This is a genomic window from Geojedonia litorea, from assembly GCF_042654525.1.
GTDB lineage: Bacteria > Bacteroidota > Bacteroidia > Flavobacteriales > Flavobacteriaceae > Geojedonia > Geojedonia litorea.
In genome coordinates, this window is record NZ_JBHSGP010000008.1 from 115,344 (window position 1) to 230,686 (window position 115,343).

Genomic DNA, 115,343 nt, shown 5'->3' on the forward strand with positions numbered 1-115,343 from the left:
CATTTTGGAGGCGCTATTGGAGGCTATGTAGTTACGCTAATTTTGGCACCATGGTTATTCCAAACCAATTTGCTGATGGTAGGTTTATTGGCTGTGCCCATCCTTATATTGTTTGTAATGCATAAAGCTGGAAAGCTATAGCATCTTTAAATAGAATGTTTTGTTGCAATGGTCTGTCAACCTGAACATGTTTCAGGTTCTCATAGTTTGGAATCTATCAAATTATTAAGATTCTGAAATAAATTCAGAATGACATTCTTGTTACTTTTTGGTACATCCCAATCAATTCAGCATTTCAGCTATTTTATCTTCAAGCGCTTGTCCGCGTAAATTTTTTGCGACGATTTTACCTTCGGCATCTAGAATAAAGGTAGCAGGTATGGATTGAATGTTATACATTTTAGCTACAGGATCGTTGAAATATTGAAGGTTCGAGACATGGTGCCAAGTCAGGTTGTCTTCTTTAATAGCTTGTAACCATGCATCCTTGGCACTTTGCTGACGTGGCGACCCATCTAGTGACACACCAATAATTTCCAAGCCTTTGTCATGGTATTTTTCATAAACCTTAACCACATTGGGATTTTCTCTTCTGCAGGGCCCACACCAAGCGGCCCAAAAGTCAATAATGGTGGCTTTGCCTTTAATGTCATTTAAAGCCAATGGTTTCCCTTCAGGGGTTGGTGCAGAGAAATTAGGAGCCACCTTGCCAATATTGGTTGAGGCCTGTGCTTCTAGGAGTCTTTTAGTGTTTTCAATTTGAACAGCAACATTTTGACCCGAAGGTGATGCTTTAACCTCTGGTCCTAAAAGTTCGTAGGTGTCAACCGTTTGTTGTAGGTCACCGTTTCTATTTTTCAGCATGGATTCCACCAGCTTTAATGAAAACTGATTATCGGGGTTGTTTTTGATGAACTCTAGAGGAAATTCACTTGCCGTTTGAGACAAGCTAGACATTTCAGTTCTTATGGTTTCCATCTTTATAGAATCCTGATTTTCATTAGCGGTTCTAAACGCGTTGCTTAATTGTTGACGCTGTTCATTAAAGGTGGCCATTTGCTTATTGAAATTGATTAAACCTTCATTTGATTTGGAGCCTGTGATTATAGAAGCGCCCAAATCGTCCTTATTTATGTTCACCGTCATATAGGCATTTTCTACCATAATAGGGAGGGCTCCAGTAACACTATTGACGTAGAGATAAAGCAATTCGGCATCAGCTACTTTACCTTTAAACTCAAACTTTTCGTTCATCACCACTGCGGTATCCATATCGACCTGTCTGTTATTGGCATCTAAAGTTTTAAGGTAAACTCTAATCCCGTTATAGAGCCCTTCGGCGTTACCATCAATAACAAAACCATCCTGCTTTACCTCTTTTCCGCAAGAGACGATCATTATACTTAAAAAGAGAATTTTAATACAATTATTCATAGCGTAAAACGTGTTTTTGTTAAGGTTTAGGTTACAAATATAACAAGATGTAGATAAGAAATGAGCGCTATAATCTTAATTAATTCTTAAAGAAATACTCCAATTTTAGGCAGTAAACACAATTTTACAATACTTTTGTTTCAAAATTAAGGCATGATACCAAATGATACTATAGTGGCTTTGGCAACTCCATCGGGAAGCGGTGCTATTGCTGTCATTAGATTATCTGGGCCAGAAGCATTGTATATTGCTGGGCAGATGTTTAGGTCGGTAAGTGGAAAATCTATTGAAAAACAGCGTACCCATACCGTACATTTGGGGCACATTGTAGATGGTGACCGCGATATTGATGAGGTGTTAGTTACGGTATTTAAAAACCCAAATTCGTACACCGGTGAAGATGTGCTAGAAATTTCCTGTCATGGGAGTTTGTATATCCAGCAAGAAATCATACAACTTGCTTTACGCCACGGGTGTCGTATGGCTAATGCCGGGGAATTTACCCTTCGCGCTTTTTTAAATGGAAAACTGGATTTAAGTCAGGCCGAGGCCGTTGCTGATCTTATTTCTAGTGATAATGAGGCTTCCCATCAAATTGCTATGCAGCAAATGCGTGGTGGTTTTTCTAATGAAATTGCCAAACTTCGTGAGGAGTTACTCAATTTTGCATCCTTAATTGAACTCGAACTAGACTTTGCCGAAGAAGATGTAGAATTTGCAGATCGCCAACAATTTAAAGCTCTAACAGAACGCATTAGTTTTGTTTTAAAGCGGCTTATCGATTCGTTTGCGGTTGGAAATGTTATTAAAAACGGAATACCAGTAGCAATTGTAGGTGAACCCAATGTAGGTAAGTCTACGCTATTAAATGCCTTATTGAATGAAGAGCGGGCCATAGTATCTGACATTGCGGGTACTACCCGCGACACCATTGAAGACGAGATAGCAATAGGAGGGATAGGATTTCGGTTTATTGATACTGCAGGGATACGTGACACCAAAGACGTGGTAGAAAGCATTGGTATCAAAAAAACTTTTGAAAAGATTGAACAGGCCCAGGTGGTTATTTATTTATTTGATAGTACCGCCTTCAAGGCTAAAGGTTCAAAATTCAAGGTTGAATTAGAAAAAATCAAGAACAAGTATCCGCAAAAACCATTAATTGTATTAGCAAACAAAGTGGATAAGATTGATGCAAGAGAACTTTCAACCCTAAAAAGCCAAATTCCAGAAGTTATGGGACTTTCGGCAAAAACAGGTTTTGGTGTCGAACAACTTACCCAAGCTTTACTCAACTTAATTAATACCGGAGCCCTGCGCAACAATGAAACCATTGTAACCAATACACGCCATTATGATGCATTATTAAAAGCATTTGAAGAAATTAAGAAGGTGCAATATGGATTGGATACCGAACTATCAGGCGACTTGCTAGCTATTGATATCCGTCAGGCGCTGTACCACTTTGGTGAGATTACTGGAGAGATTACTAATGATGATTTACTGGGTAATATTTTTGCCAATTTCTGTATCGGGAAGTAAATAGGTCATATTTAGGCAATCGTTTATAGTATAAACAAACTGAAATTTTACAAGTATCGGTAAATGAATTAACTCGAAATTCCTAGAGTTTATTATTGTTTCAAAAAACAAGAACAGAACATTAAAAAAGAATAGTTAAATCTTAATTAGGCCAAATGTTATAAAGAGACGGTTACAATTTTTCAAAAACAAGGACCTTTAAATCCCCGTTGCTCTCACTTCCAATTTCCAACGATAAACTGTCAGCTTCTAGATTAGTGATTTTCCAGCTTTCATTTAAATTGGAATGAGGCATTACAGCACCAAAATCTAAAACAACTAATAGATTATTTGGATCTGTATTATCAATGGTCCAAGTTCCAGAAACAGTAGAGGCATCATTAACTGAACTTACGCTCATGGCACTTTCAAATGTAAAAATATAACCATTATAATCTTCTGTAAACTCTTCTTCATCAGTAGAATATTCATCAATAATCCAGTCTCCTCTGGTTAGAAAATCAAACAATACAGCTTCATCGTCATCATTGAAGTCAAAGTCATCATCTTCATCGCAAATATCAATAGTGTTTTCGATGGCAGATTCTAAAGCATCTAAATCAGTTACAGCAATCTCAATATTTTCAAATGTAACAAGGGTAATAGGGAAGTTGAAATTGACTGAAGCAAAATTATCAAGATTCTCAATAAGCTCATATAATTCAGCGTCATTTGTTATTACAATTGTAGTCGGAATACTTGCATTAAATGCAAGAGCCTCGAAGGAGATGGGGTATTTAAAATCTATACATTCTAGATCCTCGTCTATCTCATTATCTTCTGTACTTTGATTTACATAAAAATCAAATTGCGCTTGGTTTGATATTGTAACCCTTGTATAGTCTGGTAGAATAATGTCTATAGGAAATATGATATTGATGATATCATTATCATCTGGAAACGCTTCAATTGCATTCTCTACTAATTGATAATCACTAACTGATGTAATATTAATTTCTATTCCATTTACAATTACGGTAATTGGCAATACAATACTTATATTATTTGCTCTGTCAATAATGTTATCTTTTGAGCCATCATTAAGAGCAACGCGTCCTAACAAATTTGACAAATTTGTATTGGCACTTAATTGATTTACCTCATCCTTTTCTATAGTTTCTGTTATACTATCTTGGCAAGATATTCCAATCAATAAAGATGATAAAATAAAAATAGACAGAAAGATCCTTTTAAAAAAATACATATAATGAGTTATTTGGTATATAACAATCCACACACAAAAAGTTACCCTTGCAAAAATTAAATTTTGTTAATTTGTAAAAATCGATTAATAGCAATTGAATAAAAAATTACATAAAAGTATTTGTGACGAAAAGTTATTTTCAAGTATTTATAACAAATATATACAAGATTTAAATGACTTCTTATACTATAAGTATGGTTCACTTTTAAATCCTGAAGATAAAGCACAAGAAGCCTTTATAAAACTTTGGCAGAATTGTGCCAAGGTGTCTTCAGACAAGGCAAAGAGTTATTTGTTTACCGTTGCTAATAACTTAATGTTAAACGAGGTAAAACATCAAAAGGTAGTTTTAAAACATCAATCAATTAAATCCAGTAATACCGATAATGAAAATCCGGAATTTGTTTTAGAACAAAAACAGTATCTTGAAAAATATCAAAAAGCTTTAGGAAATCTTTCTGAAGTACAAAGGGTTGCTTTTTTATTAAATCGCGTTGAAGAAAAAAGCCATAGTGAAATTGCCGAAATGCTTGGTATTACTTTAAGAGCAACCCGAAAACGGATTTACAATGCTGTAGAAAATTTAAGAAAAGAAATTGATGGTATATAAAAAAGGGTAAACTTTTATCACAAAGTTGTTTTATATAAAAATAGTTAAAAAGTGGATAGAGAAGATTTATTAATAAAATGGTTGGATGGAGAACTAAACGATGCAGAATTAGCATTGTTTAAGCAGCTTCCTGAATATGCATCATACGAGAAATTGTATAAGAATGCTGTATATTTTAAATCACCAATTGTTAATAAAGAAAAACAGTTTGCTAACTTTAAGTCCCTTTTAGAGAAAAAAGACAAAGTTACTTCCAGGCAAAACTTCTCATTAAAATTTTTAATGCGCATTGCAGCAATCTTTGTGGTAGGATTAGGCCTGTATTTTACGATTTTAAAGGAGGATTTAGTAAAAGTAAACACTTCGGTAGCACAGCAAACCAATTTCACTTTACCTGATAATTCTGAAATCATCGTTAATGCAGAATCACAAATAAAGTATAACGAAAGTGATTGGAATAAAAAAAGAGAACTTAAACTCAACGGTGAAGCCTTTTTTAAAGTAGCCAAAGGACAAAAATTCGATGTAAAAACCGAATTAGGAACGGTTACCGTATTAGGTACGCAATTTAATGTAAAGCAAAGAGGCAAACTGTTAGAGGTGCAATGTTTTGAAGGCTTGGTTAACGTAATTATAGGTAAATCGAATCTAGAACTGCCTGCAGGCAACACTATTCGTCTTTTTGAGAATAATTTGATAAGAAAAAAAATAAGCCTCATAAAACCAACTTGGATTGAAGGTAAAAGCACATTTGAAAGTGTTCCGTATTTTGAGGTTATAGCAGAGCTCGAAAGACAGTTTGATATTGAGATATCATTAAACAACTTCGATGGAAGAAAAATATTTACTGGTAGTTTTGTAAATGACAATATAGAGTTGGCTTTGAAGTCTATCACGCAGCCCTTTAAATTAAGCTATGAGATAAACAAAGACCAAATTAGCATATTCAAGAATGAGTAAAAGAGAGTTGTTTAAATGTATTTGTTTATACTTTTTTTTATGCCTTAATGCACTTTCAGCTCAAAATGTTCAAGATAAACAATTACTAACTAAAGTTCTAAAAGATTTAGAAATCCGTTATGATTGTAATTTTTCCTATTCCAATGAAGATCTTCAGGACATAACACTTGTACCACCTTCAGAAGAACTATCCTTTATCAATGCAATTGAGTATTTAAAAAACAACACTAGTCTTATTTTTAATGTGCTACAAGATAGAATAGTAACTATCGTATCACCCAATGATTTTATTTTTAGTGTATGCGGAACCATTTTAGATAAAGAAACCCAACATCCAATTACTGGAGCTACAGTAATCACCGGAAAACAATACACCATTAGTGATGATTTTGGAAGGTTTCAATTTACTGATATTAAAGTTGGTGCAATATTGGATATCAAACACATTGGTTATGAAAATCGTAATGTTACCATCATTGAAAAGCCAGAAAATTGCTTAATCTTGCAGTTGGCCCAAAATGTACAGGAGCTTAATGAAGTTGTAATCCCCAATTTTATCACGCAGGGAATTAAAAAAACAGCAGAGGGCGCCATTACAATAGATTATAATCAATTTGGCGTGTTACCGGGACTTATTGATACAGACGCTTTGCAAACCGTACAATCATTACCGGGTATAAACAGCTTGGACGAAACAGTGACCAACATCAATATTAGAGGTGGTTCTCACGACCAAAATTTAATCACTTGGAATAATATTAAAATGTACCAAACGGGACATTTTTTTAATCTAATCTCTGCGTTCAATCCAAATATGACCAATAAGGTTGCATTGTATAAAAATGGAACGCCTTCAGGGCTTTCTGACGGCGTTTCAGGAACCATAGATATAAAAAGTTCAGATAGAATAGCGACCGAATTTAAAGCATCCTTGGGTCTAAACCTGATTGAAGTTAATGGATTGGTGGATATTCCCATTAGCAAGAATGCCTCTCTTCAAATTTCTGGCAGACGCTCTTATAGCGATCTAGTTAAAACACACACATCAGATCATTATTTTGAAAAAGCATTCCAAAACACCGAAGTTTTTAAGAATGAAAATAATGTCATTTCTGAAAATGATAATTTCAGATTTTTTGATATTGAGGCAGTCTTAAACTATGACATCACCGAAAATGATAAACTCAAGGTAGGTTTCATTACTATGAAAAACGATTTCTCTTTTTTTGAGAGTGCCTTTATACTAAATGAAGAAGAGTCAAAAGAGAGTACGTCAGAACAAAGTAATATGGGTATAGGGTTAAACTATAGTCATATCTGGAATGATAAATTTAATACAACTTTAAATATTTATGGGCTTCAGTACAACCTGAAAGCTAAAAACGTAGATATCTTAAATGAGAAACAATTAGTTCAAGAAAACAGTATTGATGAAACTGAATTTACAATAGCATCAAATTATAAACTAAATGAAATTATGCATCTTAACGGAGGATATAGTTTCAACGAATCTGGAATTTATAATTTTGACGAATCCAATAATCCATTGTTCAGAATATTTTCGAAGGACGTAATAAGAAAGCACGCCCTTTTTACAAGTTTAAAGCTTAATTCTACAAGTTATAAAACACAATTAACCCTAGGTTTGCGTATTAATTATATTCAACCATTCGATGAGTTTATAATTGAACCAAGATTAAGTTTTAATCAAAAATTTTTAGGGGTTTTTACTTGGGATGTTTTAGGAGAATTTAAGCATCAAACAAATACACAGTCTGTTGATTTGCAAAATGATTTTCTTGGTGTGGAAAACAGGAGATGGGTGGCTTCTAATAACCGGGATGTTCCAATTATAAAAAGTAAGCAACTATCAACAGGTGTAACATATAAAGAGAATGAGTGGCTTATAAATTTGGAAATATTCTATAAAGACGTGAAAGGGATTGTTGCCCAAAGTCAAGAATTTCAAAATCAATATCAATTTAGAACAGATTCTGGAAGCTATTCAGGGTCTGGTATTGATGTATTCATCAGTAAAAAAATAAAAGCATTTAGTTTATGGGGTAGTTACTCGTATCAAGACTTGAATTATCATTTCAAAACGTTACAGCAATCTAGATTCCCCAATAATTTCAACATCAACAATGCTCTTAACTTGGGAGCTTCTTACAACTATAACAATTTTAAAATTGCAACGGGCTTAAAATGGAACACAGGTAGAGCTATAACAAATCCTGTAAAGGGGAATGAAGTCATTGATAATGAAATAAATTATGAACCTGCTAATACAAGTAACTTACCTGACTATTTTAGATGGGATGGGTCATTAACCTACGATTTTAAAATCAATAAAACAATATTGGTTAATACGGGCATTTCATTATGGAATATTACAGATAAAAGCAACCTTATCAACAAATACTATGAGTTTACCGATATTAACTTTCCCATTGAAATCATTGATAACTCGTTAGAATTTACTACAAACTTTCTCTTAAGAGTCACATTTTAATTTTTTTTTATTGCTTTATAAATAATTAATAAATAGGTGTTTACGATTAATTATTGAAATAATTTAAAATTTAAAGGGTAAACTTTTAGACCTGTGTTGTTTTATTGATGTATTATAAATCCAAATCTATTATTTATGAAAAATTTAATTTTATTTGTAACATTCATTGGTTCCTTGGCTTTTTTAACAAGCTGTAGTAAAGATGATTCTATTGGTTCAGGTAATGCTACCTTAAAAATCTCTGCTAGTATAGCGAACATTAGTAGCAGTGGCCAATCATCATCTAGAGTTTCTTCTTCTAGAACAATGAACGAAAGTCTCAATTTTGTTTCCGGATATGTCTGGGTAAGTGAGATTGAATTTGACGGTTCTCTTCAAAATGGACCTTCAATTAATAGAAGAATTGAGCGTTTTTCCAAAATTGACTTTGAAACAGGTATTGCAACACCAAGTTTGGATGACATAATCATTCCAACTGGAACATATTCCTATGTTAACCTAGGTGTTGAGTTAAGGGACGAAGATGCACAGCCTTCAATTATAATGGAAGGCACTTATACCCATTCCAATGGCAATGTCATTCCTATCCGTTTTGAATTTAATAGCGGTGAAGTGTTTGAAGCAGAATCATCACAACAAGTGGAGGTTACTGAAGACCAAACGGTACTTTCAAGAATTGTGTTTGATCCACATGTTTGGTTTAGCGTTGTACCGACCAATATGTTAGATAATGCTAATTTAACAGATGGAACGATCATTATCAGTGAAACCAAAAATGAATCGATATTTGACCTGGTTGCTGACCGTCTAGATGTTAGTACAGAATCCACTTTCGAATAATAATTAAAACCCAAATAAAATAGAAATCATGAAAAATGTATTAAAATTAAGTTTAGTGATGATGTTATTCACTGCATTCATAGCTTGTAGCAGTGATGATTCAGATACTATGGCTGAAATTAGAATAAATAACGTGGCGTTTGACAATGGCGATGATTTTTTCGGTGATATTAATGGTGACTTCACTGGTAGCGGAGGAAGTATCACAAAAACTTTTTTTTGGCAAAATTCTTTAAGCACTGCTGATTACAATGCTGACATTACTGCCAGTACAGGAGGTATTTTTAGGATGGTTGTAAAAGATGCCGATGGGGCTACGGTTATAGATCGCTCTCTAAACGGCGCGGTTGAGCCTGACTCATTCTCTGGTGTTACATCATCCGGAACTCCCGGTTTATGGTCGGTAACAATCACATTGACCAATTTTGTCGGTAATGGAAGTTTTTCGTTGAGCGAAGGAAACTAATTCAATTTTTTAATAGCAATTCACTAAAGAGCCATCTGTTGATGGCTTTTTTCTTTTTTAAGGATTCAAGTATATAAAGGGAAATATTAAAGTTTCATAAATCGTTTCGTGTTCGGGTAATTTATTATATTGATTACTTTAACCTAAAGACCATGAATTACCAAACTAATTCAAAAACCGATAAACTATATAAAACAGCTTTTGCGCTTGCCTTATTTAGCATTGGTTATAACATTGCCGAAGGTTTAATCTCTACCTATTTGGGCTTTGAGGACGAGAGCTTGGCGCTCTTCGGTTTTGGTTCGGATAGTTTTATTAAAGTAATTTCAGGATTTGGTATTACCTACTTCGCATTTAAGGAAGGGAAGGAGTGCTTTGAAAGGTCAAGAACGATGCACATTGCGGTTGTGATTAATTTCTAGATGCTCAATTCACTTTTAATTTTCGAGATAATCGCCTTGTGGTGGTCGTACTTCCTATTTAGTTACCTTGATTTAAAATCGGCATATAGTTGGCATGTAGTTGGTATATATCTTTAGTTCTTTTAAGATAGCCATGACTGCATATTGGAGAATGATTATTGAACACTGATTATTGAAGATTGACTCATGAGCTATGGCGCCTAACTTTTGTGGAGTTCGCCTTTGTGATGGTATAGGAAATAAAAAAACAATATATTTACGTTTAGCCAATTGCGCTTCATTTTAACCAACCAATAAGATTTCTGCTATCTCGGGAAATAGACTATGATAAAATTCTTTCGAAAAATACGATATGACCTTATGGGAAAAAACAAAACAGGTAAATACCTAAAATATGCCATTGGCGAAATTGTGCTTGTGGTTATCGGGATTCTTATTGCGCTCAGCATCAATAAATATAATCAAGATAAAATTATTAAGAAAAAAGAGCAAGTCTACTTAGTCCAGTTGAAAAAAGAATTTATTGACAAAAAAAACACCTTGTCAAAAATGATAGAACGTAACAAAAATAACTATACAGCTGCCAAGGAACTTGTAGAGATCCTAAATAGTAAAACCCCTATAACAGATGAAAAATTGATTAAAAAAGAAATAACGAAAGGCTGACATAGCATATAAAAAAATAGCTAGTTTTATATTTAGTTAATGTTAGTTGCTTTGCTTGCTGGTTTCTGATTTTTCTCAACCCTAAAAAGCGTGGTAAGATGAAAAGTTCGCGTGTATACACATGCAAGGATCAATTATCAAATAAATTACTATTATTTAATTACCCACAGGTGAAAAATGAAAAAAGCACATAATTACATAGAAATTAACCGACAATCTTGGAATAACAAGACCGATACACATTTGAAATCTGAATTTTATGACTTGGAAAATTTCAAAAAAGGGAAATCTTCACTAAACCCTATTGAGTTGGAATTACTTGGCGATTTAAAAGGTAAAAGCATTTTACACTTGCAATGCCACTTTGGACAAGACACCATTTCTTTAAGTCGGTACGGAGCAGAAGTCACCGGTGTAGACTTATCAGACAAAGCGATTAAAAGTGCGAAACAGATTGCAAAAGACACCAACTCAAATGCAAGCTTTATTTGCTGCGATATTTATGACTTGTCGCACTATTTAGACAAACAATTTGACATTGTATTTACAAGTTATGGCACAATTGGGTGGTTGCCAGACCTCGATAAATGGGCGAAAATAATTGCCAAATTCTTAAAACCCAAAGGACGCTTTATATTTGTAGAATTTCATCCTGTCGTTTGGATGTTTGACAAAAATTTTGAAAAAATTGAGTATAGCTATTTTAATACTGGAGCAATTGTGGAATCTGAAAGCGGAACCTATGCAGACAAAAATGCTGATATAACACAAGAATCTGTCACATGGAATCACGACTTGAGTGAGGTCATTAATAGCTTGATTAAAAATGGACTTGAAATAAATTCTTTTAATGAATACGATTATTCACCTTACGACTGCTTTAACAAGACCATAGAATTTGAACCTAAAAAGTACAGAATAGCACATCTGGAAAGCAAACTTCCAATGGTGTATGCTCTAGTAGCCACAAAGAAGAACAACAGCTAAAAAAAAGGTATATAATATTCAGGTGAACTAGTTATAAAACCAGGTTTTGGGCAGGTATCCAACTTTGTACTTCATTACTCAAAACTCAAGTAAATTAATTGTCCTACCTTTCGAGAACAGCTAATCAACAAAAATTCCGCTTTCTCGGGACATGACTATGATTAAATTCTTTAGGAAAATTCGCCAAAACTTGCTTATGGAAAATAAAACGGGAACGTATTTTAAATATGCGATAGGTGAAATTATACTAGTCGTTATAGGAATTTTGATTGCGCTTCAGATTAATAACTGGAATGAATCTAGAATAGACCGAAAATCAGAACAAGTCATACTAAAACAATTAAAATCAGAATTTAATAGCAATCTGATGCAATTGGATGAAAAAATTGAAATAAGAAGCTATATCATGAATTCTGCTATTCAATTATTGGCCTATATTGATAATCCGAACATCAGGAACATTGATAGTATTGAAATGCATATCGCACGGACCATTCCTTATACAACCTTCGACCCAATTGTTAACGATTTGTCCACTTCTGGAAATTTAAGATTAATTAAAAATGATAGTTTAAAGCTGCTACTTTCAGCATGGACAAGTGAAATTATTCAAGTGTCTGAGGGCGAACAAACATGGGCTAAATATAGAAATGAAGTCTATATACCATTTTTAATTGAAAACTATCAAGTAAGAACACTTCGAAATAAGGCTATGAAGACTAATCTTCTATATTCATTTTTGATTAATCAAGAGAACAGGGCATCAGAAATTAAAGATATAGGAAACTCTAAACACTTTTCCGATGTTAATATTCTTTTAGACAACCCAGATTATGAAGATCATCTCGTAAGATGCATAGTAACTAATAGAAACACGCAACAACAAGCTTTTATATTAAGAGATAGGATTGTAGAGCTATTGACTATTTTAAATAATGAAATTAACTATATAGAATCTAGACTTTAACGGCTCATTTTAAAAAATAACAAAAGACGAACTATGTAATTTCTTCGTTGCCGCTAAATTCATTATTAGATATGCTCCGTCAATTCCCTACTCATGTGTCATTGCTAACACCATACTGAATTAAAAAATCATTACATTTAACTTGATTATGATTCCATTGTTGAAATTCTGCCAAAAATCACTACGCAATGGCTTCATAGCCTAATCAAAGATTTAGCAAAGTCAAACCGTTGGCATAAATACTACACAAATGAAAAACGCAATTGTTATTCTATTCTTTTCACTCACATTCATAACATGTCAAACTTCTGATAAGATAGAGGAGGTTGTAGTTATTGGAGGAGGACTGATGGGAAGTTCAACAGCATGGGCCTTATCAAAGTATGGACAAAACGTTTTATTGATTGAGCAACAAGACTCCATTTACACTTTTGGTTCAAGCTTTGGAGAAGCACGAATTTCGAGAAGCCTTGGGTCGAAGGACGACATCTTTTCCTATCTACAACAAACCTCTGTGAAAGAAACAAAGGATTTGATAAACTACTTAAATGAAGGAGAAACAAAACAACTTCATGCTATGGAAGACCTTTACAGAACTTCACCCGTAACTTATATTTATTCGCAATCTCAATTAAATGATGTTGAAGCCTTGTTAGACGGGCAGACTGATACCTATGAATATGCCGCTAACGCAGAACAAGCTAAAGAAATGTTTGGGATGAAAATTTCGGATACAACTCTAGTTATTCGCGAATACAAACCCTATTCTGGCACACTCAATCCTAAAATATTAATTAAGAAACTGCATCAGGGCATCAAAAAGTCAGGGAATCGAGTTCAATACCATCAAAAAGTAACCAACTTAACAAAAGAAGATGGCATATACAAGATCACCATTAGCGATACTAAAACTGGACTAACTAAAACCATCTTTAGCAAAAAAGTCGTTGCTGCTGCTGGCCCTTATAATGGTGAATTGGTAAAAGATATAGCGCCCTATTTTAGTCACTTAATACAGCCTAAACGGCTATTTCTTTCATTCCTTAAAATTAATTCAAATACCTACGATTCATTAACGCCGGAAGAAAAAAAGAGGCTTACGGCTTCCTATCCAGTTGCATATCTCAATTCAGAAATATTTTATTCGATGATTGAAGCCTTCGATGAAGAGGATAGACCATTATTGAAAATAGGAGGCCATTTTTTACGCACTGCTATTAACGACTTACATACGGTTTGGGAAAAGGAGCTCACCGAACAAGAAATTCTATGGAGCAAAGAAAACACCGCAGACTATCTGTTAAAGCTAGATTTGCCTTTAACCGTAGCTGATTTGGCGTTTGTAAAGGGTTATTCTTGTGTGTACTCCCTAACCGAATCTGAAATACCTTATGTAAGTCATGCCATAAAAAATAATAAAGAAATTGACTCTAGTTTTGTGTTGGTTGGAGGAATGTCAGGCATAGGCGCTAAAGGCTCACTTGCTTACGGGCTAATTGCGGCAGACCTTGTTTTGGGCAACAAAAATGAGTCGTTTATGTATCAAAAAGCAAAATCAGCCTTAGGTTCACGACGGTTAATAAATGATATCCACAATATTGATAATTAATATCCTAATGACCACTAGGCCTAATGGTTTGCTGCGTCAATTCGCTTGGTTCGTATCATTTTTAATATTATAATGAACTATAAAATTATTACCTTTACTTGGCTTTGAGAAACTCTACACCACTAAAAGAAATGCTTATCTAACGAAGTCATCAATACACATATGATACAAAGACATCTTTTCACTTTTTTAATGTTTATAACATTTCTATCTACTTCAATAATTAATGCACAAGCATCAATAGCACCAAACGGCAATTTCATTGATGCTAATGGTGCAAAAATATATTTTGAAGACTATGGCAAGGGAGAACCATTGTTTCTGCTACATGGATTTGGGAGAACGCTAGAAGACTGGAAACCTTATATACCTGAGTTCTCAAAAAAGTTTCGTGTGATTGCTTGGGACATGAGAGGACATGGTAGATCAACGAATCCCGACACGAGCAAAACCTTTCTTCATACCACAGCTGCTAAAGATTTAGTTGTGCTCATTGAACATCTTAATCTAAAAAATGTAAAGGCTATTGGACATAGTTCTGGCGGTATAACCATACTCTCTGCGGCAACTATAGCTCCAAATTTGTTTGAAGCGATTGTTCCGATAAGTACACAGATGCACTTCGGTACAGAAGTACGTGAGTTTATAAAAAATAACGCAACACCTGAAGCGTATTATGTGTTTAATGAACTTGAACAACAACATGGCGAAATCAAAGGAAGAATCATTGCGCGTCAGTTTTATCACTTTCACGAACTTTATGGTGACCCTTCCATCACCACAGCACAGCTTAACAAGATTTCAGCCAGATCACTTGTAATTCATGGAGACAATGATTTTGTACCTGTTTCGCAAGCCTGGGACATATATAAGAATATTCCAAATGCTCATCTTTGGATTGTACCAAACGGCTGGCATCTGCCTCATTTTGGCACAAATACAGCTGATTTTATCAGAAGAACATTAGAGTTTCTAGAAGGTGATTGGAGCAAAGGGCGTTGACCATGTTTGGACAGGTATTGTCGTTGTACAAAATGATTATGTTCAAAAAAAAAACTCATACAACCCTAACTACGACCAAAAATTTTTAAAGAATAACTTGGGATCTGACTATGTTAGCAAAAAGTATATTTCAACCGAGCATTAGACAATGCCTGAAACCTCATCGAGTTTATGGAAATTGAAAAATTGCACGACTGAATAACCTAATGAAAAAGAGGTTGATTAACAACGTTAACTAACCATGTATACCGCAATTTAATTTTTCAGTTCGCTTCGCTCGTGTCATTGCTTGCCAAATGCTAAATCAAAATTCGTTACCTTTAACTTGGTAAATATACCTATGCCCAAATTCTGCCAAAAATTTACACAACGGAGCCTTAGCCAAATAAAGATTCAGCGAAACTAAACCTGTGCACAAGATTCTAATACAATAACATTTAAAGCCTTCAATTATGAAAAGACAAGCAATCAATCCAGCAAATGACTGGGGAGCTAGGTTTGAAATGAACCAAGCAGAAATTATTTCTGAATTTAATGAGATTATTAAATTCTCTGGTCAAACTTCAATCATTGCTGATAATAACTCAGAAATGGGATTAAGTGTAAAATACCCTAACGACCAGAAAAAGCAAATGGAATTTATTTTAAACACCATAGACAATTTGCTATATCAGGCTAAAATGAGTAGAAATAATATCATCCACATATCTTTTTATACCACCGATATGGAGGGTTTTTTAGAAAGTTATGAAGTCTATTCTAATTGGATAAAGGAGGCTGGAGTCCGACCTACTCAGTCTGCTATTGGAGTGAACCAATTAGTGATGCCCGACATGAAGTTAGAAATTGAAATAACTGGAGCACGATAAGAATCACATAGTCTTTGCATCACAATGACCTTAATTCATTGCGGTTTTAGTTGTTTAAGTGGAACTTTTGTATATTAACACGGTCATAGATTCTTACTCCAAAAAAATCTATACATATTGCGGGGCAAGCTGGAAGTTTGAAGCACACAGTTCGTTTCGCTCGTGACTTATGATTGAATCAGGGCCAAACACTTTACCTACAGTAGAAAATAGAAACACGACAAATGAAAAAAATATTACCCATACTGTTATTAGCTTTAATCACCTTTAGTTGTTCGGAACTTAAACAAAACAGAGAAAAAAGTGAGGAAATAAACCATTTGCGTGCTCAAATAGACAGTTTAAATAAATTAAATTCTGAGAAATCAAATGCTATTAATGGACAAATTGCAACATTCTTGACCTTTCAAAAAGAAGATGCAGAACAGGCAATGAATTTTTATATAGGGTTGTTTGACAATTCAAACATTGTTAATATAAAGCGTTGGGGAACGGATGGGCCCGGGAAAGAAGGCACAGTAATGCACGCCGTATTTCATTTGAATGGAAAATTATTTATGTGCAGCGACAGCCCACCAGTACATGATTGGGACTTTACTCCTGCAGTCTCCAATTATGTTGAATGCACCAACGAAAAAGAACTTGAACACTTATTCACAAAACTGTCCGAAAACGGAAACGTTATGATGCCATTGAACAATTATGGTTTCAGTCAAAAATTTGGATTCGTTGAAGACCGTTTTGGTGTTTCTTGGCAGTTGAATTTACAATAAAAAAAGCTGCAGTTAACAATGTAATTAATTCATACAGCGACGAATTTTTAATTTAAACTTCTTACTTAAATTTTATATCATGAACATACCACTTAAGCTACGTTTCATTTACCTTTCATTGTCTTTCACATTGGTGCTGTGTACAGCAATGACCTTCGCTCAAGATAGTGAAACCACCACTTCGCCTTCCTTGCTGCTAGGTCAAGGTGATCAACTCGCGCGTGTAAAGGCAGGACTTAAAGTAGGCCATCCTAATTTCGTTGCGGCTTTGAAAACTATTGTTTCAAATGCCGATGCCGCACTAGAGCAACCTACCGTCAACGTTGTGGACGAGGGCGCCGTACCACCTAGCGGCGACCCACACGACTACTACAGCTATAGCCCTTATTGGTGGCCAAATCCAGAGAATCCAGACGGTCCCTATATTTGGCGCGATGGCGAAGTAAATCCTGACCGTAAAACTTCAGATATCACTCGAATTGAAGCTATGGTAGATAGAGTCACCTCGCTCATACCCGCGTGGTATTTCACAGGAGACGAGCGCTATGCCGAAAGTGCTGTGGAGCAACTTCGCACTTGGTTCCTCGATCCTGAAACGAAAATGAATCCCAATGCGCAATTTGGGCAGAAACGTCGTGGTCATGATTATAATAGCCCATCGGGAGTGTTAGAGGTATGGCGTATGCACTGGGTGATTGATTGTGCCATACTACTGGAATCTTATGCAGGATGGACAGAAGACGATGCCAAGGCCTTGCGTAGTTGGTTTAGCCAATTCGCCACTTGGATGGTGGAAAGCCCTACAGGCATTGAAGAATCCATGCAACCCAACAACCATGGTACTTGGTATAACGCCCAACTCATTCTTTACGCACTTTATGGCAACAACTTCGATTTAGCACGCCAACACCTTGATGCCATGCCAACCCGTATATTTTCGCAAGTATTCATTGATGGACGCCAACCGCAGGAACTCATCCGTACACGGTCGTTAAACTACAGTATTTTCAATGCTCGGGCTCTAATTACTGTGGCCCGTCTTGGGCGCCATCTCGACTACGATCTGTTTGCCTATCGCAGTCTAGAAGGTCGTAGTATAAAGCTGGCGGTTGACTATATGACGCCATTTATTTTGGGTGAGAACGACTGGCCTATTGTGCAAATTCGACCCCAAAGTAATGAAAGTGCTGCACAGCTCTATTGGGATGCGTCCATTGGATTTCAGGATCGCGAATATGCCAATGTGCTACGCCAACTGCCGGAATCTCCGCTTCCGTCGGCCATCGTGCAATTACTCGATCCATTACCGGATGGTTGGTAAACTTTTCTTACCTACAAAATGAATATACGAGCATATGATAACCGAGTTGCAATAGCCAATAACTAACAAGATTCCCACTTTTTCGGGACATCACTGTGATTAAGTTTTTTTAGACGGATACGCTACAGTCCTATGGAACAACACAAAATTGGCAAGCATCTCAAATACGCTATTGGCTATATTGTATTAGTTGATAATCGGGATTAAATGAAAGTTAAAGAAGGCCAAAGAGGGGCTAGAATGTTCCAACAATGCCAATAGTGTTATGTCTAAAGCTTAAATTCCAGTTTACAGTTTTGGGTTTGGCGTGATCGTAATAAACTTTCTTTTTCATAAAGTTATCAATACCATCTACCACTACAATTCCTAAAACCATACCTAAACCAACATCACTTACCCAATGTGCATTTGCCCATAATCTAGAAACTGGAGGAATCGCACCTACCGTATAGATACCCGCTTTAACCCAAAAATTGTCAAACTGCTTGGCTATGGCATGTGCCATAGTGAATGACAACACCGCATGTCCAGAAGGGAAGGAATGAAAGCCAGGCTCCTTACTAAAAAAGTTAAATTCATCATGGCTGCCGGTTTTAGGACGCGACCGTCCAACTACCGTTTTAGATACAGATTGCATAATACCTGAAGCTACTGCACTGGAAATTATTAGGACCCCTGTTCGTCTCAGGTTTTGGTTATCCGTTATAAGTCCCATGCCATAAACTCCAGAAGAAATAATGAAAAAGTTTTGTGGACTACCAAAATACCAGCCAAAATCTTTAATGGCATCGGGAATATCTTGTTCATGTCTTAAGAAAAAATCTTGTGCTTCATTATCAGCTAAATATAATAAGCTTGTTCCGGCTATTATTCCGCCTGCCGTTAAGAGATCATCATTTTGCCAACGTAAAGGTTGTGTAAACGCATTTCCAACACTTTTAAGAGTAAAGTTGAAGTCGTATTTCAGGTAATTCCAAATTCGCTTATTGGTATTAGAACTATCAAGTTCTTGAGCGAAAACACTACTTGTAATGAGCAGTAATAGGCCTGTTACATATTTTTTCATATTCAAATACACTAGCTTTTACAATGACATGGAACCTAAAGGGATAGGGGCTAGGAATTATTGTCACACATAGCCCTATAGGTCTCAGATTTGAACACTTTGAACTAAATGCGAAAATAGTAGAAAATTCGTTTTAATTTTTATCTCAAGTGAACTAATTATTAACGAAATTGATCTCAAAATAATCCGAGTGGCACTCAAGAATGCCACACCAATTAGGTATAGTAAGCTGCGAATTACTTCGCTTTATTTTGGCAATTTTGTGCTAAGCAAAACAATATTATAGCTTACTATTATTAAATGATGTGTGTTTTAGTTGCACTAGTCTATTCGGTTTATATTTAGTAAATTAGGTTTTTAATCTACCCAACCAACTAATAAGATTCCCGCTTTCTCTGGAACTCAATTATGATCAAATTTTTCAGACGAATTAGACGCGACCTCATGGAGCAAAACAAAACTGCCAAAAACTTTAGATACGCCATAGGCGAAATCGTGTTAGTGAAATTGTGTTTTCTGGCAGGGCTTGGCAACACAAATTGGAAAAAATTAAGTAATGGGATTATCATAAAATTCTTCTAGATTCGAAATATCATTTTAACAACCTAAATTAAATCCACCAACCCTTGGGGATGGTCATCACAGAATACAAATTAAAACTATGATAAAATTCTTTCGAAAAATTCGTCAACAACTCCTTGTCCAAAACAAGATCAGTAAATACTTATTCTACGCCATTGGCGAAATTATATTAGTGGTGATTGGGATTTTAATTGCACTGCAGGTGAATATGATGAATGAACAACGAAAAGAAAATGATTTTGAAATTAAAATTCTTAAAGAAATTAAAGGTAATCTGCTAACAGATTTAAATGAAATCAGCGAAGATATAGGCTTAATGGATGATATTAACAAAGCCTGTTTAGATGTAAAGCAGCATTTACAAACGCTAGACCAACCTACCGACTCCTTTTCTATAAGTTCTTCTATTTTGAGAGTGACGCCACATTTTAGTCCCATTAATAGCGGCTATAATTTGTTGCAATCACATGGAGTAAGGATCATTAAAAATGATAATTTACGTAATGATATTTCATTTCAATACGACATGTTGTATCCTTATTATAAAACCTATGAAGAAGAGCGATCACGATTCCATGCACTTCATAGTGAGCCGCAGCTTTTAGATTATTTTTCAATGTATTTTGATAAAACTAAAGATCCGAGCTTCTACGGTTTATATTTTGAAATTAGTTTGGAAGATTATCAAAAACTAAAATCGGATTCAAAATTTCTTAAGTTAATTACAGCTATTGCCTTTGAGAACAAAACCATTCAGGATCGCGCCAAACGTGTGGAAGCGAGTATTAATGCGCTCATTTCTAATATTGAAGTTGAACTCGAGAAAAAAGAATAACTATAGATTAGTAGGTGTTTATCTGCTTTTGAAGGTTAACTTTTTTACCTCGTTTTAAAGTATCTTTATGGGATGATGCGATGAGAATCCTTAACATGTAGACTACAAATTATGAATACAATGAAACTGTCTGTAAAAGCACAAGGTATAGTTGACCAAATACATCCAGAAACGACCAAACTTGGGGATTTAAGAAAAATTGCCAAAGTATTGAAAACAGACCATAAATTGGCCATGGAGCTTTGGGCAACCGGAGCATTTTTGCATAGACAATTAGCAATTTTATTAATGGACAGTAAGCTTCTCAATCAGGATGGTATTGACCAACTAGACCGCGATATGCAGAACCATAGCTATGAGGAGCGTAATCATCTAATGGATTGGTTAATGGCCAACCAGCTTACCAAAAGTAAAGCTTTAATTTCTCTTATTACCTCTTGGGAAAAGCGTGTTTCCTCATTACAACGTCGGGTATTTTGGTATTATCAGGCTAGGTTACGCTGGATGGGAAATACAAAACATTCAAATACAGAATATCTACTAACCCAAATAGAACAACACATTGAAAATGAAGAGCCCGAAGTTCAATGGGCCATGAATTTCACAGCTGGCCAGATTGGAAAATGGGAAGAACGCTATCGTAACAGGTGCATAGCAATCGGCGAAAACACAGGGCTTTACAAAGACGAAGTTGTTCCTAGAGGATGTACCCCAAGTTATTTGCCCAAATTCATTGCAATAGAAGTTGCCAAATTAAAAAAGTAAATATTAGGCCATTTAATTTCTTAACTAAAATAATTGCATCTTCAATTTGTTACCTTTTTTGAATTCAATTTTAGACATAAATAATCTAAAATAAAATCAGCCTAATTGTAATAAGTATTATTTTTAAGCCAGTTTAAATTTTTTAGCATATATAGCCATGACACACTTGGTAGATTTAAGTCAAGATATATATCCAGGGATGCCAGTTTATAAAGGATTGCCTGAAGTGAAAATGTCGGTTTACGCCACTCATGAGCAATGGGAAGGCATAAAAGATCCTCAAACCAATACACCAAGTGTTTACAAATTGGAATTAGGAGAGCATACCGGTACCCACGTTGATGCTTTAAACCATATGGCCATAGAAAACAAAGGGCAATCTATAGATACCATGCCATTATCTATGTTTTATACCGAAGGTATTTGTTTAGACTTTTCACATAAAGGCTTAAGAGAATTAATTACATCACGAGAAATCCAGGAAGCTTGTCAAAAAGCGCAACAAGACATAAAAAAAGGGGATACCGTTTTATTATACACAGATCACTATCGCAAGTATTTTGGAACTTCGCATTGGGGTGAAGGTCCTGGTGTAACTGCCGAGGCAACACGTTGGCTGGGTAATAAAGGTATTGCAGCATTTGGCGTTGAAACCATGTCTCCTGGTGTGCCTAATGTTTCTAATAAGGAAGTTCATAAAATTTGTGGCGAAATGGGTTTTACACATTATGAGAATATGATCAATCTTCATTGTTTAATTAATAAAGGTCGATTTAGGTTTATTGCATTGCCACTTAAAATTAGAGGAGGCACAGGTTCTCCAGTAAGAGCTGTGGCCGTTTTAGAAGATTAAATTTACGCAAGTGTAATGAATGGTCTTTATGTAAAATTGTTTATTTTAGATAAGGAATGTGACAAAAATTATAACAACTAAATCCATCAACTTTTTTTAACAGAACTTGTAAATAATGCTATCAATATCTGATATTTTGTTATGAAATTACATATCAAAAATATGGTCTGTAACCGCTGTATTATGGTGGTAAAATCAGAGTTTGAAAAACTTGGTTATAATCCCTTGTCAGTAAAACTGGGTGAAGTAAAATTGAGTAAAGAATTATCTTCTCAAGAAAAGTCAGAAATTGCGACCGTTATTGAAAGTTTTGGCTTTTCAATTATTGATGATAAACGGAGTAGAATCATTGAACAAATTAAAACACTTATTGTTGAGTTAGTTCATCAGCAAAACAACGATATTAAAATTAACCTTTCTACCTATTTAACCAACCATATTAATCACGATTATAATTATATTACCAATTTGTTTTCAGAGATAGAAGGGACGACGATTGAAAAGTATTTTATAGCCCAAAAAATCGAGAGGGTTAAAGAGTTATTAGTTTATGGTGAATTGACATTAAGTGAAATTGCATTTCAACTTAATTATTCCACTCCTAGCCATTTAAGTAATCAGTTTAAAAAAATCACAGGACTTACCCCTAAACACTTCAAAAACATAAAATCAGATAAGCGAAAGCCTTTGGATGAGGTGTAATCTTATACGTTTTTCCCAAAAAAATGCAATAAAATATATAGCTTAAGTGTGCAATTTTGTATTGTAATTTTAAATACAATACTTATGACAACTTTAGCAACAAAGCCAATGTATATTCCACTAGAAGGTGTGGAAAGCGAACATTGTGCGCTCATCGTAGATAAAGGCTTAAATCAAGTTAAACATATTCAATCTCATAAAGTTGAAATCAATAACAAGCGTGCTGTAATTGAGTCTTCTAAAATGGCTACGGCAATACCAGAAGCCGTTCAAACCATTCGCGATTTAGGTTATAACGTGACTACCATAAAAAGCACTTTTCCAGTTTTGGATATGACCTGTGCTGCTTGTGCCGTTAGTGTAGAGAGCATAATAAGTTATGTAGAAGGCGTAGTAAAAACTTCAGTGAACTTTGCAACAGCATCCGTCACTGTTGAATATCTACCTAATACCATCACCGCTGAAGATTTAAAAACAGCTGTACAATCTGTTGGGTATGATTTATTGATTGATAAGGACGATAATACCTCTCAAACTTTAGAAGACCTACATGAGAAAAAGTTCAATCAACTAAAATGGCGCACTATATATGCCACACTTTTTTCAATTCCTGTAGTTGTCATCGGGATGTTCTTTATGGATATGCCTTATGCTAATTACATCATGTGGGTATTATCTACACCAGTTATTTTATGGTTTGGTAAGGATTTTTACATTAATGCTTATAAACAAGCCAAACATCGATCAACCAATATGGATACCTTGGTGGCTTTAAGTACGGGTGTCGCTTATGTTTTTAGTGTATTTAATACCTTGTTTGCTGATTTTTGGCATGCAAGAGGTATACACGCGCATGTGTATTTTGAAACTGCTGCGGTTGTCATAGCATTTATATTATTAGGAAAGCTTTTGGAAGAAAAAGCAAAAGGTAACACATCAACAGCCATTAAAAAGTTGATGGGTTTACAACCTAAATCGGTTATTGTTATAAATACAGACGGCGAACATATTGAAACAGCTATTGATAAGGTGATGAAGGATGATATCATTTTAGTAAAACCAGGAGAAAAAATAGCGGTTGATGGGATGGTAATTCATGGTAGTTCCTATGTTGATGAAAGCATGTTGAGCGGAGAACCTGTGCCTGTTTTTAAAAATGAAAACGATAAGGTGTTTGCAGGAACCATTAACCAAAAAGGGGGCTTTCAATTTAAAGCAGAAAAAGTGGGCGCAGAAACAATGCTCGCTCAAATAATAAGAATGGTGCAAGATGCCCAAGGTAGTAAAGCACCCGTTCAAAAATTGGTGGATAAAATAGCAGGTATTTTTGTGCCTATCGTTATTGGTATTTCTCTAATCGCTTTTGCATCTTGGGTGATTCTTGGTGGTGAAAATGGCTTTACACAAGGTTTAATTGCACTTGTTACTGTTTTGGTAATTGCTTGTCCTTGTGCGCTGGGTTTAGCAACACCAACTGCCATAATGGTTGGCGTTGGCAAAGGTGCTGAAAAAGGAATTTTAATTAAAGATGCCGAAAGTTTAGAACTGACCAAAAATGTTAATGCCATCGTGTTAGATAAAACAGGCACCATTACAGAAGGAAAACCTGTTGTAACCAACATGGTTTGGCTACATAATGATGATAATTTCAAAGAAGTTCTATTTAGTATCGAAAAACTATCTGAACACCCACTAGCAGAAGCGGTTATCAATCATTTAGTCGCTGTTACTATGGTGGAAATATCCGAGTTTGAAAGTATCACCGGTCGTGGTGCAAAAGCAAACTTTAATTCTGAAACCTATTATGTAGGGAATCAAAAACTTATGAATGAGCATGCTATCAAAATTTCTGAAGAGTTACAAGAACAAGCAACACTATGGAGCAGCGAATCTAAAACTGTTATTTGGTTTTCAAATTCAAAAGAAGCCTTGGCTGTATTAGCTATTGCTGATAAAATTAAAGCAACTTCTTTAGAAGCCATTAAACACCTTAAACAATTAGGTATTGATGTGTATATGCTTACTGGAGACAATGAGGCGACAGCAAAAGCTATTGCTTTACAAACGGGTATTGAACATTTTCAAGCCGAAGTGATGCCTGAACAAAAAGCAGCTTTTGTAAAAGATTTACAAGGCAAGGGTAAAATTGTAGCCATGGTGGGTGATGGTATTAACGATAGTGCTGCATTGGCACAAGCTAACGTAAGTATCGCTATGGGTAAAGGTAGCGATATCGCAATGGATGTTGCAAAAATGACTATCATTTCATCCGACTTAAATAAAATCCCAATGGCCATCAAATTATCAAAACAAACCGTTGCGGCAATTCGTCAAAACCTGTTTTGGGCATTTATCTACAATATTATTGGCATTCCAATTGCAGCTGGTATTTTATACCCAATCAACGGATTTTTACTCAACCCAATGATTGCTGGTGCTGCTATGGCTTTTAGTAGTGTAAGTGTAGTTGGAAATAGTTTACTCTTAAAACTGAAAAAGTAAATCTTATAACATAATCCAAAAATAATGCAACAGCTAATTCATTGATAAATAGCAACTTTACTTAATTGTTAAATTAAAATCTTAAACAAATGAAAACGTTAAAACTACAAATTCCAAACATGCAAAGTGCACATTGCCAAATGCGCGTAAACAAAGCATTGCACACCATTGAAGGTGCTACATCTATTAGTACAATATCTGGAGAAGCCTACCTTATGTTGCCAGATGAAATGTCGGCTGCTGAAGCCATAATTGCTGTAGAGAAAGCCGGATATTATGTTACAGATATTGCTAAAAGCGATTTAACTCTATTGCAATTTGATGAATTTCCATTGGAATTTGTTCATTGCTAAAACTAAAACATAAATGCTGCAATTCACACCACTTAGAATTGTAGTGACTGTATTACAATGTAAAGATGTTTATTATGAAACTGTCAGTAAAAAACATGGTTTGCCCAAGATGTATTATGGTGATAAAAAATGAGCTCACCAGCCTTAATGTCGTTCCAGAACATATAAAATTGGGAGAATTGGATTTGCTTGAAGAACTTTCAGAAGACCAACTCATTATGCTTAAATCACAACTTGCATCACAAGGTTTTGAAATTATAGACGATCGTAAAGCCATGCTGGTTGAAAAAATAAAAAACATCATTATTGAACTTATTCATAGTTATGATACTGTAGATATTAAGCAAAAGATTTCTAGTATCATTAGTGAAAAACTGAATGTTGATTATAATCATTTAAGTTCAATGTTTTCATCAGTTCAAGGTTTAACCATTGAAAAATACATCATTCTTCAAAGAATAGAACGAGCAAAAGAGTTATTAGTTTATAATGAACTTACCTTAAGTGAAATAGCCTATAAGCTTGGCTATACTAACGTGCAGCATCTTTCCACGCAATTTAAAAAAGTTACAGGGTTAACCCCTTCGCATTTTAAAACCATCAAGAAAAACAAGCGCAAAGCTATAGATCAATTATAGCCTATTTTTATTCATAAACACTTTTTAAAGGCACTACTCAAGTGCCTTTTTTCATTGAAAAACCATATAAAATTTTAGAACTAATAGGTGTAAAAGTGCAACACAAAATCTAGTGTACACATCTAATTTTGACATGTAATAGTAATCATTAAATCAACATATTATGTATCAAAAAATCAACACATGGAAAGCCATGTTTTTGTACACTATTTTAGCTATGGCTATAGTTTCATGTACAACAAGTAATGGCGAACATTCTGAGGCCAACGGCACCTCAATGGAAGTTAATAAGCTACCTGTAGATGTTATTGAAGCTAAAGAATTAGAACTTAATCAAGAAGAAATTCTTGTTGGCACCATCATACCAATTCAGGAGGTGGCCATTGTTAGTGAAGTCTCTCAAAAAATAACTAAAATCGCTTTTAAAGATGGTGATTATGTTTCAAAAGGTCAGTTGCTTTATAAATTAAATGATGCCGACATCAGAGCAAAACAAAAGGAACTTCAAGCAGAATTGAAATTAGCGCAATTAAACGAGCAACGTTATGCGAGTTTATTGAAAACTGAAGCCATTCGTCAGCAAGAATATGACGAAATTGAAACTAAATTACATTCTCTTCTAGCACAGGTTGAATTTTTAAACTTTCAGATTAGTAAAACTGAAATTAGAGCACCATTTTCAGGTAACATTGGAATTTCTAAAGTTGATTTAGGCGCTTATGTATATCCAGGACTTGAATTGGTGAATCTTCAAGATCAATCGAAGGTAAAGCTTAACTTTTTAGTACCTGAAAAGTATCTAATACAGGTGAAAAAAGGTAAATCCGTTTCATTTACCACACAACTTTCTAATGAAGTGCACGAAGCAAAAATTGTTGCTGGCAATTCTGGTTTGGATAATCAAAATAGAAGTTTAACGGTTCAGGCGATTGCCGATAATTCTAAAAATGAATTTAAAGGAGGCATGTCTGCAAAAATCAACTTCTCAACACTTAACGAAGGCACTAAAGGTATTACAATCCCTTCACAAGCTTTGATTCCAAGTGAACAAGGGTACAGTGTGTTTTTACTACAAGAAGATAGAGCAAAAATTACAGCTGTGACCATTAGCAACAGAACTGAAAATGAAGTTACCATTCTTTCAGGAATCAATGATGGCGATAAGGTTATCATATCAAATATCATGCGATTAGGTGATGGGACTCCTGTTGTTGAGGTTACAGAATCAAATTAAAACATAAGATCATGAGTTTACCATCAATAAGTATAAAAAAACCCGTTTTGGCAGGGGTGTTTTCCGCCTTAATTGTCATCATGGGTATTGTAGGCTGGATGAATTTAGGGGTTAGAGAGTTTCCTTTAACCGAACCTCCTGTCATTTCAGTCGTGACCTTTTATCCTGGCGCAAGTCCAGACGTAATTGCTTCCAAAATCACGAAACCCATGGAAGAGTCAATTGCAGAAGCCAATGGACTGCGAACCATTTCATCTGAATCGAGAGAGCAAGTAAGTATCATAACTATAGAATTTAATAGAGATATTGATTTGGAAGATGCCTTAAATGACGTTCGAGATAAGGTATCGAAATCTAAAAATCAAATTCCTGCCGATGTCGATCCTCCAATAGTGGAAAAGGCATCGTCACCAGATAATTTGGTGGCTTTTCTAGAAGTAGAAAGTGATACAAAAGATATTAAAGAAGTCAGTCATTTAGCTTCAACAACCATCAAAGACCGTATGCAATCCATACCTGGAGTTAATAGAGTTGCGGTTGTTGGTGAGCATAAATACGCAATGAGACTACGTTTTGACCCTATTAAATTGGCGGCATTACAACTTACACCAGAAGATATCAGGCTAGCTTTGTTAAGAGAAAACATCGATTTGCCTTCTGGAAGAATAGAAGGTGATAATAATGAATTGAGTGTGCGTTCTATTGGACGCTTAACAACAGCAGAAGAGTTTAATAACATGATTATTAAGCAGGATGCCAATACCATCATTAAGCTGAAAGATATTGGTTACGCAGAGTTAGGTGAAATGAATGAGCGTACGGCTATCATTAATGGAACTCATAATGCCAATCGTGTTGGTGTGGGCATTGCAATTCAAATTCAAAGAGGCGCCAATGCCATTGAAGTGGTGGACGAGTTTTACAAACGACTTGATCAATTACGACAAGAAGTTCCCAAAGAATACCGATTAATTGTAGGGTTTGACTTTACAAAACCTGTTAGAGAGTCTATTAAAGAAGTTGAAGAAACATTATTTATTGCCTTTGGTCTGGTAGTGCTCATCATATTCTTATTCTTAAGAGATTGGCGTTCAACCATTATTCCTGTGTTGGCCATTCCTGTTTCCATTCTTTCAGCCTTTTTTATCATGTATTTGGCTGGATTCTCTATAAACGTTCTTACTCTGTTAGGCTTGGTACTTGCCATTGGTTTGGTGGTAGATGATGCGATTGTGGTACTAGAAAACATCTATAAAAAGGTGGAAGAAGGCATGACACCAATTCAAGCGGCATTTAAAGGTTCAAAGGAAATCTATTTTGCGGTAATATCAACAACCATAACACTTGCTGCTGTATTTATGCCTATCATTTTTATGGGAGGCATTAGTGGTCAGTTATTTAAGGAGTTCGCCATTGTCGTGTCAGGATCTGTATTGGTTTCAGCATTTGTGGCCTTAACCTTGTCGCCTATGTTGAGTGCTTATTTATTAAAAAAGCAAGACCAACCAAATTGGCTTTATCGCACAACAGAACCGTTTTTTATCAAACTAAACAATGGTTATGAAAGATTGCTAACGGCCTTTATGAAAAAACGTTGGATGGCTTGGGTGTTCTTGGTAGTAGCTGGAGGATTGATTTTTGTGGTGGGTAAAACATTGCCTTCTGAATTGGCTCCAGTTGAAGACCGTTCAAACATAAGTTTAATTGCGGTTGCACCTGAAGGCGTTTCTTTTGACTATATGAAAAAAGGAATGACAGAGGTTGGGAAGTATGTGAATGAATCTACTGATGGATTGTACCAAACATATTCTATGGTAGCCATTTCATTTATTCCAGCACCTGCACCAGTTAATGTTGCTGTACAAAGTATTTATTTGAATGATCCTAAAGACCGAAAAATGTCAGCGCAGGATTTATACAATCAATATGGTGCAGCTTCGGGTAACTTTAGGGATTTCTTACTATTTCCATACATGCCACCAACTATAGGTACGCGATATGGAGGAGGCATGCCTGTTCAATTTGTGTTGCAAACACAAAGTTTGGATAGCTTAAATAAAGTACTTCCAAAATTTTTACAAGCGGCACGTCAAAGTCCGAAATTGATGTTTGTGGACTCTGATTTAAAGATGAATAAACCTGAAGTAAAAATCAATGTAGACAGACAAAAAGCAGCCCTAATGGGAGTCTCTATTCAAGAGGTGTCTCGAGCATTACAATTATCATTATCTGGACAGCGCTATGGTTATTTCTTACGTAACGATAGACAATATGAAGTGATTGGACAAGTTGAAAAACTGCAACGAAATGATATCAGTGATTTGCGCTCCATCAACGTGCGTTCTTCTAACGGACAAATGATTTCTTCAGACAATTTAGTGACTATGGAAGAAGGGATTAGTCCTGCAGCCATTTATCGCTACGATCAATATACATCGGCAACAATTTCCGCAGGTCTTGCTCCAGGTGTTAGTTTGGAAGAAGGCATTAAGGAAATGCAAAACATAAAGCGCGAGGTTTTAGGAGACAACTTTAAATCAAGTCTAGCAGGTCAAGCAAGGGATTATGAAGAAAGTCAAGGAAATATTCTGTTCACCTTGTTATTAGCACTCATCATCATTTACATGATTCTTGCTGCGCAATTTGAAAGCTTACGAGATCCACTTATTATCATGCTTACAGTTCCGATGGCTGTTACTGGCGCTATATTGAGTCTGTATTTCTTTGGTCAAAGTTTAAATGTATTCAGTCAAATTGGCATTATTACACTTGTTGGACTAATCACTAAAAATGGAATTCTAATTGTGGAATTCGCCAACGATTTAAAAGCCAAAGGACTTTCAAAATTTGAAGCGGCTACACAAGCTGCAGTACAACGTTTTAGACCAATTTTAATGACGTCTTTAGCCATGATATTTGGCGCATTACCAATTGCAATGACTTTTAACAGTCGTCAGTCATTAGGCATCGTCATTGCTGGAGGGTTGATTTTTGCTGGTATTCTAACACTTTTTATCATTCCAGCAGTGTACTCTTATTTATCCAGTGCAAAGGCTACTGCTGAAATTGTAGAAGAAGAACGCCCTTCACTAGAGATTCGTAATGAATATTAAAACTTTAACAATGAAAACACATATTTTAAAATTAGTGGTTATCCTGTTGGTTTTTACATCAGGTATAAACGTAATGGCTCAAAAAGTAATTAGTTTAGAGGAAGCCATTGCATTAGCATCTCAAGGGAATAAAGCATTAAAGATTCAAAACCTTGAAGAACTGCGCGTAAAACAAGCCGTAAAACAAGCCAAAAGCGCATGGTTGCCTAACGTTGCTTTCAATGGAAATATCTCTAGGTATTTTGATAGACAAATTATTTTTCTTCCTGGCAGTTTTGCAGGTACAGATAAAGAAGTTCAGGAAGTTAGCGTTGGCGGGTTGTACCAGTATAACAGTAGTGTAACTTTCAACCAAACTCTTTTTTCAATGAAATCCAATCAGGAAATCAAAGCTTCCTTAATAGAAGAGCAAATTGAAAAGGAAAAATCGGGTGATTTAGAAAGTCGATTGATTCATGAAGTCACAAAAACCTACTATCAGGTACTATTGACACAAAATCAATTAGTGTTATTACAGAAAAGTCTTCAACGGAATGAAAAAGCACTTAAAGATGCCAAGTCACTTTTTTTACAAGGCAAAGGCTTAAAGACAGATTCTTTGAGAAGCTATATCGCTGTTGAAAACTTAAAAACTTCTGTAGCCTTTCAATTAAGCACTATTGCGATTACTAAAACCCAGTTAAAACAATTGATTGGCGTCGATGAAAACGAAGATTTAGAACTTGTGGATAGTTTGTCTTTAAATGATAATAGTGATGAGCTTGACGTATTTGATGAATCGATTTCAATTGAAGATTTAAAGCGACACGACCTTGAAATTCAGAAATTGGTTATTGAACTTGAAGAAAGAAGATTAGCTGCAGAAAAGGCCATACGATCTCCTGAAATATCTTTAATTGGACAATACCAGTTGCAATCTCAATTGGATGATGAAAACTTCAAAAACCAAACATGGCATAACACCACATTTATAGGAATCAATTTTTCAATTCCGATTTTATCTGGTGGTAAAACAACTTCTAAAGTGAAACAAAGCCAATTAAAATTGGAACAAGAAAAGATTAAAATGAATGATATGCATGACAAGGTAAGGTTAGAACTCGCTACGATCATGAACAACTGGAACAATGCCAAGCTACAGTACGAAACTCAAAAAAGAACCGTGGAAGCTGCTGAAGTCAATTATGCGATGAATAACCAGCGATACAATAACGGGATTGGCTCCAAACTGGAAGTAACCGACGCTGAACTTGCCCTTACTTCGTCGCAGATTACTTATTTACAAGCCATTTACAATCTTAAAATGAGTAAAACCGAACTTCAAAGAGCCTTAGGTCAACTTAATTTTTAAACATTTAGAACAATAAATTTTATTAATAACAGCCAAAATAGTGCAATACTTACTTGTACTTCTAGCAGTAAATTTGTTCTTATTAATGAAATGATGTAATTATAAAATTAGAATAAAATGGAAACATTAAAATTTAAAACAAATATTAAATGTAGTGGATGTATTTCAAAAGCAACACCAACTCTGGATGAAAAATTAGGAAAAGGAAATTGGGAAGTAGATCTTTTTACTCTTAAAAAAACATTAACTGTGTCATCAAGCGAATTAGATGAAAATGAGATTATTTCAATAGTCAACGAAGCAGGTTATACCGCAGAAAAAATATCATAATCAAGAAGCAAAAAAAATAGGTCGTGTTTCAATTTCTTAATCTAGATTAATTTTTTTGAAATCTACATATTGCAAATTTGCAACATCAATTAAAACGAACAGTAATCAATAAAAAAATTATGAAAAGAAGTCATATTAAAATTAATGCAGTGATCTTATTCTTAACCTTATTAAGTGGATTGCAATCTATTTCTGCCCAAAGCACCGAATATGGGGTTAAAGCAGGATACAATTTATCAAATTTATCGACCGAATTTGGCCAAGTGAATAATCAGTCAGGATTCCATGTAGGAGGTTTAGTTGAATTTAAAGTTTCGAATAAATTTTCGATTCAACCTGAATTAGTATACAGTTTGGAAGGTGGGAAGTTTAGACTAAACTATTCTGAAAGTAGTAGCGAAGGTGATTTTGAACTTAGGGCAAAAGAAGACGTAAAACTTGGGTTTATTAATCTACCTGTATCCGCAAAATATTATGTCATAGACAAGTTTAGTTTAGAAGTAGGTCCACAACTTGGGTATGTTGTAAGCGCAAAAAGTGAATACGATTACTACATCGATGAAGATGGTGAAATCACAAGTGATGCCGGAAAACAAAACATTAAAGATGATATAAAATCATTCAACTTTAGTTTAAACTTCGGTTTAGGATATGAGCTTAAAAATAAAATGTTTTTTCAAGCGCGATATAATTTAGGTCTTACGGATTTAGATGATTCTAATGATTCATCAGAGGATGGGAATTATTTGGGAAAAATAAAAAGTAAAGGCGTATTATTCTCCATTGGATATAAGTTTTAGTTGTTAATTAGTTAGTTAGTTTTAACACGCTGAATGCTTCTTATTTAAAGAATGTGTTTGGCGTGTTATTTTTAATATATTTAAAATACCTATTTCCAATGGAGTAGTTTGAAATTGTGATTTATAAAAAAGAATTTACCTATGTTAATTTTAAGATATAAACTATGCAAGTTAAAAGTTTAGGTTCAACACCGTTTGACGTTATTGTGGATTGCTTTTTTGTTTCCTTTGATAACTATTTTGTAAAGTTTCCAAATGACAAAGCCCTCTTTAAAAACCGCTGGGAGATGGCAAAGGTGAACTACGATCTTTCCTTTGGTATGTTCGACAACGATACGTTAGTCGGATTCATTCTTCACGGAATAGATTATAGAGAGCATGATTTAATAGCCTTTAATTTAGCCACTGGTGTTATACCTCAATACAGAGGAAAAAAAATAACACAACAAATTTATGAGGTGGCCTTGCCAAAGCTTAAACAATTTGGAGTTACCAAATGTAAATTAGAGGTCATTCAAGAAAACACGTTCGCTATTCGTGCTTATAAGAGCATTGGATATACTGTTGTTAGAGGTTTTAATTGCTTTAGTGGGGAGATTAATATTACTAATGAGCCACCTTATGAATTGAAAGAAGTAAATATCCACGATTATAAAATTAATCCTGTAGTGAATCAGAGTTTGTATTCATACGAAAATCAAATAGGAACACTAAGTCGCGGACCATTTAAATGCTTTCAAATTGTGCATCATCATCAGATGGAGTCGGTATTCATAATAAATGTTGAGAATGGCTATATTGCACAGTTAGACGTATTATTAGAACAGCAGGGTACTTGGGAGCGATTGTTTTCAGCATTAAAAAATATTTCGAGTACGGTAAAAATTAATAATGTTGACGATCAATTGACTGCTAAAATTGAGAAAGTCAAAGCATTTGGATTGATTAACACAATCAATCAATTTGAAATGGAGTTGATAATGATATAGTTAAAGTATTTCGATTAGAATTATTTTTAGTTGATAATTCTGGATTAAAATTATAGAACTATTAGGTGCAATAGTACAATATAATTATTAGGCCGAATCTCTATTTTTGAGATGAATTCATTCTATTGCAATTAGAAATAGTAGGATTCCCGAAGTGATAGTTTACTTATTGACAGAGGGTTGAGAGTGGAGAGATGTAATGCCACCAAATTTCGCAAATGATATTTTAATAATTAACTAAATCTAAACCAAAATGAGATTCATTATCAAAGCTTTAAATCATCTTGAGTTTGTTCAATTATTTGAGAAATCGGATATGGAATTGGGAAGCCTGGGCGCTAAACGAATGTTTGTTGATGAAAAACCCGGATACCCGTGTCGAGTAAGCCTAGAAGATGCTGAAATTGGGGAAGAGGTAATTTTAGTGTCATATGAATTTCATAAAGCAAATTCTCCATATAAAGCAGTAGGTCCTATTTTTGTTCGTAAAGGTCTTGAAACTAAAGTGCTTCGCTATAATGAAATTCCAACGATGCTGAAGCATAGACTGTTGTCATTTAGAGGTTACAATAAAGATGGTATTATGAAGGTCGCGAAAACCGAAAATGGAATAGATTCACAAACTATAATTGAACAAATTTTTGATAATCCACTTATTGAATACATTCATATTCATAATGCTAGTCCTGGTTGTTATAATTGTGAAGTAAGAAGGGTATAGAATTAAAATGAAATTTTAAAAATAATATTAACCAATTAGCTAGAAAAAATGAAACCATTAATTGTTTTACTAGCGGCTTCACTGCTTATTTTCATTGCTTTAAAGTTAATTAAAGGGACTAAAAAACATTCTCAATCAGCCAGAATAGGTATGTCAGTAATGCTCATTTTCACGGCATTAGGGCACTTTTTGTATACCGATGGTATGGCCATGATGATTCCAGATGGAATTCCTTACAAAATAGAACTCGTTTACATCACGGGAGTATTAGAAATATTTGGAGCGATTGGGCTTCAAATACCAGCCTTCAGAAAAGTGACAGCATGGCTATTGATTATTTTTTTTATTCTCATGCTTCCTGCCAATATCAACGCCTCAATACAACACTTAAATTATCAAACAGGAATTTTTGATGGTCATGGTTTAGATTATTTATGGTTTAGAATTCCGCTACAATTGCTGTTTATTGGGTGGGTCTATTGTAGTGCTATTAAAAAATAAGGGTGCTATGAAAATTATATTAAAAGTGAAATGAAAGCTGCCCACAACATAGATATTCTTAGTTATTCTTGCGAAAGTGTTGATAGGAAAAAAAGAAATATAATAAGCTCAAAGGTAAATATTTAAATACTATAGATATGAAAACAGATATTCAAAACCAAATGTTTAAAGAAGTAAAGGATAAGACTGTTTTTTATAGGGCACAACAATATGCTTTTGAGTATATAGATGAAGTTCTTAACAGAAACGTGTTTCCTTCTCAAGAAGCATTAGATAATCTATCAATTTTTGATGAAGATTTACCTTCAAAATCAACTAATGCAGAAGTGGTATTGAGTCAATTAAATGCCTATGGTAGACCAGCAACAGTTGCCACACTTGGAGGAAGGTATTTTGGTTTTGTTACAGGAAGCGCATTGCCAGTTGGTTTGGCCTCAAAACATTTGGCAACGTATTGGGATCAAGCTCCAGCAATGCAAGTATTGTCTCCTATTGGCTCTAAATTAGAAACTGTTGTAGAGAAATGGTTGGTTGATTTATTTAATCTTCCTAAAGGAACTTGTGCTGGATTTGTAAGTGGTACTTCTTCAGCTAACTTATGTGGTTTAGCAGCTGCACGTTATAGGATTTTAAAACGTCAAAATTGGGATATTAATAAACAAGGATTATATAATGCGCCCAAAATAAGAATTGTGACGGGTAAACAAGCACATTCAACCGTTTTAAAGGCTATAAGTATACTTGGTTTGGGTCACGATACAATTGAGTGGGTAGAGGTTGATAACCAAGGTAGAATTAGAGCCAATGATATTCCTGAATTAGATAGTAATACGATATTAATTTTGCAAGCAGGAAATGTAAATAGTGGAGCTTTTGATGATTTTGCCACAATTTGTGACAAAGCTCAAACAGCAGGAGCATGGGTGCATATTGATGGCGCTTTTGGGTTGTGGGCCGCAACCGTTAGCAAATTAAAACATCTTACTAATGGGATAGAAAATGCTAATTCTTGGGCGGTTGACGGTCATAAAACATTAAACACGCCTTATGATTGTGGTATTGTTATGTGTAACGATAGTGAAGCTCTGACAGCAGCACTACATATGGCAGGAAGTTATATTGTTCAAAGTACCCAGCGTGACGGAATGTTTTATACGCCCGAAATGTCCAGAAGAGCAAGAGTCATCGAATTATGGGCTATTCTTAAATATTTAGGTAAACAGGGGATAGATGATATGATTTTGAATATGCACAAAAGGGCGAAACAATTTGCTGCCGAACTAAAAACGATCGAGGGTTTTACGGTTGAAAATGATGTGGTTTTTAATCAGGTAATAGTCAGAGGTGATACAGATGCTATTACGGAAAGCGTTTTAAAGAATGTACAGGAATTAAGAACATGTTGGGCGGGTGGTTCTGTTTGGTTTACTACTAAAGTAATCCGGGTAAGTGTATGTTCGTGGGCAACAACAGCTGAAGATATTACACGTTCGGTTAATTCTTTTGAATTGGCTATTAAGATGTGTGACTTAAATAGTGCTAACACATAAACAAAAAGAAATGAGAATACATGCAGACAAATTGATATTAGAGTTAATAGAATTAACCTATCAAAATATCGAAAACGTGAAACTAATGCTTCAAAACACCATGGAAGAATTAAATTGGCGTATAGAATCAAATCGATGGACTGCTTTAGAGGGCATAGCGCATTTAAACTTGTTCAATAATTTTTATTTACATGAATTAAAGTATGGTATTAACAAACGTTTAAAGCCTGCAAATCCAATTTTTGAAACGGGTATGATAGGAAATTACTACGTGAACTTACTCCAATCGACTAAATTTAAAATAGAAATACCAAAAACCATGAATCCCAAGGGAAATATTTTGAGTAAAAAAATTTTAGAGGAATTTATTATGGATCAGTATGAGATTATTTGGTTATTGGAAGATGCAAATAGAGTAAACTTAAATAAAACAAAAACGGCCGTCAGTTTCTCAAGGTGTATTAAATTTAAACTAGGAGATACCTTTAGATTCTTGGTGTATTATAATGAGAAATACACTCGTCGAGCGTTAAGAATATTAGATTCTAAAAAATGTGAAGCCGCGTAAAACATAAATCTGTAATATAATTATGGTCCTTCAACACAAAATTGAGAAACGAGTAGGACATAAACGCTAATAACGAAACATGAACGAAACAGAAAAATTATTCGAATCTAAAGGTATTCGTATTACAGCAATGCGCTTGCTAATTTATAAGTTCCTTGCTGAAAAAGAGGTTGCAGTAGCCTTGACAGATATTGAAAATGCTTTTCATAAAGCAGATAGAACCACATTGTACAGAACCATAAAAACTTTTGAAGACAAAGTAATTGTCCATCAAATCAATGATGGTACAGGGATAACTAAATATGCACTTTGCGAAGAAGGCTGTAAATGTGATATTAAAACCGATTTGCATTTACATTTTCATTGTACTAATTGTAACGAGACCGTGTGTTTAACTGATCATAAAATTCCTCAAATAAAAGTGCCAGATGGTTATGTTTCAGAAAACGTTAACTTGGTGGTGAAAGGAATTTGTGATAAATGTAGTAGTTGAAAATGCACTTCCATTGCATTTCATTTTATTGCATTTTTGTATAAAACTAATAAATAATGAAAAATAAGATTATAGGCATAAGTATGTTCTCTGCTATCACTGCGTCATTATGTTGCATTACACCTGTATTGGCATTAGTGGCTGGTACCAGTGGTATGGCTTCTACCTTTTCTTGGATAGAGCCTTTTAGACCATATCTAATTGGACTAACAATTTTCATTCTAGGAGTTGCATGGTATCAAAAGCTAAAGCCGTCTAAAGCAATTGACTGTGAATGTGAAACAGACGACAAAACAAAATTCATTCAATCCAAAAGATTTTTAGGAATTGTAACGGTATTTGCACTTGTGATGCTGGCTTTTCCATACTATTCAAAAGTTTTTTACCCTAGCACTGAAAAACAATTAGTTATAGTTGACAAATCAGATGTGAAGTCGATTGAGTTTAAAATAGAAGGAATGACATGTTCAAGTTGCGAAGCGCATGTGAATCACGAAATTAATAAACTTAATGGTATTGTAGATTCAAAAGCTTCTTATGAAAACGGAAATGCCATTGTTGAGTTTGACAAAACCAAAACCAACGCCACAGAAATTGAAAAAGCAATTAAGGCCACGGGTTATAAAATAATCAACAAAATAGAACATTAATGGAAGTTCAATTAAAATCAGAAATCACCTGTTCGAACTGCGGACACAAAAAAGTTGAAGAGATGCCAACAAATGCTTGTCAATTTTTCTATGAATGTGAGAAGTGCAAAACGGTTTTGAAACCAAATGAAGGTGATTGTTGTGTGTATTGCTCTTATGGTACAGTGCCTTGTCCACCCATCCAGCAAAGCAAAAGCTGTTGTTAATCTGCCTAGATTAATGAAAAAGAAGAAAGTTAATTTAAGAGATTTAAAGCCAAATTTTGATGAGCAACATAGCCACAATGATGGTCATGACCATGGTGTTGATTCAAACAAGATTAAAGCCTATATTCCTGCAATCATAAGTTTAACAATGCTAATTATTGGCATTGCTTTAGACTATTTTGATGTTGCTTTTTTCAGGGATTGGGTTCGATTGATTTGGTATGGGGTTGCCTATGTCCCAGTAGGGCTTCCAGTAGTAAAGGAAGGGTGGAAAAGCATCAAAAAAGGGGATGTGTTTACGGAGTTTTTCTTAATGTCCATTGCTACGATTGGTGCTTTTGTCATTGGCGAATATCAAGAAGGTGTTGCAGTCATGTTATTCTACGCAGTTGGGGAATTATTCCAAAACGCAGCAGTAAATAGCGCTAAAGGAAACATAAAAGCTTTGTTGGATGTCAGACCAAAGGAAGCTCTGGTAAATCGTAACAACAATTATGTATCTGTAAACCCTGAAACGGTTGAAATTGGCGACAAAGTTCAGGTTCGTGTTGGAGAAAAAGTGCCTTTAGACGGTATTTTACTTTCCGAAAAAGGCTCTTTCAATATCGCAGCATTAACAGGCGAAAGTAAACCCGACACCATCGCTAAAGGTGAAAAAGTCTTTGCAGGCAGTATTAATATGGATGGTGTTATAGAAATTGAAGCCACTAAAGAATTTAAGGATAGTTCCATTGCCCGCATTCTCGATATGGTACAGAATGCCACTGCACGTAAATCGAAAACAGAATTATTTATTAGGAAATTTGCCCGTATCTACACACCCATAGTAGTGTTTTTAGCAATAGGTGTGACCTTGTTACCCTACTTTTTCGTAGATGATTATGTGTTTAGGGATTGGTTGTATCGTGCATTGATATTTTTAGTTATTTCTTGTCCTTGTGCGTTGGTGATATCAATACCGTTGGGTTATTTCGGTGGATTGGGAGCCGCTTCAAAAAACGGCATATTATTCAAAGGAGCTTCATTTTTAGATGCCATGACTAAAATAAATACCTTGGTTATGGACAAAACAGGAACTGTTACCAAAGGTGTCTTCAAAATCAAGGAAATCAAGGCTATTGGATGGCAAGAATCTGAATTTATGAAATATCTTATGGCAATGGAAGAACAATCCACACATCCTATTGCAAAAGCCATCATGGAATACAAAGAAGATGGAGAAGATTTTGAAGCAAAGGAAGTTTATGAAATTGCGGGAAAAGGGTTAAAAGGTATAGTAAATGGTAAGATGGTTTTGGTTGGTAACAAAAACCTTATGACGGCCAATAACATACATGTACCAACAGAAACAGAATCCATTGTAGAATCCATCGTATTAGTCGCAATTGATGGAAAATTTGCAGGTTATGTTGTAATAGCCGACGAATTAAAGGAAGATGCCACAGATACCATTACAGCATTACATAAAGTAGGAATTAAAAATATAATGATGCTTTCGGGTGATAAAGAATCCATTACACAACAAGTAGCAAAAGAATTGAACATTGAAAAAGCTAAAGGTGGGTTGCTGCCTGAAGATAAATTAAATGAAGTTGAAGCATTAAAGAAAAATCCCGATAACAAAATTGCATTCATTGGCGATGGCATCAACGATGCTCCAGTGTTGGCAGCAAGTGATGTGGGTATAGCAATGGGAGGTCTAGGCAGTGATGTTGCCATTGAAACAGCAGATGTAATCATCCAAACAGACCAACCTTCAAAAGTGGTAAAAGCGATTCAAATAAGTCGTTCCACTCGCAAGATTGTATGGCAAAATATTATTTTAGCTTTTGGCGTTAAATTGATGGTACTTATTTTAGGAGCAGGTGGTCTGGCAACCATGTGGGAAGCGGTTTTTGCAGATGTTGGAGTGGCACTATTGGCAATTCTCAATGCGGTAAGACTTCAAAAAATGAGATGGGATTAAATCATTAAATTTCTGTTAATTAAATAGGTGTTTGTTGAAATTTCGTAACTTCGCAATTAGAATGAAACAATTTTTGCATAAAATAATGTCTATTGTAATGGCTGTAGTGGTGTTAGTCTCTACCATGTCATTTACTATTAATATGCATTATTGTGGCGATACTTTAGTTGAGACTACTGTGATTCGAAAGGCTAAAGGTTGTGGTATGGACATGCAAAAACCATCTACTGAAAATTGTTCAAAGGCTAAAGAAAGTTGTTGTGAAAATGAGCAGTTAGCCATTGAAGGTCAAGATGAACTACAATTACAACTAGACAAAATTTCATTAGAGCAATATATTTTCATAAGCTCATTAGTTTATTCCTACATCAATGGTTTTGAGGGAATAGACAAAAATATATCTTCCTACGAAGAGTACCGCCCACCACTGGTCATAAGGCGGATCTATCAGCTTGACGAGACTTATTTAATTTGATTTTTAAACATTAGATTCAAGTGTCCTATGATATTTCATTAGGATAATTTGTTGTTTACGATGGTTTAAACCCATCCATGTCTAATCGTTTAATAATCAATTCCATGCTAAATAGAAGCATTAAATTCTTAATAGAAAATAAACTTGTTGCTGTAATTCTTCTGGTCCTTTTTATAGGCTGGGGAACAGTTAACGCCCCTTTTAATTGGGATACGGGGTTTTTACCAAATAATCCTGTGGCTGTAGATGCCATACCTGATATTGGAGAAAACCAACAAATTGTATTTACCAAGTGGGATGGTCGTTCGCCACAAGATATCGAAGATCAAATCACCTATCCATTAACAACATCCCTACTAGGTATTCCTGGGGTAAAAACAATTCGTAGTTCATCAATGTTTGGCTTCTCGAGTATCTATATCATTTTTGAAGAAGATATTGAGTTTTATTGGAGTAGAAGTCGCATTCTTGAAAAATTGAATTCATTACCTATTGGATTATTGCCGGAAGGTGTTAATCCTGCTTTAGGTCCTGATGCCACTGGACTTGGTCAGATATTTTGGTACACTCTAGAGGGTAGAGATAAAGAAGGTAATGTTACAGGAGGCTGGGACTTGCACGAACTACGTAGTATACAAGATTTTCAAGTAAAATATGCCTTATCATCTGCCAGCGGTGTATCAGAGGTCGCTTCTATTGGCGGCTATGTGCAGGAGTACCAGGTTGATGTTAATCCTGAACTGATGCGTCAGTATAACATCGGGCTTGATGCTGTAGTAAAAGCAGTTAAAGAAAGTAATAGAGATATAGGTGCTCAAACTCTAGAAATTAATCAAGCTGAATATTTAGTGAGAGGATTGGGCTATGTAAAGTCCATTTCAGATATTGAAAATGCAGTTTTAACATCTGAAGATTTTACGTCTATAAAAATAAAAGATATAGGTAAAGTATCTTTAGGGCCAGCGGCGCGTAGAGGCATTTTAGATAAAGAAGGCGCAGAGGTTGTTGGCGCAGTTGTGGTTGCGCGCTATGGTGCAAATCCGCTGGAAGTTATTAATAATGTCAAAGAAAAAATTAAGGAGTTAAGCCCAGGCTTACCCTCAAAAGTTTTAAGTGATGGGAGAACATCACAAGTGACCGTAGTACCATTTTACGACCGTACAGAACTTATTCAAGAAACCTTAGGGACACTAGATGAGGCTCTTACTTTAGAAATCCTGATTACCATTTTGGTGATCATCATCATGGTGTTTAATCTCCGAGCCTCCATTCTCATTTCAGGATTATTACCTGTGGCTGTATTAATGGTATTTATAGCCATGAAACTTTTTGGAGTCGATGCCAATGTGGTGGCACTATCGGGTATTGCCATCGCTATAGGAACGATGGTAGATGTTGGGGTCATACTTTCCGAAAATATTATAAGGCATCTCGAAGAAGATCATAAAAAGCAATCCATTAATACCATCGTTTATAATGCCACGGCCGAAGTATCCGGAGCTATCGTTACGGCGGTAATGACAACCATAATCAGTTTTATCCCTGTATTTACCTTAATTGGTTCTGAAGGCAAGCTATTTAGACCTTTAGCATTTACAAAAACATTTGCTTTAACTGCATCGATTATTATCGCCTTATTTTTAATCCCTCCATTTGCTGCATTTCTGTTTAAAAAACGAACCATACGAACGACTTTCCGTCAAATCCTAATTGGCTTATTAGTTGTAACAGGGCTAGCCGCTGTGCTGTTTGGTTATTGGTTAGGATTGATATTATTGGCTTTTGGAGTTTCAGCATACTTGAAGCTGACAGGCAAACTCAATGAAAAGCAAGCCAACCTTGCTAATATTTATATTTCTGCATTAGCTATTGTCTTTTTATTAGCGGCTTATTGGAGACCTTTGGGCGTTGATAAAAGTATTTTTTGGAATCTCATTTTTGTTGGGATTATTTGTTTTGGACTTTTAGGCGCTTTTTCACTCTTTAAAACCTATTATACAAGAATTCTCCATTGGGCTTTAAATAATAGATTACTATTCTTAACCATTCCAACAACTCTCGTGATCTGTGGATTTTTAATTATGAAAAACACAGGTAAAGAATTTATGCCGTCCTTAAATGAAGGCTCATTTCTTTTAATGCCAACTTCATTACCGCACTCTGGAGTTGAAGAGAACAAACGCGTATTGCAACAGCTAGATATGGCGGTCGCTAGCATCCCAGAAATCGAAACGGTTGTTGGAAAAGCGGGACGAACAGAGTCTGCTTTAGATCCTGCGCCTTTAATGATGTATGAAAATTTAATTCAGTATAAACCAGAATATATGCTGAATGAAGATGGAGAACGTCAGCGTTATAAAGTCAATGCCGGGAGATATTTTATTAGAAAGGATGGTAAGTTAATTTCCAACCCAAATTTAGCAATAAGCGATGATGTCGACAATAGTAAATTAATAAGCGGGATAAATGCATTTAAAGTTGACAAGTCCCAACTTATTCCAGATAAGGACGGTAAATTTTACCGTAATTGGCGTCCGGAAATTAAATCACCTAACGATATATGGAATGAGATTATCAGGGTCACCAAATTACCAGGGGTGACTTCAGCACCAAAATTACAGCCTATTGAAACCAGACTTGTAATGCTTCAAACCGGGATGCGGGCACCTATGGGTATTAAAGTAAAGGGGCAAAATTTAGAAGATATTCAAGCTTTTGGAATTGCGTTAGAATCTATTTTAAGAACGTCTGATGGGGTAAAGCAAGAAGCTGTTTTTGCCGATCGTATCGTTGGCAAACCCTATTTGCTTATTGATATAGACCGAACTAAATTAGGGCGTTATGGTTTAAATATAGAGGACGTTCAAAACGTTCTTAAAGTCGCTGTTGGTGGGATGGTCTTAACCCAAACCGTTGAAGGCCGCGAACGTTACGGTATTCGGGTGCGTTATCCTAGAGAATTACGAGGCGATGCATCTGATTTGAAAGGCATTTATGTACCAGTTGCTAAAGGAAGTCCTGTGCCATTGTCAGAACTTGCGAGCATACGTTATGAACAAGGTCCGCAGGTTATTAAAAGCGAAGACACTTTTTTAGTGGGCTATGTCTTGTTTGATAAATTAGATGGTTATGCCGAAGTCAATGTTGTTGAAGCTGCTCAAGAATTAATTCAGCAAAAAATAGATTCAGGAGCATTAGTGGTGCCTAAAGGGATTAGTTACAAATTTACTGGAACTTATGAAAATCAGTTGCGAGCAGAGAAAACCTTATCGGTTGTGATACCATTGGCCTTGCTTATTATATTTTTAATTCTGTATTTTCAATTCCGTTCGGTGTCTACCACTTTAATGGTCTTTACAGGAATTACAGTCGCCTTCGCTGGAGGATTTATAATGATTTGGCTATATGGACAAGACTGGTTCTTAAACTTTAATTTCTTTGGAGAAAATTTAAGAGACCTGTTTAATATGCGTACCGTGAATTTAAGTGTAGCTGTTTGGGTAGGGTTTATTGCCTTATTTGGCATAGCAACGGATGATGGCGTGGTCATGGCTACCTATTTAACTCAAACTTTTGATCAGAATTCACCAACAGATGTTAAAGAGATTAGAACATCGACCTTGGAGGCCGCTGCAAAACGTATTCGCCCTTGTCTCATGACGACAGTAACTACCATTTTAGCACTTTTACCAGTATTAACCTCTACTGGTCGCGGAAGTGATATTATGATCCCAATGGCCATTCCCATATTTGGTGGGATGATTATTGATATCACGTCATATTTTATTGTACCTGTATTATTTAGCTGGAGAAAAGAATTTGCGGCTAAGAGGCAAAACAGGATAATAGCTAACAGTTCAAAAATTGAAGCCTAATGAAAACTTATAATACACCTATCGTTTTAAAGTCGGCTATTGTTTTATGCTCACTTTTACTTGTTGTTTCGGTAAATGCACAAGATTTACAGACGGTCATAAATGAAGCTTTAGAGAATAATCCAGAAATTCAAAAATTTGAATTAAAATATGGTATTGCCAAGGAGCGCGTGAATGAAGTTAATGCACTTCCAAATTCAGAAATTGGTTTAGCCTATTTTGTAAGTGAACCAGAAACCCGAACAGGAGCCCAACGTGCTCGACTATCTTTAAGGCAAATGATTCCTTGGTTTGGTACCATCACAGCTCGCGAAAATTACATGGCTTCTATGGCAGATGCACAATATGAGGATGTAGTAATTTCGAAGCGAAGATTGATGCTATCTGTAGCACAATCGTATTATAATTTATATGCCTTACAAGCGAAACAAGCTGTGCTATTAGAAAACCACAAATTATTAAAAACCTATAAAACTTTGGCCCTAACCTCGGTTGAAGTGGGAAAGGCCTCTGCCGTTGCTGTACTTCGGTTGCAAATGAGACAAAATGAATTGCAGCAGCTAATAGCGGTATTAGAGCAAGAGTATTTGGCTGAACAAACCACGATAAATAATTTACTAAATAGAGAGGAACATAAAGAGATTGAAATTACAAATCAATTTGATATTCCTGATGATGATACTATTATTACTAATACTAATTTGGAATTGCATCCAGAACTCTTGAAGTATAACAAACTCTATCAATCTGTTGAACAGTCAGAACTGCTAAATCAAAAAGAACGCGCTCCTATGCTTGGATTCGGATTAGATTACACGCCAGTAGCAAATAGAACTGATATGAATCCAATTGATAATGGCAAGGATATTTTAATGCCCATGGTTACCTTTTCGATTCCTCTTTTTAATAAAAGTTATAAGTCTAAATCGAAACAAAATCAGTTAAAACAACAGGAAATCGAAGCCGAGAAACTAGAACGTTTAAATATGCTAAAAACAAGACTAGATATTGCGCTTAAATCTAGAGCGTCTGCAAAGATTACTTATAACACGCAATTAAGCAATTTAAAACAAGCTAAAGATGCTGAACGTATATTAATTAGAAGCTATGAGACGGGCACCATTGATTTCAATGATGTTTTAGATATTCAAGAGTTGCAGTTAAAGTTTCAAATGAATCAAATAGAGGCTGTCAAAGGATACTATATTCAGACCACGATTATTAATTACCTAACCAATTAAGTAATGAAAAACTTAATATATATAATCGTATTAGTATTTTTTACAATAGCATTTTCGTCTTGTCGGGATGAAGAAAGTAAAACTTTTTCAACAGAGGTAAAATATTCAGGTGCTTTAAGAACGATAATGTCTGGTGCTATTCAATCCGTTATTAGTTTAGATACACTTTCCAAAATGAAACATCTATACGCTCTTGGTGCTGTGGATAACCTTAAAGGTGAAATACAAATATTTAATGGTCTACCAAGCAACAGTTTTGTGGTTGATAGTAGCTTACAAATTAATGATTCTTATAACCTAAAAGCATCTCTCTTAATATATGCAGAAATAGAAGCCTGGGATTCTTATCAAATAGAGCATATTAAAATAAAAAGTGATTTAGAAAAGCAAATTTTTAAAATAGCCACAGATAGCGGGATTGACATAGAAAAACCATTTCCTTTCCTATTAGAAGGAACTATCGCTTCTTTAGATTGGCATGTTATAAATTGGAAAGATGGAGATACCATACATAATCATAAAAAACATAAAGCATCTGGTTTAAATGGAAATTTAAAAAATCGAAAAGTTCAAATTATTGGGTTTTATTCTACAAAACATAAAGGAGTTTTTACCCATCATACCACCAATATGCATATACATTTTAAGACAGATGATAAAGATATTGCAGGCCATGTTGATGACTTATTATTAGATAATTCAATAACACTAAAATTACCAAAGCAATGAAACATACCTATACTATAACAGGAATGACTTGCAATAACTGTAAAGCTTCCGTAGAAAAATATTTAAGTGAGATAGATCATGTATTAGAGGTGTCTGTCAATCTTGAAATAGGTGAGGTAGAGGTGAAAATGGATAAGCATATTTCAACCGAAATATTACAAAAAGCATTACCTAAAAAGTATTCCATATCCGAAAAGAAAGAGAAGAATGTATTTACGTCTTCAAGTATGGCGGCCATGCCAATGGAAGAAGAAAAAAGTAAACTACAACAATTAAAACCATTGCTCCTAATCATCTTTTATATAGCAACAGCGAGTTTATTATTACATTATAAAGATTGGAGTTGGAGTGCATTCATGCTCGACTTTATGGGTTTGTTTTATATCGTATTTAGTTTTTTCAAAATGTTGGATTTAAAAGGATTTCCAGAGTCTTTCAGTATGTATGACCCATTGGCGAAGCGCATACCTTTCTATGGTAAAATTTATCCCTTTATTGAAACAGCCTTAGGTCTTATGTTCTTAATGAGAGTTGAAGTACATATCGCCCTTATGATTACTCTTGTTGTTTTGGGGATTACTTCAATTGGTGTTACAAAAACCCTTTTAGATAAAAAAGCGATTCGTTGTGCTTGTTTAGGAACAGCTTTAAAGTTGCCTATGACCGAAGCAACGTTTATAGAAAATGCCATCATGATAGTCATGGCGATATTAATGTTAATAGGAATGAATTAAAAATAGAAACCAATGAAAAAATTTATAACAGTATTCGTAGTGATAGTTACAGTGTTTAGCTGTAAAAATGAAACAAAACAAACAGAACAAAACGAGCATAATCATCATGAGATGACAACAGGTAAGGAAGAAACCACACCAAAAAAAGTGTTAAGTCCTCATACCGAAACCATGGCAATGATTGGTGATGCTCATATACATATTGATTATTCATCGCCTGGAGTTAGAGGTAGAATCATATTTGGAGGATTGGTAGGTTATGACCACGTGTGGCAAGCCGGAGCACATAGAGCGACTTGGTTAGAGACTAATAAAGATTTGATTATTGATGGCAAAACGCTTCCAGCTGGTAAATATGGTTTGTTTACCATTCCATCAAAAGATGAATGGACAATTATGTTGAACAGCAATTGGGATCAGCATGGAAAAGATGAGTATGACGAAAAAGATGATGTCCTTAGGTTTTTGGTAAAACCGATGCTTTCAGAAGACATTACAGAACATTTAGAATATCAAGTAAACCAAATTAGTGAAAATGAAGGCGAAATTTCACTGGCTTGGGAGAAGGTTAAAATACAGTTCAATTTTAAAATTAAAAATTAGAGATATGAAAAAGTATATTATTTATTTTGGAATAATGGCTTTAGGTCTTCTTCTTGGATGGATACTGTTTGGTGGTTCATCAAAAAAAGAAACCGACCATAAACACGATATGGTTTCAGAAGCCAATCAAATGTGGACCTGCTCAATGCATCCACAAATTATGCAACCAGAACCAGGTGACTGCCCTTTATGTGGTATGGATTTAATTCCAGCCGAAGCTGGAGCTGATGGTTTAATGGCAGATCAGTTTAAACTTACCGAAAATGCAATGGCTTTGGCTAATATACAAACCACCATTGTAGGCGAAGGAAGTGTTGAAGATAATAGCATTAAATTGTCAGGAAAAATCGCCGAAAATGAAGAAGCAAACGCTGTACAAGTAAGTTACTTTTCAGGACGAATCGAGCGCTTGAATATAAGTTTTACAGGTGAAAAGGTTTCTAAAGGCCAATTGCTAGCTACTGTATATTCACCTGAATTATTCGCTGCTCAACAAGAGCTTATCACCGCAGCATCTCTAAAAGAAACAGAGCCTGCCTTATATAATGCCGTTCGCAATAAACTGAAAATTTGGAAACTATCAGACAGTCAAATTAATCAAATAGAATCTACAGGAACTGTAAAAGAAAACTTTCCTGTATATGCAACCGTTACTGGAACCGTTACCGAAAAATTAGTAAATCAAGGTGATTATATTAAGCAAGGACAACCCTTATTGAAAATTGCGAATCTAAATTCGGTTTGGGCAAATTTTGATGTTTATGAAAATCAAATTAATAATTTTAAAAAGGGGCAAGATGTAATAATCACTACCAACGCCTATGCCAATAAGGAGTTTACAGGAAAAGTAGATTTTATTGATCCTATCTTGAACACTAAAACACGTACTGTTAATTTACGAGTCGTCTTAAAAAATGAAAATGATCTATTTAAACCAGGAATGTTTGTAACTGCGAAAATAGAAGGAACTAAAACTAATAATGAAGATATTATTATCATACCTTCATCTGCAATTCTTTGGACTGGAGAACGTTCGGTGGTGTATTTAAAAAGCAGCGCCGATCAGCCAGTTTTTGAAATGCGCGAAGTAGTTTTAGGGAATCAACAGGGGGATAGCTATGAAGTTTTAGAAGGTTTAGTTTCAGGTGATGAAATTGTGAGTAACGGGACCTTTACTGTCGACGCCGCAGCCCAGTTGCAGGGTAAAAGATCAATGATGAATAAAGAAGGCGGAAAAACTATGACAGGACACGAAGGGCATTTAGGGATGTCAAATGATAATTTAATGCAAGAAAGTGAACGCATGAAAGCGCCTAAAGCATTTCAGGATCAATTACAACAGGTGTTTGAAAGTTATATCAGCGTTAAAGATGCCTTAGTGAAAGATGATGTACAAAAAGCTGTTGAAGATGTCAATAAATTTCTGAAGGAATTGAATAAGGTAGATATGAAGTTAGTAAAAGATAAGGCTCATAATGAGTGGATGCTTTTAGAAAAGGAATTAAAAACTTCGGCCACAGCGATTTCTAAATCTAATGATGTCAAAGTTCAAAGAGATCATTTTAAACCCTTGTCATCAAACATGATTACTGCAGTTCAACTTTTTGGCATCAATGAAAAAGTTTATGTAGAATATTGCCCTATGGCAGATAATAATAAAGGCGCGTATTGGTTAAGTAAAGAAGAAAAAGTAATTAATCCCTATTTTGGAGATGCCATGCTAACCTGCGGGGAAGTAAAACAAGTAATAAATTAAAACGAGTACAAATATTTAAATTTAAAAAAATGAAGCAAGTAATTTTAAGTGTAGCTGTATTAATGGCTATGGGACTAACAAGTTGTAAAAATGAAACTAAAAAAGAAACAGACGCAATGTCAACTGAAGTTTCAAAAGACATTGCGATGACAGACCTCTCTTTTGGAGTTAGAGGCAACTGTGGCATGTGTAAAAGCACTATCGAAAAGGCAGCCAATAGTGTTGACGGAGTTGCAAGTGCCAATTGGGATGTTGATAAGAAGAAAATTGACGTGTCTTTTGATGGGAGTAAAACCGATGCAATGACTATTCATAAAGCTATTGCAGCTTCGGGATATGATACCGAAAAAGTAGCCGGAAGTGAAGAAGCTTACAAAAATTTACCTGGATGCTGCCAATATGATCATTCCATGGAAATGAATCAATCTGGAGAAACTAAAGCAGATGATCATTCAAACCATGGTCATTAAAAAAAAAAGAACCTTAATTTTAAGGTTCTTTTTTTTTATTCACAATCAAATATTTGTAAAGTAAAGCTTACATTTTTGCGGGTAACTTTGTGGTATGTTGCTTTTTTAATTAAAAAAGTTGCATTGCGTATTGATTTTAACTTTATTTGGAATAATTCGATTACAAAAAAGCAATAAAATAAGGCCCCCGAATACGTTACTTCCTATGAGTACCATGCAGTCATTTCGCACAATTTTAGAACATTCAACGGATATGTGCTGTGCTTTTGACAGTAATACTCAAATAACTTGGTTGAATAAAACTGCATTAATACAATGGGGAATATCTAAACCACCGTGTCATCAATTTTTTTATAATACTTTAGTCAAAAAGGACAGAATACGATTTAAAAAATCTCTAGAACAAATTTTAGCTAGACCTTCTAAAAAAGGAGTTTTTAAGGGCAAACATCAATTTGGTGCTTCGGATCCAATGGAATTAAAATGGAATTTTGCATGGGATCCAAATAACCAAAGTTGGTTTGGTTTTGCCGTAAAAGAAAAAAGTTTAGAATTAAAAGTTAAAGGTAAACCTACCGAGTTTAAAGATGCCTATTCATCACTTTTTATTAATAGTGAAGTCCCCAAATGGATTTATAATGAAGCTACTTTAGAGCTATTAGATGCAAATAAAGCCGCATTAAAAATTTATGGTTATGGAAAAAAAGAATTTCTTACCCTAACACTTAAAAACCTTTTTGGTAAAAAGGATCGAAACCATTTAGTGAACTCCCTTAAAAGCATTAAAGAAGGGAAACGTATTGATTTAGGAATATTAGAGCAGTTTACTAAAAATGGTCAGAGTATCAAAATGCAGGTTTCAGAACAACGCATAAAAATTAGCGATACCAACTGTGTTTTAGTATCGTGTTTGGATAGGACTGAAGATATATTGGCTCAAAAAGTTGAAAGCCTTGAATTAGAGACCATGAAACGCACTTTAAAGTCAAATTCTGATTTGGAAGCTGTGTTAGGTGCCTATGTTAAAGGATTGGAATCCATATTTCCAGAAGTTAGGGTCTCAATTCTTTCTATTGATGATGGTAAAGTATGGAATTTGGCGTCGCATGCTTTGCCAAAAGCTTTTATGACCGGTTTCAATGGAGAGAAAATAGGTCCTAAAGAAGGGTCCTGTGGTACAGCAGCATATACTAAAAAACGGGTTATAGTTGAAGATATAAGTATAGATCCATTATGGGAAAAATACAAAGATTTTGCCCTTGAGTTTGGATTAAAGGCCTGCTGGTCTCAACCTATAATAGATTCTAAAAAGGAGGTTGTTGCCACAATTGCTAATTATTATCTTAAACCAAAAAAGCCAACACGAATAGAACTCGATTTATTTAATCGTTCGGCATCGTTTCTTGCTATAATATTAGATAATTTTGGCAATAGAAAAAAATTAGAGTCCAATCTTGAGTTATATAATTATGTTAATCAAGCCACTAGTGATGCTATTTATGATTGGGATCTGGTAAAGGATATCACCGTTTGGGGACAAAGTTTTGAGCGACTTTTTGGCCATAATCCCGAAGGTGATATTTACAATGAAAATAAATGGAAAAGTTTAATACACCCTAAAGACTATGAAAAAATAAAGCATGGTTTAAACTTGTTTTTATGTGATCCAAATCAGAGCCGTTGGGAAGCAGACTATCATTTTAAAAAAGGAGATCATACCTACGTATATGTTAAAGAATATGGTTATGCAATAAGAGATTCTAGCGGGAAAGTAACTAGAATGATAGGGGTAATTAGTGATGTTACAAAATCAAAATTAGACAGTCTTAACAAACAAATACTTTCTGAATTCAATTCTATTTTTAATAATAGTGAATCACTTAATGAAGCACTTCAAAATGTTGTTAAAAATAAATCACTGCAATCCTATTCATCTTTCGGGCAATTCGATGTTGTAGAAATCTGGTTGGTAAATAGGGACAAAACCGAGCTTAATTTGATGGTTTCACAAAGCGATGATCAATATATCCATGCTACAAACAATATTTCAATACTTAAGAATAAAGAAGGGCTGCCTGGTAAGGTATGGGAGAAAGAACAACCCATAATTTGGAAGAATATAAGTGCTAAAACTAATTTTGTCAGATATAGTTCTGCTGCTAAATTAGGTTTAAAAAATGCTTTAGGTTTACCCATTATTGTTAATGATGAATGTTTAGGTGTTTTAATATGTATGACCAAAACTCAAAAAGAGAACTTTGCCAATTTAAAAAGTGTTTGGAAAGATATTACTAAACCATTAGGAGCAGACATTAAACGTAAACAACTTGAAGAAGAGATGGACCATATTTTTTCTTTGGCTCCGGTAATGATTGGTCTATTTGATTTTGAAGGCAATTTGAAACGTATAAATCCTGCAGGTACTCGATTATTAGAGTATACAGAGCAAGAATTGAAGGCTCAACCCATAATTAATTTGGTTCATCCAGACGATTTAGAAAAATCTATAGCAGTTTTATCAGGAATTGCTACGAATACTATAAGTTCTAATGCTAATCATCAGGTTCTTAATCGTTATATTACAAAAACAGGCAAAATTGTTTGGTTTGATTGGAGTTTTACGTTTTCGAGAGAGCAGCGCTTAATTTATGCTGTAGGAAATAATGTCACCGAAACTGTAAATCTTCAGAATTTACTAGATAAAGCCACGAGTTTAGCCCAGATAGGTGGTTGGGAAGTTGAAATGCCCAGTAAAAAGGTCTACTGGTCTAAAATTACTCGGGAGATTCATGAAGTCGATGATGATTACGTGCCAAGTTTAGAAGATGGTATTAATTTTTATAGAGAAGATATTAGGCCAGAAATAAGAAAGTATGTCATTAAAGCTATTGATAATGGAACTCAATGGGATTATGAATACCCCATAATTACTGGAAAAGGCAATGAGCGTTGGATACGTTCTATTGGTCAAGCCGAATTTGTAAATGGCAAATGTAGAAGGTTGTATGGGAGTTTTCAAAACATCCATAAATCTAAATTAGCTGAAATTGAATTAAAAAAGGCATTTAAAGAACGAAATGAAATTTTAGAACGTGTTGGTGATGGTTTCTTTGCTTTAGATAACGATTGGAAAGTTATTTATTGGAATGGTATGGCAGAAAAGTTATTGCAAGTGTCTAAAAAAGAGATATTGAACCACAACTTTTTTGAGGTATTTCCTAACGCAGTCGATCAGAATGCCATTGTTAATTATAGGAAATCCAAAGAAACTGGAAAACCTATTCATTTTGAAGATTATTATGCTCCCACTAGTCGCTGGTTTGATGTAAGTGTCTATCCATCTAAAACCGGACTTTCTGTTTATTTCAAAGACGTTAGTGTCCGTAAACAAACCGAACAGAAAATCAAGGAAAGTAATGAACGTTTTGAAAAGGTTTCTCAAGCTACCAATGATGCCATTTGGGATTGGGATATTGTCAATGATAAACTGTATTTGGGAGAAGGATTCAAAACACTTTTTGGCCAAAAATTAATTGGTGTACAACCAACACTCGATTTATGGAAAATTAATATTCATAAGGACGATTATGACGAAGCTATAAAAAGTTTAACTGATGCTGTTGAAGACCCATCAATTCAAAATTGGACTCATGAATATCGTTATTTAAATCAAGTTAACCAGAGCTATGCCCATATAGTTGATCGAGGTGTTATCATAAGAGATCAACAAAATAAAGCGGTTCGTATGGTTGGTGCCATGACAGATATAACGCATAGGGTTGAATACCAAGAGCAGTTGAAAGCCTTAAACCAATCACTAAAACTACAGGCTAAAGAATTGTTAGCATCTAATGCCGATTTAGAACAGTTTGCCTATGTTGCATCGCATGATTTACAAGAGCCACTACGAATGATTACAGGGTTTTTAACTCAACTAGAGCAAAAATATAAGAACCAATTAGATGATAAGGCTCAAAAGTATATTTACTTTGCAGTTGATGGTGCGCAACGTATGCGTCAAATTATTTTGGATTTATTAGAATACTCTAGAGCTGGAAGAGGTGAAGATGAGCTCGAGCCTATAGATATAAAGCTTCTTATTAATGAAGCTATTGCCTTAAATAAAAAAACTATACTAGACAAGAATGCCAAAATAATAGTTGGTAAAATGCCTACACTTCGTTTATATAAATCCCCATTACTTCAAGTATTTCAAAACCTTATTGGTAATGCTCTAAAATATGCCAAAGAGCAGGTGCCTCCAGAAATCACAATTACGTGTACTGCGACAAATAACGAATGGCAATTTGCAATAAAAGACAATGGCATTGGGATAGGAAAAGATTATTATGATAAAATATTTGTTATATTTCAGCGTCTTCATAATAAAGAAGACTATCAAGGGACAGGGATTGGACTTGCAATAATTAAAAAAATAATTGATAATTTGAGTGGTAAAATCTGGGTAGAATCCGAAGTAAATGTCGGAAGCACCTTCTATTTTACACTTCCAAAATAAACATATGAATATTAAATCAGCACACATATTATTGGTTGAAGATAGTGAAGGCGATATCCTTTTAACTACTGAAGCGTTAGAAGATAGTAAGATCATTAATAAGATCAGTATTGTAAGAAACGGAGAAGAGGCATTAAATTATGTTTTTAAAAAAGGAGATTATGAACACGTAGAACTTCCTGATTTAATTTTGCTAGATATTAACTTGCCATTAAAAAATGGTCATGAAGTTTTACAAGCGATTAAAGCAAATGATGCTGTTAAGCACATTCCAATAATTATGCTTACTACATCGTCGTCAGAAGTAGATGTTAGAAGGTCTTATAAAGAACATGCCAATTGTTATATTACTAAACCAGTTGACGTCAATGAATTTATTAAAGCCGTTACAAGTATTGAAGATTTTTGGCTTAACTTAGTTAAATTACCAATTAACAAGTAAAAGTAATACATGCTTAAAGATAGCCATCCATACAAAATTTTAATAGTAGAAGATAATCCAGGTGACTACTTGTTGACCTCTGAATATATTCATGACATAGTTATTAATGCAGAACTTACACATGCTAATAACTTTAATAAAGGATATTCTTTTTTAGAAAATCCCGAACAATATTTTGATGTGGTGTTATTGGATTTATCATTACCAGATATTGATAAGGCAACGCTTTTTGAAAAAACTCAATTATTCTGTCAACAATTACCTATCATAGTTCTTACAGGATTTAGTGATATTGACCTTGCCATAAAGTCATTAACTCTGGGGTTTTCTGATTATTTGATTAAAGATAATATTACGAGTACAGTTCTTTATAAAAGTATTATTTATAGTATAGAACGCTTCAAAATATTTCATTCTTTAAATGCGCTCAACCAACGTTACATGGATCTATTTCATTTGAGTCCAATTCCTATGTGGGTTTATGATTTAGATACGCTAGCCTTTTTAAATGTAAATGAAGCCGCTACACGACATTATGGTTATACAAATGAGGAGTTTTTAGAAATGACTTTACTCGACATTCGCCCGAAAGAAGACTATAGTGTAATAGTAAAAGCAGTGGAAAAAATTAAAAGAGAAGGACCAAATTATTTTGAAAATACACATAGACATTTAAAAAAGAATGGCGAAATCATCTACGTGGAAATTTGTGGCAGTGTTATTGATTTTGAAGATAAAAAGGCGGAGCTAATTCTAGCAACAGATATTACAGAAAAACTTAATTATATAAAAGCCGTTGAGGATCAGAATACGCTTTTAAAAGAAATAGCTTGGATGCAGTCACATATTGTTAGGGCGCCATTAGCCCGAATAATGAGTATAATAGACCTCATGCATCATGATAATTTAGATATGGTAGAAAAAGAAGAGTTCTTGGATGATATATTAGAGTCTGCTAAAGAACTAGATGCCATAATCCGTGAGATTTCTGATAAATCTACCTCTTTGCTAAAATAAATATTAAATCAGCTTCATAATTACTTTTAAGAAGCGTTTTTTAATCAATTAAAAATCATTTAATTTTACGGCTAATAATATTGATACGCAAGAATTGAGGGGTTACTTTCGTAGGAATTGATTATAATTTAATAACAATAGGAACTAATGACGGATAAGATACTTGTTATAGACGATGACCCTATCATTCGAAAGCTCACCCAACGCTTGCTTAAAATTGCTGAATTTTCAGATGAATCGCAGGTTTTTACTAATGGGTTTGACGCATTAGTCTATTTAAAACAGGAGCATCATAGTGATGTTCGCTTCGTCATTTTTTTAGATATTAATATGCCCAAAATGAATGGCTGGGAGTTTTTAGAGCAACTTGAAAAAGAAAATTTTGATTATAACATGTCGATTTTTTTAATTACTTCCTCTGTAGATCAAAATGATCATTTTAGAGCTAAAGTAAATACAGCTGTTAGGGATATTATAACAAAGCCATTTACTCTTAAAAAGTTAAAATCTTTAAAAAGTATTATTTAAACACTTTTAGTTTTAATTTATCATATTTTTTATTTGTGCAGCTTTTAGAGCTTTATGCTACTTCTATAAGTTGTGGTCTAGTATAGACTTCATACGTCGATTTAGTTGATTAGGATAGTCTTAAGTAAGTTAAGACTTATAGAGATACTTATTAAATTTTAAAGTATTTATGTAACGTTTTCAAACAAGTTTCGTCCTATAAATATCAATCAAAACCATTAGCATCATGAGAACCGACAATCAATTACTAGTCATTACCCATTTAAGTCAGTTGTTGACCTTTATCACTGGATTTGGTGGACTAATCGTTCCACTTATCTTATGGGTGACCCAAAAAGAAAAAGTTTACACCATGGATGAACAAGGAAAAAGCATTATCAACTTTCAGTTGAGTATTATTATTTATGCCATCCTTTGTATTCCAGCGATATTAATATTAGGATTAGGGATTTTAGGTCTCATACTTATCGGAATAATTTCGTTTGTATTTCCTATCATTAATGCAATAAAAGCCAGCAATGGCGAATCACCAAGATACCCATTATCTCTTAAGTTTATTAGTTAGTTATTTTTAAAGAGGTAATTAAAAACGTCCACCTAATAGTGGGCGTTTTTTTATGGCTACGGTTTAAGTTGATCAACAGCGGGCTTACTTTTTACTGTATCGTAAATAATATGAAGCGACACAATTTTATCATCAGCGTCAAAGGTCATGACATCAACTACATCAAATTTCACCTTATTTTGATTAGCTAAAGTCCATTCATAATTAAAATACAAAACAATACGTGCGGCGTTTGGTTCTACAAAAATGCCTAATAACTTAAGTTTTGAATTTGAAGTGTCTGCGCTTAAGGTTTTAAAGAATTCCTTTGCAGGCATGATACCATAAATTGGAGAATTGACGATGCCATCATCTGAAAAAAGAGCAACGATTTTATCAGTTTCGTTTCGTTCTAAATAGCTTAAATAGGCCTTTCCTATGTTTTGTAAGTTTGTATTCATAATTTCTCTACGCTTTTATTTTAAATAACAAGGCCAATAGTTTTTTGCTATTGGCCTTGTTATAACATTATTAAGAATGGTTTAATTATTCAACATGACCGGCATTACCAACATGGTTACGTGCTCACCTTCGTCGAGTCCGTCGCTAGGGGTTAAAATACCTGCTCTGTTAGGCAAACTCATTTCAAGTTTCACCTCGTCGGCATTAAGGTTATTCAACATTTCTGTTAAAAAACGAGAGTTAAAGCCAATTTGCATATCATCTCCTTGATAATCACAAGTTAGACGCTCTTCGGCCTTATTGCTGTAATCAATATCTTCAGCAGAAATATTTAATTCGGCTCCTGCAATTTTTAGTCTAATTTGATGTGTGGTTTTATTTGAAAATATACTTACACGACGCACCGAATTTAAAAATTGAGTACGGTCAATGGTTAGTTTATTAGGATTCTCCTTTGGGATTACCGCTTCGTAATTAGGGTATTTTCCATCAATCAATCGGCACACTAATTCTGAATTGTCAAAAGTGAACTTTGCATTAGAATCGTTGTACTCAATGGTAACTTCATCATCACTTGCTGCCAAAATACCTTTTAAAAGATTTAATGGCTTTTTAGGCATAATAAACTCGGCAACCTGATTGGCCGTTACATCTTCTCGCGTGTATTTAACAAGTTTATGGGCGTCTGTGGCTACAAAGGTTAGGCTTTCTGTAGAAAACTGAAAAAACACGCCACTCATTACAGGACGCAAATCGTCGTTTCCGGCTGCAAATATGGTTTTGCTAATTGCTGTGGCCAAAATATCACCTGTAATTTTTGTAGTACTTGGATCCTCTAAAGCAACTGCTTTTGGAAACTCGTTACCATCAGCATAAGCCAAGGCATATTTACCATGATTGGAGCTGATTTCTACTGTATTGTTATCTTCAACCACAAAAGTTAAAGGTTGTTCTGGAAAGGTTTTTAGAGTATCCAATAATAAGCGTGCAGGTAAGGCAATGCTTCCATTGCTATCACTTTCAACGTCAATGACTGAAGACATCGTGGTTTCTAAATCGCTTGCCGAGACTGTAAGTTTAGAATCGTTTAATTCAAAAAGGAAATTATCTAAAATTGGTAAGGTGTTTGAACTGTTAATCACACCACCCAAAATCTGTAATTGTTTTAGTAGATACGTACTTGATACTATAAACTTCATGTATGTTTTTTTATAATCTTAATGGTCTTTAATCGTCTTACAAATATATCTTAAACCTATTGGTTTATAAAACAAACTTATTAACAACTTTTAAGTGTATTTACGCTTTCTTATGTAATTGAACACAAAACCAAATAGTGCTAATAATACGAGTGGTAATGCGATATTTATGAGTTGCCAACGCCCTTTTTGGGCACTTACTTTTTGGGTGTCCAAAAATGCAATTGCCACTTCTTTGGTTCTAATGTTTATAAGTCCGTCATCATTTAAAAGGTAATTTACGGCATTTTCCAGAAACTCCTTGTTGCCAAAACGCTGTCCTGTCCAACGGTCGAAGCCTAGTTCTTGAGGTTGACCTCTTACCACATCATTTTTGATGATATCACCATCAGCGATAACAATCATTTTGGTGGGCACACTGGTGTTTTTTTCTTCTGAAACTTGAAAAGGTTTTATACGATTGTTATATACCGATGTAAATTCACCTTCTAATAATACCGCTAAAGTTTGGGGACCTTTATTGAAGAGTTCCGGATTTGGATCTTGTGTTACAATATCCAGACTAATATCTTTAGGTACACCTTCTAGTTTTGACAGCTGTGAACTGCGTAACAATACTGTTTTTTCTACCTCATTTTTTAAGGTGTCTATCTGACTGCTAAAATCGAATTTTATAAGATTGAGATTATTAGAAATAGGATGGTTAGGATTGCTCGCTGCTAATGGTGAATAGGGCCATTGAATAGGTTGAAACTGGGCATTACTTCCTTCACCAATGGCTAAAGTAATAGGTGCCGAATACATGTCGGCAACAATAACAGGGTTAATACGCAAACCGTATTTAAAGAAAAAGTCGTTTAAATTTAAATCTCGCATAATAGCGACTGCGCGTCCAGAATCATTCATTAAACTGTCCTTATCCATAACCACCGCTTCGGTAAGCCATAGACTTTTACCACCATTCATGGTAAATTGATCCAACACCAATTTTTCTTCTTCTGTAAAGGCAATACTTGGTTTTGCCGAAATTATTAAATCATATTTTTTAAGTTGATCCAGTACACGTTGCGGGTGCTTGGCGACACTATCCAAGGTAAACGGCGCAATATTATAGTGCTCTCTTATGGTTTTTAAAAAATCGGCAATATAGAGGTCGTTTAATTGTCCGTTGCCTTTTAAAATGGCGATGGTCTTATCTTTAGAGCTTACTAATTTTTTAAACCCTTCGGCAAAGGCATATTCCAAATGTTGTATAGAATTAGTGATTAATTCTTGTTCAGTAGCTCCAATTTTATTTTTAAGAAGTGGAATGGTAACTGTTTGCTCATTGTAGCTTGCCAATGCCCAAGGAAACACCAATTCTTGTGTTGACTTTCCGCTTTCTTTTACTGTGATCTGAAATGGTTGCAAACCACGTTGGGATAATTGTTGAATATTGCGATCTCGATTAGTTTCATCGGCCAAAGGATCGATATAATTGATAATGATATTAGGGTTATAAAGCGAAAATTCCTCTAACAACTGTTGGGTTTCAGTTTTAAGTCGTCTAAATTCTGAAGGAAAATCACCTTCCAAAAACACATCTACAATTAATGGTGAATCAACGCTGTCTATGGTGTGCAAAGCGGCTTGAGACAATGTATAACGATGATCTTGCGTAAGGTCAAAACGTTTATAGACCTTGTTTCCAATGACATTAATAATGACTAATGCTACTATAAGCACCAAAAATCGAATACGCTTTGATCTAATTTTCATCATCAAATTTAATTTCTTCATTAAAGGTTTCGATGACTGCTACTTCATTGTTTTTAAAAATGATGGTCATACATTCCTTTTTAGTATTAAAGGCTCCTGGAAGCATTCCTAAACTATAATTCCAATAGTCTGGATCATGGTCTTTTCTTTCCTCATTCCAACTTAACCACTCGTAGTTACCCAAGTAGTGTTGTATTTCAGATTTGGTTAAGCCAATTAAAGTATCAGACGACAGTATGTTTTTAGTCATCTCATAGCGCAAAGCAGGCTTTTCTCGCCATACTTCGGCATCAAAATATTTTTGGTGGTGGTAACTACTAAAGACATTTATTAATGGATAGAAAATATAGAAATACACTATAGGAGTCAGTACAAGAGTCACTAAAATACTTAACCATTTGCGTTTGTCAATTGTTTTTATAAACAAGAACAATAGCACAAAAATGCCTATATTAAAAATAACAAGTGCAGGTGTAATAATCATATTACTGTTTTTTTAGCTTTAATTGGGTTAAAATCACAAACACAGTGGTCACACTTAAAAAATAGAGTATATCCCGAGTATCTATAACACCGCGACTCATACTTTTATAATGCCATTCCATTCCTAATTTTTCAATAGGTATTGCACTTCCAAAAATATTATAATTTGATAGCCCTTCAAATCCAAAATAGATGAGAAAACATAGCAACACAGCGCCAATAAATGCCACAATCTGATTATCGGTTAAAATAGACGCAAATACACCTATAGCTGTATAAGTCGCTGCTAAAAACATTAAACCAAGGTAAGATCCCAAAATACTACCTGTATCCAAATTTCCTTCAGGGTTACCTAATTTATAAATTGTAAACACATAAAGTAAAGATGGGAGCAAGGCCATCAGCACCAAAATTAGAGCTCCAAAATATTTTCCTAGGACAATTTGTAAATGATTAATGGGTTTGGTTACTAATAATTCTAAAGTGCCTTGCTTGGTTTCGTCCGAAAAACTGCGCATAGTCACCGCTGGAATTAAAAACACAAAAATCCATGGTGCGAACATGAAAAAAGCAGAAAGATCGGCAAAGCCATTATCAAGAATATTAAAATCGCCTTTAAAAACCCACAGAAATAGGCCATTGAGAACTAAAAATACAGCAATGACTAAATAGCCTATTGTAGTGGCGAAAAAACTATTGATTTCTTTTTTAAGAATTGAAAACATTTCTATTTAAAATTAATGTTATCCTTCACTTTAAGAAGGCTGATAACTGCAAAAATTTATTGTAAACTCACTAGTTTATCGACACTCCATGCTTCTGGAGGGGCATTAAACATGGGTTTTGTCTTTGACCAAACGCTTTTAAAGAGTTCAGATTGTCTGTAATTTTCCAAATCGCTTTCGCTGTTCCAAAAACTATAAGTGAAAAACACATTACTATCCGTCTTATCTCGATATAATTCCAAAAACTCGCAGCCTTTAAAAGCCCTGATCTGTAATTTATACGTTTCAAAATTTGAAAGGAATTCTTCAATTTTAGAAGGTTCAAAACTCATTTTTACTAGACGTACAAACATAAAGATTTTTTATTTTATTCATTAGAACGCAGAAACGCTATATTTTATCAAAATTCACAGTTACTGTGTCTCTCATTTTAAGGCCTAATAGGGTAGAAGCACTACCTACGTTGGCATTATCACTTTTATAGATGGCGATTTCTAAATAATCGGATGAATTAAATACGACCATGCGTTTTCCGTCGTCGTAACGTTTTTCTTCTGGGATATCAAAGTTAATGGCTTCACTGTATTTATTAAAGATTTCCTTAAACTTATAATTACGAGCTGAAATTTCAAAACCTCTAGTTTTTTGTATAGATTCAAAAAATTTGCGTTTAATATTAGTGATGACGTTGCCGTAATTATCGATATAAATTACACTACCAATAATTTGTGTCTGTTCGTCATTAACAAATGGGATAAGGTTCTTAATTGGTTTAATGGTGTCAATAACCTTACCTATAACTTCAAGAGTACCACCTCTGGCAATATGGCAAGCCACTTTTACAAAAACATCAAGAACCGGAAAACTGGTAGCAATTTTATCATGAATGTTAATTTCAACAATCTTTTCGGGCGTAATTTCAGAACAAATCATGCTCATAATCCCATTGTTGGCACAAACAAAGTAGTGATCGTCTAGTTTGACTGCAATATGTTTGTTTTCGGGGTTGAGTTCAGAATCAATGCCAATAAGATGAATGGTCCCTTTTGGAAAACTTCTATATGCATTTTGGATAATATATGCTGCCTCTGGCACATTGAATGGGGAAACCGAATGTGAGATATCAACAATTTTTACTTCAGGGAGTTCAGTGTAAATAGCACCTTTTGTTGCGCCAACAAAATGATCTTTCTCCCCAAAATCAGTAGTTAAAGTAATTATGGCCATGAACTAATTGTTGATAATTTTTTATCTATGGTTTATTAAATTTATGTAGATTTCATCTGTTAAAAACTATTGAAATTAAATCGCGAACTTGATGGGTTCGAATAAACTTTTTCAATTAGATTTGTAATATCAAGTTGAAAAATGTTTCGTTTTAAATCAACACAAAACTAATAAAACAAAACAGATTAATGTATTAAATCCTTACAGCTTTTGAATGAACTTATTATTGAATTAGAAGAAATCGCACCAAAAGAGTTTTTTGGAGCACAAAACGTCAACATTGAACTTCTAAAAACACATTTCCCGAAATTAAAAATAGTGGCTAGAGGTACTAAAATAAAGGCCTATGGCGATGAAGATCAACTCGAGGAATTCGATAGAAGAATGACCATGCTCATGGGGCATTTCGGCAAATACAACAAGATAGATGAAAATGCTATTGAACGTGTACTTACTAGTGCTAGTAGCGCCGATTATACAACCTCCGACCAAAGTGGAGAAGTGATTGTTCATGGTGTAGGGGGTAAATTAATCAAAGCTCAAACTGTTAATCAGCGTCGTTTAGTTGAAAGTATTCGTCAAAACGATATGGTGTTTGCCATTGGCCCAGCCGGAACAGGTAAAACGTATACAGGTGTTGCCTTGGCTGTAAGAGCATTGAAAAATAAGGAAGTTAAACGAATCATATTAACCCGCCCAGCCGTTGAAGCTGGCGAGAATTTAGGATTTCTGCCTGGTGATTTAAAAGAAAAACTAGATCCCTACATGCAACCGTTGTATGACGCATTGCGGGATATGATTCCTGCTGAAAAATTAGCCATGCTAATAGAAAATGGAACCATTCAAATCGCACCTTTAGCCTTTATGCGGGGTCGTACTTTAGATCATGCTTTTGTTATTTTGGATGAAGGCCAAAATACCACTCATAACCAAATGAAAATGTTCCTGACCCGTATGGGGAAGAACGCCAAGTTTTTACTTACCGGTGATCCGGGACAAATTGATTTACCACGACGTACCATATCAGGACTAAAAGAAGCCTTGTTGATTTTGAAGAATGTTGAAGGGGTTGGAATGGTCTTTTTAGATGATAAGGATGTGATTCGACATAAGTTGGTTAAAAAAGTAATTGAAGCTTATAAAAGTATAGAGAATAGAGAGTAAGGCGTTCAAAGCCTGCAAAAGCGGTTAGCCGCAAATCTAAAAGTAGAGAATTCGTGATAAAGACTAAAAATACCATTATAGATACTAATTTTAATTTTCCAGGCCAAAAAAGTGTTTATAAAGGAAAAGTAAGGGAGGTTTACACTATTAATGATGACCTGTTGGTCATGATTGCTACCGATCGTTTGTCGGCATTTGATGTGGTTATGCCAAAAGGCATTCCTTATAAAGGACAAATCCTTAATCAAATTGCCACTAAATTTATGGCTCAAACCGAAGATTTAGTGCCAAATTGGTTATTGGCGACTCCAGATCCTAATGTAGCCATTGGGCATTTATGTGAGCCATTTAAAGTGGAAATGGTTATCAGAGGCTTCTTGTCAGGTCATGCTGCACGCGAATACAAAGTTGGTAAGCGTATGTTATGTGGTGTAGTTATGCCAGAAGGAATGAAGGAGAATGATAAGTTTCCTCAACCCATTATAACACCGGCAACTAAAGCCGAAATGGGAGCACATGATGAAGACATATCTCGTGATGACATTTTAAAACGAGGAATTGTTTCTGAAGCGGATTATGAAATTCTAGAAGATTATACACGAAAACTATTTCAAAGAGGAACAGAAATTGCCAAATCTAGAGGATTGATTCTAGTCGATACTAAATATGAATTTGGCAAAACCAAGGACGGAAAGATTGTTTTAATTGATGAGATACACACTCCTGACTCCTCACGCTATTTCTATGCAGACGGGTATCAGGAACGTCAAGATAAGGGTGAAGCCCAAAAACAATTATCTAAAGAATTTGTACGACAATGGTTAATTAGCAATAATTTTCAAGGTTTGGAAGGGCAAACCGTTCCAGAGATGAGCGATACCTATATTGAAACCGTAAGCGAACGCTATATTGAACTCTACGAAAACATTATGGGAGAGCCGTTTGTCAAAGCTGATGTGAGTGCAATCCATACCAGGATTGAACGCAATGTACTTCGATTTTTGAAGGCGCATTATTAAATGAAGTTTTCATTTAAAGTAAAGTCGTTGGATTAAAAAAGTTTAGCCACCAACGATCATTCGTGAATACTTTCCAAATACATGCTGAAACAACTTTACAACCATCCAACTAATCACAATGGCGCCGATCAGCAAAACAAAGGACCCAAGCATTACCATTAAGGGTTTTGTTTCGTCCCATTTCAAAAGCGGTCTTAATAAAGGTAGAAGCGCATAGACCAAAAATCCATGCATAAAATAGATGGAGAATGAATCGTTGGCTATGCCATTGAGCCATTTAGGGTGTTTTTCGTTTAATTGTTTAAAACCAAAAATCACCAAAACTGCTAAACCTAATTTTTGAATGTAAAATAAGGATTCCTTCAATGAAATAAAGCCTAGCAAATCAATTTGAGCCATGTATATATAAAAAAGTAAGGCCGAAGTCATAAGCGTACAGGTCCAAAGTAACAAGCGATTTTGTTTTACCCAATGCATCGTTTCATCCAGATATGTCCCTATGAACATCCCTAGAGCATAAGCTCCTGTGAAATATAACATGGTTTCAAATTCTAGAATATAGTCCTGCGCCATTTGAATTCGTGAGACCACCAATGGAAGTAGTATAACCAACAGGAATATGAATCTTGTAATGGTATTGGTTTTTAATAAATAGTCTAAAACAGGTGTAACTGCATATAAAAAGAACAATACTGGAATATACCAAAGCACAAAACTAGCTTTGCCATAAATGAGATTTATGAAGACTTCATAAAAATAGCTTAAAATCCAAAGGCCTTCATCAGACTCAATTTTAAATGCGGTAAATACCAATGTAAAAAAAAGATAGGGTAATAGGATGAATTTTAGCTTACTTCTATAAAAATTAAGTAAACCTCGAGATGCCAATATTTTTGTATACAAGAGTCCTGAAATCAAAGCAAAATACAAGGTGCTATCATGAAAAAGCACTTCATTGATGATGATGATAGGATGGCTTTCATCATAAGTGTCATAAGCACCATAAAATGCTGCACCAACGGCATGAATCATCACAATCATGATTATAGCAAAGCCTCTAAAGCTATGTAAATAACCTATAAATTCGGTTCTATGTTGGGGTTTGTTGGTCAATGGTTATAGATAGTAAGGTAGTAAACTAAGGTAACTTTCAATCATCAGTAATATCGTTTAAGTGTCGGTTGGTGATCGCTTTACCAGATGCAAGAGACGACTTAAGTGCGTATAAATAAAAGCATTAGTTCTTCCGCTATAAAACACTATAATACAAACACTTATCATAAAGAAGAGTGCGCCAAAAATGGCTTCCCAAGGTTCAAGGGCTTTAGAGAAAAAGCTATTCAGCCCAATACCCGTAAAACTGCCATAAATCACAATAAAATGCACCACATAGATGGACAGGGTTTTTTCTCCAATTTTTGTAATTAGGGATTGTCTAAGGTAATTTTCAAATGTATAAAATACAGCAAATAAAATAAGCACATTACCTAATCTTGTAAACAAATAATTGTAGTTAGCACTGCGGTTAAAGAGTTCTATGTCAAACCAAACATAGGCTTTATGTAAGGCAAAAGAGGAGTAATAAATGAGTAAATATCCAATAACAAAAAAGCCTACAATAATCAGTTCCCTAAAGCGAGTTTTCTTAAAGTATCTAAAAAAAAGTGTAGCAATAAATCCGCCATAAGCCATGTAGCCAAACCAAGGTAAAATGGTAAATACAGACCCATTTGATTTACTCATATAGTTGGCAATTATTCTTGGGACCTGTTCAAGGGTTAGTTTACGGTACAGTGGCTCGGTAACGAAACACATAAAGCCCGTAATAAAAAGGACTATCGCTAATACACCACTTCGCTTATTGGTGAGGAGATAAAATCCTATTAGCAAAATTAATGAAAGACCTATGCATTGTAGCACATCAACGACTAAAACGTAAGGATTAAAATAGCCATTAAACCAATTTACTAAATTTACACGAAGTAAATAGCCTATACCAATAAGCATAGCTCCCCGGATTAAACCTTTACGGATACGTTGTTTATCAGTTCCTTTTTCATGGGCTTTGAGCAATAAATAAAGAAATACTAATCCGGAAATGGTAAAAAACGTTGGTGCAGTAATTCCTCTAAAATAAGACCAAATACTATACGCCATATAATCATGACTTTTGTAAATAGGCTTTAACATGGTGTCAATAAAATGACCCTGAAGCATCATTAAGATGGCAAAAGCCCTAACGGCATCGATAAAGTATAAACGATTTGACTTCAATCCAATTGGTTTCGCGTGCTCAAATATAGCTTTAAAATTTTAATGCTGTATTTCATTTTAATAATGTTAAAGTGATATATTAGTACCTCATATATGGAAACACTAGAACTTTTTTTCAAAAACTTTTCTGATCTGGCCTGGGGTTTACCCTTATTAATCCTACTTATTGGTGGCGGATTATATTTATTAGTACTCTCAAAATTTTTACCGTTTCGATTTTTTGGTCATGCCCTAAACGTCCTACGCGGTAAGTATGATGATCCAGATGATCCAGGAGAAATCAGCCACTTTAAGGCTTTAACCACGGCTTTGTCTTCCACAATAGGTATGGGGAATATTGCAGGTGTTGCTTTAGCCATTGCTATTGGTGGGCCAGGAGCCATGTTTTGGATGTGGGTTAGTGCCATTGTTGGCATGTCTACGAAATTTTTTACTTGTACGTTGGCAATAATGTATAGAGGAAAAGATTCCAATGGAGAGCTTCAAGGCGGGCCTATGTATTTCATCCGTGAAGGATTAGGAAAACGATGGAAACCTTTGGCTGTTGGATTTAGTCTATTCGGAATGTTAGGCGCCTTGCCGGTTGTAAATGTTAATCAGCTTAAACAAGCTATTAATGACATTATACTCATTCCTAATGGAGTCGAGGTTAATTTCAATACCAATTTAATCATAGCTGTTGTTCTTGTAACATTAACTACGATCGTTATTCTTGGTGGATTAAAACGTATTAGTACGATCGCTTCAAAACTTGTACCTTCAATGGTCATTCTTTATTTTGTATTGGTTCTAGTTATTTTAGTGTTACATATCGATGTTGTTCCTAAATATTTTATGCTCATTTTTAGTGATGCCTTTGCAGCTAACAATTACCATGGCGATCCTTTTTTTGGAGGGGTATTGGGTGCTTTGGTGTTATTGGGAATCAGACGAGGTGCTTTTTCAAATGAGGCTGGTATTGGTACTGCGCCTATGGCACATGGTGCCGCCAAAACAGATGAACCTGTTCGCGAAGGGTTAGTAGCAATGCTTGGTCCAGCAATCGATACTTTGGTTGTTTGTACACTAACGGCATTGGCTATTTTGGTAACAGGTGTTTGGCAAAATACTTCAGATAATGGGGTTACATTAACTGCTTCGGCTTTTGCCGATGCTATGCCTGGATTTGGTCAGTACCTCTTGATGATTTGTGTATTTATCTTTAGTATATCTTCTTTATTTTCTTATTCTTATTACGGAACAAAATGTCTTTCGTTTCTTATCGGAGCCAAACATAAGCACTACTATAATTATTTTTATATTTTGAGTATCATATTAGCAGCCACAACACCGTTTAGTATGATGATTAATTTTATAGATGGTGTGTTTGCCCTTATGGCAATTCCAACTATGGTGTCAACTATTATTATGGCGCCTCGTGTTGTCAAGGAAATTAAAGCATATCAACAACGTCTTAAACAATCTTAGTATGACCAAACAAGACAAAGCAACTGCCTATTGGAAAATTAATATTAAATATGTCCTCATACTATTAAGTGTTTGGTTTCTGGTGTCCTATGGTGCTGGTATTTTATTTAAAGATGCTTTAAACACCATTAAGATTGGAGGTTTCAAGCTTGGATTTTGGTTCGCACAACAGGGGTCAATGTATGTGTTTGTCATTCTCATTTTTGTATATGTACGTTTAATGAATCGTTTAGATAAAAAATATGGTTATGATGAATAGCCTATTAATTCTTGACGGGATAGGGGTTCAAAATTGGACTTATATTATCGTTGGACTTACATTCGCATTGTACATTGGTATCGCTATTTGGTCACGTGCTAGTTCTACTAATGAGTTTTACGTTGCAGGAGGCGGGGTATCGCCGTTGGCTAATGGTATGGCCACTGCTGCCGATTGGATGAGTGCGGCTTCATTTATTTCCATGGCGGGTATTATTTCGTTTGCTGGCTACGACGGTGCGGTATATTTGATGGGATGGACGGGAGGTTATGTACTTTTGGCCCTACTATTAGCACCTTATCTGCGCAAATTTGGAAAGTTTACTGTGCCTGATTTTATTGGAGATCGTTATTATTCAAAAACGGCACGTATTGTTGCAGTATTTTGTGCTTTGTTGGTGTCGTTTACCTATGTGGCAGGGCAGATGCGTGGCGTAGGCATTGTATTTTCAAGATTCTTAGAAGTCGATATTAATACTGGCGTTATTATTGGGATGCTTATTGTATTGTTTTATGCGGTATTAGGAGGTATGAAAGGAATAACCTATACACAGGTAGCGCAATATTGCGTGTTGATTTTTGCCTTTATGGTTCCCGCCATATTTATATCCATTCAAATGACGGGAAATCCCATTCCACAACTAGGTTTTGGAAGCGAATTGTCTGATGGTTCTGGATCCTATGTTTTAGATAAATTAGACGGGTTGAGTACTGAATTAGGTTTTGCTGAATATACTGAAGGTTCAAAATCGCTAATAGATGTTTTTGCCATTACTTTGGCGCTTATGGTGGGAACTGCTGGGTTACCGCACGTCATCGTCCGATTTTTTACTGTGAAGCGGGTAAGGGACGCACGTAAATCGGCAGGAATAGCCTTACTGCTTATTGTACTCTTATATTCCACGGCACCAGCAGTAGCCGTATTTGCTAGAACGAATATGATTGAGACTGTTTCGAATCAACCTTATGCCTCCGTACCTCAATGGTTTAAAACATGGGAAGGTACAGGACTTATAATTTTTTCTGATAAAAATGAAGATGGCATTATACAGTATGTTGCAGATCCGGAGCAAAATGAACTTGTTGTTGATAATGATATTATGGTTTTAGCAAATCCAGAAATAGCAAAATTACCTAATTGGGTAATAGCCCTTGTGGCAGCTGGTGGACTAGCGGCAGCACTATCAACGGCCGCAGGATTATTACTAGTGATTTCGTCATCAGTGTCTCATGATCTCATCAAAAAAATTATAAAGCCAGGCATTTCGGAAAAAGGTGAATTGGTCGCTGCCCGTCTTTCTGCGATAGCTGCCGTTTGCATTGCAGGCTATTTTGGAATTCATCCACCTGGTTTTGTGGCAGCTGTGGTTGCTCTAGCTTTTGGTTTGGCTGCAGCTTCTTTTTTTCCTGCGATTATATTGGGTGTGTTTTATAAACGTATGAATAAGGAAGGCGCCATTGCAGGTATGATTGTAGGGATTACAGCCATGTTACTGTATATGATGAAATATAAATTAGGATGGTTTGACGATGTATTACCAGATAAAAACGAATGGTGGTTTGGCATATCCCCTGAAGGGTTTGGGACTATAGCAATGCTTCTGAATTTTATAGTCTCTATCACTGTCATGAACTTTACTAAAGCTCCGCCTCAAACAGTTCAAGATATGGTTGAGCATATTCGTATTCCTAGTGGAGCTGGTGAAGCTTCAAATCATTAAAGCGTTTTTAGAAGAAAAAGTTAAAACCCAACAATTGCTATTAAATGCTTTTGGAACCAAGCATTAATTTTTAAATTAGATGTTTAAAAAACACACATGAGTAATTACCATATCAAACATCTTGAGGAGTATTTTCAAGTCTATCGTAAATCGGTTCGTGAACCAGAAAATTTTTGGGAAGAAATAGCTGAAGAACATTTTTTATGGCGAAAAAAGTGGGACAAGGTTTTAACTTGGGATTTTACAAAACCTGAAGTCAAATGGTTTGAAGGCGCTCAACTAAATATTACAGAAAATTGTTTAGATCGACATTTAACAACGCGTGGTGATAAAACTGCTATTTTGTTTGAACCCAATAATCCTGAGGAACCTGCTGAAGCTATTAGTTATAGACAATTGTACGAGCGCGTTAATCAAATGGCGAATATTCTCAAAGCTCAAGGCATTCAAAAAGGGGATAGGGTGTGTATTTATTTACCTATGATTCCTGAATTGGCAATTTCACTTTTAGCCTGTGCACGTATTGGGGCCATACATTCGGTTGTTTTTGCAGGGTTTTCTTCTACCGCACTTTCTACTCGAATCAACGATAGTGACTGCAAATTAGTTTTGACCAGTGACGGCTCCTATCGTGGTGATAAAACCATCGATTTAAAAGGTATCGTAGATGAAGCTTTAGAAAGCTGCCCTGGTGTACAAACCGTATTGGTGACTAAACGTACTGGATCTGATATCCAAATGAAAAAAGGTAGAGACTTGTGGTTGCAGCCCTTATTAAATGAGGCATCAACGTTTTGTGAAGCAGAGTCCATGGGAGCTGAGGACCCCTTATTCATTTTATATACATCCGGATCAACTGGTATGCCAAAAGGCATGGTACACACTATTGCTGGTTATATGGTTTATACTGCCTACACTTTTAAAAATGCATTTCAATATCGTGAACCTGATGTGTATTGGTGCACGGCAGATATTGGTTGGATTACTGGGCATAGCTATATTGTTTATGGACCTTTGGCTAATGGAGCTACAACACTACTTTTTGAAGGTGTTCCCCATTATCCAGATTTTGGACGGTTTTGGAATATTATAGAAAAACATAAAGTTAATCAGTTTTATACTGCACCAACAGCTATTAGGGCATTAGCTAAACAAGGCACTGAAGTCTTAGAGCAATATGATCTATCCTCTTTAAAAGTATTGGGCTCGGTTGGGGAGCCTATCAATGAAGAAGCCTGGCATTGGTATAATGATAATGTTGGTAAAGGTAAAAGTCCAATTATCGATTCGTGGTGGCAAACCGAAACAGGCGGTATTATGATTACACCTATACCCTATGTAACGCCAACAAAGCCCACCTATGCAACATTGCCTTTTCCGGGAATTCAACCTGTTTTAATGGATGAAACAGGTGAGGAGTTAAAAGGCAATCAGGTAGAAGGCCGCTTATGTATTAAGTTTCCTTGGCCGAGTATTGCGCGAACCATTTGGGGGAATCACAAACGTTATAAAGACACCTATTTTTCTACTTTTAAGAACATGTATTTTACCGGCGATGGTGCATTGCGCGATGAAGTTGGTTATTATCGTATTACAGGACGTGTAGACGATGTGATTATTGTGTCTGGACACAACTTGGGTACGGCACCTATTGAAGATGCTATAAATGAACATCCCGCCGTTGCAGAATCGGCAATAGTTGGATATCCGCATGACATAAAGGGAAATGCACTTTACGGCTATGTAATTTTAAAAGATTTTGGAGCGACTAGAGATCGCGATAATTTACGTAAAGAAATCAACCAAATTATTACCGAACAAATAGGACCCATTGCTAAATTAGATAAAATACAATTTACCCAAGGTCTGCCAAAAACGCGTAGCGGGAAAATCATGCGCCGTATTCTTCGAAAGATTGCTTGTAAAGAAACTAACGACTTGGGTGATACTAGTACATTACTTAATCCTGATGTGGTACAGGAAATTATTAATGAAGCGTTATAGAATGGAACTCTGACAATTTTTTTTTCATAATCTAATACATATTTAAATGAGTGGATAATAATCTCTTTATATTTTAAACCACAATTCAAAATTGTGAAGCAATGGTATTTTTAATATTCAAAATTTAAATAGGGTTTTCTGTCTGGTTATGATTTTATTTAGAATTGATTAAAATAACTTTCCACTTAACATTTTTTAACATTTATTTTGTAGGTAAATCATTATTAATTAATATCTTAGATAAGTAATATGAAAGTTTAAACTTATAAGTTGTTGTTTGGGTTTTAAGGAGTTAAAATCACAGATTAGCGATAAGAATTTTCATGCCCCCCCTTAATATGCATTTTAATAATAGCACATTACCTAGTCTTTTAAAGTTTAGGTGCAGAAAAACGTATGTACTAATTAAATCAATCAAAGTATGAAAAATAGGGTAAAAAAATTTAACGCATGGAAAGCAAAATCAACAGGTGAGCCTATTGAGGGATCAGAACGGTTTATTTATGCGTGCACCAAGCAAAAGGTGATGGAAATATTGGCTATTGAGGAGGGCGTACAATTCATAAAAAACAACAACGTGGTTAGGTTGCCAAATGGAGATTTATGGTATGCGACTCAATTGTAGGACTTCTATGATTTTTAAATTTACTAGAGTAATTGTTTTACTGTGTTTTCTTATATAAAGGTCATATTTGTAATATTGTTTTCTAAACCTGTATATTCCAGAATATTTATACCTAGATGCTATAATTTGATTTAGATTAATTTGAGCAAGAGATACTAAATAATATAATTTAATAAAATTTTTAAATGGATTGAATTTTTAATAGAAATGAAAAAAAGCTGTACTTAGTACAGCTTTTTTTTCTTAAATAAACACTCTTTTTAGGTACTTAAATAGAATTAAATATCCATTGAAAATTACCTGAAAAAAGAGATTATAAAATGGATTGTCCAAAGGTAAGTAGGTTATTATCTGGATCTAGTAATGAAAATTCTTTTTGCCCCCATGGTTTTAATTCTAGTGGCGCATTAGGATGAATTTTCACGTTTTTATCTAATAATGATAGATAAAAGGTGTCTATGGCATTTGTTCTTATATAAACTTGACCATAATTGGTTTTAGGGTTAACCTTTTTGAAATTTGAAAAAATGGATTTGAGCCTGATCTTTTTCCAACATCAAATAATCGTCATAGTTAGTGCTACCAACAATAGTAAAGCCTAAAGTATTGACGTAATAGTCTTTAGTGACCGCTTTGTTACGCATAGGTAATTTTGGATGAATTGTGGTTAACATGAGGTTTTTGCGTTTTGTAGCTATTATAATTAAACTGACCTTCGATGATTGTGAATTCCGCAACCTAATATCATTGAAAGATAATAAATTAAAACTCATAACAAATACAGGTGACTATTGTGACGATAAGAAGCACATATTAAGATTCTTATATATTATTTAATGCAAAAAAATATTTTCAAAACATTCAAATTTAATTTATATCTTTAATATGCCTTGTATGAGTTGATAACTAGGTGTTTAGGAGGTGAATTGGGATAAGGTCTTTAGAGTCAAATAGCTTATTTTAAATTAATAAAATGTTTATGTCTTCATTGATGTTTTATGTTATTCAAAAACAAAAATTGGGTTAGAATCTTTAGTAAGATTGGCCTGCACTTGTTATTCTGGGTTTTAGTACTTACCTATTTTGCTTGGGGTTTTGGGCTTGATGTAAATCCAAAGCAGTCTTTTTTAAATGCGGTATTCTTTTTGCCAGGTCATATTCTCACGGTCTATACTTTATTGTATTTCCTTGTACCCAAATACCTGCTTAAACGAAGGTTTTTGGCTTTCTTTGTTGGATTTACTATCGTGGTCTCGATTTGCGGTATTTATATGATCATTACCCAGCTATCAGTTAATAACAATCCTGCGTTGGGAGGGGCCAATATAACTGTAGGACGAAATATCTTACCATTTATTCATGTGGGTGCTATTGCTGCATCTATTAAACTGTTAAAACATTGGTATTTCCAAAGACAGTTAACGATTGAAGCAGAGCAGCAAAAAACAGTTGCTGAATTAAAACTTCTGAAAGCGCAATTGCATCCACATTTTTTATTCAACACACTTAATAATCTATATTCACATACTTTAGACGCTTCTCCAAAATCCCCTGAAATTGTTATGAAACTTTCAGGATTATTGCGTTTTATGATTTATGAAAGCAATAGTGCGCGAATTCCATTGAGTACGGAGTTAGAACTTTTACAATACTATATTTCTTTGGAACAATTGCGATATGGTGATCGATTGGAGATTTCACTTACCATTTCTGGGGCTATTGAGAAGTATCAGATTGCACCACTTTTGATATTACCTTTTTTGGAAAATGCTTTTAAACATGGAACAAGTAGGCAAATTGATCAGTGTTGGATCAGTTTTGATTTAGCCATGGAAAATAAAATGATGCGTTTTAAGTTGGTCAATAGTATTGACCCAAATGCAGATGATAATTTAGATAAACTAGGAGGGCTAGGCTTGCAAAATGTTAAGAGAAGGCTTCAATTATTGTACAAAGACCAACATAGTCTTCACCTTGTAAGGCTTGATGAGGTTTTTGTGGTTACGCTTGATTTAACACTCGAAGAACTTGAAGACCAGTACAAAGATATTTTAGTTTTAAACACCGAAAAGAAAGCCTATGCCGTGTAGATGTATCATTGTGGATGATGAGCCACCCGCGATTAAGGTTCTAGAAAATTACATAGAATCGTTGCCTCAACTTGAAATTGTTGGGGTTTGTAAAAATGCATTTGAAGCCATTAACCTAATGAATAAAGAAAAGGTTGATCTCATGTTTTTGGATATCAATATGCCCAAATTAATGGGGACGCAGTTACTAAAAACACTACAGCATCCACCCAAGGTGATATTTACAACCGCTCATAAGGATTATGCCATAGAAGCTTTTGATTTAGATGCTATCGATTATTTATTAAAGCCTATTTCATTTGAACGTTTTTTGAAGGCCGTCAATAAATTTTGCAATATCCCGCAAAGTGAGGCCGAAACTTATATTCAAAGCCCAGGCTTTGTTTATTTTAGAGCTGATAGAAAAATGGTGAAAGTGTTTTTAGATGATGTTTTATATATTGAAAGTTTTAAGGATTATGTCGTTATCCATCGCTCTAATGAATCTTCTTTGCGTATAAAACAAACGCTGAATAGTGTAGAGCGTGTTTTGCCAAAGCATCAATTTTTACGTATTCATAGATCCTACATTGTGTCTTTCCAAAAAATTTCGGCATTTACTAAAACAGATGTTGAAATTGGAAAAATAGAATTGCCCATAGGTAGAAGCTATTTCGAAGTATTTAAACAGCTAACTCCAGAAAACCAGAATCTTCCTGAAGGTGTCGAAGAACGACCATAGTATTCTAATTCATCTATATTTTTACGAAGAACTTGAATATAACAATCCCCACAATCTCTTGTATTTTCAAGACTAATTGTGGGGATTATTAAAAATAGTTTATTGCATTTTTTTAAGGTCTCGCAAATTATTCTCAAAAACATATTTTCCAAGCTGTTTGCCTTGTCGTTCACCAACAGTAATGGCATGTCTAAAATGATAACCAATATAGATTCTGGATTCAGCATTTTCACGAGCAACCTGTGAAAAACTACTGACATGACGTTCAACGCCCGGTAAGTAGTATGGACTAGTAGCTGTAAACGGTTTAGTGTCTGTACCAAAATAGAGTTTAAGCACTTCGGAACCTGCGCCTCCACAATAGGAATGTGTTGATGGATATTCAGGAGTTGGAGGCGTGGTGTGTGTTGGGGTCCAAGACGCATCACCTATGGTTTCAGGATTGCCATCGTTATCTCCAGCCCTAACCGCAGTTATTGGTCGCCAAAAGTTAAAGTGTTTTTTTCCTTCAAATGATGCAATAAAACCATCCATTTGTGATATGCCAAGTAATCCAATTAATCTGGCAGCTTCCCATCCATTAAGGTTATCTTGCAGTATCAATGTTCTTGCTATTCGGTTAAACATGCTTGCCGTATTCTCAATCCAAAAGGTTCCAATCTCTGTTTGTTCTGGAGTTCTACTAGGGCAATTAGTACATCCTAAAGCCTTAACTTCATTATAATCTCTGGTGTATTCTTCGGAATTGATGGGATAAGTACCTTCATTTCTAAACTGGTTTCCAGAATTAATACCAAATGGGGTAAGATCGCCAAGATTAGGAGCATACACTGCATTTGCTGGCCATATGGGAGGGTTTGGCATCATCCAAGGCATAAAATTGGCTCGAAAATCACCCGGTTCAACTCCAGTTCCAGTAAACGAAGTGAATACTAATGGAAAGTCACCTTGTCTTTTTTGCAACATTGCGATGGCGGCTGCTTTACCAATTTCAATGCCTTTAGACTTTGACTCTGAATCGCCAATTTGCGTTAAAATAGAATTTAACAATCCATTGGCTCCAGATGTTCCAGCTGGAAATAGGGCCACAAAAATATCACGCGCAGCTTGAGAAACAGCTGCATCTGCTACGGCATGGATATTCTTTTTAGACATATCACTTGCATTTACAAATGTATTGTCCAATGCGTAGGTTTCATATTTAGGCACCACATTATTTAATGCATCATGCATGGTTAAAGTAATCATAGCATATAGCTTTGCTTCTAATGGTTGGGGCATTTTTTCGTCAATATAAGTGCCGATGAGTTCATTCCATTTAATGACGGTTTCATTACTGTACGATTTGATCATACCGTTGTTGTAGCTTTTCAATGCATAACTGTCTGATGCTCCAAACGGATTGGCATTTTCAAGTTCTTCATTGGCACAGGATGTCACCACAATGAGCAGTACACAGATCCAACTTAATTTTAATAGTGTTTTCATGACTTTAAATTTTTGATTTTCACTAAAATTAAGTGCTAAACAGCTTGAGAATTTTAAGGGTGGACAAACATTGGGTTTTGGATGATGAATGTCATAAATAGGTAGATAAACCGAAACAAGCGACCTTGTTCAGTTTTTTGGAGTAAAAATGTAAGAATTTAGTTATTTATTTTCATCTCATAAATTCAGAATCACACTAGAAGACTCAATTAACTAAAGAATTTAATCATGGTTTAAAGAATAATCAGAAGTATATACCTAATAAATTGTTTCTGATTTTTCTTTAAAATATTTGAATTAAGAAATACATTTTAATGAGGTTCAACGCTTTTAAATCGCATAATTAACACCTCATTTACCATCAAATTTAATTTACCACTTTGATCAAAGTCAAAGCGGTTAATTTTCTTCATCATATCTAAGAATACTTTTTCTCCATCCCCACAATACATCATGGTGGTTGGTCCAGGCTCGCCAAACGAAAGTTGATTGTCTTTTAATATATAGTCTGCGGAATAACCATTGCAGCTGTTGTTGCCTTCAACTTTGTTGGTAGAATTGTTAAAGGAAATTTCAGGTTTTTTGTTAGGATATAAATCGTTAAATGGGGTTTGGGGTTCTAAAATGTATTCAAGTTCCCAAGTGGTTTTGTATAGATTGTCTTGATTGATCTGTTTTTTGCTGATACAAGAAACAAGAGAAAAAGCTAAAATGCTTGTTAGAAATAGGATTATTTTTCTCATTGCTATGGATTATTAGATTGTTTTTTAATTATTAATTGTCCGATTAATCGCAGACCTAAAAGCATCATCACACATGTTGCTAATATGATTCCAATATTTAAAAGTGCTTGATTATACCCAATTTCAGTGACATTTAAAAATGGATAAGGATAATAGCCAGACGCATGACCTCTTGCCAGTATAATGACAATAAATAGTAGAGGATATAATAACCATCTAAATAATGGTTTAAACTGTAAATCGTTTTCTTCGACCTTAAAAAACCAATAAATTAACATATAAATAGGAATGATGGTATGAAGCAACTCATCCACAAGTTGTTGTAATCCTGTGGGCTGCCAAACAGCTCTCAAAGCTACTTGATATACCAATCCAACAATCAATATAAATGTAGTGATAGCAGTTATTGACCCTTTCGATGAGAGCCATTTAAATGGTTTTTGTTTTAATTTGAAAACAACAGTGGTGAAATATAGAGCCACTAAAATATTTGTCAAAATGGTAAAAAAGCTAAAGAAACGAATCAGCATTTCGGGAATGTCGGTTTGTCTGTTTTGGAGCATTAAGATAAACTGTGTTACAATTGCAAACCAGCCAATGCAAAGACCTATAATTTCAAATTTTCTTCTCATATATTACATTTAAATTAAGGTTTGTAAATAGAATTTCAGCGCTAAAATCTTACCTGTTTTATTTTTCTCCATAAGGTCTTTTCGTATTGTTCTAAAAAACTTTATCATAGTCATGTTCCGAGAAAGCGGGAATCTTGTGGTTTAAAATGAGGCCTATTTTGGTTATGTCTAATTTAGTGGTTTAAGAACTAAGATAGTAAATAAACAGAAACCCATTATTTGATAAGATGAATTTATAGAAGGTAAATGAGGCGCAATGAAATTATCACTAACAAATCATAACTATGTTCTCTATCGTATCTATTTCTTTTTTAGTAAATTAACCATTATTAAAATCTTATCATAATGGAAGAATCATCTATTTTATTGGCATTTACTCAAGTTTCAGTAGCATTTGTTGGATTTGCTTCTATAGTCGCAACATTTAGGTTTAAGGATGAATTTTCCATAAATAAAAATGATGCAAATGATTTACAATTGATTGTTAATTCTGGATTGATGGGCACATTTTTTTCCATTCTTCCTTTTGTATTTTGGAGTTTTGGATTCAAAGATTCTTCGGTTTGGGCTTTGTGTAGCGGAATTATGAGTATAAATTATTTATGCTTTATTTACTATTTATCCAGAAAGGTTAGAATCTCTAAATTCCGTAGAAACAAGTCTAAAATTCTTGTAAGTATTTATTTTATAATAGGTATTCTAATTTTAATTCTGAATTGTCTTAATGCCTTTAATATTGTATTTCTTCGTGAGTTTGGACCTTTTTTTCTTTCTCTAATTTATCCGCTTTGTATGGTTGGATATATGTTTACGCGCTTACTCTTTCTGCCAATTTGGAGAAATTTAAAAAAACAGCAATCTTAATTGTGTGGGATTACGTTACTTTTTGATATTTGCCGCAACAATGCTGGTATAAAATTTAGTCCATGTTGAACATAGGAATGTTCTGGCAGCAACTGTAGCAATCAACAATAGGTAAGATTAGTCATCCTTGTTATCTGCCGTCTGTGTTAGGGCAATTACCTGATCAATGATAATCCGGGCTTTATTATATCTTCTAATTCTTTGTCTGGTATATACCAAACAATCATCAATAATATTTTCAAATACTATGTCGGTGAAAAATTTGAAGTGATCGTAATCTAAAGACGATCGTCCTTCTGTAATTACCCAACCCCCTTCATCTAGATTTCGTAAAGAACCATTTTCTCTATAATAATTTAATAAAATATTAAAGCCTTGTGTGGCGTCTGAATCTTTATCTGAAATATCAGTGGCCACTAAAGACCATTCATAAAGTTTGCTCTTTAAATCCTCACTTTTAAGAGTGCTTAATTTTCCAGAGCTCTCTAAATTTCTTAAGGTATATTCACTTCTTGTCCAATATGGATCAGAAAATGAAATACTCAATAAACTGTCTAATTGCTCTGGTGTATAGTCAAGATTTGGATCTGGTTTTATATTTTGAAACACAAAGCTCAATGACTGTTCCATACGGTTGAGTTGTTTTAATATTGAATCTAATGTGATACTGTTTTGTGTAAATTCAGCATTAAGTGTTTTTAAAATTTTTGTTTCATTAATAAGCTCTTTCCTTACTTCGTTCCAATTATTTATTTGTAGCGCAATGAGAATTCCTATTACTACCAATAAAATTTCTCCCACGGCATATTTTAAATACTTTGCGGTATTTCCTTCTAAAAGTAAACTTTGTCTAATTTTTCTAAAAAACTTAATCATAGTTTCAATTGGTGGTTTATTTATGTCCGCAAGCGCCCATCTCAACCATATGTCGTCTTGACATTTGATTTTGCTTTGCAAAATTGAGTTTCGATAATCTAAAGAAGTTTATCATTCGTTAGCGGTTTCTGATAATGAAGCACAATGTGTTTGTGTATGATTTCGTTGTGATGGTGAGGAACTAATTTAGTAAATAAAACCAGAACATAAGAAAATAGGTAGGATTTTCAGGAGTAGGCAAGAGCCAGCAATTACTTATAGCCATTGTTGTGTGTTCGTTTATTTTAATATATCAATTATCACATTTCCTCTTTTTCGCCCTTTATCAACATATTCGTGAGCTTTTACTATTTCATCAAGTTTAAATGATTTGTCGATGTAAGGTTTTAATTTTCCATTTTCAGCCATATCTTTTATCAACTTAAGATGTTCATTCTTCTCTTTTGTTAGCATTTTAACAGAAACGAAAGTACCTCTAGTTTTAAGAGCTTTTTTTGCTTTTGATTTTGTTGTTTTTCCAACGGCATCAAAAATTATATCGAATTTTTCATTGCCTTCGGAATAGTCCTCTTTTTTATAATCTATTACACTTTCAGCGCCTAATGATTTTACCATTTCAAAATTAGAAGTACTACATACGCCTTTTACTGTTGAGCCTTTTTGATTTGCAATTTGTACAGCATAGCTACCAACACTTCCAGAAGCTCCATAAACTAAAATGTTTTGTCCATTTTTTAAATTAGCTTTCTCTAAAAGGTAAATAGCAGTCATTGCTCCAACTGGTAGAGCGGCGGCTTCATGATAACTTAAATTCTTTGGTTTTAATTCAATCACACCATTTTTCCATTTTTGTGGTAAGCATATATATTCGGCATACGAACCTGTGTTTAACATTGAAGTTGTTCCAAATACACTATCTCCAACATTGAATTTAGTGACGCTTTTCCCAATGTCTTCAACTATTCCAGCCAATTCATGTCCTAAAATGTTTTTCTTGGGTTTGAAAAGTCCAAAAATTAATCTTGCAGGAAGCCAAAATAAAGGTGGAAAATCAGAACTTCGAAGTCTAACATCTCCAGACGTAACGGTAGCTGCATGTATTTTTACTAGAATCTCATCATCTTTAGGTTTGGGTTTTTCCACATCCTTTATTTTAAGGACTTCTGGTGGGCCATATTTTTCATAAACTATTGCTTTCATATTTTTTTAGGTAATCTGAAAAAGATACACAACGGTCTCGTATAAGAATAATTGCGTGCTTGTGTGCGAAGATTTTCCGTAGGAAAATTAGAGGCAGGCAAGTAAAGCAACTAGCATTGTGTAAGCTAAAAATAGCAATTATTTATACATGGTGTTGTGCTTTCGTTATTTTTCTAAATCTTTCTCAATTTCCAGCAATATATTTTCAATTGTAGTTTTAAAGTCTGGAAAAATTCTGTTATTAGAAGTACGATTCATTGCATGGAATGATAATAGCGAGTTTTCAAATTGAACAGATTTTAACAAGGATTCGTAGTTCATAGTGTCAGAAATTGAATTTTGTTTTTTTTCGTACCAACCAATTTGAGTAAAAAGCTTTTGAAGACTTGACTTTTCATTAAATAAATCTCGGATTGCATGAAACTCTTTTTCTGCAGTTTTTTCTTGGTCATCTATTCGATCTAGTGAAATCTCAAACGAAGCAAGTTGATGTCTTAATTTTTTATTCTGAATTAAATTCAGGTTGCCAGAACTAATTAAATCTGTTAATACACCAAGGGAGGGCATATAAATATCATAATTATCCATAACATCGTTTAGAATGACAGCCGTTAATGTATCATTAATGGTATCTAAAATACTTTTATCAAATAAGGTTAGTAGTTTTTCTACATCTTCAGTCATTTCTTTATTAAGGGCAATTAAAGTCTCTAAATTCTCAAGATTCAACTCAAATTCTGCCTGTAATGACTGTAAATATTCTTGTTCAATTTTCCTTTCTTGTTTAAGGTTGTTGGTGTTGTTTATCTGTAACGCAATTAAAATTCCAATAACCACAAGAATGATTTCTCCAATTGCATATTTAAAATATTTTCCAGTTTTGTTTTCCATAAGTAAGTTTTGACGGATTTGACGAAAGAGTTTTATCATTGGTTAGCGGTTTCTAATAATGAAGCACAACGTGTTTGTGTATGGTTTCGTTGCGTGTTTCAGCAACTAAAATAGAAAATACAAACCGAATAGAAAATCCGTGAGGATTTTCGTAAGTCGGCAGTGACCGAGCAATTAATTATACACGTTGTTAGGCTCAGTATTTAACTAATTTATTCTTTAAATTGTTCAAGTAATGCCAAACTACGAACAAGGGCTGTCATATGCATGTTTTTATTTTTCTCATCCTTTTTTGCACTAAAAAAAGCAATAACCAATCTTTTTGTTGGTGATATGTAAAGACTCTGACCTCCAAACCCAGTTTTAAGGAAGTCGCCATCTTCAAAAATCACATCCCAATGATAGCTCTGAAAATCTGCGCCTTGTCCTTCATAATAATGTTTCCTCAAATGCTGATCCGTTCCTCCTTCAGATCTAAATAATGCTCTATCTCCGGTATGAATTTGATTTAAATATCGTGCCGATGCTATTTTTGTAGTAGCGTCATCTGTAAAGGCCAGTCCATATCTGGCAAGATCTCTTAAGCGCATGAGCATTGGACCGTAACTTCCAGCAACACCAGTACTGGATAGCGTTACCCTTGCATCATCTTCAGCTCCGATTCTTGTCCATATATAGTCCTGAACCAACTCATGAAAAGGTTTAGAAGAAACTCTTTCAGCAATGGTAGTCAGAATAACAGAATTGGCGGAAGTATAATCGAAGGTTTGCCCAGCGGGTTCAATTTGTCCTGAATTAGCCAATAATTCAATTAAGCTTTCTTCAAATCCAGGATTTGGCTCTGTATAAACCGCAGAATGCTGAAGTAATTTATAAAAACAATGGTTTGGGTCAGTAAAGGATTCCTTATCGCTTTCTCTGCAGTTGATTCCTGAGGTCATCCTTAATAAATTTTCAATAGTTACATTTGCCAATGGCTTATCCTTAAACTCTGTAATATGCTTCCCAATCGGATCTTGTTCGTTAAGTTTTCCTTCATCTGCCAAATGTGCTATTACGGTTCCTAAAAATGTTTTACTCACAGAACCAAGAAAATGCTTGTCAGAAGGTTCCATTTCGGGATACCCTTCATAAACCACTTGTCCTTTGTGAAGAACAATTACACCATTAACTTGTTTTTCATCGCAAATTTGGTCAAGTGATGTTTCCTTTTCAAAGAAGGCACTGGTGAGAATCTCTTGACCGAGGGTTTGACTTATATTTTCTGGAAGCTTTATTGTTTTTGTATTTCCTTTTTCTATCAGAACAGTAGGAATATAGTTTTCCATATGGCTAAATACCTCTGTTATTTGAGGTCCTCTTCCAATAAGCGATTCAGGAATCGTAAAGATTATTTTATGGTCTTTTGATGTGGGAATTTTTCTTGATTCTACAGCTAATGCAATTTTTTCTTCTAATGTGAGCTCTTTGACTTGTTTTTTACATCCAACGAATAGAAGCAAACTGAGAGTGATAAGTACCTTTAATGACAGTTTGTTGGTTATCATATTTAATTGCTTTTTTATTGAGCCTAACGGTCTCGTATAACCGTCAGTTACGGGTTAATATGCGTTAATTTTCGGTTTAGAACTGACGCTAGCAATTCCGAGTGGATTCCGACGTAGTCGAATCCGCCGTAATTGCGCTTACACGTTATTGTAGCACGTTTTTTACTTTATTCTATTTTCAATGGGGAATGATGTTCACTTACGATTTTCCATCCATCACTGGTCTTCACAAACAACAATGATATTTGGTCGTTTACAACAACTAAATCTTCACCAAACTTGAGATGAAAATCAGAATGAAAAGTTAAATTGGCGACATCACCATACACAGCAACGAACATATCCTCTGTGTCAAATTTCACAATTTCTGTTACAGCACCAAATGTATTGCGTTCAAACTCTTCATTGGCCTCACTTCCATTGCGTGGTTCTCCATTTTTAAATTCAGTAAACTTTGGACTATAAGCATGGAAATCAATTAGTTTGTCTAGATCCCCGTCCTTAAGACTTTGCACAATTCCATCCCATGTTTCCAATAATTCTTGTTTAGCTTCAGGAAATTCATCATTAATTAAATCAACTTTTACTTTTTCAATTTCCACTTTTTCTTCTTTTTCTTTACAACTCGTAGTTATAATTCCGAAAATCATAATTAATCCAAAAATCATTTTAGTATTCATAATATCATATTTAATTGGTTAATAGCTATTTAGCAAGTTACGATATTTATTATAAAGTATGATTTTGGTAATGGGCTACAACGTGTTTGGCTATGGTTTCGTTGCGGAGAAAATCCGTTAGTGATTTACCGACGTACAACGAAGTTAATTAATTCAAGTGACACGAGCAACGCGAACTGGCGCTAGCAATTTCTGCGAAGGAATTTGGCAGCAATTAATTATACACGTTGTTGGCATTAGTATTTTATTTATCAATATTCTGTAAGTCTTCAATCAATCTTTTTGAGCCTAAAGCTGTTTTAGCTTTTTGATACATGAATGCCTTATTTTCATTGCCCAAGACAAGGTCTGCAGCAAATAAACCGTAGGCTAAAGAGCCTTTTGCACCAGTTCCAGACATGCCACCAACTATTATAAGACTAGAATCAATTTCTATATCGTTCTTGACAGCATTACTAACATAAGGTATTTCTGTTTGGGTTAATGAGTACACGCAGGAATAACCTCTTTCATATTCTAAATCCTCAAATTCTATTGGTAAATTGAGTTTGTTTAAATAATCTATTGTATTTTCTTTACTCCATTGAATTTCTTCTGCAGTTAAATCTAACTTCCAAACTTCATCTAAATCCTTAATATCTGTTCTTAAGAAGTGTGCTCCAGTTTTTAACAAAGGATTGTCATCTTCATCATATTTTTCAATCATTGAATAAAAAATTTCAGAATTTAAATATGCAACAGGATAAGATTCTTTTAATTTCTCTTTTTGCTCAATAGATAAAGTATTGTACTTATTGGAATTTATTTTTATAAACGAAAGAAATAGTCTTTTTGGAACTATCAATTTAGTTATATTAGGGGCTATTTCCTTTAATAGAACTCCATTGTATGGTCCGCCTGCAGCAACCACTTTCTTACTCAAAACAGTTTTGGATAAACCTGTCTTTGTGTTTGTGATTTCAATTTTATAAATACCATCCTCTTTTTTTAAGCTGGTCACTTTTTGATTGTAGTCAATTCTATTACCAGCTTTTTTTATTGCCATGTGAAGCTTTTCAATTAAAGCTTTTGGATTCAGTGTGCCAGAATAGTCTTTAAATTCCCGAATGACCATAGTAGTATCAGAAATTTTCATTCCAAATTTTTCCATTGCTTCTAATGCATTTGAGGCATATTCATACTTATCTGTTTGGCCATCTAATAATTCTTCAACTTCTGTTATTTGAGATTTGGAATAAATGTAAGTTACAGGTGAAGTTGTATAGATATCATTCATTGAGTGCAATCGTTGCTTTTCACCATTATTTAAGTAGTCAATTAATTTTTTTGTTTCGCTTACAGATGTTTGTTGTAGATATGAAAAAATATCTTCATTTGGTCCAAGACTTCTTGAAATTCGAGCTTCTCCAAAACTTGAACCAAAAGTGTTAACAGAGTCTTGTTGTTCTATCAATAAAACATCTTTTCCATATTTTGATAGCTCCCAAGCAGTTGAACTTCCCATAAGTCCACCACCAATAACGACAACGTCTTCTATCTCATCAGAAGTTTGACATGAAAATAATGTGAGTGAATAAAATATTATCAGGATTAAGTTTTTCATTTTAGGATATTAATGCCAACGGTCTCGGCTATGAGTAGTTGCGTGGTTAAGCAACTAATTTAGTAAACAAAAACCACCGCGAGAAAATTCCGAAGGAATTTTCCAAATAGGCAACGACCAAAGCAATTAATTATACACGTTGTTGGCAACAGTTTATTTTTTATAAACTCCACTTTTAAGTTCTAGTTCACCAGTCTTTAAGTGATTAAGAAGATTCATTAGTTTCGGTTTAGTTGTTTCACCCATAAGAACGTTTAACCCCATTTTTGGAGGCCCAAATTCTTTCAATTTTGCAACGAGTGCATTGAAAAAATAAATTCCGGCTTGGGTCTGGTTGATAGATTGCTCTTTAGTTAAACCAAATTGCGTTAATAAAGCATCCATATCTGTTTCTTTGAAAAGAAAACTCATGTCTGATGTACTTGCCCATGGCATAGGATAATTAACTTCTCCATCTTCTTTTTTTAAGATGTCATAATAAAGAAAGTGTCCACCTGGTTTAAGTACTCGACTTATTTCGGAATAGAGCTTTTCTTTGTCAGGAATGTTCATTTGAACATGTTGTGTCCAGACCACATCAAACATGTTATCGCCAAATGGAAGGCTTGTAGCATCTCCTTGAACAAATGAAGTCTTACTATCTAACTTTACAAGTTTAGAAAGTTCCTTCGCTGTTCTAATATATTCATTACTAAGGTCTATTCCTGTAGCTTGACAATTATATTCATCAGCCAGCATTCGACATGGGCCGCCAAGTCCACATCCTACATCCAAAACTGTTGCACCTTCTAGGTTTATACTTTCAGCAAGTTCTTTTGATACTGCTGCGCCCCTTACATGAAATTCATCAGCCCCAGCAATGTCAGATCTTTTCACCTCGTTTATGTCAATTCCCTGTTCTATTAAACGATTTACTATATCTTCATAAAGCTCTTCCTTCAGGTAATGGTTTTCTATATTTTGATTTAAGCTTTCCATCCTGTTTGATTTTGGTTTATTGTTGCCAACGGTCACGCGGATAAGGCGAGTAGTGTTGCGAGCTTGCTCGCATTAGCTACGGTAGCCTTTAGACGCATATTCGCCTTATCCGTTGTTGGGAATCTGTGCCGTAGGCACAGGGCGAATATGCAGTCGTACTGCGTGACCGTTGGGAACATTTAGCATACGCAGTAGACACGCAGTGTCGCGGATGCGTGCCGAAGGCATTGTTCCCAACGTGTTTGGCTATGAGTAGTTGCGTGGGTTAGCACTTAACTTTGCAAGTACACACCAAACTGAAAATCCGCGAGGATTTTCAGAAGTAGGCGAGTTGTAGCAATTACTTATAGCCATTGTTGGCAACTGGCTTCTGTCTATTTTTATTAGTCAATTAATTATTAAAGTCAAAATCTCGTGGAAGGTAATAATCTTGTGTCATCTAAAGATGCAGTTCTATGAGGTGCAATTTTCGCATACTCATCACTTCTAATAAAGTTTACAAAGTCTTCTACAGATTCATATTCAACCAATATGAATCCATCCCATTGTTCATATTCAGGACCGACAAAAAAACTATTGCTTTCCCCAAAATATATTACTCGACCATAATTATATTCTTCTATAATCTCTTTTACCAATTTGATGTAATGTTGATAAACTTCTTTTCCTGTTTTACCAATCTGCTTGTCTGAAACTTCTATTCCGGTATAGTCTGCCATTGGTTTAAACTTTAAAAAATTGACACTTGCGAATTTCCCTTTTCCCTTAAAGTTCTCTTCAATGTTTTTCCAGGCTTCGGGTGTTGCATAAAGGTATTTTTGTCCATTCTCCACTTTTTCCAATGACCCTAAAGGTTTTTCATTGACAGTATTTTGTTGTTTGCAGGATAAGAGTAAAACTCCAAACACAAAGAATACAATTGGTACGATTTTCATAGTTTTTCACTTATTTATAGTTAATAGGTTGTCTTATGTGGCTTGTTGCCAACGGTTTTGTATATGATACGTTGCGTGGTTTAACACGTAATTTAGCAAATAAAAACCGAATAGAAAATCCGCGAGGATTTTCGTAAGTAGGCTCTCACTAGCAATGGATTATATACATTGTTAGCTTGCGTTTTTTTTCAGCTGTTCTTTATTCGTCAATATTAAAATTCCTCCAATCACAAATCCGCTTATCAGTCCACCAAAATGAGCTGCATTATCAATTCCACCTAAAAATCCAAATAATAGGCTTACTCCTGCATAAAGTCCCAACAACATCCAAGTCATTCCTCTCATATAATTTGGATAAATTTTAAAAACGGTAAAAGCTAAAATCAGTCCATAAAGTCCGAAAATAGCACCAGACGCTCCAACACTAACTGTGTTTTCGTGCCAATAAATACTCGCTAAACTTGCGAGTATTCCGCAAATAATGTAGATGATTATTAATTTTACTGAACCAAGTACATTTTCTAATAAGCTACTTCCAAGTCCAAGACCAATTAAGTTCATAAACAAGTGTAAAAGTCCACCGTGAATAAACATAGAAGAAAATAATCTCCAATATTCTCCATTCATAACTTCAAATCTTCTATTTCCTCCAATTTCAAGCAACTCTTTTGGCGTAGGTGAAACAATATTAAGTCCGTCAAAAATCATAATAAGAAAAACAATAATATTTAGAAGTAATAAAATTGCAGTTGCTTTATTTTCTCCCATTGGATTTAAAAAACCTAATATGTCTTTTAAATCATCTTCTTTCAATGGTTTATTTTTTTTAAAATCGCTTAATTCCTTTTCGTCAATTTTTGGAATTAAAACCATAGCTAAAAGTATTAAAGCTCCAATTCCAAAAGAACCGAAAATCCAAGGAAAGGAATTGCCAAGTCTTTCCTCAAAAACATCTTTTTTAGGGATAAGTATTATTTGTTCCTTTTCGTTTAGACTTTCATTTTTTTCTTTTAGCGCTTCTATAAATCCGTCTCTGTCATCTGAATATCCAAGTCGTTCAAAATATTCTACATCTTGAAAATCATAGGTTTTAAATTCTTTTTCTGATTTGTTTATAAAAGCTCTATACTCTGAATTTTTCCTTTGCTCGTTAATTCTATTGCTTACATTCTTTTTATATTCAACTCCATACCAAATTGAACTTGTATTTTCGAAAGGACAAGCGAGATATAAGTAAAAGTTCAAATTGTCATTATTTCTTCCAGAAGTTCTCGCAGTTACATATGGAAGACTTGAATTATGGTCAATATCAAATGAAGTTATTTTGAAATACTTTTCCTTTTTTAGTTCTTTTATTTTTGAGATTGATGATATTTCATTTAAATCAAAAGAACTTTTTTCAATATAGTTTTGACTAATAATTATTGGAACAGCCATTGCTGCAGCCATAGCAAATTGATAAACAAAATATCCGTTATCTCTTTTGCCTCTAATATTTAAGATTCGAATTCTTCTTCGTAACCAGATAAGTATTGGAATCCAAGGAAGAGCAAAAGGAATCCAAAAATTCAATAAATTTTCCTTTAATGGTAAAATTCCGAGTTTGATATCTAAAGTCCAACGAAATATGTTGTAAAAAAGAATAGTTCCTATCGAAACTATTAAAAATGGAATATAAACTTCTTGAAATTTTGTCTTAATGTTGTTCAATTCGTGATGTCGGTTTTAAATGCAAGCTAACGGTTTTGTGTATGGTTAGTTGCGTGTTTCAGCAACTAATTTAGTAAACAAAAACGAACGCGAGAAAATTCCGAAGGAATTTTCCAAATAAGCACTTGCCAAAGCAATTAATTATACACGTTGTTACCTGCTGGCTTTATTATTTATTCAATTATCTTCATTTAAAACACTTTTTATTTCATTTATGTCTCCATCTATCGATTCAGGAATTTTCAATCCTAAAATCTCACACATTAATGGATAGATATGAATGTTTTTTATCGAATGTATCTCATAACCATCTTTAAAGGCTGGACCATTCGCATAAAATATTCCATGCATTTCTTTGTATTTGCTATCATAGCCATGAACGCCAAAAGTTTTAACACCCTCTTCGATAAGAGCGTCTTTTCGTCTTTGATTCCAAAAATGATAACCGTAATCTGGTATTAATTGTATTGCACCCCAATTTTTATTAGTTGGGATGTATTCAAAACCTGGTGTATTTTCAGTTCTATAAGCTTTGAAATTATTTTCCTTTTGTCTTAAAAATTGTAGTACAGAATCTATTTCAACCTCTTTTTTTGGATGAATATTTACTATTGTACCGTTTTCAATTGTCATGAATAAGTCATCGTTTTCGATAGAATCTATTGGTATTATTTTGTTAGAAGACTGATTTCCCATACCATGGTCAGAAACGATAATAATATTTACTGGAAGATTAGTTTCTGATACTCCTTTAAACAAATCGCCTAAATTGTTATCTAGTTCAAACAATGCCGTTTTCAGTTTTTCGTCATCATTAGTACCATAATCGTGTCCAACTTCATCCATATCACCAAAATATAAAGTGATTAAATGTGGTCTGCTTTTCTCCTCCAAATTCAACCAATTTATTGTTTGATTAACGCGTTCCTCATTTTTAACGCTATTATCAAATTTATAATAGTATGTTGGTCTGATTCCTTGAATATTAGCCTCTGTTCCTACAAAGAAATAACTGGCAGTTAGAATATCTACTTTATTTGCCTCAACCCAAATAGGTGAACCTCCATAAAAACTCCCGTCTTCTGCCATTTTGGGATTCCTCTTGTTAAATAGAGTGTCTTTTTTATAGTCATAAAATATATTTCCTATTATTCCATGTTTGTCTGGATAAAGTCCTGTTGCAATTGTATAATGGTTCGGAAAAGTTTTAGTAGGGAATGAAGGTATTAGTGATTCTGACTTAACACCATTTTTAATGAATGAACTCAAATTAGGTGGGTTATATTTTTCTACGTAATCCCATCTAAAACCATCAAGTGAGATTAATATTAAATAAGGTTTTTTTTCGGTAACGTTTGATTTTGTTTTCGTAATAGTACGAGGTGAACTTATTATTTTTCTACTACAGGAAAACAATAATATCATTCCAATAATTAAAACAGATATTATTATGTTCCGTTGTTTCATTTGAGTTCGATTTTCAGCTTGCAGGTAACGGTTTGTGTATGATTAGTTGCGGACATTTCCACCGGAAATTGTCCGCTGACATTAAAGATAGTTAATTGAAAGGATTTCCTTTTAGGAAATCCGCCAGCAATTAATTATACACGTTGTTGTGCTTTCGTTATTTTTATTTTTAAAGTCTCCAGGTAGGTCAGGATTCTTTTAAGCAAATCGACCCTGCTAGTTTCACTGAAGTTTTTTAGTCTAAAAGCTGCTTCAAGAATAATAATTGCCTCGCGATTATTCTCTGAAAGTTTCAGAAACTCAGCATGTTTTGGTTGATTGTCTAATCTAGAATTATAGGTTCCAAATCCTAGTTGTCTTGCATTCATTAGCATACGCAAATATTCTGCATCATTTTGGATTTGTAAATCACTAATTAGAATTTTAGTTCTTTTCAAATCCATCAAAACATTTCGAATTTCAGCAGGCATTAGTTTAATATCACCTGTAGATATTAACACCTCACTTGTATTTGTGTTAAATCTCAACACGGGAAAAGAAACCTCTACCTCTTTTAGCTTAACAATTATTTCTTCACTTGACAAATCAGGTGTTTTAAACATGTTTAAATAGCTCTCGTAGGTACTAATACTTTTTTTGATTCTAAAAATGTAATTAGCTATAACAGTTGTGTCTTTATCAATATCAATCAATAATTGATTGAAATAAGATTGTTTAGTTTGTTCTTGCTTTCTTAATTCATTCAAATTGTTGAGACTTAAGGCAATCAAAATACCAATAACGACAAGAATTATTTCTCCAATAGCATATTTCAAATACTTTCCAGTTTTGTTTCTCTCCATAAGCTCGTATCGTATTTTTCTAAAGAATTTTATCATAGGTTATTGGTTGGTTATAATGAAGCACAACGTGTTTGGCTATGATTTAGCTGCGCTGAATCTTCGATTTGCTTTCGCCAGTTCGCTACGCTCGTGTCGTTGCGGAGAAAATCCGGCCTGCCACGCTTTTGGGCGTGGGAGGATTTACCGACGTATTACGAAGTTAATTAATTCAAGTGAATTTTCCGCGAGGAAAAATCCGCAGCAATTAATTATACACGTTGTTGTGCTTTCGTTATTTTTTTAGTTCATTATTAATGAGCTGAATTAATTCATCTATTTCAGAAAGCATTTTATTAAAATCATTACTTTTTTCTGTTCTGAACTTCCAATATAAGTTTGCTTCAGTTACCAAAGCTGCTTTTGGGTGATTAATTTCAGTATTTAAAAAATCTTGTAATTTAGGATGAGTACTTATTCTTTCTGATAAATCACCGGTTCCTATTGCTAAAAAGTACTCTTTTAAGAATTCAGCTTGGATAAGGCTATTATTATTTACTCTTTCTACCAGCAGTTTTTGATTGCTTTTCAAGTCAAGTAATTTTTTTCGAATTTCTTTGGATAAAATTTTTATATCCCCTGATTTTTCAAGTGATTCAAATGTACTTGAATTGAAACTTATAAGACTAGCTCCCTTATTTAACTGTGACCTATTTGTAATCATCTCTTCAATACTTAAGTCTTTTCCATTGAAAGTTTCGATATATGCATTATAGGCAGTATTAAATGATTCTATGTTTAATATGTTTTCTTCTAAATTTTCCTTATCGCTATTTAAATCATCTATTAGTTGATTGTAATAGTCTTTTCTTACTGAAGAGGTTTGGTGATTTTCTTTATAAAGATTTAATTGAAGTGCAATCAAAATTCCAACTACAACAAGGATAATTTCTCCAATTGCATATTTAAAATACTTTTCAGTTTTATTTTCCATAAGCAAGTTTTGGCGAATTTTTCTAAAGAATTTTATCATTGGTTAGTGGTTGGTTATAATGAAGCACAACGGTTTTGTGTATGATTAGTTGCGGGAAAGGACGCGAGTCATTTTCCGCCGTAACCGAAAGATAATTAATAAGATTGAATTTCCGAGAGGAAATTCAGCCGCAATTAATTATACACGTTGTTGTAAAACGTTTTTATTATTTATATTCTTTTTCATAATCAAAGTTCGCTAAAGTTCCAGGTGGTGGTGGAATATTTCTGTATTCAGTTGGTGTCAATGTATAAACTTCAATTTCATCAATTCCGTTTTTTGAAAGTAAAGGTTCCAGCGAACTAAATAATAAATCATTGAACTTCTTGTCGTAAATTCCTTTTTCAAGTCTTGAGGAGTAATTGTATTTTTGTCCATTAACTTTCTTTATGTCCAAAGTGTCTATGTCAAGAGCAAAAAAGAGAATTTTTTCGTCCGTTTTATTTAGAAATTCCGTTATGATTGAGTCCTTAATTTTGCTTATTGATTTTAGCAGTGAGTTATTAAATTCAAATTCAGAATCCGAGTAAGTAAGTTTTTTGAATTTCGAGTGAGAGTCAGAAAAAGTGAGATTGGTATTCAATTCTTTAATTATCTCATTTCTTTGATAATTCCGATATCCTTTATAGCCCAAGTAGGATAATCCGATTATCACAATTAGTAAGGCAAAATATTTTATGCTATTTCTGTTTCTCAAATGTTTTACAACGGTCTTGTGTATGGCTCGTTGCGTGCAAATTAGCGATTAATTTTCGGTTGAGCCACAAGCCAGATTTTTAAATTTTACTATTTATCTTTTTATTGGAAATCGTCAAATTTAAAAATTTGGCGACTTTCCAAACACGCCTTAACTTTGATTTAAGCAACTGACCAGCAATGAGCTATACACGTTGTTGTAAAACGTACTTATTTCGCATTGTCAATTAACCACGCTTCTTTAAATTCTTTTGTTCTAGTCAATTCTTTCTCCATTTTTTTTCGGTCTAAATCTGTATCAAAATATTCTGGTCTCTCATAGAGTAGGTTATAAGCTGATTGATGAAGTCCGTATTTCTTTAAAATTTCAAAATCCGATTTTGCTTTTTCCGAAGTCAGATTTTTGTTGTTAAACTCAATTTTTAAAAGGTCAACTAATGTGTCATTTACAAACTCATTATCATAATTCAGTCGTTTTTTGTCCGATTTCACAGAGTTAAATTCTCGGATTATTTCATAAACTATTGAGTCATTATTTTCCACTTTTCTGCGATTCCAAAATTCAGCGTAATATTTGGTTTGTTTTTCAGGTTTGTTGTAAGTCAGTTGCAAACTGTCCATTAAATTCTCAAAATTTCGCTTAATGTAAATATCTTGTATTAAGAATTCATTGTCACTTTTAAAAATCAGATTTTCTAGTTTATCGTAACCGAACTTTTTAAATGATTCGTGAATTGTTTTTAAATTTTCGGGTTTTCTAATCCACGTGTTTTTTGTCCAATCAGAGTTACGTAAATCGAAAAATGAAGTTTTGTTTTCTGCGTAAAATTCCGATTCACTTTTTTCTTTATTAACGCAAGAAACGAGCAATAAAATCAGAATATTCAATGTTAGCAGTTTGTTCATTCGTATGTTTTACAACGTGTTTGGCTATGGTTTCGTTGCGGAGAAAATCCGCTAGGATTTTCCGCCGTAAACCGAAGATAGCAAATTTGCAAGGACTTTCCGAGAGGAAAGTCAGAAGCAATGAACTATAGCCGGTGTTGTGCAACGGTTTTTTATATTCCGTATTTTTCTTTTCGTTCTCTATTTTGTTTTTTTATGTACTTTTTTAGCTTTCTCGGATTATCCGTTTCAAAGTCAGTCCAAGAGTCCGCTATTCCTAAATATATTTTTAAATTAACTATTTCTTTATTTTTTATGTTTATAGATTTTGAAATTTTATTAAATCCTAAAAAGCTAAATTCAACATCATAAGAGTCAGGTGATAAATCAATTGTGAACTCTCCATTTTTGTCTGCAATTTTAATGAATTCTGCGAATTTAATAAGTCCATTTTCTATTGGTAAACTGTCGGCACGATTTAGAAACTGACCTCTGATTATTCCATAATCCGAAGTAGAGTAACTATCCGATTTCATTTCGATGATAGAAGGAATTCCAACTTCATAAAGGCAAATGTCAGATTTTGTATTTTTAGCTGTTCCACAACTACAAAATATTAAAATCAGAAGATAAAGTTTGGGTTTTTTCACGGTGTTTTTTAACTGTTGCACAACGGTCTAGTATAAGAATAGTGCGGTTTTGTGTGCGAGGATTTTCCGTAGGAAAATCAGAGTGACCAAATGCGCACTAACTTTTGGTTTTATACTAAACTACGCATTATTTTTATACGGTGTTGTGCAACGTATTTTTATTTATTTGTCAGTTTCTTTTTTATAAACATTCCAATAAAAATAATTCCTATAGCTTGAATCAGAGTGTTCAAAAAGAGTAGGGTCAGATTTTTTAATGTCCAAAAGTCAGTATTTGACTGAATTAATGGAAATCCGTCTTTAAAAAGTCCAATGGGAAATCCGACAATAAAATTTACAATTCTATTAAATTCCACTTGTTTATTATTTACATCGTCTCCCATTGAGAGAAAAGTCAGAACAACAGTAATGATTGTCAATCCAATCAGGATAAAAACCATTGTCAGGATTATTTGGTAAATTCTTTTTGTTTGGGTTTTCAAGTTTTAGAAATCAGCGTTTAGTTTGGATATGTTGCACAACGTGTTTGGCTATGATTCCGTTGCGAGAAAATCCGCGAGGATTTTCGGAGTAGGAATCAAGCCAAGTTAAAGTTAATTATTTTATTGGTTTAGCATGTCGCAAGCAATGGATTATAGCCGGTGTTGGCTGTAGTGTTTATTGTTTATTCATCCATTTATTCGTATTACCTGTCATAGCCCAGAGGATGTTAACAATCTTCCACTCTCCATTTAATTTTCCCAGATGGATATAATCGACAAATTCAAACTTGTTAGTTACCGCTTTTACAGTTGCAATACCATTTGAGATTTCGTAAATAATGATTTCGGATTTTAGAGGTTCTTTAGGGTCAACATCTGCTTTATAGAACAGAGTGAAATCAAAACCTTTAGAGTATGCAATTAAACTTGCTGCGGTCATATTTTCTGGATATTCTATGCCTTCTTTGTTTTTCTCGATGGTCCTTTTTGCCAAATCGGGATGCATAGCTTTTTCAATTCTTTGAGGGTTGTTGGTTTCCATTCCTTCAAGATAATTCAGGACTGTTTCCTTTATTTGGGTAGAATCGTTTGGCGTTTGTGCGAAGACAGGACTATTATGAATTAATAGTATAACAGCAAAGAAATAAAGAGGTGTTATTATTTTTTTCATATTATAATTTAAAGTTTGCCTACTCTAATCAGTTTTCAGCTTCCCTGTGTTCACTTGCACTCAAATGATTATAAGAGTTTGGTTTGTCAGCATTACAGCCAACGAAGGCGTTTATGGCTCGTTGCGGTGGGTGTGAGCACGTCAAGTTTACTTGTAAGTGCGGGAAACCCAAAGAGCAACGACAAAAAAAAGAACCATAGCGAAGCAATGAGCTATAAACATTGTTAGCCGCTGTATTATTTTCTTTGGCAGGCCATCGTTTTCGACGTTAAGTTAATAAGATTGAAGAAATAAAATGAACTTTAATGATAAATAAATTAAATTAGATGAAAACAACATTAGAAATGGACAGAATTAAAGAAAGACAAAAACTATCAGCATTAGGAATGTCTTATAGTATTCAGAGAATGGATTTGTTAATTGTTTCTATTAGTGGGGCAGGAATATATGTTTGTCTAGAAACTTTAAAATACATTAATGACAAGCAACTTGAAACTAGCACGTTAATAAAATGGGCTGGAGGAGTCCTTTTGTTTGCTATAATAGTAAATTTTATCTCACAGTTTTTAGGACACAGGTCAAACTTAAACGATTATTTAATGTGCGAGGCAAAGTTGGATGCAGGAAGCAAAATAAGTAAAGCCGAGCAATCTATAATTGATAGATATGACTACAAGGCAGAATGTTATGATAAAGCAACCAATATATTTAATTATGCTAGTGCTTTATCAATGTTTGTTGGACTGGTTTTACTTCTGTCTTACTTCCTTATGGCTTTCTAATAGGTGGTCTTCCACCTCCTTTATTAGGTGGTGATGTTGGCGGTGATTGCCTAGGTTGAGGGTTTGGTTGACTTGGTCTGCTAGGCGGTGTCGGACGATTTGGAGGTGTTGGTTTAGTCGGTTGTTTTCCCATAATTAATTATTTAAAATATTAAGTCAACTGCGTAGCAGTTGCAAGGTTCTTTTTTTTGATAAACGCCTTCGTTAGCCGCAATTAGTGGAATAGGGGAAATTTCGCTTTGCGATGTTTCGTTCCACGTATCCGAAACCGAGACAATGCGTTAAGAAATTTTTCAGCGAAGCGAATCAGAAAAATTTTAGCATTGTTGAGGTTGAGGTTATTGCGGCTAACGGTTAAGCTATGAGTAGTGCGGAGGCAAGGAAACCTTTATGTTTCTGTCTTCGCACGTAGCAAAAGCTTTTTGTTTTGATTTATATTTTTTCGTCTGAGCAATCCCGACGCTTCGGGAGAAAAGATTTTGCGGACATAGTAAATATACGCTTAAATTAAATTTTGCATTTAACCCCGCATTACTTATAGGTATTGTTACCACACGTTTTTTATATGGGTTTATATTGTTTTATCTTCCATTCCTTATCTGACAAGTCAATAAATTGATATGATATTTTGTCTTCTTTGTCAAAATCTCCGTTCCGATTTGAATCTTCAATACTTCTGAAATACAATCTATTTTTAATTGGCACAATATCCCAATCAATTAATTCATGAAATTCAGCCGTTAGTTTCGTAAATTTGGTTCCATCTATATTACTGATATAAAGAGTAGATATATCAGAATCGTTAAGCTTGTTGTCCCGATTTGTATCTTTATCTAAAACCCTGTAAACCAAAATTTGCTTACTCGTTTTCTCAAATATTTTATTAAGAAATCTGACGGATTTAATCCGAATATTTTTATCTGTTAACATACGAGTCTTTTCAGATTCAATATCTTCAAATATTAGGTTGTAGAGATTTCCTGATATTTCATATTCTCTATAGCCAGAGAAGCTAAAACTCCCAGAACCATAGCTTGATGAACTAAAATAACTACTACGAGAACCATAATATATTTCGTATTCGCCAATTGGATGAATTAAATAGTTTGTGCTATCAATATGGATTGGCAAATCGGCTATCTCTATCCTTGTAGAGTCTTTTTTTAATTCTTGAATTTCAATTACTCCGTTTTCTGGGTAAATTACCTTTGGCTTTTCATCATTTCCACAAGAAGTAAGAAATATTAATGCAAATACTAAAATTATGAAGTTTCTCATTTTTTTAAATGTGTGGTAACGTTTATGTATAAGGAAAGTTGCGTGTTTGTGTGCGAGGATTTTCCGAAGGAAAATCAGAAGCAAGCAAACGAGCAACTATCTTTGGTTTAGCTAAAACTAGCAATTTTTTTTATACGGTGTTAGGCAACGTTTTTATTTTTTTTCCGTTTCTAATTCAGCCATTTTTTTGTCAGTCATTGTTGCTGTTTTAGACATTCCGTTTATAATTTCAAATGTCATAACCAAAGCAATTGATGAGTCCAAAGCCATTTTAGTTTCTATAAGTATTTTGCCAATTGCGTTAATCGCTATTTGCAATGTCTTTTCGTTATTTTCAAGATTTATGTTTTTGTCAATGAATTTTCTTGTTTCATATCCAACTTGCAATGGCAAAAAGAATGGTTTGTTATCTTCTGGAATTGACAAATTCAGATTTCCCCATTCCGTTTTTCCAACATTTTCCGCATAGTTTTCAAAAATTCCAGTTAGTGAAGGAAATGAACTATTATCAAAATGAGAGTCAATTTTGCTTTTAATTCTCGCAAAAACACATTCTTTAGGTAATTCATTCCAATTTTCGACAGCGACTTCTCCAACAAGTAATTCATTAATTTTCTCCGAAAAAACTGCTGAACCTGGTTCAAAATCGTGTTCGTTTATTGAAAATTCATTTGCAACTTCAATACATCTTTCCGCAACAATTGTAGAAATTAAGCATATCGCATCTTCTACTCGAACTCCTTTTTTAGTTTGAATACTGTTGTAAACAAAATTCACTAATTTTTTTGTCAGTTTCTCGTCAGTCGGTTTAGAGTTTAAAAAATCGAAAAATCCCATAGTTTATTCAAATGTTGGTTGGTTTGTCAAATGTTGCCTAACGGTTACGTATAAGAATAGTGCGGTTTTGTGTGCAAGGATTTTCCGAAGGAAAATCAGACGTAACAAAAATGCACTAACCTTTGATTAAGCACTTACCAACGCATTATTTTTATACAATGTTGTAAGTAGTCTTTTTTAATTTTATTTCCTCAAATCTCTCACTCGGAACATCCTCAACACTGTTGAAATAATCTTCCGCTGTTTTTAGAGATTCAATTGCTTTTTCCTCTTTTCCAGCCAAAATATAAAAGTCAAATATTTTTGAAATAAATCCAAAACGTTGTCTTTCCATTAAACTGTCTGCTGCACCTTCCCAATCAGAAACTTTATCCAATAAGGGTAATCCAATTGTTAAAATGTTTTTTGTCAAATCGTTCATTAGTTTGACATTATCAAATTCGGTTAAGTCATAATGTCCTCCATTCCAAAAGTCGGTATTCCAAGTCTTTATATGGTTATCATACCAAGATTCAACAAATTCATTCATTGGTTTGAATCCGTATTTTTTTTCGTGCCATTTCACATAGTAGTTTGATTTAACAGACAAAATTGTCCAAAAACAAACAATAGTATTTCCAAAATTTCGCTGATTTTTAGCAAAGTAGATTTCTTGAGTAAAATCGCCTATTTTTCTTTTAAAAGTCAGTTCCGATTTGAGAAGTTTAAATCCAAGCGAAGTAAGTTCAGGTTGAACGAATTCTTCGACTAACTTTCGAATTCTGTCTCCTGGTTTTAATTCCGCATATTTCATTATTTTTCTCGTGAACATTGGGTTTCTCAGATTACTTACAACGGTCTTGGCTATGGTTTCGTTGCGGAATGGTTCGGCAGAACTATTCCGCCGTAAACCAAAGTTAGCAAATACGCAGGAATTTCCGAGAGGAAATTCCGCCGCAATGAACTATAGCCGTTGTTGTGTGCTGTGCTTTTTTTCATTTACATTTTTGTTCCTAAATAATAAACCATTTTATCTTTTGGGATAACAAATATTAATTCAGTTCCAGTTGGGTCAATTCCGTTGCAATAGATACTCCAAGGATAAACATAAACGCTTTCAGGATTCAGTTCGTCCATTTTCGGAAACCAAGGAATTTGATATTGCCAACCATTTGCTAATTCCACTGCATCACTTAATACTTTTGGCAAACTATCTAACCGATGCCAGCCTTTATTATTTTTCAGTTCCAATTCAGTCACATTTGATATTTCAATTGCATAAGCGTCCAGATAATCACCTGTGAATGAACGTCCAGATTCGTAACTATTCAGCACTTTTTCAATTCGCTGGTCTCCAAGTCCGCACCAATTCAGCACGAATCTTACGTCAGATTTTGTTGCTTTGTTTTCGACAGTTTTATTTCCGATTGAAGTAGAGTAGGCGAGATAACCTAAAATCAGAATTATTCCGATTAGGGATATTCCACCCCAAATCGCAAGTGCATTTTTTCCTATTCTATAAATTTTGTTTTTCAATCAGTTAAATTTTCAGCGGTTTGTTTGGGCATTGCACACAACGGTTTTGTATATGAAAAGTAGCGGATTTTACTCACGGACTTTTCGATTTGGTACTGACCTTAAATTTATAAAATTCATTTTCGATTAGGCGCTTAAACCGCTATTTTTTATATACGTTGTTGTACGCTGGCTTTTTTCCATTTTCTATTATTCTACATTGTTCAAAGTCCATTTCGGGATAAGCTTCATTTGCCCAATCACTTAACAACTTTAAAACGGGTAAAAGTCCAACTGCTTTTTCGGTTAATGAATATTCAACTCTTGGCGGAATTTCAGCAAAGGACTGTCTTAAAAGTAATCCATCATTTTCCAATTCTTTCAATTGATTAGTCAGTACCTTTTTTGAAATTGTTGGTATAAGTGTATTGAGCATTCCAAATCGCATAGAACCATTAGATAGTAAATATAAGATAATCGGTTTCCATTTATTCCCAATTATGTTCATCGTATGCACAAGGGAACATGCATTTGGGTTGTCTATATATTTTCTTGCCATTAGTTACTTTTTGGTTACCACTATTTGTTCAAATTCAAACACTATAGTTTCTTTTTTAAACTATAATTAGTTTCTTTGCGATACAAATATAATTAAAAATTTAAAATGAAAAATATTTTTATAATAAATGGGCATCAAAAATATCCGTTTTCAGAAGGAAAGTTAAACGCAAGTTTAACTAAAAAAGCAGAAACCTACTTTAAGAGCAACGGTTACAATATCAAGAAAACTACAATGAAAGACAATTATAATGTCAATGAAGAAATTGAAAAATTTAAATGGGCAGATGTTGTCTTTTTTCAAACTCCTTTAAACTGGATGGGTGTTAGTTGGTCATTTAAAAAATATATAGATGAAGTATTTTCGATGGGTATGATGGGCGAAATGTCTGATGGTGATGGAAGAAGTAAAGAAGCACCGAAGAAGAATTACGGATTAGGTGGAAAGTTAAACGGAAAGTATATGGTGTCAGTAACAGCTAATGCACCAAAAGAAGCTTTTAATAATCCAGAGGAAACTTTTTTTAATGGTATGAGTGAAGATGACTTACTAAAACCTATGCATCTTAATTTTAAATGGTTTGGTTTTGAACCATTACCAACTTTTGTGGCATATGATGTAATGAAAAACCCTGAAATAGAGAATGATTTTAATCGTTTTGAAAATCATTTAAAAGCAAACTTTTAAAGTATTAATTATGAATAGACCAACACCAAAACATACAGCACCAGATTTACAATTCTCATTATTAGATGGAAATCTATGGAATTTGGCAGACCAAAATCCAGACAATTTTACTTTGGTTGTTTTTTATCGAGGTTTACATTGTCCATTATGTAAAAAGTATTTACAACAATTAAAGGAATTGTTATCCGAATTTGAGAAAAGAGGCGTTAATGTCGTAGCTGTAAGTATGGATACAGAAAAGAGAGCAAGACTTTCTCGTCAAAAGTGGGAATTGTCTAATCTTACTTTGGGCTACGGTTTATCTGAAAAATCAGCAAGAGATTGGGCTTTGTATTTAAGTGCAGGTGTAAAAGATGGTGAACCAATTGAGTTTAGTGAGCCAGGATTATTTTTGATAGACAATAGTAATCAAATTTATTATTCAGCTATAAACAGTAATCCTTGGGGAAGACCATATCTTCCTTCTTTTGTAAAAGCGGTAGATTATATCGTTCAGTCAGGCTATCCTGCAAGAGGTGAAATGCTTTAGTTCAGCTTGCGTACAACGTGTTCGTGTATGATTATGTTGCGGAAAAGGACGCGTGTCATTTTCCGCCGTAACCGAAAGATAATTAATAAGTTTGAATTTCCGAAAAGGAAATTCAGCCGCAATTAATTATACACGTTGTTGCCATACGTACTTTTTATTCAGTCAATATTTGTTTCCATTTGTCAGATTCCGCAAACTCTTTCACAATTCGGTTCCGTTCGGTTAGTAAATCAGTCATATATTTTTTTAGAAATATTCTGTCCGCTAACTTGCCTAAAATTCCAAATGGTGATTTATAGTCAAAAAAATCAGTCATTAAAGTTCCGCCATTCAATTCCGCAAAGTGATGTTCGTGTTTAAATCCGCTGAACGCTCCGCTAACCATTTCGTCCGCAAAGTAATTCGGTCGGTCAAATTCGGTTATTTTGGATGTCAGTTTTTGGTAAATTCCAAAATGTTTCGCTTTCCACGTAACGCTTTCATCCAATCCGATTAGTCCGCTCGTTTTTCCAGCGATTGCAGTTTCGTTTGTGTGTTCAGTCGATATTTTATGTAAATCTATACTCCGAGATAGGTCAAAAACTATTTCCTTGTCAGCTTTGATTTCAGTTCTTAATTCAATTCTCGGCATTCAGTTTTGGTATGGATGGCAACGTGTTTGGCTATGGTTTCGTTGTGTGAAAATCCGCGAGGATTTTCCGCCGTAAACCGAAGATAGCAAATTTGCGAGGACTTTCCGAGAGGAAAGTCAGAAGCAATGAACTATAGCCGGTGTTGGCTACAGTTATTTTATTTTTATGCAACTCCATTTACTCTAAAGTCTACAAATTCCTTTTTGTCAATTATATAATTTATATTCCAAAATCGACTTCCTCCGTCAAACCACATTTGCCAATCCGTTTTCCAAGAATCATCGGGTTTAGTCCAACCTCGAATAGATTCCCAAATACTGTATCCATTCCAAATGAAATTTAAGTGAATTACTCTTTGTCCGTATTGGTCAATAAATCCGATATATTGTCGGTCATATTTTTTTAATCTTTTATGAATTATTGGTCCATAATGTTTTCCTTGATTCGGTTTGTTTTTATTAATCTTTTTTATTTGACTCCGTAATTGATTTTCCAATTCCACAATTTCTTCTTTTGTCGGCGTAAATCTTTTTTCAATTGATGGATTGTCGGTTAGCGGAATGTCATAAGTTTTAGGGAAAATTGCTCCTTCAAATTTTCGGCTTTCAATCAACTCAATATTTTGAGAGAAAGTCAGTCCAAAATTTAGCGTTAATATTATTAGAAGCAGTTTTTTCATAATTGTAGCCAACGGTCTCGTATAACCGTCAGTTACGGGTTAAATTAGCGATTATTTTCGGTTTAGCACAGGCTTTAGCAATTCTGAGTGGATTCGGACGTAGTCGAATCCGCCGTAATTGCGGTTATACATTGTTAGCAAACGTATTTATTTCAAATATTATGTCAAATCCAGGATTCCAATTTTCAATTCCATTTCTTTCTACGTCAATTGGAAAGTTCCTATATGACCATTCTATATAGGTTTTGTCAATATTATATTTTGTCTCTTTTATAATTCCTCCTTTTATTCCATTAAGCTTGTCAAAATTCGACTTGTAGAATTGATAGTCCTTTCCTTTTATTTGATTATTAATTGCTGAAATGAAAAATGAGTTCAGACCGAGCTTTTTGTACCGTTCTTCTAATTCGGCAATTACAATCAATATTTTTGGTGGATTCTCTTTATTCCAATTTTTGTCAAATATGAAGGTTTGACTTTCGCTTATTTTCTTAATCTCTTTATAAGTATGGTTTAATAATTCCTTTTTAAGGTTTGTTTGCCTTACAGGTTCGATTAACAAAACGTCTGGATTTTTATAAAATCCTTTTTGTTTGAAGTGCAAATCATATTCCGCTGTAAAGTCCGATAAGAATACATTGAAAAAGTCTCTTGATGTTTTCAAGGAAAGGTCTGTTTTAGAGAAAAAACAAAAAACTTCAAATGTTTCAGATTTGTATTTGTTCATATGTTTGCTAACGGTCACGCGGATAAGGCGAGTAGTGTTGCGAGCTTGCTCGCATTAGCTACGGTAGCCTTTAGACGCATATTCGCCTTATCCGTTGTTGGGAATCTGTGCCGTAGGCACAGGGCGAATATGCAGTCGTACTGCGTGACCGTTGGGAACATTTAGCATACGCAGTAGACACGCAGTGTCGCGGATGCGTGCCGAAGGCATTGTTCCCAACGTGTTCGTGTATGGCTTGTTGCGGAAAATCAGTATGATTTTCCGATTAAGGAAACAAGATAGCAAATTGCGCAAGAATTTCCGAGTAGGAAATTCAGAAGCAATGAGCTATACACGTTGTTGTACGCAGTTTTTAACCCATTTAGTGATTCAATTCCGTTTTGGGTTTTCACATTTTACATCAAGGCTCAATTATTTTAATATGCAAAGTTTTGTATTCTTGAGATTTATTTCCATCTACAATAAGGTTTTCTACGTGAAAAATTGTTACATAATCTCCTGCTTTTAGTTTTTTTGCCAAAATATTTGAGTCAGCGTTTAGTGTATTTCCTTCTACAGGTATTGATGCTTTACCTCTAAATTTAATTCTAAAGTTTTCAATTCCGAATGAGTCATTTCCAAAAAGTTCTTCACATTTAAAATTCAGTTTTTTAGATGTTAGTTGCTCAACCGTCATTTCAAAAGTACAAGGCGCTCTATCAATTAAAAGATTTGCCGAGTTTTGACTTTGAGCAAATGAAAAACTCGAAATAAAAAGTAGAAAAGATAAAATTCTCATAGTATTTGTTTTTAACATTCAGATGCTAATTCAAACGTCTAAATTGTTGCTCAAATTGCGTACAACGGTCTCGTATAACCGTCAGTTACGGGTTTATATGCTTTAATTTTCGGTTTAGCACAGGCTTTAGCAATTCCGAGTGGATTCGGACGTAGTCGAATCCGCCGTAATTGCGGTTATACATTGTTGGCATTAGTTTTTTATTATTCATTTCCGAGTATTGCATTATATCCACCACCATTGTAATTCCGAATCAAAAGTTCAATCGAATTCACGTATTGTTTTTCAGATTCGGTCAATTTTTTTGATTTAAGTTCGTCCAATTCCGCTATTGCTTTTTGTTTTTCTCCAATAATAGTTTGTAAAGTCAAATAACCAATATATTCCATTAAATTTTCTTCGTTTTCATAACGGATTTTTGGATTTTGTTCAAATGCTGTTTTGTATAAATCCATTGCCTGATTTAGTTTGTCCATTTTTTCCAGCGTCATCCCTTTCAAAGTCAAAATAGAGTTAGTTTTTTGCATTTCTGCTGGTACAGATTCTAAAATTTCTAAAGCTAATTCGGGCTGTTGATTCCACCAATATGTTTTTACCAGACTTTCATAAGTCGGAATATCAGTTGGGTCAATTTCAAGAGCTTTCTTAAAGTAAACAATTGCGCTGTCCGTTTTATTCTGCATTTGAAATTCAATTCCCTTTTCTTGGTATTCGATAACCAATGGATTCGGCTTATTTTTCTCGTTCTTACAAGAAATGAGAATGACCAAAATTGATATGTAGATTGCTTTTTTCAAATTAATGCCAACGGTCTCGGCTATGAGTAGTTGCGTGGTTTAGCTGTCAACTTTACAAGTACACACCAAGCTGAAAATCCGCTAGGATTTTCAGAAGTAGGCGAGAACAAGCAATTACTTATAGACATTGTTGTGGTTAGTTTTTTATTTTCAGTTTTAAATATTTTATTTCTTTTTCACAGTCCGTTTGAAATTCAGATTCCAGTTTCAAGTAATAGACATTTCCATATGTTTTAGACTCTACTGTTCTCCAGCCCTCAATTCCAATTACATATTGTTCTTTAGTTTTCAAATCCGTTAATGCAATTTCCTCTTCTCCATAATAGTTCGAATAAGAAATGGCTGTTTCTCCACTCGAAGTCAAAGGTTTTCCCATTGTAAAACAAGTCAGTCCATTTTCCAAGTCAACTGATAAAAATCCCCAACTTTCGTATCCTGTAATTTCAATTAGTGCATTTCCGCAATAAGTTCCTTTAAATTCATAATTGGAATATGCTTTTTCTTTTTTTAAATATTTGCACGCTTTTAATTCAGGTGTTTTTATTCCAATATCGACATTTTGATTTGCAGAAAATGTATAACAAGAATCTTTAAGCTTGAATATTTCAGGATATTCTTCGGTCAGTTCAAGTTCATACTTTGGCTTAAATTCAATTAGCTTTTCTGAAATTCCGACAACTTTTTCGTATTCCGACTGTTCAATAAGTTCTGTTTTTCCATTTAGAATATCCGACAAATTCCGTATTTCAAAATCACAATTTTGCGCCCAAGAAATTTGGACAATTGTAAGTAGAAATATTAAAATCAGTTTTCTGTTCATTGGTTTGGGTAAATTAACCACAACGGTTTGGCTATGATTTCGGCGTGGAATCGTCCGCAGGACTATTCCGCAGAGAAATCAAGCTAATTTAATGTTTTTACTTTTGGTTTTTGCACTGTCGCCACGCTGAATTATAGCCGTTGTTAGGTGCTGTACTTGATATACTCATATATCGTAATAAAATCATCTTCGCCTTTACGTTTTGAGATTATTTTTTGGACCAGTCCATTTTTATCTCTTTTCCAAATTCGTTTAGTATTTAGTATACTCTTTCCATCTTTTTCTTGGTATAAGACTTCTTTGATTAGTAAATTATTTTTGTCATAAGTAAAAGCACTTAAGAGGATTTTTTCTCCATTAACATTTTTCCATACTTTCACCATATTACCATTTGAATCATACTCCTTTAGGATTGGATTATTTTCATTTCTTGTTTTGGATTCTAATGTTTTTGCTGTAATACTATATTTTTGGCTACTTTTCTTTATTTCGTTACCATTTAAGTCAATTGAAATAAAATACCTTAAACTATCATTAGGATATTCAAACTTATAATGGCTAGTAGTCTCACCATTTTCTGAATAAGATTTTTGTTCTAATTCCCGACCTTGTTTATCGTATAGATACCAAGCAAAGAGTTTTTTTTCTTTATTTTTTTTAATCAAAAACACATTGGTTTCCTTAACATTATTATTGCTCTTTAGTTCAGCTTGAACTTTCCAATTATTCTGGGAAAGACAAAGTCCGCTTATTAGAAATATGGAAATTTTAATTATTGTTCGCATCGTTTTTTCGTATTGCACCTAACGTGTTTGTATAAGAATAGTTGCGGTTTTGTGTGCGAGGATTTTCCGAAGGAAAATCAGATGTAACAAAACGAGCAACTAACTTTGGTAACACCTAAAAATAGCAATTATTTTTATACGGTGTTAGGCACAGTATTTTAATATTTTTTCTTATCCGATATTTTCAAATCCGTTAAGGAAATTAGATAATCACAAGCGTTATAATAATTCCCTTTACTTGGCGACCAAACACTTACAGCTCTATAATCCGTTTGATTAACACCTTCCATAATCCATTCAGAACCATCAGTTCCGATTGAACTACGAGCTAAATCCATTTTCCAAAAATTCGCTTTTCCAATAAGTTGAGTAAATTCAGCCCATTCTTTTTCGGTTAGTATTTTCAGTCGCTCAATTTCTATTTTTCCAGGTTCATAACCACCAGCTCCACTTAACACTTTCCAATACAGAATATATCTGTCATTTCTCTTTTCGAACCTAAAAGTCATTGGTTTGTCAAAAGTCCTCAACCAAGTAAATCGATAAATTTCTTTATCAATTTTTCTATTAAATAACAAAGGCTCTTTCATTGCGTGAAGATGTTCTGAATACCAATTCACAACAAATTCGTCATAAGTGCCTTCGATAATTTTTGTCCTAATTGTAAATGTTGAGTCATTTTCCTCAATCCAATCTGTTTTAACTTTAGGAAACATTTCTTTCGGAAAGTAAGGTTGTTTAAAATCTGTTGGAATATTTAGGCTATCAACTTTGATTGTTGAGTCAACAAATTTGTCAATAGATTGACTGAATCCAATTTGAGTTAGAAACAATGTCAAAATTCCAATTGATAATATTCGTCGCAAAGGTTTGTTCATATTGTGCCTAACGGTCTCGTATAACCGTCAGTTACGGGTTAATTTGCGTTAATTTTCGGTTTAAAACTGACGTTAGCAATTCCGAGCGGATTCGGACGTAGTCGAATCCGCCGTAATTGCGGTTATACATTGTTGTGGTGTCGTTTTTTATTCTCAAAATATCCATTGTATTACAGTCAAAAAACCAATAATTATCAAAATTCCAATTGAAGCTAAAATCGCGAAAAAAATAAATCCGCCTAATTTCTCCTTAAAGGTTTGTTTGTGGTCAGAATTATTATTCTTTTGTTTATTCGTTTTCGGATTGAACTTTGGAATGTAATTAGCTTTTTCTTTGCTATCAGATTCCAATTCATTCAACTTTTTTTGAGCATAATCAGATAGTTTTGATTTGTCTCCACGAAATACAATTTCCTGCAAAATTTGATATCCAGAATTATTTACTGATTTTTCGTATATCTCAACGCATTTTTTTATTCGGTCGTCAGTTGGTTCAGTCAGAATCCAATATTTTCCAGCAGAGTCCAAAAATCCGCTTTCATAATAAAGTTCAGCGAGTTTATTCCACAATTCAATTTCGTTCGGATTTTCCTGTATTAAATTCCGCAACCTGTCAGTCGCTTTGAATTTCATTCCGCTTTCAATTTCGGAATCTATTTTATCTAATTTTTCTTTTAAACTCACAATGTTTCTCTCAAATGCACCACAACGGCTCAGTATATGAAAAGTAGCGCTGAAAATAAGCAGTCACTTTTCGGATTAACACAAGCCGAATTTTTAAATTTTATTATTTATTTTTTTACTTGGAAATTGTCAAATTTAAAAATTTGGCGACTTTCCAAAAACGCCCAAACCATAGTGTTAGCAATGACTTGCGCTATTTTTTATATACATTGTTGCCACACGTTTTTATTCCGCAACCTTTCTTACTTTCCATTGTTCGGTTTCTAATTCGTTTAGATTCCTTTTGTTAATTTTCCAACGTGTATTTTTAAATTCAATCCACGTTGCACTTGAAAGCGCATATGTCAAACAATCAGTTCTATTAAGCGTTTTAGATTGCAAAATCAGAGTGTCATTTGAGGTTATCCAAGTTCCTTGTGTGAAATCAGAACTATGTCCTTTTCTAACCCAAAATTTGAACTCCTTATTTTCTATTAACCTTAATTCCACTCCTGCGTTTTCTTTACCGATTCCGATATATTTTCCAATTAGCGAATTATTTGTCAAGTCGAAATCTTGAGATTTACAGGCAATCAAAATTGAGGAAACAATGATTAATAAAACAATAATTCTTCGCATTTTTAATATGTTTTTGTCATTGCTATAGTCATCATTATTCCGATATATAAAAACGGAATGGCACTTAAAAAAATCCAAATCAGATTGTTTTTTAAGTCAGATTTATGTTTTGAAATCAAAAGGATTGTATTGATAAATGACCAAAGTATTCCGCCATAAAATACAAGTAAGAAAGTCAGATTTCCATATTGGTAAATCCAAGTTCCCCGATATGGCTCTACTAAATACTTTAATAACATTGCAATTAAACATATTCCGATAATCAGAATTCCGCTTTTTTTAGTCCAATTGATATTTTGAAGTGTGATGTTCAATTATATTCTCGATTTTTCTTAAATGTGTGGCAACGTGTTTGTGTAAGCGTCAGTAACGGGAAAGTGCGCGAGTACTTTCCGCTGACGCACCTAAGTTAATAAAAAGGCGAGAATTTTCGGTAGAAAATTCCGCCGTTATTGCGTTTACACGTTGTTAGCTACAGGGCTTTCTTTTTCCGCCCATCGTATAACCCGTTTTTTGTCTTGGTCCATATTCAATTCTTACTATTTTACAACAATTAACTTCGATTACAAATTGAAAGTCTTCAAACATCGCACCACTATTCCCATAACAATCGTCAAATTCAAATTCGCCTGGTAATGCTTTTTGTAATTCGGTTAAACTGTCTCCAACTTTAAATTTTGGAATTGTATTTTTTAATATATCGTGTCTCACATATTGAGGAACAACATTGTATGCAATAGATGGTAACAATTTTGGGAAAACAAACAAATAAATGAAAAGGAAAAAAATCGGTAAAGTCAGAATAGGAATCAAATGTTTTTGTTTTAATTCGTTCCGTTTTTTGTTCCAAATCAGATGAAAAGTCAGTCCGAAAATTAGTCCACAAACAAAGGCATCTAAAAATACTCCATAGAAATTGTCAGACAGTAAAAATATCCAACCAATAAGAATAATAAAACCGATTAATGCATATATTCCTGAAATAAGAATAAATAAAGTTAAATTCAGTTTTTCAGCCAGTTTTACAATTCTTTTTTGTGGAATTAATATGAAAAGTCCATAAAAGATTAAAAGAAAAAAAGACGCCCAAAATAAAACGACTCCAGTATCTCCTCCAGAAGCATTTTCATATCTTAAATTCGACCATATAATGTGAGTTATAATTAGTCCAATCCAACCTAATGTTAAAGATAAAAAGGATGTTTTTCTGAAGTTCTTCATTCGCCTTGTAGCTAACGGTTTGTGTATGGTTTGTTGCGTTGGTTAGGTCACTAATTTAGCAAATAAAACTGGCAATAGTTCAGCGCGAGGATTTTCCGCGAGGAAAATCAGAAGCAATGAACTATACACGTTGTTGCCATTTCGTTGTTTTTATTCAGATTTTTAATTATTCTACTAAATTTCGTGTTCCACTATTCAGAGTTTGAGTGAATTAAATCAGCGCTTTATTCCACAATATTTTTCAATTCCGATTGAGTGAGAAATTCCGCAACTTACTAAATTCCACATTCAATTGTTTTTCAATTCAGAGTACTAATAAGATTTCAGAAATGCATTTATACTATTTCCCCAAACTGTCATTATCATTATTTCAATTATCTGAAAGAGTAGAATAAAAAGTATAACCTTATAAAACTTCTTCTCTTTTTTCCAAATCAGGATTATTACTGTTATTATTTGAATGATTCCGAATATTAGATTTAAAGTATAAATAGCTATATCTCCACCAGATACTCCAACATTTTTATAAAAAATAAATGAAAACATTAAAAATGAAATCAAACAATTTATGAGAATCCATTTATTTAATTTGGTCATATTTATTTGTCGGTTTTGAGTGCGTTCCGCAATGAATGGCAACGTGTTTGGCTATGGTTTCGTTGCGTGAAAATCCGCGAGGATTTTCCGCCGTAAACCGAAGATAGCAAATTTGCGAGGACTTTCCGAAAGGAAAGTCAGAAGCAATGAACTATAGCCGGTGTTGTAAACAGTTTTTATTAATCGGCTTTTATTAAAAACCAGTCAGTATTGTATATTTTGACAATATCCGTCATATCAGGTTCCTTCAAATCTTTTTCGGTTATACCGTGATTTTTTTTAAAAGTCAGTTCTTTATAATATAAAAATGTATCATCATAGCGAAAAGTAGCACCATCTGTTGATAGATTTGATTTCATTCCCAAAAAGGGATTGATAAACCCATTAGGGTTTCTGTCCACATTGATTGCAATTATAGTCCGATTACAAACAGATTGAAATAGATTGTTAAATAATAACTGAATTGCAATAAGTCCAATTCCGATGAGCAAAATCCGCTTAAAGTACTTATGGAAAAACATCAACAGCACAACCAAAATCAGGATACAAAAAATCGATATCTCAAAGGCATTGCTGTAAACGAGGTTGTTTAAGTTGTCGTTGAAATTTAGTGGTAGATACCTTAAAAAAGGTAATATGACAAGTACGATTATTATTCCTTTTAAGAATCTCATTGAAATTGTTTACAACGTGTTTGGCTATGATTCCGTTGCGAGAAAATCCGTAGGATTTTCGGAGTAGGAATCAAGCCAAGTTAAATATACTGATTTTTGGTTTAGCATTTAGCGAGCAATGGATTATAGCCGTTGTTGTGTGCTGTGCTTTTATTCATTTACATTTTTGTTCCTAAATAATAAACCATTTTATCATTTGGGATTACAAATATTAATTCAGTTCCAGTTGGGTCAGTTCCGTGACAATAAATGCTCCAAGGATAAACATAAACGCTTTCAGGATTCAGTTCGTCCATTTTCGGAAACCAAGGAATTTGATATTGCCAACCATTTGCTAATTCCACTGCATCACTTAATACTTTTGGCAAACTATCTAACCGATGCCAACCTTTATTATTTTTCAGTTCCAATTCAGTCACATTTGATATTTCAATTGCATAAGCGTCCAGATAATCACCTGTGAATGAACGTCCAGATTCGTAACTTTTCAGCACTTTTTCAATTCGCTGGTCTCCAAGTCCGCACCAATTCAGCACGAATCTTACGTCAGATTTTGTTGCTTTGTTTTCGACAGTTTTATTTCCGATTGAAGTAGAGTAGGCGAGATAACCTAAAATCAGAATTATTCCGATTAGGGATATTCCACCCCAAATCGCAAGTGCATTTTTTCCTATTCTATAAATTTTGTTTTTCAATCAGTTAAATTTTCAGCGGTTTGTTTGGGCATTGCACACAACGGTTTGGCTATGGCAAGTGCGGGTTTTAAAGGCACTTCCCTTTCAAATTAACGATTAGATTATTTTGTACAATTACTTTGATTTAAGCACTTCCGCCCGCATTTGCTATAGCCGTTGTTGGCGGCTGGCTTTTTCTTTTTTCATCTTCTTCAATCGTTTCAAAAATATAGTCAACTGGTTCGACTAGAGATAGTCCTGAATTATCTTCGAAAATTATTCTTGGCCGTCCTGTCTGTTGACTGACTGCTGTGTCCTGATATGGAATGTAACTTTTAACAACTCCAATCAAAGCAGCATTAGAGTTTGATTTAGTTCCACCTATACTTATCATTTCTGGTTTTAGGATTACAGGACCGCCACTGTTTCCTGGGAATACAAATGCATCAACAATAAAATCAGTACTACGTTTTTCGAATAAGTCACGAATACGTCCAATTGTGCCATTTCTTGAAATAACAAATTGTCTGTCAGAAGTGACTAAGCCCATTGGGAAACCAAGAACATAAACAAAGTCGCCTTCAGTAGTTCCTATTTCTTTTAGTTTGTCAATGGTAAAGGCCATATCATCCGACTGGAAAATT

At 34.3% G+C, this 115,343-nt stretch carries 117 protein-coding genes (2 of these 117 cut by a window edge); 64 read left to right on the forward strand and 53 right to left on the reverse strand.

Features of this window, described 5'->3' with window-relative positions; genetic code table 11:
- Positions 1 to 141 carry the final stretch of a rhomboid family intramembrane serine protease gene (locus tag ACFO5O_RS05050; protein ID WP_387961534.1) on the forward strand. It extends 510 nt beyond the left edge of the window, so only the last 141 of its 651 coding nucleotides appear in the window; the start codon falls outside the window, past its left edge; it ends in the stop codon at positions 139 to 141.
- Positions 142 to 282: 141 nt separating this feature from the next.
- On the opposite strand, the gene ACFO5O_RS05055 is transcribed toward ACFO5O_RS05050, so the two are convergent.
- The gene (locus tag ACFO5O_RS05055; protein ID WP_387961536.1) at positions 283 to 1,434 is read right to left on the reverse strand and encodes a redoxin domain-containing protein; all 1,152 of its coding nucleotides are present in this window, start codon (positions 1,432 to 1,434) and stop codon (positions 283 to 285) included.
- 153 nt (positions 1,435 to 1,587) lie between these two features.
- Here ACFO5O_RS05055 and mnmE point away from each other — a divergent pair, with 153 nt between their 5' ends.
- Positions 1,588 to 2,976, forward strand: coding sequence for a tRNA uridine-5-carboxymethylaminomethyl(34) synthesis GTPase MnmE (gene mnmE, locus ACFO5O_RS05060; protein ID WP_387961538.1), 1,389 nt, complete (start codon positions 1,588 to 1,590; stop codon positions 2,974 to 2,976).
- A 172-nt stretch (positions 2,977 to 3,148) separates the two neighbouring features.
- Here mnmE and ACFO5O_RS05065 read toward each other — a convergent pair whose 3' ends face one another.
- Positions 3,149 to 4,168, reverse strand: a complete 1,020-nt coding sequence (locus tag ACFO5O_RS05065) for a hypothetical protein (protein ID WP_387961540.1) — start codon at positions 4,166 to 4,168, stop codon at positions 3,149 to 3,151.
- 145 nt (positions 4,169 to 4,313) lie between these two features.
- Here ACFO5O_RS05065 and ACFO5O_RS05070 point away from each other — a divergent pair, with 145 nt between their 5' ends.
- From ACFO5O_RS05070 to ACFO5O_RS05135, 14 genes are all read left to right on the forward strand, one after another.
- The gene (locus ACFO5O_RS05070) at positions 4,314 to 4,829 is read left to right on the forward strand and encodes an RNA polymerase sigma factor (protein ID WP_387961542.1); all 516 of its coding nucleotides are present in this window, start codon (positions 4,314 to 4,316) and stop codon (positions 4,827 to 4,829) included.
- 51 nt (positions 4,830 to 4,880) lie between these two features.
- Positions 4,881 to 5,789 (forward strand): FecR family protein, encoded by a 909-nt coding sequence (locus ACFO5O_RS05075; RefSeq protein WP_387961544.1) that lies wholly within the window; start codon positions 4,881 to 4,883, stop codon positions 5,787 to 5,789.
- Positions 5,782 to 8,301 (forward strand): TonB-dependent receptor, encoded by a 2,520-nt coding sequence (locus ACFO5O_RS05080; RefSeq protein ID WP_387961546.1) that lies wholly within the window; start codon positions 5,782 to 5,784, stop codon positions 8,299 to 8,301. The genes ACFO5O_RS05075 and ACFO5O_RS05080 overlap by 8 nt, the downstream gene beginning before the upstream one ends.
- A 135-nt stretch (positions 8,302 to 8,436) precedes the next feature.
- Entirely contained in the window at positions 8,437 to 9,141 is a 705-nt protein-coding gene (locus tag ACFO5O_RS05085) for a hypothetical protein (RefSeq protein WP_387961548.1), read from the forward strand.
- Positions 9,142 to 9,169: 28 nt separating this feature from the next.
- Positions 9,170 to 9,607 carry a hypothetical protein gene (locus tag ACFO5O_RS05090; RefSeq protein WP_387961550.1) on the forward strand — a complete coding sequence of 146 codons (438 nt, stop codon included), beginning with the start codon at positions 9,170 to 9,172 and terminating at the stop codon, positions 9,605 to 9,607.
- A 152-nt stretch (positions 9,608 to 9,759) separates the two neighbouring features.
- A complete protein-coding gene (locus tag ACFO5O_RS05095; protein ID WP_387961552.1) occupies positions 9,760 to 10,029 on the forward strand; it encodes a hypothetical protein in 270 nt (89 codons plus the stop codon).
- A 360-nt stretch (positions 10,030 to 10,389) separates the two neighbouring features.
- On the forward strand, positions 10,390 to 10,695 hold the full coding sequence (locus tag ACFO5O_RS05100; RefSeq protein WP_387961554.1) for a DUF6090 family protein: 306 nt from the start codon (positions 10,390 to 10,392) through the stop codon (positions 10,693 to 10,695).
- Positions 10,696 to 10,872: 177 nt separating this feature from the next.
- On the forward strand, positions 10,873 to 11,682 hold the full coding sequence (locus ACFO5O_RS05105) for a class I SAM-dependent methyltransferase (protein ID WP_387961556.1): 810 nt from the start codon (positions 10,873 to 10,875) through the stop codon (positions 11,680 to 11,682).
- Positions 11,683 to 11,878: 196 nt separating this feature from the next.
- Positions 11,879 to 12,649 (forward strand): DUF6090 family protein, encoded by a 771-nt coding sequence (locus tag ACFO5O_RS05110; RefSeq protein ID WP_387961558.1) that lies wholly within the window; start codon positions 11,879 to 11,881, stop codon positions 12,647 to 12,649.
- Positions 12,650 to 12,899: 250 nt separating this feature from the next.
- A complete protein-coding gene (locus ACFO5O_RS05115; RefSeq protein ID WP_387961560.1) occupies positions 12,900 to 14,258 on the forward strand; it encodes an NAD(P)/FAD-dependent oxidoreductase in 1,359 nt (452 codons plus the stop codon).
- A 192-nt stretch (positions 14,259 to 14,450) separates the two neighbouring features.
- Complete coding sequence (locus ACFO5O_RS05120; RefSeq protein ID WP_387961562.1) at positions 14,451 to 15,260, forward strand: alpha/beta fold hydrolase; 810 nt, start codon at positions 14,451 to 14,453, stop codon at positions 15,258 to 15,260.
- Between the two features lie 452 nt (positions 15,261 to 15,712).
- Entirely contained in the window at positions 15,713 to 16,129 is a 417-nt protein-coding gene (locus tag ACFO5O_RS05125; protein ID WP_387961564.1) for a RidA family protein, read from the forward strand.
- Between the two features lie 224 nt (positions 16,130 to 16,353).
- A complete protein-coding gene (locus ACFO5O_RS05130) occupies positions 16,354 to 16,902 on the forward strand; it encodes a VOC family protein (protein WP_387961566.1) in 549 nt (182 codons plus the stop codon).
- Between the two features lie 79 nt (positions 16,903 to 16,981).
- On the forward strand, positions 16,982 to 18,223 hold the full coding sequence (locus ACFO5O_RS05135) for an alginate lyase family protein (RefSeq protein WP_387961568.1): 1,242 nt from the start codon (positions 16,982 to 16,984) through the stop codon (positions 18,221 to 18,223).
- A gap of 235 nt (positions 18,224 to 18,458) precedes the next feature.
- Here the strand turns inward: ACFO5O_RS05135 and ACFO5O_RS05140 are convergent, their stop codons facing one another.
- Positions 18,459 to 19,289, reverse strand: coding sequence for a phosphatase PAP2 family protein (locus ACFO5O_RS05140; RefSeq protein ID WP_387961570.1), 831 nt, complete (start codon positions 19,287 to 19,289; stop codon positions 18,459 to 18,461).
- A 408-nt stretch (positions 19,290 to 19,697) separates the two neighbouring features.
- Here ACFO5O_RS05140 and ACFO5O_RS05145 point away from each other — a divergent pair, with 408 nt between their 5' ends.
- From ACFO5O_RS05145 to ACFO5O_RS05315, 35 genes are all read left to right on the forward strand, one after another.
- Complete coding sequence (locus ACFO5O_RS05145) at positions 19,698 to 19,871, forward strand: hypothetical protein (protein ID WP_387961572.1); 174 nt, start codon at positions 19,698 to 19,700, stop codon at positions 19,869 to 19,871.
- A gap of 79 nt (positions 19,872 to 19,950) precedes the next feature.
- Complete coding sequence (locus ACFO5O_RS05150) at positions 19,951 to 20,706, forward strand: hypothetical protein (RefSeq protein WP_387961574.1); 756 nt, start codon at positions 19,951 to 19,953, stop codon at positions 20,704 to 20,706.
- Between the two features lie 120 nt (positions 20,707 to 20,826).
- Entirely contained in the window at positions 20,827 to 21,471 is a 645-nt protein-coding gene (locus tag ACFO5O_RS05155; RefSeq protein ID WP_387961576.1) for a DNA alkylation repair protein, read from the forward strand.
- A gap of 157 nt (positions 21,472 to 21,628) precedes the next feature.
- Positions 21,629 to 22,324, forward strand: coding sequence for a cyclase family protein (locus tag ACFO5O_RS05160; protein WP_387961578.1), 696 nt, complete (start codon positions 21,629 to 21,631; stop codon positions 22,322 to 22,324).
- 183 nt (positions 22,325 to 22,507) lie between these two features.
- A complete protein-coding gene (locus ACFO5O_RS05165; RefSeq protein WP_465253849.1) occupies positions 22,508 to 23,026 on the forward strand; it encodes a helix-turn-helix domain-containing protein in 519 nt (172 codons plus the stop codon).
- An 84-nt stretch (positions 23,027 to 23,110) separates the two neighbouring features.
- Entirely contained in the window at positions 23,111 to 25,528 is a 2,418-nt protein-coding gene (locus tag ACFO5O_RS05170; protein WP_387961582.1) for a heavy metal translocating P-type ATPase, read from the forward strand.
- Between the two features lie 89 nt (positions 25,529 to 25,617).
- On the forward strand, positions 25,618 to 25,881 hold the full coding sequence (locus ACFO5O_RS05175) for a heavy-metal-associated domain-containing protein (RefSeq protein WP_387961585.1): 264 nt from the start codon (positions 25,618 to 25,620) through the stop codon (positions 25,879 to 25,881).
- 71 nt (positions 25,882 to 25,952) lie between these two features.
- A complete protein-coding gene (locus tag ACFO5O_RS05180; protein ID WP_387961907.1) occupies positions 25,953 to 26,519 on the forward strand; it encodes a helix-turn-helix domain-containing protein in 567 nt (188 codons plus the stop codon).
- Positions 26,520 to 26,682: 163 nt separating this feature from the next.
- Positions 26,683 to 27,753 carry an efflux RND transporter periplasmic adaptor subunit gene (locus tag ACFO5O_RS05185; protein WP_387961587.1) on the forward strand — a complete coding sequence of 357 codons (1,071 nt, stop codon included), beginning with the start codon at positions 26,683 to 26,685 and terminating at the stop codon, positions 27,751 to 27,753.
- Between the two features lie 11 nt (positions 27,754 to 27,764).
- Positions 27,765 to 30,866, forward strand: a complete 3,102-nt coding sequence (locus tag ACFO5O_RS05190) for an efflux RND transporter permease subunit (protein ID WP_387961589.1) — start codon at positions 27,765 to 27,767, stop codon at positions 30,864 to 30,866.
- A gap of 10 nt (positions 30,867 to 30,876) precedes the next feature.
- Positions 30,877 to 32,217, forward strand: coding sequence for a TolC family protein (locus tag ACFO5O_RS05195; RefSeq protein ID WP_387961591.1), 1,341 nt, complete (start codon positions 30,877 to 30,879; stop codon positions 32,215 to 32,217).
- A 117-nt stretch (positions 32,218 to 32,334) separates the two neighbouring features.
- Positions 32,335 to 32,547, forward strand: a complete 213-nt coding sequence (locus ACFO5O_RS05200; protein ID WP_387961592.1) for a heavy-metal-associated domain-containing protein — start codon at positions 32,335 to 32,337, stop codon at positions 32,545 to 32,547.
- A gap of 119 nt (positions 32,548 to 32,666) precedes the next feature.
- Positions 32,667 to 33,347, forward strand: a complete 681-nt coding sequence (locus ACFO5O_RS05205) for a porin family protein (protein WP_387961594.1) — start codon at positions 32,667 to 32,669, stop codon at positions 33,345 to 33,347.
- Positions 33,348 to 33,511: 164 nt separating this feature from the next.
- Positions 33,512 to 34,336: a GNAT family N-acetyltransferase gene (locus tag ACFO5O_RS05210; RefSeq protein ID WP_387961596.1), complete on the forward strand. Its 825-nt coding sequence runs from the start codon at positions 33,512 to 33,514 to the stop codon at positions 34,334 to 34,336.
- A 253-nt stretch (positions 34,337 to 34,589) separates the two neighbouring features.
- Positions 34,590 to 35,057: a DUF1203 domain-containing protein gene (locus ACFO5O_RS05215; protein WP_387961597.1), complete on the forward strand. Its 468-nt coding sequence runs from the start codon at positions 34,590 to 34,592 to the stop codon at positions 35,055 to 35,057.
- A 48-nt stretch (positions 35,058 to 35,105) separates the two neighbouring features.
- On the forward strand, positions 35,106 to 35,558 hold the full coding sequence (locus tag ACFO5O_RS05220) for a DoxX family protein (RefSeq protein ID WP_387961599.1): 453 nt from the start codon (positions 35,106 to 35,108) through the stop codon (positions 35,556 to 35,558).
- A 137-nt stretch (positions 35,559 to 35,695) separates the two neighbouring features.
- Complete coding sequence (locus ACFO5O_RS05225; protein ID WP_387961601.1) at positions 35,696 to 37,108, forward strand: pyridoxal phosphate-dependent decarboxylase family protein; 1,413 nt, start codon at positions 35,696 to 35,698, stop codon at positions 37,106 to 37,108.
- A gap of 10 nt (positions 37,109 to 37,118) precedes the next feature.
- On the forward strand, positions 37,119 to 37,676 hold the full coding sequence (locus ACFO5O_RS05230; RefSeq protein ID WP_387961603.1) for a DinB family protein: 558 nt from the start codon (positions 37,119 to 37,121) through the stop codon (positions 37,674 to 37,676).
- A 79-nt stretch (positions 37,677 to 37,755) separates the two neighbouring features.
- On the forward strand, positions 37,756 to 38,169 hold the full coding sequence (locus ACFO5O_RS05235; RefSeq protein WP_387961605.1) for a Fur family transcriptional regulator: 414 nt from the start codon (positions 37,756 to 37,758) through the stop codon (positions 38,167 to 38,169).
- Positions 38,170 to 38,225: 56 nt separating this feature from the next.
- Entirely contained in the window at positions 38,226 to 38,819 is a 594-nt protein-coding gene (merTP, locus tag ACFO5O_RS05240; protein ID WP_387961607.1) for a mercuric transport protein MerTP, read from the forward strand.
- Positions 38,819 to 39,025 (forward strand): GDCCVxC domain-containing (seleno)protein, encoded by a 207-nt coding sequence (locus tag ACFO5O_RS05245; RefSeq protein ID WP_387961609.1) that lies wholly within the window; start codon positions 38,819 to 38,821, stop codon positions 39,023 to 39,025. Before merTP ends, ACFO5O_RS05245 begins: the two co-directional genes overlap by 1 nt.
- A gap of 13 nt (positions 39,026 to 39,038) precedes the next feature.
- Positions 39,039 to 40,991: a heavy metal translocating P-type ATPase gene (locus ACFO5O_RS05250; RefSeq protein ID WP_387961611.1), complete on the forward strand. Its 1,953-nt coding sequence runs from the start codon at positions 39,039 to 39,041 to the stop codon at positions 40,989 to 40,991.
- Positions 40,992 to 41,052: 61 nt separating this feature from the next.
- Positions 41,053 to 41,466: an HYC_CC_PP family protein gene (locus ACFO5O_RS05255; protein ID WP_387961613.1), complete on the forward strand. Its 414-nt coding sequence runs from the start codon at positions 41,053 to 41,055 to the stop codon at positions 41,464 to 41,466.
- 104 nt (positions 41,467 to 41,570) lie between these two features.
- A complete protein-coding gene (locus ACFO5O_RS05260; RefSeq protein WP_387961909.1) occupies positions 41,571 to 45,341 on the forward strand; it encodes an efflux RND transporter permease subunit in 3,771 nt (1,256 codons plus the stop codon).
- Positions 45,341 to 46,582, forward strand: a complete 1,242-nt coding sequence (locus tag ACFO5O_RS05265; RefSeq protein ID WP_387961615.1) for a TolC family protein — start codon at positions 45,341 to 45,343, stop codon at positions 46,580 to 46,582. Before ACFO5O_RS05260 ends, ACFO5O_RS05265 begins: the two co-directional genes overlap by 1 nt.
- A gap of 3 nt (positions 46,583 to 46,585) precedes the next feature.
- Positions 46,586 to 47,311 (forward strand): acetolactate decarboxylase, encoded by a 726-nt coding sequence (locus ACFO5O_RS05270; protein ID WP_387961616.1) that lies wholly within the window; start codon positions 46,586 to 46,588, stop codon positions 47,309 to 47,311.
- Positions 47,308 to 48,045 carry a heavy-metal-associated domain-containing protein gene (locus ACFO5O_RS05275; protein WP_387961617.1) on the forward strand — a complete coding sequence of 246 codons (738 nt, stop codon included), beginning with the start codon at positions 47,308 to 47,310 and terminating at the stop codon, positions 48,043 to 48,045. The genes ACFO5O_RS05270 and ACFO5O_RS05275 overlap by 4 nt, the downstream gene beginning before the upstream one ends.
- Positions 48,046 to 48,057: 12 nt before the next feature.
- Positions 48,058 to 48,648 (forward strand): DUF2911 domain-containing protein, encoded by a 591-nt coding sequence (locus ACFO5O_RS05280; RefSeq protein WP_387961618.1) that lies wholly within the window; start codon positions 48,058 to 48,060, stop codon positions 48,646 to 48,648.
- A 4-nt stretch (positions 48,649 to 48,652) separates the two neighbouring features.
- Positions 48,653 to 50,404 carry an efflux RND transporter periplasmic adaptor subunit gene (locus ACFO5O_RS05285; protein ID WP_387961620.1) on the forward strand — a complete coding sequence of 584 codons (1,752 nt, stop codon included), beginning with the start codon at positions 48,653 to 48,655 and terminating at the stop codon, positions 50,402 to 50,404.
- A gap of 29 nt (positions 50,405 to 50,433) precedes the next feature.
- Positions 50,434 to 50,874, forward strand: a complete 441-nt coding sequence (locus ACFO5O_RS05290; protein ID WP_387961622.1) for a heavy-metal-associated domain-containing protein — start codon at positions 50,434 to 50,436, stop codon at positions 50,872 to 50,874.
- A 214-nt stretch (positions 50,875 to 51,088) separates the two neighbouring features.
- Positions 51,089 to 55,393: a PAS domain-containing protein gene (locus ACFO5O_RS05295; RefSeq protein ID WP_387961624.1), complete on the forward strand. Its 4,305-nt coding sequence runs from the start codon at positions 51,089 to 51,091 to the stop codon at positions 55,391 to 55,393.
- A gap of 4 nt (positions 55,394 to 55,397) precedes the next feature.
- Positions 55,398 to 55,835 carry a response regulator gene (locus tag ACFO5O_RS05300; RefSeq protein ID WP_387961626.1) on the forward strand — a complete coding sequence of 146 codons (438 nt, stop codon included), beginning with the start codon at positions 55,398 to 55,400 and terminating at the stop codon, positions 55,833 to 55,835.
- Between the two features lie 9 nt (positions 55,836 to 55,844).
- Positions 55,845 to 56,852 (forward strand): PAS domain S-box protein, encoded by a 1,008-nt coding sequence (locus ACFO5O_RS05305; protein WP_387961628.1) that lies wholly within the window; start codon positions 55,845 to 55,847, stop codon positions 56,850 to 56,852.
- A gap of 147 nt (positions 56,853 to 56,999) precedes the next feature.
- On the forward strand, positions 57,000 to 57,380 hold the full coding sequence (locus tag ACFO5O_RS05310) for a response regulator (RefSeq protein ID WP_387961630.1): 381 nt from the start codon (positions 57,000 to 57,002) through the stop codon (positions 57,378 to 57,380).
- Between the two features lie 226 nt (positions 57,381 to 57,606).
- Positions 57,607 to 57,945: a DUF4870 domain-containing protein gene (locus ACFO5O_RS05315; RefSeq protein ID WP_387961631.1), complete on the forward strand. Its 339-nt coding sequence runs from the start codon at positions 57,607 to 57,609 to the stop codon at positions 57,943 to 57,945.
- A gap of 56 nt (positions 57,946 to 58,001) precedes the next feature.
- Here the strand turns inward: ACFO5O_RS05315 and ACFO5O_RS05320 are convergent, their stop codons facing one another.
- The 7 genes from ACFO5O_RS05320 to ACFO5O_RS05350 all read right to left on the reverse strand — a co-directional run bounded on the left by ACFO5O_RS05320 (position 58,002) and on the right by ACFO5O_RS05350 (position 63,778).
- Positions 58,002 to 58,385, reverse strand: a complete 384-nt coding sequence (locus tag ACFO5O_RS05320) for a nuclear transport factor 2 family protein (protein ID WP_387961633.1) — start codon at positions 58,383 to 58,385, stop codon at positions 58,002 to 58,004.
- 81 nt (positions 58,386 to 58,466) lie between these two features.
- Positions 58,467 to 59,585, reverse strand: coding sequence for a DNA polymerase III subunit beta (dnaN, locus tag ACFO5O_RS05325; RefSeq protein WP_387961635.1), 1,119 nt, complete (start codon positions 59,583 to 59,585; stop codon positions 58,467 to 58,469).
- 90 nt (positions 59,586 to 59,675) lie between these two features.
- Positions 59,676 to 61,346 carry a gliding motility-associated ABC transporter substrate-binding protein GldG gene (gene gldG / locus ACFO5O_RS05330; RefSeq protein WP_387961637.1) on the reverse strand — a complete coding sequence of 557 codons (1,671 nt, stop codon included), beginning with the start codon at positions 61,344 to 61,346 and terminating at the stop codon, positions 59,676 to 59,678.
- Positions 61,333 to 61,827, reverse strand: a complete 495-nt coding sequence (locus tag ACFO5O_RS05335; protein ID WP_387961639.1) for a hypothetical protein — start codon at positions 61,825 to 61,827, stop codon at positions 61,333 to 61,335. Before ACFO5O_RS05335 ends, gldG begins: the two co-directional genes overlap by 14 nt.
- A gap of 1 nt (position 61,828) precedes the next feature.
- Complete coding sequence (gene gldF / locus ACFO5O_RS05340; protein WP_387961641.1) at positions 61,829 to 62,551, reverse strand: gliding motility-associated ABC transporter permease subunit GldF; 723 nt, start codon at positions 62,549 to 62,551, stop codon at positions 61,829 to 61,831.
- A gap of 56 nt (positions 62,552 to 62,607) precedes the next feature.
- Positions 62,608 to 62,904 carry a putative quinol monooxygenase gene (locus ACFO5O_RS05345; protein WP_387961643.1) on the reverse strand — a complete coding sequence of 99 codons (297 nt, stop codon included), beginning with the start codon at positions 62,902 to 62,904 and terminating at the stop codon, positions 62,608 to 62,610.
- 37 nt (positions 62,905 to 62,941) lie between these two features.
- The gene (locus ACFO5O_RS05350) at positions 62,942 to 63,778 is read right to left on the reverse strand and encodes an SAM hydrolase/SAM-dependent halogenase family protein (protein WP_387961644.1); all 837 of its coding nucleotides are present in this window, start codon (positions 63,776 to 63,778) and stop codon (positions 62,942 to 62,944) included.
- Between the two features lie 210 nt (positions 63,779 to 63,988).
- On the opposite strand from ACFO5O_RS05350, the gene ACFO5O_RS05355 reads away from it, so the two are divergent.
- Complete coding sequence (locus tag ACFO5O_RS05355; protein ID WP_387961646.1) at positions 63,989 to 64,942, forward strand: PhoH family protein; 954 nt, start codon at positions 63,989 to 63,991, stop codon at positions 64,940 to 64,942.
- 56 nt (positions 64,943 to 64,998) lie between these two features.
- On the forward strand, positions 64,999 to 65,961 hold the full coding sequence (locus ACFO5O_RS05360; protein ID WP_387961911.1) for a phosphoribosylaminoimidazolesuccinocarboxamide synthase: 963 nt from the start codon (positions 64,999 to 65,001) through the stop codon (positions 65,959 to 65,961).
- A gap of 42 nt (positions 65,962 to 66,003) precedes the next feature.
- Here the strand turns inward: ACFO5O_RS05360 and ACFO5O_RS05365 are convergent, their stop codons facing one another.
- Both ACFO5O_RS05365 and ACFO5O_RS05370 read right to left on the reverse strand, forming a co-directional pair.
- Positions 66,004 to 67,074, reverse strand: coding sequence for an acyltransferase family protein (locus tag ACFO5O_RS05365; RefSeq protein WP_387961648.1), 1,071 nt, complete (start codon positions 67,072 to 67,074; stop codon positions 66,004 to 66,006).
- Positions 67,075 to 67,131: 57 nt separating this feature from the next.
- Positions 67,132 to 68,235, reverse strand: coding sequence for a heparan-alpha-glucosaminide N-acetyltransferase domain-containing protein (locus tag ACFO5O_RS05370; protein WP_387961650.1), 1,104 nt, complete (start codon positions 68,233 to 68,235; stop codon positions 67,132 to 67,134).
- Between the two features lie 93 nt (positions 68,236 to 68,328).
- Between ACFO5O_RS05370 and ACFO5O_RS05375 the strand changes: the two genes are divergently transcribed.
- The 5 genes from ACFO5O_RS05375 to ACFO5O_RS05395 all read left to right on the forward strand — a co-directional run bounded on the left by ACFO5O_RS05375 (position 68,329) and on the right by ACFO5O_RS05395 (position 74,310).
- Positions 68,329 to 69,702, forward strand: coding sequence for an alanine/glycine:cation symporter family protein (locus tag ACFO5O_RS05375; protein WP_387961652.1), 1,374 nt, complete (start codon positions 68,329 to 68,331; stop codon positions 69,700 to 69,702).
- Position 69,703: 1 nt separating this feature from the next.
- Complete coding sequence (locus ACFO5O_RS05380) at positions 69,704 to 69,961, forward strand: DUF4212 domain-containing protein (protein WP_387961654.1); 258 nt, start codon at positions 69,704 to 69,706, stop codon at positions 69,959 to 69,961.
- On the forward strand, positions 69,951 to 71,681 hold the full coding sequence (locus tag ACFO5O_RS05385; RefSeq protein ID WP_387961656.1) for a sodium:solute symporter family protein: 1,731 nt from the start codon (positions 69,951 to 69,953) through the stop codon (positions 71,679 to 71,681). The genes ACFO5O_RS05380 and ACFO5O_RS05385 overlap by 11 nt, the downstream gene beginning before the upstream one ends.
- A gap of 96 nt (positions 71,682 to 71,777) precedes the next feature.
- On the forward strand, positions 71,778 to 73,685 hold the full coding sequence (acs, locus tag ACFO5O_RS05390) for an acetate--CoA ligase (RefSeq protein WP_387961657.1): 1,908 nt from the start codon (positions 71,778 to 71,780) through the stop codon (positions 73,683 to 73,685).
- A 421-nt stretch (positions 73,686 to 74,106) separates the two neighbouring features.
- Positions 74,107 to 74,310, forward strand: coding sequence for a hypothetical protein (locus ACFO5O_RS05395; RefSeq protein ID WP_387961659.1), 204 nt, complete (start codon positions 74,107 to 74,109; stop codon positions 74,308 to 74,310).
- Positions 74,311 to 74,813: 503 nt separating this feature from the next.
- Here the strand turns inward: ACFO5O_RS05395 and ACFO5O_RS05400 are convergent.
- Positions 74,814 to 74,984 (reverse strand): VOC family protein, encoded by a 171-nt coding sequence (locus tag ACFO5O_RS05400; protein WP_387961661.1) that lies wholly within the window; start codon positions 74,982 to 74,984, stop codon positions 74,814 to 74,816.
- 324 nt (positions 74,985 to 75,308) lie between these two features.
- On the opposite strand from ACFO5O_RS05400, the gene ACFO5O_RS05405 reads away from it, so the two are divergent.
- A complete protein-coding gene (locus ACFO5O_RS05405) occupies positions 75,309 to 76,400 on the forward strand; it encodes a sensor histidine kinase (RefSeq protein WP_387961663.1) in 1,092 nt (363 codons plus the stop codon).
- On the forward strand, positions 76,390 to 77,121 hold the full coding sequence (locus tag ACFO5O_RS05410; protein ID WP_387961665.1) for a LytR/AlgR family response regulator transcription factor: 732 nt from the start codon (positions 76,390 to 76,392) through the stop codon (positions 77,119 to 77,121). The genes ACFO5O_RS05405 and ACFO5O_RS05410 overlap by 11 nt, the downstream gene beginning before the upstream one ends.
- A 99-nt stretch (positions 77,122 to 77,220) precedes the next feature.
- On the opposite strand, the gene ACFO5O_RS05415 is transcribed toward ACFO5O_RS05410, so the two are convergent.
- The 3 genes from ACFO5O_RS05415 to ACFO5O_RS05425 form a co-directional block, all read right to left on the reverse strand.
- Positions 77,221 to 78,609 carry a vanadium-dependent haloperoxidase gene (locus ACFO5O_RS05415; RefSeq protein ID WP_387961666.1) on the reverse strand — a complete coding sequence of 463 codons (1,389 nt, stop codon included), beginning with the start codon at positions 78,607 to 78,609 and terminating at the stop codon, positions 77,221 to 77,223.
- 311 nt (positions 78,610 to 78,920) lie between these two features.
- On the reverse strand, positions 78,921 to 79,352 hold the full coding sequence (locus ACFO5O_RS05420) for an META domain-containing protein (RefSeq protein ID WP_387961668.1): 432 nt from the start codon (positions 79,350 to 79,352) through the stop codon (positions 78,921 to 78,923).
- A gap of 2 nt (positions 79,353 to 79,354) precedes the next feature.
- The gene (locus tag ACFO5O_RS05425; protein WP_387961670.1) at positions 79,355 to 79,984 is read right to left on the reverse strand and encodes a Pr6Pr family membrane protein; all 630 of its coding nucleotides are present in this window, start codon (positions 79,982 to 79,984) and stop codon (positions 79,355 to 79,357) included.
- A gap of 345 nt (positions 79,985 to 80,329) precedes the next feature.
- On the opposite strand from ACFO5O_RS05425, the gene ACFO5O_RS05430 reads away from it, so the two are divergent.
- Positions 80,330 to 80,848, forward strand: coding sequence for a hypothetical protein (locus tag ACFO5O_RS05430; RefSeq protein ID WP_387961672.1), 519 nt, complete (start codon positions 80,330 to 80,332; stop codon positions 80,846 to 80,848).
- A 117-nt stretch (positions 80,849 to 80,965) separates the two neighbouring features.
- Here ACFO5O_RS05430 and ACFO5O_RS05435 read toward each other — a convergent pair whose 3' ends face one another.
- The 17 genes from ACFO5O_RS05435 to ACFO5O_RS05515 form a co-directional block, all read right to left on the reverse strand.
- Positions 80,966 to 81,724 carry a DUF6090 family protein gene (locus ACFO5O_RS05435; protein ID WP_387961673.1) on the reverse strand — a complete coding sequence of 253 codons (759 nt, stop codon included), beginning with the start codon at positions 81,722 to 81,724 and terminating at the stop codon, positions 80,966 to 80,968.
- A 279-nt stretch (positions 81,725 to 82,003) separates the two neighbouring features.
- The gene (locus tag ACFO5O_RS05440) at positions 82,004 to 82,924 is read right to left on the reverse strand and encodes an NAD(P)-dependent alcohol dehydrogenase (RefSeq protein WP_387961675.1); all 921 of its coding nucleotides are present in this window, start codon (positions 82,922 to 82,924) and stop codon (positions 82,004 to 82,006) included.
- Between the two features lie 165 nt (positions 82,925 to 83,089).
- Entirely contained in the window at positions 83,090 to 83,854 is a 765-nt protein-coding gene (locus ACFO5O_RS05445; protein WP_387961677.1) for a DUF6090 family protein, read from the reverse strand.
- A gap of 173 nt (positions 83,855 to 84,027) precedes the next feature.
- Positions 84,028 to 85,362 (reverse strand): serine hydrolase domain-containing protein, encoded by a 1,335-nt coding sequence (locus ACFO5O_RS05450; RefSeq protein ID WP_387961679.1) that lies wholly within the window; start codon positions 85,360 to 85,362, stop codon positions 84,028 to 84,030.
- Between the two features lie 167 nt (positions 85,363 to 85,529).
- Positions 85,530 to 86,042: a YybH family protein gene (locus tag ACFO5O_RS05455; RefSeq protein ID WP_387961680.1), complete on the reverse strand. Its 513-nt coding sequence runs from the start codon at positions 86,040 to 86,042 to the stop codon at positions 85,530 to 85,532.
- A gap of 244 nt (positions 86,043 to 86,286) precedes the next feature.
- Complete coding sequence (locus ACFO5O_RS05460) at positions 86,287 to 87,645, reverse strand: FAD-dependent oxidoreductase (RefSeq protein ID WP_387961682.1); 1,359 nt, start codon at positions 87,643 to 87,645, stop codon at positions 86,287 to 86,289.
- Positions 87,646 to 87,798: 153 nt separating this feature from the next.
- Positions 87,799 to 88,623, reverse strand: a complete 825-nt coding sequence (locus ACFO5O_RS05465) for a class I SAM-dependent methyltransferase (protein ID WP_387961684.1) — start codon at positions 88,621 to 88,623, stop codon at positions 87,799 to 87,801.
- A gap of 404 nt (positions 88,624 to 89,027) precedes the next feature.
- The gene (locus ACFO5O_RS05470; RefSeq protein ID WP_387961686.1) at positions 89,028 to 89,558 is read right to left on the reverse strand and encodes a DUF1330 domain-containing protein; all 531 of its coding nucleotides are present in this window, start codon (positions 89,556 to 89,558) and stop codon (positions 89,028 to 89,030) included.
- Positions 89,559 to 89,729: 171 nt separating this feature from the next.
- Positions 89,730 to 91,268, reverse strand: a complete 1,539-nt coding sequence (locus tag ACFO5O_RS05475; protein ID WP_387961687.1) for a rhomboid family intramembrane serine protease — start codon at positions 91,266 to 91,268, stop codon at positions 89,730 to 89,732.
- Positions 91,269 to 91,445: 177 nt separating this feature from the next.
- On the reverse strand, positions 91,446 to 92,735 hold the full coding sequence (locus tag ACFO5O_RS05480) for an alkaline phosphatase family protein (protein ID WP_387961689.1): 1,290 nt from the start codon (positions 92,733 to 92,735) through the stop codon (positions 91,446 to 91,448).
- Positions 92,736 to 92,869: 134 nt separating this feature from the next.
- Entirely contained in the window at positions 92,870 to 93,613 is a 744-nt protein-coding gene (locus ACFO5O_RS05485; protein ID WP_387961690.1) for a DUF6090 family protein, read from the reverse strand.
- Between the two features lie 235 nt (positions 93,614 to 93,848).
- Positions 93,849 to 94,586, reverse strand: coding sequence for a hypothetical protein (locus ACFO5O_RS05490; RefSeq protein ID WP_387961692.1), 738 nt, complete (start codon positions 94,584 to 94,586; stop codon positions 93,849 to 93,851).
- A gap of 166 nt (positions 94,587 to 94,752) precedes the next feature.
- Entirely contained in the window at positions 94,753 to 94,983 is a 231-nt protein-coding gene (locus ACFO5O_RS05495) for a hypothetical protein (RefSeq protein ID WP_387961694.1), read from the reverse strand.
- A gap of 509 nt (positions 94,984 to 95,492) precedes the next feature.
- On the reverse strand, positions 95,493 to 96,188 hold the full coding sequence (locus ACFO5O_RS05500; protein WP_387961696.1) for a hypothetical protein: 696 nt from the start codon (positions 96,186 to 96,188) through the stop codon (positions 95,493 to 95,495).
- Positions 96,189 to 96,340: 152 nt separating this feature from the next.
- Positions 96,341 to 96,817: a peptidase associated/transthyretin-like domain-containing protein gene (locus ACFO5O_RS05505; protein WP_387961698.1), complete on the reverse strand. Its 477-nt coding sequence runs from the start codon at positions 96,815 to 96,817 to the stop codon at positions 96,341 to 96,343.
- A 158-nt stretch (positions 96,818 to 96,975) separates the two neighbouring features.
- Positions 96,976 to 97,299, reverse strand: coding sequence for a hypothetical protein (locus ACFO5O_RS05510; RefSeq protein WP_387961699.1), 324 nt, complete (start codon positions 97,297 to 97,299; stop codon positions 96,976 to 96,978).
- A gap of 175 nt (positions 97,300 to 97,474) precedes the next feature.
- Positions 97,475 to 97,969: a nuclear transport factor 2 family protein gene (locus tag ACFO5O_RS05515; protein WP_387961701.1), complete on the reverse strand. Its 495-nt coding sequence runs from the start codon at positions 97,967 to 97,969 to the stop codon at positions 97,475 to 97,477.
- Between the two features lie 326 nt (positions 97,970 to 98,295).
- Between ACFO5O_RS05515 and ACFO5O_RS05520 the strand changes: the two genes are divergently transcribed.
- Positions 98,296 to 98,751, forward strand: coding sequence for a hypothetical protein (locus ACFO5O_RS05520; RefSeq protein ID WP_387961702.1), 456 nt, complete (start codon positions 98,296 to 98,298; stop codon positions 98,749 to 98,751).
- On the opposite strand, the gene ACFO5O_RS05525 is transcribed toward ACFO5O_RS05520, so the two are convergent.
- From ACFO5O_RS05525 to ACFO5O_RS05550, 6 genes are all read right to left on the reverse strand, one after another.
- Positions 98,738 to 98,884: a hypothetical protein gene (locus ACFO5O_RS05525; RefSeq protein ID WP_387961704.1), complete on the reverse strand. Its 147-nt coding sequence runs from the start codon at positions 98,882 to 98,884 to the stop codon at positions 98,738 to 98,740. The genes ACFO5O_RS05520 and ACFO5O_RS05525 overlap by 14 nt on opposite strands.
- 428 nt (positions 98,885 to 99,312) lie before the next feature.
- On the reverse strand, positions 99,313 to 100,029 hold the full coding sequence (locus ACFO5O_RS05530; RefSeq protein ID WP_387961706.1) for a hypothetical protein: 717 nt from the start codon (positions 100,027 to 100,029) through the stop codon (positions 99,313 to 99,315).
- A gap of 153 nt (positions 100,030 to 100,182) precedes the next feature.
- On the reverse strand, positions 100,183 to 100,866 hold the full coding sequence (locus tag ACFO5O_RS05535) for a hypothetical protein (protein WP_387961708.1): 684 nt from the start codon (positions 100,864 to 100,866) through the stop codon (positions 100,183 to 100,185).
- A gap of 151 nt (positions 100,867 to 101,017) precedes the next feature.
- Positions 101,018 to 101,659 (reverse strand): hypothetical protein, encoded by a 642-nt coding sequence (locus ACFO5O_RS05540; RefSeq protein WP_387961709.1) that lies wholly within the window; start codon positions 101,657 to 101,659, stop codon positions 101,018 to 101,020.
- Positions 101,660 to 101,844: 185 nt separating this feature from the next.
- Positions 101,845 to 102,381 (reverse strand): hypothetical protein, encoded by a 537-nt coding sequence (locus ACFO5O_RS05545; RefSeq protein ID WP_387961711.1) that lies wholly within the window; start codon positions 102,379 to 102,381, stop codon positions 101,845 to 101,847.
- A 142-nt stretch (positions 102,382 to 102,523) separates the two neighbouring features.
- A complete protein-coding gene (locus ACFO5O_RS05550) occupies positions 102,524 to 102,919 on the reverse strand; it encodes a winged helix-turn-helix transcriptional regulator (RefSeq protein WP_387961712.1) in 396 nt (131 codons plus the stop codon).
- 105 nt (positions 102,920 to 103,024) lie between these two features.
- Here ACFO5O_RS05550 and ACFO5O_RS05555 point away from each other — a divergent pair, with 105 nt between their 5' ends.
- Both ACFO5O_RS05555 and ACFO5O_RS05560 read left to right on the forward strand, forming a co-directional pair.
- Positions 103,025 to 103,606 (forward strand): NAD(P)H-dependent oxidoreductase, encoded by a 582-nt coding sequence (locus tag ACFO5O_RS05555; protein ID WP_387961713.1) that lies wholly within the window; start codon positions 103,025 to 103,027, stop codon positions 103,604 to 103,606.
- Between the two features lie 10 nt (positions 103,607 to 103,616).
- Entirely contained in the window at positions 103,617 to 104,135 is a 519-nt protein-coding gene (locus ACFO5O_RS05560; RefSeq protein ID WP_387961715.1) for a peroxiredoxin-like family protein, read from the forward strand.
- 154 nt (positions 104,136 to 104,289) lie between these two features.
- Here the strand turns inward: ACFO5O_RS05560 and ACFO5O_RS05565 are convergent, their stop codons facing one another.
- The 14 genes from ACFO5O_RS05565 to ACFO5O_RS05630 form a co-directional block, all read right to left on the reverse strand.
- Entirely contained in the window at positions 104,290 to 104,766 is a 477-nt protein-coding gene (locus ACFO5O_RS05565; RefSeq protein ID WP_387961717.1) for an SRPBCC family protein, read from the reverse strand.
- Between the two features lie 164 nt (positions 104,767 to 104,930).
- Positions 104,931 to 105,446: a hypothetical protein gene (locus ACFO5O_RS05570; RefSeq protein WP_387961718.1), complete on the reverse strand. Its 516-nt coding sequence runs from the start codon at positions 105,444 to 105,446 to the stop codon at positions 104,931 to 104,933.
- Positions 105,447 to 105,570: 124 nt separating this feature from the next.
- The gene (locus ACFO5O_RS05575; RefSeq protein ID WP_387961720.1) at positions 105,571 to 106,173 is read right to left on the reverse strand and encodes a hypothetical protein; all 603 of its coding nucleotides are present in this window, start codon (positions 106,171 to 106,173) and stop codon (positions 105,571 to 105,573) included.
- A gap of 400 nt (positions 106,174 to 106,573) precedes the next feature.
- A complete protein-coding gene (locus ACFO5O_RS05580) occupies positions 106,574 to 106,951 on the reverse strand; it encodes a hypothetical protein (protein WP_387961722.1) in 378 nt (125 codons plus the stop codon).
- 203 nt (positions 106,952 to 107,154) lie between these two features.
- Positions 107,155 to 107,748: a tetratricopeptide repeat protein gene (locus tag ACFO5O_RS05585; RefSeq protein WP_387961724.1), complete on the reverse strand. Its 594-nt coding sequence runs from the start codon at positions 107,746 to 107,748 to the stop codon at positions 107,155 to 107,157.
- Positions 107,749 to 107,884: 136 nt separating this feature from the next.
- Entirely contained in the window at positions 107,885 to 108,568 is a 684-nt protein-coding gene (locus ACFO5O_RS05590) for a hypothetical protein (RefSeq protein ID WP_387961726.1), read from the reverse strand.
- Positions 108,569 to 108,711: 143 nt separating this feature from the next.
- Positions 108,712 to 109,353, reverse strand: coding sequence for a hypothetical protein (locus tag ACFO5O_RS05595; RefSeq protein WP_387961727.1), 642 nt, complete (start codon positions 109,351 to 109,353; stop codon positions 108,712 to 108,714).
- Positions 109,354 to 109,511: 158 nt separating this feature from the next.
- Positions 109,512 to 110,231, reverse strand: a complete 720-nt coding sequence (locus ACFO5O_RS05600) for a hypothetical protein (protein ID WP_387961728.1) — start codon at positions 110,229 to 110,231, stop codon at positions 109,512 to 109,514.
- 153 nt (positions 110,232 to 110,384) lie between these two features.
- Positions 110,385 to 110,915 (reverse strand): DUF6584 family protein, encoded by a 531-nt coding sequence (locus ACFO5O_RS05605; RefSeq protein WP_387961730.1) that lies wholly within the window; start codon positions 110,913 to 110,915, stop codon positions 110,385 to 110,387.
- 225 nt (positions 110,916 to 111,140) lie between these two features.
- Complete coding sequence (locus ACFO5O_RS05610) at positions 111,141 to 111,533, reverse strand: hypothetical protein (RefSeq protein ID WP_387961731.1); 393 nt, start codon at positions 111,531 to 111,533, stop codon at positions 111,141 to 111,143.
- Positions 111,534 to 112,001: 468 nt separating this feature from the next.
- Positions 112,002 to 112,754 (reverse strand): hypothetical protein, encoded by a 753-nt coding sequence (locus ACFO5O_RS05615; RefSeq protein WP_387961733.1) that lies wholly within the window; start codon positions 112,752 to 112,754, stop codon positions 112,002 to 112,004.
- A 776-nt stretch (positions 112,755 to 113,530) separates the two neighbouring features.
- The gene (locus tag ACFO5O_RS05620) at positions 113,531 to 113,842 is read right to left on the reverse strand and encodes a hypothetical protein (RefSeq protein ID WP_387961734.1); all 312 of its coding nucleotides are present in this window, start codon (positions 113,840 to 113,842) and stop codon (positions 113,531 to 113,533) included.
- Between the two features lie 341 nt (positions 113,843 to 114,183).
- Positions 114,184 to 114,720 (reverse strand): hypothetical protein, encoded by a 537-nt coding sequence (locus ACFO5O_RS05625; RefSeq protein ID WP_387961736.1) that lies wholly within the window; start codon positions 114,718 to 114,720, stop codon positions 114,184 to 114,186.
- 124 nt (positions 114,721 to 114,844) lie between these two features.
- On the reverse strand, positions 114,845 to 115,343 hold the 3' portion of the coding sequence (locus tag ACFO5O_RS05630) for a trypsin-like peptidase domain-containing protein (protein WP_387961738.1). 359 nt of this gene lie beyond the right edge of the window; the window shows 499 of its 858 coding nt (coding positions 360-858); the start codon falls outside the window, past its right edge; the stop codon is at positions 114,845 to 114,847.

Excerpts from the sequence above, each read along its gene's own strand:
- ACFO5O_RS05275 (WP_387961617.1), top strand. The coding sequence starts at position 47,308 with ATGAAACATACCTATACTATAACAGGAATGACTTGCAATAACTGTAAA.
- ACFO5O_RS05375 (WP_387961652.1), top strand. The coding sequence starts at position 68,329 with ATGGAAACACTAGAACTTTTTTTCAAAAACTTTTCTGATCTGGCCTGG.
- ACFO5O_RS05200 (WP_387961592.1), top strand. The coding sequence starts at position 32,335 with ATGGAAACATTAAAATTTAAAACAAATATTAAATGTAGTGGATGTATT.
- ACFO5O_RS05120 (WP_387961562.1), top strand. The coding sequence starts at position 14,451 with ATGTTTATAACATTTCTATCTACTTCAATAATTAATGCACAAGCATCA.
- ACFO5O_RS05185 (WP_387961587.1), top strand. The coding sequence starts at position 26,683 with ATGTATCAAAAAATCAACACATGGAAAGCCATGTTTTTGTACACTATT.
- ACFO5O_RS05245 (WP_387961609.1), top strand. The coding sequence starts at position 38,819 with ATGGAAGTTCAATTAAAATCAGAAATCACCTGTTCGAACTGCGGACAC.
- gldG (WP_387961637.1), bottom strand. The coding sequence starts at position 61,346 with ATGATGAAAATTAGATCAAAGCGTATTCGATTTTTGGTGCTTATAGTA.
- ACFO5O_RS05160 (WP_387961578.1), top strand. The coding sequence starts at position 21,629 with ATGACACACTTGGTAGATTTAAGTCAAGATATATATCCAGGGATGCCA.
- ACFO5O_RS05300 (WP_387961626.1), top strand. The coding sequence starts at position 55,398 with ATGAATATTAAATCAGCACACATATTATTGGTTGAAGATAGTGAAGGC.
- gldF (WP_387961641.1), bottom strand. The coding sequence starts at position 62,551 with ATGTTTTCAATTCTTAAAAAAGAAATCAATAGTTTTTTCGCCACTACA.
- ACFO5O_RS05395 (WP_387961659.1), top strand. The coding sequence starts at position 74,107 with ATGAAAAATAGGGTAAAAAAATTTAACGCATGGAAAGCAAAATCAACA.
- dnaN (WP_387961635.1), bottom strand. The coding sequence starts at position 59,585 with ATGAAGTTTATAGTATCAAGTACGTATCTACTAAAACAATTACAGATT.
- ACFO5O_RS05165 (WP_465253849.1), top strand. The coding sequence starts at position 22,508 with ATGGTGGTAAAATCAGAGTTTGAAAAACTTGGTTATAATCCCTTGTCA.
- ACFO5O_RS05265 (WP_387961615.1), top strand. The coding sequence starts at position 45,341 with ATGAAAACTTATAATACACCTATCGTTTTAAAGTCGGCTATTGTTTTA.
- ACFO5O_RS05095 (WP_387961552.1), top strand. The coding sequence starts at position 9,760 with ATGAATTACCAAACTAATTCAAAAACCGATAAACTATATAAAACAGCT.
- ACFO5O_RS05595 (WP_387961727.1), bottom strand. The coding sequence starts at position 109,353 with ATGCGAACAATAATTAAAATTTCCATATTTCTAATAAGCGGACTTTGT.
- ACFO5O_RS05260 (WP_387961909.1), top strand. The coding sequence starts at position 41,571 with ATGCTAAATAGAAGCATTAAATTCTTAATAGAAAATAAACTTGTTGCT.
- ACFO5O_RS05130 (WP_387961566.1), top strand. The coding sequence starts at position 16,354 with ATGAAAAAAATATTACCCATACTGTTATTAGCTTTAATCACCTTTAGT.
- ACFO5O_RS05565 (WP_387961717.1), bottom strand. The coding sequence starts at position 104,766 with ATGCCGAGAATTGAATTAAGAACTGAAATCAAAGCTGACAAGGAAATA.
- ACFO5O_RS05515 (WP_387961701.1), bottom strand. The coding sequence starts at position 97,969 with ATGAAAAAAATAATAACACCTCTTTATTTCTTTGCTGTTATACTATTA.
- ACFO5O_RS05105 (WP_387961556.1), top strand. The coding sequence starts at position 10,873 with ATGAAAAAAGCACATAATTACATAGAAATTAACCGACAATCTTGGAAT.
- ACFO5O_RS05420 (WP_387961668.1), bottom strand. The coding sequence starts at position 79,352 with ATGAGAAAAATAATCCTATTTCTAACAAGCATTTTAGCTTTTTCTCTT.
- ACFO5O_RS05380 (WP_387961654.1), top strand. The coding sequence starts at position 69,704 with ATGACCAAACAAGACAAAGCAACTGCCTATTGGAAAATTAATATTAAA.
- ACFO5O_RS05230 (WP_387961603.1), top strand. The coding sequence starts at position 37,119 with ATGAGAATACATGCAGACAAATTGATATTAGAGTTAATAGAATTAACC.
- ACFO5O_RS05445 (WP_387961677.1), bottom strand. The coding sequence starts at position 83,854 with ATGATAAAACTCTTTCGTCAAATCCGTCAAAACTTACTTATGGAAAAC.
- ACFO5O_RS05145 (WP_387961572.1), top strand. The coding sequence starts at position 19,698 with ATGATCAAATTTTTCAGACGAATTAGACGCGACCTCATGGAGCAAAAC.
- ACFO5O_RS05205 (WP_387961594.1), top strand. The coding sequence starts at position 32,667 with ATGAAAAGAAGTCATATTAAAATTAATGCAGTGATCTTATTCTTAACC.
- ACFO5O_RS05220 (WP_387961599.1), top strand. The coding sequence starts at position 35,106 with ATGAAACCATTAATTGTTTTACTAGCGGCTTCACTGCTTATTTTCATT.
- ACFO5O_RS05535 (WP_387961708.1), bottom strand. The coding sequence starts at position 100,866 with ATGGGATTTTTCGATTTTTTAAACTCTAAACCGACTGACGAGAAACTG.
- acs (WP_387961657.1), top strand. The coding sequence starts at position 71,778 with ATGAGTAATTACCATATCAAACATCTTGAGGAGTATTTTCAAGTCTAT.
- merTP (WP_387961607.1), top strand. The coding sequence starts at position 38,226 with ATGAAAAATAAGATTATAGGCATAAGTATGTTCTCTGCTATCACTGCG.
- ACFO5O_RS05435 (WP_387961673.1), bottom strand. The coding sequence starts at position 81,724 with ATGATTAAGTTTTTTAGAAAAATTAGACAAAGTTTACTTTTAGAAGGA.
- ACFO5O_RS05280 (WP_387961618.1), top strand. The coding sequence starts at position 48,058 with ATGAAAAAATTTATAACAGTATTCGTAGTGATAGTTACAGTGTTTAGC.
- ACFO5O_RS05430 (WP_387961672.1), top strand. The coding sequence starts at position 80,330 with ATGGAAGAATCATCTATTTTATTGGCATTTACTCAAGTTTCAGTAGCA.
- ACFO5O_RS05520 (WP_387961702.1), top strand. The coding sequence starts at position 98,296 with ATGAAAACAACATTAGAAATGGACAGAATTAAAGAAAGACAAAAACTA.
- ACFO5O_RS05455 (WP_387961680.1), bottom strand. The coding sequence starts at position 86,042 with ATGAATACTAAAATGATTTTTGGATTAATTATGATTTTCGGAATTATA.
- ACFO5O_RS05150 (WP_387961574.1), top strand. The coding sequence starts at position 19,951 with ATGATAAAATTCTTTCGAAAAATTCGTCAACAACTCCTTGTCCAAAAC.
- ACFO5O_RS05425 (WP_387961670.1), bottom strand. The coding sequence starts at position 79,984 with ATGAGAAGAAAATTTGAAATTATAGGTCTTTGCATTGGCTGGTTTGCA.
- ACFO5O_RS05530 (WP_387961706.1), bottom strand. The coding sequence starts at position 100,029 with ATGAGAAACTTCATAATTTTAGTATTTGCATTAATATTTCTTACTTCT.
- ACFO5O_RS05315 (WP_387961631.1), top strand. The coding sequence starts at position 57,607 with ATGAGAACCGACAATCAATTACTAGTCATTACCCATTTAAGTCAGTTG.
- ACFO5O_RS05540 (WP_387961709.1), bottom strand. The coding sequence starts at position 101,659 with ATGAAATATGCGGAATTAAAACCAGGAGACAGAATTCGAAAGTTAGTC.
- ACFO5O_RS05285 (WP_387961620.1), top strand. The coding sequence starts at position 48,653 with ATGAAAAAGTATATTATTTATTTTGGAATAATGGCTTTAGGTCTTCTT.
- ACFO5O_RS05570 (WP_387961718.1), bottom strand. The coding sequence starts at position 105,446 with ATGAAAAAACTGCTTCTAATAATATTAACGCTAAATTTTGGACTGACT.
- ACFO5O_RS05320 (WP_387961633.1), bottom strand. The coding sequence starts at position 58,385 with ATGAATACAAACTTACAAAACATAGGAAAGGCCTATTTAAGCTATTTA.
- ACFO5O_RS05090 (WP_387961550.1), top strand. The coding sequence starts at position 9,170 with ATGAAAAATGTATTAAAATTAAGTTTAGTGATGATGTTATTCACTGCA.
- ACFO5O_RS05135 (WP_387961568.1), top strand. The coding sequence starts at position 16,982 with ATGAACATACCACTTAAGCTACGTTTCATTTACCTTTCATTGTCTTTC.
- ACFO5O_RS05195 (WP_387961591.1), top strand. The coding sequence starts at position 30,877 with ATGAAAACACATATTTTAAAATTAGTGGTTATCCTGTTGGTTTTTACA.
- ACFO5O_RS05190 (WP_387961589.1), top strand. The coding sequence starts at position 27,765 with ATGAGTTTACCATCAATAAGTATAAAAAAACCCGTTTTGGCAGGGGTG.
- ACFO5O_RS05255 (WP_387961613.1), top strand. The coding sequence starts at position 41,053 with ATGAAACAATTTTTGCATAAAATAATGTCTATTGTAATGGCTGTAGTG.
- ACFO5O_RS05210 (WP_387961596.1), top strand. The coding sequence starts at position 33,512 with ATGCAAGTTAAAAGTTTAGGTTCAACACCGTTTGACGTTATTGTGGAT.
- ACFO5O_RS05345 (WP_387961643.1), bottom strand. The coding sequence starts at position 62,904 with ATGTTTGTACGTCTAGTAAAAATGAGTTTTGAACCTTCTAAAATTGAA.
- ACFO5O_RS05555 (WP_387961713.1), top strand. The coding sequence starts at position 103,025 with ATGAAAAATATTTTTATAATAAATGGGCATCAAAAATATCCGTTTTCA.
- ACFO5O_RS05350 (WP_387961644.1), bottom strand. The coding sequence starts at position 63,778 with ATGGCCATAATTACTTTAACTACTGATTTTGGGGAGAAAGATCATTTT.
- ACFO5O_RS05400 (WP_387961661.1), bottom strand. The coding sequence starts at position 74,984 with ATGTTAACCACAATTCATCCAAAATTACCTATGCGTAACAAAGCGGTC.
- ACFO5O_RS05175 (WP_387961585.1), top strand. The coding sequence starts at position 25,618 with ATGAAAACGTTAAAACTACAAATTCCAAACATGCAAAGTGCACATTGC.
- ACFO5O_RS05335 (WP_387961639.1), bottom strand. The coding sequence starts at position 61,827 with ATGATTATTACACCTGCACTTGTTATTTTTAATATAGGCATTTTTGTG.
- ACFO5O_RS05250 (WP_387961611.1), top strand. The coding sequence starts at position 39,039 with ATGAAAAAGAAGAAAGTTAATTTAAGAGATTTAAAGCCAAATTTTGAT.
- ACFO5O_RS05405 (WP_387961663.1), top strand. The coding sequence starts at position 75,309 with ATGTTATTCAAAAACAAAAATTGGGTTAGAATCTTTAGTAAGATTGGC.
- ACFO5O_RS05580 (WP_387961722.1), bottom strand. The coding sequence starts at position 106,951 with ATGAGAATTTTATCTTTTCTACTTTTTATTTCGAGTTTTTCATTTGCT.
- ACFO5O_RS05480 (WP_387961689.1), bottom strand. The coding sequence starts at position 92,735 with ATGAAACAACGGAACATAATAATATCTGTTTTAATTATTGGAATGATA.
- ACFO5O_RS05500 (WP_387961696.1), bottom strand. The coding sequence starts at position 96,188 with ATGAACAAACTGCTAACATTGAATATTCTGATTTTATTGCTCGTTTCT.
- ACFO5O_RS05490 (WP_387961692.1), bottom strand. The coding sequence starts at position 94,586 with ATGATAAAATTCTTTAGAAAAATTCGCCAAAACTTGCTTATGGAAAAT.
- ACFO5O_RS05155 (WP_387961576.1), top strand. The coding sequence starts at position 20,827 with ATGAAACTGTCTGTAAAAGCACAAGGTATAGTTGACCAAATACATCCA.
- ACFO5O_RS05615 (WP_387961733.1), bottom strand. The coding sequence starts at position 112,754 with ATGAAGAACTTCAGAAAAACATCCTTTTTATCTTTAACATTAGGTTGG.
- ACFO5O_RS05110 (WP_387961558.1), top strand. The coding sequence starts at position 11,879 with ATGGAAAATAAAACGGGAACGTATTTTAAATATGCGATAGGTGAAATT.
- ACFO5O_RS05295 (WP_387961624.1), top strand. The coding sequence starts at position 51,089 with ATGCAGTCATTTCGCACAATTTTAGAACATTCAACGGATATGTGCTGT.
- ACFO5O_RS05440 (WP_387961675.1), bottom strand. The coding sequence starts at position 82,924 with ATGAAAGCAATAGTTTATGAAAAATATGGCCCACCAGAAGTCCTTAAA.
- ACFO5O_RS05140 (WP_387961570.1), bottom strand. The coding sequence starts at position 19,289 with ATGAAAAAATATGTAACAGGCCTATTACTGCTCATTACAAGTAGTGTT.
- ACFO5O_RS05550 (WP_387961712.1), bottom strand. The coding sequence starts at position 102,919 with ATGGCAAGAAAATATATAGACAACCCAAATGCATGTTCCCTTGTGCAT.
- ACFO5O_RS05465 (WP_387961684.1), bottom strand. The coding sequence starts at position 88,623 with ATGGAAAGCTTAAATCAAAATATAGAAAACCATTACCTGAAGGAAGAG.
- ACFO5O_RS05485 (WP_387961690.1), bottom strand. The coding sequence starts at position 93,613 with ATGATAAAATTCTTTAGAAAAATACGATACGAGCTTATGGAGAGAAAC.
- ACFO5O_RS05085 (WP_387961548.1), top strand. The coding sequence starts at position 8,437 with ATGAAAAATTTAATTTTATTTGTAACATTCATTGGTTCCTTGGCTTTT.
- ACFO5O_RS05590 (WP_387961726.1), bottom strand. The coding sequence starts at position 108,568 with ATGAACAGAAAACTGATTTTAATATTTCTACTTACAATTGTCCAAATT.
- ACFO5O_RS05100 (WP_387961554.1), top strand. The coding sequence starts at position 10,390 with ATGGGAAAAAACAAAACAGGTAAATACCTAAAATATGCCATTGGCGAA.
- ACFO5O_RS05215 (WP_387961597.1), top strand. The coding sequence starts at position 34,590 with ATGAGATTCATTATCAAAGCTTTAAATCATCTTGAGTTTGTTCAATTA.
- ACFO5O_RS05560 (WP_387961715.1), top strand. The coding sequence starts at position 103,617 with ATGAATAGACCAACACCAAAACATACAGCACCAGATTTACAATTCTCA.
- ACFO5O_RS05600 (WP_387961728.1), bottom strand. The coding sequence starts at position 110,231 with ATGAACAAACCTTTGCGACGAATATTATCAATTGGAATTTTGACATTG.
- ACFO5O_RS05080 (WP_387961546.1), top strand. The coding sequence starts at position 5,782 with ATGAGTAAAAGAGAGTTGTTTAAATGTATTTGTTTATACTTTTTTTTA.
- mnmE (WP_387961538.1), top strand. The coding sequence starts at position 1,588 with ATGATACCAAATGATACTATAGTGGCTTTGGCAACTCCATCGGGAAGC.
- ACFO5O_RS05305 (WP_387961628.1), top strand. The coding sequence starts at position 55,845 with ATGCTTAAAGATAGCCATCCATACAAAATTTTAATAGTAGAAGATAAT.
- ACFO5O_RS05470 (WP_387961686.1), bottom strand. The coding sequence starts at position 89,558 with ATGAAAATCGTACCAATTGTATTCTTTGTGTTTGGAGTTTTACTCTTA.
- ACFO5O_RS05525 (WP_387961704.1), bottom strand. The coding sequence starts at position 98,884 with ATGGGAAAACAACCGACTAAACCAACACCTCCAAATCGTCCGACACCG.
- ACFO5O_RS05055 (WP_387961536.1), bottom strand. The coding sequence starts at position 1,434 with ATGAATAATTGTATTAAAATTCTCTTTTTAAGTATAATGATCGTCTCT.
- ACFO5O_RS05385 (WP_387961656.1), top strand. The coding sequence starts at position 69,951 with ATGATGAATAGCCTATTAATTCTTGACGGGATAGGGGTTCAAAATTGG.
- ACFO5O_RS05270 (WP_387961616.1), top strand. The coding sequence starts at position 46,586 with ATGAAAAACTTAATATATATAATCGTATTAGTATTTTTTACAATAGCA.
- ACFO5O_RS05410 (WP_387961665.1), top strand. The coding sequence starts at position 76,390 with ATGCCGTGTAGATGTATCATTGTGGATGATGAGCCACCCGCGATTAAG.
- ACFO5O_RS05115 (WP_387961560.1), top strand. The coding sequence starts at position 12,900 with ATGAAAAACGCAATTGTTATTCTATTCTTTTCACTCACATTCATAACA.
- ACFO5O_RS05415 (WP_387961666.1), bottom strand. The coding sequence starts at position 78,609 with ATGAAAACACTATTAAAATTAAGTTGGATCTGTGTACTGCTCATTGTG.
- ACFO5O_RS05575 (WP_387961720.1), bottom strand. The coding sequence starts at position 106,173 with ATGAACAAATACAAATCTGAAACATTTGAAGTTTTTTGTTTTTTCTCT.
- ACFO5O_RS05225 (WP_387961601.1), top strand. The coding sequence starts at position 35,696 with ATGAAAACAGATATTCAAAACCAAATGTTTAAAGAAGTAAAGGATAAG.
- ACFO5O_RS05125 (WP_387961564.1), top strand. The coding sequence starts at position 15,713 with ATGAAAAGACAAGCAATCAATCCAGCAAATGACTGGGGAGCTAGGTTT.
- ACFO5O_RS05310 (WP_387961630.1), top strand. The coding sequence starts at position 57,000 with ATGACGGATAAGATACTTGTTATAGACGATGACCCTATCATTCGAAAG.
- ACFO5O_RS05170 (WP_387961582.1), top strand. The coding sequence starts at position 23,111 with ATGACAACTTTAGCAACAAAGCCAATGTATATTCCACTAGAAGGTGTG.
- ACFO5O_RS05450 (WP_387961679.1), bottom strand. The coding sequence starts at position 85,362 with ATGATAACCAACAAACTGTCATTAAAGGTACTTATCACTCTCAGTTTG.
- ACFO5O_RS05290 (WP_387961622.1), top strand. The coding sequence starts at position 50,434 with ATGAAGCAAGTAATTTTAAGTGTAGCTGTATTAATGGCTATGGGACTA.
- ACFO5O_RS05460 (WP_387961682.1), bottom strand. The coding sequence starts at position 87,645 with ATGAAAAACTTAATCCTGATAATATTTTATTCACTCACATTATTTTCA.
- ACFO5O_RS05610 (WP_387961731.1), bottom strand. The coding sequence starts at position 111,533 with ATGCGAAGAATTATTGTTTTATTAATCATTGTTTCCTCAATTTTGATT.
- ACFO5O_RS05235 (WP_387961605.1), top strand. The coding sequence starts at position 37,756 with ATGAACGAAACAGAAAAATTATTCGAATCTAAAGGTATTCGTATTACA.